At 66.3% G+C, this 112,398-nt stretch carries 106 protein-coding genes, 2 tRNA genes and 1 other RNA gene (2 of these 109 running past the window's edge); 48 read left to right on the forward strand and 61 right to left on the reverse strand.

What is annotated here, in order from left to right; translation table 11 throughout:
• The 5 genes in view from NUW50_RS14765 to fabI are tightly spaced (at most 35 nt apart) and all read right to left on the reverse strand, a layout consistent with a single transcriptional unit that may run on beyond the window.
• A protein-coding gene (locus NUW50_RS14765) for a peptidylprolyl isomerase (RefSeq protein ID WP_258289900.1) crosses the window boundary here: on the reverse strand, nt 1–1,857 show its 5' portion. It extends 3 nt beyond the left edge of the window; 1,857 of the gene's 1,860 nt are visible here — the first part of the coding sequence; it begins with the start codon at nt 1,855–1,857; its stop codon lies off the left edge, out of view.
• Between the two features lie 35 nt (nt 1,858–1,892).
• Nucleotides 1,893–3,095, reverse strand: coding sequence for an aminotransferase (locus NUW50_RS14770; RefSeq protein ID WP_258289901.1), 1,203 nt, complete (start codon nt 3,093–3,095; stop codon nt 1,893–1,895).
• A 16-nt stretch (nt 3,096–3,111) separates the two neighbouring features.
• A complete protein-coding gene (gene gpt / locus NUW50_RS14775) occupies nt 3,112–3,633 on the reverse strand; it encodes a xanthine phosphoribosyltransferase (protein WP_258289902.1) in 522 nt (173 codons plus the stop codon).
• A gap of 32 nt (nt 3,634–3,665) precedes the next feature.
• Nucleotides 3,666–4,280, reverse strand: a complete 615-nt coding sequence (locus NUW50_RS14780; protein WP_258289903.1) for a LysE family translocator — start codon at nt 4,278–4,280, stop codon at nt 3,666–3,668.
• Between the two features lie 30 nt (nt 4,281–4,310).
• The gene (fabI, locus tag NUW50_RS14785) at nt 4,311–5,126 is read right to left on the reverse strand and encodes an enoyl-ACP reductase FabI (RefSeq protein ID WP_258289904.1); all 816 of its coding nucleotides are present in this window, start codon (nt 5,124–5,126) and stop codon (nt 4,311–4,313) included.
• Nucleotides 5,127–5,275: 149 nt separating this feature from the next.
• On the opposite strand from fabI, the gene pdxH reads away from it, so the two are divergent.
• From pdxH to NUW50_RS14820, 7 genes are all read left to right on the forward strand, one after another.
• Nucleotides 5,276–5,902 (forward strand): pyridoxamine 5'-phosphate oxidase, encoded by a 627-nt coding sequence (pdxH, locus tag NUW50_RS14790; RefSeq protein WP_258290159.1) that lies wholly within the window; start codon nt 5,276–5,278, stop codon nt 5,900–5,902.
• A gap of 127 nt (nt 5,903–6,029) precedes the next feature.
• Nucleotides 6,030–6,560: a cold-shock protein gene (locus NUW50_RS14795; protein WP_258289905.1), complete on the forward strand. Its 531-nt coding sequence runs from the start codon at nt 6,030–6,032 to the stop codon at nt 6,558–6,560.
• Complete coding sequence (locus tag NUW50_RS14800; RefSeq protein WP_258289906.1) at nt 6,557–7,039, forward strand: DUF192 domain-containing protein; 483 nt, start codon at nt 6,557–6,559, stop codon at nt 7,037–7,039. Before NUW50_RS14795 ends, NUW50_RS14800 begins: the two co-directional genes overlap by 4 nt.
• Before the next feature lie 114 nt (nt 7,040–7,153).
• Nucleotides 7,154–7,230 (forward strand) — tRNA-Pro (locus NUW50_RS14805).
• Between the two features lie 164 nt (nt 7,231–7,394).
• Nucleotides 7,395–8,342, forward strand: a complete 948-nt coding sequence (locus NUW50_RS14810) for a hypothetical protein (RefSeq protein ID WP_258289907.1) — start codon at nt 7,395–7,397, stop codon at nt 8,340–8,342.
• Nucleotides 8,339–8,608: an acyl carrier protein gene (locus NUW50_RS14815; protein ID WP_258289908.1), complete on the forward strand. Its 270-nt coding sequence runs from the start codon at nt 8,339–8,341 to the stop codon at nt 8,606–8,608. The genes NUW50_RS14810 and NUW50_RS14815 overlap by 4 nt, the downstream gene beginning before the upstream one ends.
• On the forward strand, nt 8,571–9,611 hold the full coding sequence (locus tag NUW50_RS14820; RefSeq protein WP_258289909.1) for a hypothetical protein: 1,041 nt from the start codon (nt 8,571–8,573) through the stop codon (nt 9,609–9,611). The genes NUW50_RS14815 and NUW50_RS14820 overlap by 38 nt, the downstream gene beginning before the upstream one ends.
• A gap of 100 nt (nt 9,612–9,711) precedes the next feature.
• On the opposite strand, the gene NUW50_RS14825 is transcribed toward NUW50_RS14820, so the two are convergent.
• From NUW50_RS14825 to NUW50_RS14885, 13 genes are all read right to left on the reverse strand, one after another.
• On the reverse strand, nt 9,712–10,812 hold the full coding sequence (locus NUW50_RS14825; protein WP_258289910.1) for a branched-chain amino acid ABC transporter substrate-binding protein: 1,101 nt from the start codon (nt 10,810–10,812) through the stop codon (nt 9,712–9,714).
• Between the two features lie 154 nt (nt 10,813–10,966).
• On the reverse strand, nt 10,967–11,311 hold the full coding sequence (locus NUW50_RS14830) for a DUF6867 family protein (protein WP_258289911.1): 345 nt from the start codon (nt 11,309–11,311) through the stop codon (nt 10,967–10,969).
• A 15-nt stretch (nt 11,312–11,326) separates the two neighbouring features.
• A complete protein-coding gene (locus NUW50_RS14835; protein WP_258289912.1) occupies nt 11,327–12,052 on the reverse strand; it encodes an ABC transporter ATP-binding protein in 726 nt (241 codons plus the stop codon).
• Complete coding sequence (locus NUW50_RS14840) at nt 12,049–13,005, reverse strand: ABC transporter ATP-binding protein (RefSeq protein ID WP_258289913.1); 957 nt, start codon at nt 13,003–13,005, stop codon at nt 12,049–12,051. The genes NUW50_RS14835 and NUW50_RS14840 overlap by 4 nt, the downstream gene beginning before the upstream one ends.
• Nucleotides 13,005–14,402, reverse strand: a complete 1,398-nt coding sequence (gene livM, locus NUW50_RS14845) for a high-affinity branched-chain amino acid ABC transporter permease LivM (RefSeq protein ID WP_258289914.1) — start codon at nt 14,400–14,402, stop codon at nt 13,005–13,007. The genes NUW50_RS14840 and livM overlap by 1 nt, the downstream gene beginning before the upstream one ends.
• The gene (locus tag NUW50_RS14850; RefSeq protein WP_258289915.1) at nt 14,402–15,331 is read right to left on the reverse strand and encodes an ABC transporter permease subunit; all 930 of its coding nucleotides are present in this window, start codon (nt 15,329–15,331) and stop codon (nt 14,402–14,404) included. The genes livM and NUW50_RS14850 overlap by 1 nt, the downstream gene beginning before the upstream one ends.
• A 298-nt stretch (nt 15,332–15,629) precedes the next feature.
• Nucleotides 15,630–16,310 carry a trypsin-like serine peptidase gene (locus tag NUW50_RS14855; RefSeq protein ID WP_258289916.1) on the reverse strand — a complete coding sequence of 227 codons (681 nt, stop codon included), beginning with the start codon at nt 16,308–16,310 and terminating at the stop codon, nt 15,630–15,632.
• Between the two features lie 199 nt (nt 16,311–16,509).
• Nucleotides 16,510–17,229, reverse strand: coding sequence for a transporter substrate-binding domain-containing protein (locus NUW50_RS14860; protein WP_258289917.1), 720 nt, complete (start codon nt 17,227–17,229; stop codon nt 16,510–16,512).
• A gap of 201 nt (nt 17,230–17,430) precedes the next feature.
• On the reverse strand, nt 17,431–18,516 hold the full coding sequence (locus tag NUW50_RS14865; protein ID WP_258289918.1) for an ABC transporter ATP-binding protein: 1,086 nt from the start codon (nt 18,514–18,516) through the stop codon (nt 17,431–17,433).
• Nucleotides 18,509–19,597, reverse strand: a complete 1,089-nt coding sequence (locus NUW50_RS14870; protein ID WP_258289919.1) for a Gfo/Idh/MocA family protein — start codon at nt 19,595–19,597, stop codon at nt 18,509–18,511. Before NUW50_RS14870 ends, NUW50_RS14865 begins: the two co-directional genes overlap by 8 nt.
• Nucleotides 19,598–19,673: 76 nt before the next feature.
• Nucleotides 19,674–20,522, reverse strand: a complete 849-nt coding sequence (locus NUW50_RS14875; RefSeq protein WP_258289920.1) for a carbohydrate ABC transporter permease — start codon at nt 20,520–20,522, stop codon at nt 19,674–19,676.
• The gene (locus NUW50_RS14880) at nt 20,519–21,472 is read right to left on the reverse strand and encodes a carbohydrate ABC transporter permease (RefSeq protein ID WP_258289921.1); all 954 of its coding nucleotides are present in this window, start codon (nt 21,470–21,472) and stop codon (nt 20,519–20,521) included. The genes NUW50_RS14875 and NUW50_RS14880 overlap by 4 nt, the downstream gene beginning before the upstream one ends.
• A 6-nt stretch (nt 21,473–21,478) precedes the next feature.
• Nucleotides 21,479–22,759, reverse strand: coding sequence for an ABC transporter substrate-binding protein (locus tag NUW50_RS14885; RefSeq protein ID WP_258289922.1), 1,281 nt, complete (start codon nt 22,757–22,759; stop codon nt 21,479–21,481).
• 279 nt (nt 22,760–23,038) lie between these two features.
• Between NUW50_RS14885 and NUW50_RS14890 the strand changes: the two genes are divergently transcribed.
• Together NUW50_RS14890 and NUW50_RS14895 are read left to right on the forward strand one after the other, a co-directional pair.
• A complete protein-coding gene (locus NUW50_RS14890; RefSeq protein WP_258289923.1) occupies nt 23,039–24,289 on the forward strand; it encodes a Gfo/Idh/MocA family protein in 1,251 nt (416 codons plus the stop codon).
• 749 nt (nt 24,290–25,038) lie between these two features.
• A complete protein-coding gene (locus NUW50_RS14895) occupies nt 25,039–28,701 on the forward strand; it encodes a vitamin B12-dependent ribonucleotide reductase (RefSeq protein ID WP_258289924.1) in 3,663 nt (1,220 codons plus the stop codon).
• Between the two features lie 285 nt (nt 28,702–28,986).
• Here the strand turns inward: NUW50_RS14895 and NUW50_RS14900 are convergent, their stop codons facing one another.
• Nucleotides 28,987–29,826, reverse strand: a complete 840-nt coding sequence (locus tag NUW50_RS14900) for a hypothetical protein (protein ID WP_258289925.1) — start codon at nt 29,824–29,826, stop codon at nt 28,987–28,989.
• 368 nt (nt 29,827–30,194) lie between these two features.
• Between NUW50_RS14900 and NUW50_RS14905 the strand changes: the two genes are divergently transcribed.
• Entirely contained in the window at nt 30,195–30,440 is a 246-nt protein-coding gene (locus tag NUW50_RS14905) for an EF-hand domain-containing protein (RefSeq protein ID WP_258289926.1), read from the forward strand.
• Nucleotides 30,441–30,493: 53 nt separating this feature from the next.
• On the opposite strand, the gene ilvN is transcribed toward NUW50_RS14905, so the two are convergent.
• Nucleotides 30,494–31,063, reverse strand: coding sequence for an acetolactate synthase small subunit (ilvN, locus tag NUW50_RS14910; RefSeq protein ID WP_258289927.1), 570 nt, complete (start codon nt 31,061–31,063; stop codon nt 30,494–30,496).
• Nucleotides 31,064–31,076: 13 nt separating this feature from the next.
• Nucleotides 31,077–32,831, reverse strand: a complete 1,755-nt coding sequence (locus tag NUW50_RS14915) for an acetolactate synthase 3 large subunit (RefSeq protein ID WP_258289928.1) — start codon at nt 32,829–32,831, stop codon at nt 31,077–31,079.
• 453 nt (nt 32,832–33,284) lie between these two features.
• On the opposite strand from NUW50_RS14915, the gene NUW50_RS14920 reads away from it, so the two are divergent.
• Nucleotides 33,285–34,391, forward strand: coding sequence for a TRAP transporter substrate-binding protein (locus NUW50_RS14920; RefSeq protein WP_258289929.1), 1,107 nt, complete (start codon nt 33,285–33,287; stop codon nt 34,389–34,391).
• Between the two features lie 219 nt (nt 34,392–34,610).
• A complete protein-coding gene (locus NUW50_RS14925; RefSeq protein ID WP_258289930.1) occupies nt 34,611–35,717 on the forward strand; it encodes a TRAP transporter substrate-binding protein in 1,107 nt (368 codons plus the stop codon).
• Nucleotides 35,718–35,783: 66 nt separating this feature from the next.
• Here the strand turns inward: NUW50_RS14925 and NUW50_RS14930 are convergent, their stop codons facing one another.
• Nucleotides 35,784–36,689, reverse strand: coding sequence for a LysR family transcriptional regulator (locus NUW50_RS14930; protein ID WP_258289931.1), 906 nt, complete (start codon nt 36,687–36,689; stop codon nt 35,784–35,786).
• Nucleotides 36,690–36,791: 102 nt separating this feature from the next.
• Between NUW50_RS14930 and NUW50_RS14935 the strand changes: the two genes are divergently transcribed.
• On the forward strand, nt 36,792–37,529 hold the full coding sequence (locus NUW50_RS14935) for a DUF4386 domain-containing protein (RefSeq protein WP_258289932.1): 738 nt from the start codon (nt 36,792–36,794) through the stop codon (nt 37,527–37,529).
• A 71-nt stretch (nt 37,530–37,600) separates the two neighbouring features.
• Here NUW50_RS14935 and NUW50_RS14940 read toward each other — a convergent pair whose 3' ends face one another.
• The 3 genes from NUW50_RS14940 to ssrA all read right to left on the reverse strand — a co-directional run bounded on the left by NUW50_RS14940 (nt 37,601) and on the right by ssrA (nt 40,805).
• Nucleotides 37,601–39,463, reverse strand: coding sequence for a TRAP transporter large permease (locus tag NUW50_RS14940; RefSeq protein WP_258289933.1), 1,863 nt, complete (start codon nt 39,461–39,463; stop codon nt 37,601–37,603).
• Nucleotides 39,460–40,116: a TRAP transporter small permease subunit gene (locus tag NUW50_RS14945; RefSeq protein ID WP_258289934.1), complete on the reverse strand. Its 657-nt coding sequence runs from the start codon at nt 40,114–40,116 to the stop codon at nt 39,460–39,462. The genes NUW50_RS14940 and NUW50_RS14945 overlap by 4 nt, the downstream gene beginning before the upstream one ends.
• 330 nt (nt 40,117–40,446) lie before the next feature.
• Nucleotides 40,447–40,805, reverse strand: a transfer-messenger RNA (tmRNA) gene (ssrA, locus tag NUW50_RS14950).
• A gap of 76 nt (nt 40,806–40,881) precedes the next feature.
• On the opposite strand from ssrA, the gene NUW50_RS14955 reads away from it, so the two are divergent.
• Nucleotides 40,882–41,211 carry a DHCW motif cupin fold protein gene (locus NUW50_RS14955; RefSeq protein WP_258289935.1) on the forward strand — a complete coding sequence of 110 codons (330 nt, stop codon included), beginning with the start codon at nt 40,882–40,884 and terminating at the stop codon, nt 41,209–41,211.
• 75 nt (nt 41,212–41,286) lie between these two features.
• Here the strand turns inward: NUW50_RS14955 and NUW50_RS14960 are convergent, their stop codons facing one another.
• Nucleotides 41,287–42,339: an ABC transporter substrate-binding protein gene (locus NUW50_RS14960; protein WP_258289936.1), complete on the reverse strand. Its 1,053-nt coding sequence runs from the start codon at nt 42,337–42,339 to the stop codon at nt 41,287–41,289.
• 326 nt (nt 42,340–42,665) lie between these two features.
• Here NUW50_RS14960 and NUW50_RS14965 point away from each other — a divergent pair, with 326 nt between their 5' ends.
• Genes NUW50_RS14965 through acuI form a run of 4 tightly spaced genes read left to right on the forward strand, consistent with a single transcriptional unit; the run spans nt 42,666 to nt 45,652 of the window.
• Nucleotides 42,666–43,430: a DUF2182 domain-containing protein gene (locus NUW50_RS14965; protein ID WP_258289937.1), complete on the forward strand. Its 765-nt coding sequence runs from the start codon at nt 42,666–42,668 to the stop codon at nt 43,428–43,430.
• A 1-nt stretch (nt 43,431) separates the two neighbouring features.
• On the forward strand, nt 43,432–44,139 hold the full coding sequence (locus tag NUW50_RS14970) for a DUF1326 domain-containing protein (RefSeq protein WP_258289938.1): 708 nt from the start codon (nt 43,432–43,434) through the stop codon (nt 44,137–44,139).
• The gene (locus NUW50_RS14975; RefSeq protein WP_258289939.1) at nt 44,136–44,651 is read left to right on the forward strand and encodes a DinB family protein; all 516 of its coding nucleotides are present in this window, start codon (nt 44,136–44,138) and stop codon (nt 44,649–44,651) included. The genes NUW50_RS14970 and NUW50_RS14975 overlap by 4 nt, the downstream gene beginning before the upstream one ends.
• Nucleotides 44,652–44,662: 11 nt before the next feature.
• Complete coding sequence (acuI, locus tag NUW50_RS14980) at nt 44,663–45,652, forward strand: acryloyl-CoA reductase (protein ID WP_258289940.1); 990 nt, start codon at nt 44,663–44,665, stop codon at nt 45,650–45,652.
• A gap of 81 nt (nt 45,653–45,733) precedes the next feature.
• Here the strand turns inward: acuI and NUW50_RS14985 are convergent, their stop codons facing one another.
• Together NUW50_RS14985 and hemB are read right to left on the reverse strand one after the other, a co-directional pair.
• Nucleotides 45,734–46,303 carry a YSC84-related protein gene (locus NUW50_RS14985; RefSeq protein ID WP_258289941.1) on the reverse strand — a complete coding sequence of 190 codons (570 nt, stop codon included), beginning with the start codon at nt 46,301–46,303 and terminating at the stop codon, nt 45,734–45,736.
• 181 nt (nt 46,304–46,484) lie between these two features.
• Complete coding sequence (gene hemB, locus NUW50_RS14990) at nt 46,485–47,504, reverse strand: porphobilinogen synthase (RefSeq protein ID WP_258289942.1); 1,020 nt, start codon at nt 47,502–47,504, stop codon at nt 46,485–46,487.
• 144 nt (nt 47,505–47,648) lie between these two features.
• Between hemB and NUW50_RS14995 the strand changes: the two genes are divergently transcribed.
• Nucleotides 47,649–48,176, forward strand: coding sequence for a component of SufBCD complex (locus NUW50_RS14995; protein ID WP_258289943.1), 528 nt, complete (start codon nt 47,649–47,651; stop codon nt 48,174–48,176).
• Between the two features lie 58 nt (nt 48,177–48,234).
• The gene (gene mfd, locus NUW50_RS15000) at nt 48,235–51,696 is read left to right on the forward strand and encodes a transcription-repair coupling factor (RefSeq protein WP_258289944.1); all 3,462 of its coding nucleotides are present in this window, start codon (nt 48,235–48,237) and stop codon (nt 51,694–51,696) included.
• A 2-nt stretch (nt 51,697–51,698) separates the two neighbouring features.
• On the opposite strand, the gene NUW50_RS15005 is transcribed toward mfd, so the two are convergent.
• Genes NUW50_RS15005 through NUW50_RS15015 form a run of 3 tightly spaced genes read right to left on the reverse strand, consistent with a single transcriptional unit; the run spans nt 51,699 to nt 55,096 of the window.
• Nucleotides 51,699–52,943 (reverse strand): multidrug effflux MFS transporter, encoded by a 1,245-nt coding sequence (locus NUW50_RS15005; protein ID WP_258289945.1) that lies wholly within the window; start codon nt 52,941–52,943, stop codon nt 51,699–51,701.
• On the reverse strand, nt 52,940–53,584 hold the full coding sequence (locus NUW50_RS15010) for a DsbA family oxidoreductase (RefSeq protein ID WP_258289946.1): 645 nt from the start codon (nt 53,582–53,584) through the stop codon (nt 52,940–52,942). The genes NUW50_RS15005 and NUW50_RS15010 overlap by 4 nt, the downstream gene beginning before the upstream one ends.
• Nucleotides 53,585–53,587: 3 nt before the next feature.
• Entirely contained in the window at nt 53,588–55,096 is a 1,509-nt protein-coding gene (locus NUW50_RS15015; RefSeq protein WP_258289947.1) for a class I adenylate-forming enzyme family protein, read from the reverse strand.
• A 137-nt stretch (nt 55,097–55,233) separates the two neighbouring features.
• Between NUW50_RS15015 and NUW50_RS15020 the strand changes: the two genes are divergently transcribed.
• A complete protein-coding gene (locus NUW50_RS15020; RefSeq protein ID WP_258289948.1) occupies nt 55,234–55,644 on the forward strand; it encodes a hypothetical protein in 411 nt (136 codons plus the stop codon).
• Between the two features lie 61 nt (nt 55,645–55,705).
• Entirely contained in the window at nt 55,706–56,836 is a 1,131-nt protein-coding gene (gene tgt / locus NUW50_RS15025) for a tRNA guanosine(34) transglycosylase Tgt (protein ID WP_258289949.1), read from the forward strand.
• An 18-nt stretch (nt 56,837–56,854) separates the two neighbouring features.
• Here tgt and NUW50_RS15030 read toward each other — a convergent pair whose 3' ends face one another.
• Both NUW50_RS15030 and NUW50_RS15035 read right to left on the reverse strand, forming a co-directional pair.
• A complete protein-coding gene (locus NUW50_RS15030) occupies nt 56,855–57,493 on the reverse strand; it encodes an exopolysaccharide biosynthesis protein (protein WP_258289950.1) in 639 nt (212 codons plus the stop codon).
• 97 nt (nt 57,494–57,590) lie between these two features.
• On the reverse strand, nt 57,591–58,454 hold the full coding sequence (locus NUW50_RS15035) for a hypothetical protein (RefSeq protein ID WP_258289951.1): 864 nt from the start codon (nt 58,452–58,454) through the stop codon (nt 57,591–57,593).
• A gap of 363 nt (nt 58,455–58,817) precedes the next feature.
• Here NUW50_RS15035 and lon point away from each other — a divergent pair, with 363 nt between their 5' ends.
• Nucleotides 58,818–61,223 (forward strand): endopeptidase La, encoded by a 2,406-nt coding sequence (lon, locus tag NUW50_RS15040; RefSeq protein WP_258289952.1) that lies wholly within the window; start codon nt 58,818–58,820, stop codon nt 61,221–61,223.
• A gap of 168 nt (nt 61,224–61,391) precedes the next feature.
• Nucleotides 61,392–61,793: an HU family DNA-binding protein gene (locus NUW50_RS15045; protein WP_258289953.1), complete on the forward strand. Its 402-nt coding sequence runs from the start codon at nt 61,392–61,394 to the stop codon at nt 61,791–61,793.
• Between the two features lie 336 nt (nt 61,794–62,129).
• Here NUW50_RS15045 and NUW50_RS15050 read toward each other — a convergent pair whose 3' ends face one another.
• The 5 genes from NUW50_RS15050 to NUW50_RS15070 form a co-directional block, all read right to left on the reverse strand.
• Nucleotides 62,130–62,342 carry a hypothetical protein gene (locus tag NUW50_RS15050; protein WP_258289954.1) on the reverse strand — a complete coding sequence of 71 codons (213 nt, stop codon included), beginning with the start codon at nt 62,340–62,342 and terminating at the stop codon, nt 62,130–62,132.
• Nucleotides 62,343–62,534: 192 nt separating this feature from the next.
• Entirely contained in the window at nt 62,535–62,753 is a 219-nt protein-coding gene (locus NUW50_RS15055; protein ID WP_258289955.1) for a hypothetical protein, read from the reverse strand.
• Between the two features lie 214 nt (nt 62,754–62,967).
• Nucleotides 62,968–63,180: a ferrochelatase gene (locus tag NUW50_RS15060; protein WP_258289956.1), complete on the reverse strand. Its 213-nt coding sequence runs from the start codon at nt 63,178–63,180 to the stop codon at nt 62,968–62,970.
• 215 nt (nt 63,181–63,395) lie between these two features.
• Entirely contained in the window at nt 63,396–63,611 is a 216-nt protein-coding gene (locus NUW50_RS15065; RefSeq protein WP_258289957.1) for a hypothetical protein, read from the reverse strand.
• A 92-nt stretch (nt 63,612–63,703) separates the two neighbouring features.
• On the reverse strand, nt 63,704–63,919 hold the full coding sequence (locus NUW50_RS15070; protein ID WP_258289958.1) for a hypothetical protein: 216 nt from the start codon (nt 63,917–63,919) through the stop codon (nt 63,704–63,706).
• Between the two features lie 257 nt (nt 63,920–64,176).
• On the opposite strand from NUW50_RS15070, the gene NUW50_RS15075 reads away from it, so the two are divergent.
• Nucleotides 64,177–64,251 (forward strand) — tRNA-Val (locus tag NUW50_RS15075).
• A gap of 184 nt (nt 64,252–64,435) precedes the next feature.
• On the opposite strand, the gene NUW50_RS15080 is transcribed toward NUW50_RS15075, so the two are convergent.
• The gene (locus NUW50_RS15080; RefSeq protein WP_258289959.1) at nt 64,436–65,896 is read right to left on the reverse strand and encodes an aldehyde dehydrogenase family protein; all 1,461 of its coding nucleotides are present in this window, start codon (nt 65,894–65,896) and stop codon (nt 64,436–64,438) included.
• A gap of 196 nt (nt 65,897–66,092) precedes the next feature.
• Here NUW50_RS15080 and NUW50_RS15085 point away from each other — a divergent pair, with 196 nt between their 5' ends.
• A complete protein-coding gene (locus tag NUW50_RS15085) occupies nt 66,093–67,010 on the forward strand; it encodes a LysR family transcriptional regulator (protein ID WP_258289960.1) in 918 nt (305 codons plus the stop codon).
• Between the two features lie 47 nt (nt 67,011–67,057).
• Here NUW50_RS15085 and NUW50_RS15090 read toward each other — a convergent pair whose 3' ends face one another.
• From NUW50_RS15090 to NUW50_RS15110, 5 genes are read right to left on the reverse strand one after another with little or no spacing between them, the layout of a single operon-like run.
• The gene (locus tag NUW50_RS15090) at nt 67,058–67,888 is read right to left on the reverse strand and encodes a creatininase family protein (RefSeq protein WP_258289961.1); all 831 of its coding nucleotides are present in this window, start codon (nt 67,886–67,888) and stop codon (nt 67,058–67,060) included.
• A 12-nt stretch (nt 67,889–67,900) separates the two neighbouring features.
• Complete coding sequence (locus NUW50_RS15095; protein ID WP_258289962.1) at nt 67,901–68,866, reverse strand: ABC transporter ATP-binding protein; 966 nt, start codon at nt 68,864–68,866, stop codon at nt 67,901–67,903.
• A complete protein-coding gene (locus tag NUW50_RS15100; protein WP_258289963.1) occupies nt 68,863–70,785 on the reverse strand; it encodes a dipeptide/oligopeptide/nickel ABC transporter permease/ATP-binding protein in 1,923 nt (640 codons plus the stop codon). The genes NUW50_RS15095 and NUW50_RS15100 overlap by 4 nt, the downstream gene beginning before the upstream one ends.
• On the reverse strand, nt 70,782–71,735 hold the full coding sequence (locus NUW50_RS15105) for an ABC transporter permease (RefSeq protein WP_258289964.1): 954 nt from the start codon (nt 71,733–71,735) through the stop codon (nt 70,782–70,784). The genes NUW50_RS15100 and NUW50_RS15105 overlap by 4 nt, the downstream gene beginning before the upstream one ends.
• A gap of 7 nt (nt 71,736–71,742) precedes the next feature.
• Nucleotides 71,743–73,353, reverse strand: a complete 1,611-nt coding sequence (locus NUW50_RS15110; RefSeq protein WP_258289965.1) for an ABC transporter substrate-binding protein — start codon at nt 73,351–73,353, stop codon at nt 71,743–71,745.
• Nucleotides 73,354–73,649: 296 nt separating this feature from the next.
• Here NUW50_RS15110 and NUW50_RS15115 point away from each other — a divergent pair, with 296 nt between their 5' ends.
• Entirely contained in the window at nt 73,650–74,609 is a 960-nt protein-coding gene (locus tag NUW50_RS15115; RefSeq protein ID WP_258289966.1) for a 2-hydroxyacid dehydrogenase, read from the forward strand.
• A 133-nt stretch (nt 74,610–74,742) separates the two neighbouring features.
• Here NUW50_RS15115 and NUW50_RS15120 read toward each other — a convergent pair whose 3' ends face one another.
• From NUW50_RS15120 to NUW50_RS15135, 4 genes are all read right to left on the reverse strand, one after another.
• Nucleotides 74,743–75,318: a retropepsin-like aspartic protease family protein gene (locus NUW50_RS15120; protein ID WP_258289967.1), complete on the reverse strand. Its 576-nt coding sequence runs from the start codon at nt 75,316–75,318 to the stop codon at nt 74,743–74,745.
• 45 nt (nt 75,319–75,363) lie between these two features.
• Nucleotides 75,364–76,014, reverse strand: coding sequence for a MarC family protein (locus tag NUW50_RS15125; protein WP_258289968.1), 651 nt, complete (start codon nt 76,012–76,014; stop codon nt 75,364–75,366).
• A 52-nt stretch (nt 76,015–76,066) separates the two neighbouring features.
• Complete coding sequence (locus NUW50_RS15130; RefSeq protein ID WP_258289969.1) at nt 76,067–77,908, reverse strand: ABC-F family ATP-binding cassette domain-containing protein; 1,842 nt, start codon at nt 77,906–77,908, stop codon at nt 76,067–76,069.
• A gap of 65 nt (nt 77,909–77,973) precedes the next feature.
• On the reverse strand, nt 77,974–78,699 hold the full coding sequence (locus NUW50_RS15135; protein ID WP_258289970.1) for a hypothetical protein: 726 nt from the start codon (nt 78,697–78,699) through the stop codon (nt 77,974–77,976).
• Nucleotides 78,700–78,911: 212 nt separating this feature from the next.
• On the opposite strand from NUW50_RS15135, the gene ndk reads away from it, so the two are divergent.
• Nucleotides 78,912–79,334 (forward strand): nucleoside-diphosphate kinase, encoded by a 423-nt coding sequence (gene ndk, locus NUW50_RS15140; protein WP_258289971.1) that lies wholly within the window; start codon nt 78,912–78,914, stop codon nt 79,332–79,334.
• A 77-nt stretch (nt 79,335–79,411) separates the two neighbouring features.
• Here ndk and NUW50_RS15145 read toward each other — a convergent pair whose 3' ends face one another.
• From NUW50_RS15145 to NUW50_RS15155, 3 genes are all read right to left on the reverse strand, one after another.
• Nucleotides 79,412–79,744 carry a TfoX/Sxy family protein gene (locus NUW50_RS15145; RefSeq protein WP_258289972.1) on the reverse strand — a complete coding sequence of 111 codons (333 nt, stop codon included), beginning with the start codon at nt 79,742–79,744 and terminating at the stop codon, nt 79,412–79,414.
• Between the two features lie 115 nt (nt 79,745–79,859).
• Nucleotides 79,860–80,039 (reverse strand): hypothetical protein, encoded by a 180-nt coding sequence (locus NUW50_RS15150; RefSeq protein WP_258289973.1) that lies wholly within the window; start codon nt 80,037–80,039, stop codon nt 79,860–79,862.
• A 393-nt stretch (nt 80,040–80,432) separates the two neighbouring features.
• Complete coding sequence (locus NUW50_RS15155; protein WP_258289974.1) at nt 80,433–81,359, reverse strand: LysR substrate-binding domain-containing protein; 927 nt, start codon at nt 81,357–81,359, stop codon at nt 80,433–80,435.
• Between the two features lie 128 nt (nt 81,360–81,487).
• Between NUW50_RS15155 and NUW50_RS15160 the strand changes: the two genes are divergently transcribed.
• Both NUW50_RS15160 and NUW50_RS15165 read left to right on the forward strand, forming a co-directional pair.
• A complete protein-coding gene (locus NUW50_RS15160) occupies nt 81,488–82,516 on the forward strand; it encodes a four-carbon acid sugar kinase family protein (protein ID WP_258289975.1) in 1,029 nt (342 codons plus the stop codon).
• A 25-nt stretch (nt 82,517–82,541) separates the two neighbouring features.
• A complete protein-coding gene (locus tag NUW50_RS15165; protein ID WP_258289976.1) occupies nt 82,542–83,282 on the forward strand; it encodes a FadR/GntR family transcriptional regulator in 741 nt (246 codons plus the stop codon).
• On the opposite strand, the gene NUW50_RS15170 is transcribed toward NUW50_RS15165, so the two are convergent.
• The 4 genes from NUW50_RS15170 to NUW50_RS15185 are packed head-to-tail and all read right to left on the reverse strand — an operon-like array spanning nt 83,264 to nt 87,390.
• Nucleotides 83,264–84,388: an iron-containing alcohol dehydrogenase gene (locus NUW50_RS15170; RefSeq protein WP_258289977.1), complete on the reverse strand. Its 1,125-nt coding sequence runs from the start codon at nt 84,386–84,388 to the stop codon at nt 83,264–83,266. The genes NUW50_RS15165 and NUW50_RS15170 overlap by 19 nt on opposite strands.
• 10 nt (nt 84,389–84,398) lie before the next feature.
• Nucleotides 84,399–85,304, reverse strand: a complete 906-nt coding sequence (locus NUW50_RS15175) for a dihydrodipicolinate synthase family protein (RefSeq protein WP_258289978.1) — start codon at nt 85,302–85,304, stop codon at nt 84,399–84,401.
• The gene (gene pdxA, locus NUW50_RS15180) at nt 85,301–86,248 is read right to left on the reverse strand and encodes a 4-hydroxythreonine-4-phosphate dehydrogenase PdxA (RefSeq protein WP_258289979.1); all 948 of its coding nucleotides are present in this window, start codon (nt 86,246–86,248) and stop codon (nt 85,301–85,303) included. The genes NUW50_RS15175 and pdxA overlap by 4 nt, the downstream gene beginning before the upstream one ends.
• Nucleotides 86,245–87,390 carry a sialidase family protein gene (locus tag NUW50_RS15185; RefSeq protein WP_258289980.1) on the reverse strand — a complete coding sequence of 382 codons (1,146 nt, stop codon included), beginning with the start codon at nt 87,388–87,390 and terminating at the stop codon, nt 86,245–86,247. Before NUW50_RS15185 ends, pdxA begins: the two co-directional genes overlap by 4 nt.
• Nucleotides 87,391–87,668: 278 nt before the next feature.
• Here NUW50_RS15185 and NUW50_RS15190 point away from each other — a divergent pair, with 278 nt between their 5' ends.
• From NUW50_RS15190 to NUW50_RS15215, 6 genes are all read left to right on the forward strand, one after another.
• Nucleotides 87,669–88,556, forward strand: a complete 888-nt coding sequence (locus tag NUW50_RS15190; protein WP_258289981.1) for a DMT family transporter — start codon at nt 87,669–87,671, stop codon at nt 88,554–88,556.
• A gap of 210 nt (nt 88,557–88,766) precedes the next feature.
• Nucleotides 88,767–90,275: an ABC transporter substrate-binding protein gene (locus tag NUW50_RS15195; RefSeq protein ID WP_258289982.1), complete on the forward strand. Its 1,509-nt coding sequence runs from the start codon at nt 88,767–88,769 to the stop codon at nt 90,273–90,275.
• Nucleotides 90,276–90,329: 54 nt separating this feature from the next.
• The gene (locus NUW50_RS15200; RefSeq protein WP_258289983.1) at nt 90,330–91,244 is read left to right on the forward strand and encodes an ABC transporter permease; all 915 of its coding nucleotides are present in this window, start codon (nt 90,330–90,332) and stop codon (nt 91,242–91,244) included.
• Nucleotides 91,245–91,251: 7 nt separating this feature from the next.
• Nucleotides 91,252–92,172: an ABC transporter permease gene (locus tag NUW50_RS15205; RefSeq protein ID WP_258289984.1), complete on the forward strand. Its 921-nt coding sequence runs from the start codon at nt 91,252–91,254 to the stop codon at nt 92,170–92,172.
• On the forward strand, nt 92,165–93,787 hold the full coding sequence (locus NUW50_RS15210) for an ABC transporter ATP-binding protein (RefSeq protein WP_258289985.1): 1,623 nt from the start codon (nt 92,165–92,167) through the stop codon (nt 93,785–93,787). The genes NUW50_RS15205 and NUW50_RS15210 overlap by 8 nt, the downstream gene beginning before the upstream one ends.
• A 146-nt stretch (nt 93,788–93,933) precedes the next feature.
• Nucleotides 93,934–95,352: a hypothetical protein gene (locus tag NUW50_RS15215; RefSeq protein ID WP_258289986.1), complete on the forward strand. Its 1,419-nt coding sequence runs from the start codon at nt 93,934–93,936 to the stop codon at nt 95,350–95,352.
• A 13-nt stretch (nt 95,353–95,365) separates the two neighbouring features.
• Here NUW50_RS15215 and NUW50_RS15220 read toward each other — a convergent pair whose 3' ends face one another.
• Complete coding sequence (locus tag NUW50_RS15220; RefSeq protein ID WP_258289987.1) at nt 95,366–96,097, reverse strand: GntR family transcriptional regulator; 732 nt, start codon at nt 96,095–96,097, stop codon at nt 95,366–95,368.
• Between the two features lie 302 nt (nt 96,098–96,399).
• Between NUW50_RS15220 and araD the strand changes: the two genes are divergently transcribed.
• From araD to NUW50_RS15255, 7 genes are all read left to right on the forward strand, one after another.
• Nucleotides 96,400–98,145 carry an L-arabinonate dehydratase gene (araD, locus tag NUW50_RS15225; RefSeq protein WP_258289988.1) on the forward strand — a complete coding sequence of 582 codons (1,746 nt, stop codon included), beginning with the start codon at nt 96,400–96,402 and terminating at the stop codon, nt 98,143–98,145.
• Entirely contained in the window at nt 98,145–99,350 is a 1,206-nt protein-coding gene (locus tag NUW50_RS15230) for an L-talarate/galactarate dehydratase (RefSeq protein ID WP_258289989.1), read from the forward strand. Before araD ends, NUW50_RS15230 begins: the two co-directional genes overlap by 1 nt.
• Nucleotides 99,351–99,362: 12 nt before the next feature.
• A complete protein-coding gene (locus tag NUW50_RS15235) occupies nt 99,363–100,073 on the forward strand; it encodes a ribonuclease activity regulator RraA (RefSeq protein ID WP_258289990.1) in 711 nt (236 codons plus the stop codon).
• An 81-nt stretch (nt 100,074–100,154) separates the two neighbouring features.
• Nucleotides 100,155–101,060, forward strand: coding sequence for a 5-dehydro-4-deoxyglucarate dehydratase (locus NUW50_RS15240; RefSeq protein WP_258289991.1), 906 nt, complete (start codon nt 100,155–100,157; stop codon nt 101,058–101,060).
• Nucleotides 101,060–102,013, forward strand: coding sequence for a 2-hydroxyacid dehydrogenase (locus tag NUW50_RS15245; protein ID WP_258289992.1), 954 nt, complete (start codon nt 101,060–101,062; stop codon nt 102,011–102,013). The genes NUW50_RS15240 and NUW50_RS15245 overlap by 1 nt, the downstream gene beginning before the upstream one ends.
• 414 nt (nt 102,014–102,427) lie before the next feature.
• Complete coding sequence (locus NUW50_RS15250; protein WP_258289993.1) at nt 102,428–103,528, forward strand: glycosyltransferase family 4 protein; 1,101 nt, start codon at nt 102,428–102,430, stop codon at nt 103,526–103,528.
• A gap of 17 nt (nt 103,529–103,545) precedes the next feature.
• The gene (locus NUW50_RS15255; protein WP_258289994.1) at nt 103,546–105,750 is read left to right on the forward strand and encodes an amylo-alpha-1,6-glucosidase; all 2,205 of its coding nucleotides are present in this window, start codon (nt 103,546–103,548) and stop codon (nt 105,748–105,750) included.
• A 42-nt stretch (nt 105,751–105,792) separates the two neighbouring features.
• Here NUW50_RS15255 and NUW50_RS15260 read toward each other — a convergent pair whose 3' ends face one another.
• Nucleotides 105,793–106,017 carry a hypothetical protein gene (locus NUW50_RS15260; protein ID WP_258289995.1) on the reverse strand — a complete coding sequence of 75 codons (225 nt, stop codon included), beginning with the start codon at nt 106,015–106,017 and terminating at the stop codon, nt 105,793–105,795.
• 214 nt (nt 106,018–106,231) lie between these two features.
• Here NUW50_RS15260 and NUW50_RS15265 point away from each other — a divergent pair, with 214 nt between their 5' ends.
• The 4 genes from NUW50_RS15265 (at nt 106,232) to dusA (ending at nt 109,316) form a co-directional block, all read left to right on the forward strand.
• A complete protein-coding gene (locus NUW50_RS15265) occupies nt 106,232–106,729 on the forward strand; it encodes an Hsp20 family protein (RefSeq protein WP_258289996.1) in 498 nt (165 codons plus the stop codon).
• 80 nt (nt 106,730–106,809) lie between these two features.
• Entirely contained in the window at nt 106,810–107,250 is a 441-nt protein-coding gene (locus NUW50_RS15270; protein WP_258289997.1) for an ETC complex I subunit, read from the forward strand.
• Between the two features lie 223 nt (nt 107,251–107,473).
• Nucleotides 107,474–107,836 carry an SPW repeat domain-containing protein gene (locus NUW50_RS15275; protein WP_258289998.1) on the forward strand — a complete coding sequence of 121 codons (363 nt, stop codon included), beginning with the start codon at nt 107,474–107,476 and terminating at the stop codon, nt 107,834–107,836.
• 472 nt (nt 107,837–108,308) lie between these two features.
• The gene (dusA, locus tag NUW50_RS15285; protein WP_258289999.1) at nt 108,309–109,316 is read left to right on the forward strand and encodes a tRNA dihydrouridine(20/20a) synthase DusA; all 1,008 of its coding nucleotides are present in this window, start codon (nt 108,309–108,311) and stop codon (nt 109,314–109,316) included.
• Nucleotides 109,317–109,388: 72 nt separating this feature from the next.
• Here dusA and NUW50_RS15290 read toward each other — a convergent pair whose 3' ends face one another.
• Nucleotides 109,389–110,582 (reverse strand): multidrug effflux MFS transporter, encoded by a 1,194-nt coding sequence (locus NUW50_RS15290; RefSeq protein ID WP_258290000.1) that lies wholly within the window; start codon nt 110,580–110,582, stop codon nt 109,389–109,391.
• Between the two features lie 137 nt (nt 110,583–110,719).
• Between NUW50_RS15290 and NUW50_RS15295 the strand changes: the two genes are divergently transcribed.
• On the forward strand, nt 110,720–111,544 hold the full coding sequence (locus NUW50_RS15295; RefSeq protein WP_258290160.1) for a sulfite exporter TauE/SafE family protein: 825 nt from the start codon (nt 110,720–110,722) through the stop codon (nt 111,542–111,544).
• A 16-nt stretch (nt 111,545–111,560) separates the two neighbouring features.
• Here the strand turns inward: NUW50_RS15295 and NUW50_RS15300 are convergent, their stop codons facing one another.
• The 3 genes in view from NUW50_RS15300 to ccmI are tightly spaced (each overlapping or abutting the next) and all read right to left on the reverse strand, a layout consistent with a single transcriptional unit that may run on beyond the window.
• The gene (locus NUW50_RS15300; protein ID WP_258290001.1) at nt 111,561–111,791 is read right to left on the reverse strand and encodes a DUF1289 domain-containing protein; all 231 of its coding nucleotides are present in this window, start codon (nt 111,789–111,791) and stop codon (nt 111,561–111,563) included.
• Nucleotides 111,788–112,264, reverse strand: coding sequence for a Holliday junction resolvase RuvX (gene ruvX, locus NUW50_RS15305; RefSeq protein WP_258290002.1), 477 nt, complete (start codon nt 112,262–112,264; stop codon nt 111,788–111,790). Before ruvX ends, NUW50_RS15300 begins: the two co-directional genes overlap by 4 nt.
• Nucleotides 112,261–112,398, reverse strand: partial view of a c-type cytochrome biogenesis protein CcmI gene (gene ccmI / locus NUW50_RS15310; protein ID WP_258290003.1) — the end only. 1,077 nt of this gene lie beyond the right edge of the window; the window shows 138 of its 1,215 coding nt (coding positions 1,078–1,215); the start codon falls outside the window, past its right edge; the stop codon is at nt 112,261–112,263. Before ccmI ends, ruvX begins: the two co-directional genes overlap by 4 nt.

Here is a 112,398-nt window from a genome sequence, read left to right on the forward strand (position 1 = left end):
CTGGAAGCTCGCGTTGACGGCGTTCACCGCGGCTTCGTCGATCTTGATGCCGGCGGTTTCGCGCACCGCGGCGGTGAAGGCATCCACCAGATCGCCGGTGAGCTGATCATCCATCTGCCGGGCGTATTCCTCGCGGGCGGCCAGCAGGTCGGTGTTCTCGGGGTCCGGCGGCAGCACCTCGTCGGTGCGGACCAGGGCCACGGTCGGGGTGCCCTCGGTGCCGTCGATCCGGGCGGCGGTTCCGGGGGCGAGTTCGAAGGCCTTGGCGACCAGCCCGGTGGGCACATCGGCCAGATAGGCATCGCGGGTCAGCGCATCCTCGTGGTTGACGGTGAGCCCGAAGGACGCGGGATCCTCGCCCGACTCGATCCGCGGCAGCAGTTCGTCGGCCAGGGCCTCCAGCGCCGTCTTGGTCTCGGCGGCCTTCCAGTCGGCGGCCACCTTGTCCTGCACCTCGTCCTGGGGCTGCAGGGTCGGCGGGATGATCTTGTCGAGCCGCATGGCGAAGAGCCCGCCGTCGTCCAGCGCGATGGCTTCCGGGAAGTCCTCGGTCGTCACGGTGGCGGCGGTCTGGCGGAAGGCGGCATAGCCGGCCAGCCCGTCCGACATCGCATCGGTGTAGTCGATGGTGCCAAGTTCGAGATCGGTTTCGCCGGCCAGGTCCTCCAGCGTCGCGCCGCTGGCCAGCAGGTCGTTCACCTGCTCGGTCATGTCCTGGATCATCCGCCGCGCGCGGTCCGTGGCATAGTCGTTCTTCAACTCGTCGCGGACATCCTCGTAGGGGGTGTCGGTGGCGTCGAGGATCGCGTTGACCCGGAAGATCGCCGGCCCCAGATCGGTCTCCACCGGCCCGGCCAGGCCAGGTTCGGACAGCGCGAAGACCGCGTCGCCGGCAGGGCCGAGGTCTTCCCGGGTCACTTCATCGAGATTGACGTCGTCAAGGGTCAGCCCGCGCTCTTCCACCAGGGTCTCGAAATCGGTCTCGCCCTTGGCGATGGCCTCCATCGCCGCCTGGGCCTCTTCCTCGGTGCCGAAGGCCAGCCGCTCGACCAGCCGGCGTTCGGGCTTGTGATATTCGGCGGCACGGGAATCGTAGAGCTTGCGCAGCGCGTCCTCGTCCACATCGACCTTGTCGACCAGCATCGACGGGGTGATCCAGGCATAGGTGATCCGCCGCGCCTCGGGCAGGGTGTAGAGATCGGCGTGGGAGTCGTACCAGTCCTTCAGATCGGCGTCGGAGGGTTCGGGGATCGGTTCCGGCAGGTCGCTGGCGGTGAGTTCGGTCCAGACGAAGCTGCGCCGCTCTCCGGCCCAGTTGTAGACCGACTCGGTCATCTGCTCCGGCATCGCGACGCCGGTGCCGATGGCGCGGGCCAGCAGGCCCCGGGCGGCGGTGGCGCGAATCTCGTCCTCGAAGGTGCCGACGGCGATCCCGGCACGCGACAGGGTGTCGCGATAGACCTGCGGGTCGAACTTGCCGTCGAAGCCCTGGAAATCGGCGATCTGGGTCAGCCGTTTCTGCACCTCGACATCGCCGACCGACAGACCCATCCGGGTGGCTTCGTTTTCCAGCGCGACCTGGTCCACGACCTTGGCCAGTGCGGCGCGATCGAGGCCGAAGCTCTTGGCCTCGGCAATCCCGAGATTCATCCCGGTCTGCTGTTGAAGGGTCAGCAGGTCCTGGCGCAATTGCCGCTGATAGCGCGACACCGGGATCGGCGTGTCCCCGACCGAGCCGACGGCCCGGACATTGCCGGAAAAGTTGACCGCGCCAAAGCCACCGAGGCCGATCACGAGCAGCAGCAGAATGATCCAGACGACGGTGCGCGAGGCGCCTTTCGCTTTGTTGTTGGCCATGGTGTTTTTGTGCTCCCCGCGGTGGTTGCGGTTGTCTAAAGGGCTTCTGGCGCAGGGGCAAGCGGCAGGTTGACCCCGGCCAGCCGGTCGAAGAGTTCGGCAATTCCGTCGCGGTCGGCATTGGCGAAGGCGATGCGCAATTCCTGCCTGCCTTCCGGCTGGGTCGCGGGGCGGAACATGGTGCCGGGCAGAAGCAGGATCGAGGCGTCGCGGACCAGCCGCTGCGCGACCTCGGGGCTGGACAGGGCGAAGGGATGCCGCACATAGGCGAAATAGGCGCCGAGCCCCAGAAGGCGCCAGCCGGGCAGGGCGGCAAGGCCCTGTTCCATTGCGGCGCGGCGGGCCAGGATCTCGTCACGCTCGCCGGCCAGCCAGGTGTCGAGATTCCGCAGCCCCCAGAGCGCCGCCCGCTGGCCCAGCTGGTTCGGGCAGATCGTGACCGTGTCGATGTATTTCTCGACCTGGGTCAGCCGCTCGGCCGAGGCGATCATCGCCCCGACCCGGTGCCCGGTGAGGCGGTAGGCCTTGGAGAAGGAATAGAGATGGATCAGCGTGTCGTCCCAATCCGGGTCGGCAAAGAGATCGTGCGGCGGGCCGGGGCGGGCGTGAAAGTCGCGATAGGTCTCGTCAAGGATCAGCGCCAGACCATGCGCCCGGGCCAGATCGCGGAACGCCCGCAGCACCTCGGCCGGATATTCCGTGCCGCCGGGATTGTTCGGGGTGACCAGCGCGATGGCGCGGGTGCGTTCGGTGATCAGCGTTTCGGCCCGGCCCGGATCGGGGATCAGCGTGGCGCCGGTCGGCAGCGGAACGGCCCGGACCCCGGTCATGTCGCAATGCATCTTGTGATTGAAATACCAAGGGGTTGGAAGAAGAACTTCATCCCCTTCCCCGGCCAGAGAGCTGACCGCGGCGGTAAAGGCCTGGTTGGCGCCCGAGGTGATCGCAACCTGATCGGCCCGGATCGTGCCGCCATAGCGCCGCGCCGTGGTCGCGGCCAGTTCGGCGCGCAACTCGGGCAGGCCGAGGTCGGGGCCGTAGAGATGCGCGGCAGGGTCGTTCATCACGATCTCGGCCAGGGCGCGGCGCAGGGGCTCGGGCGGCGGCGCCGCGGGGGCGGCCTGGGAGAACATCATCAAGGGCCGGTCGGGCGGAAACCGCACGCCGTCCAGCCAGCGCAGGGCTTCGATCACCGCGGGCGGATCGCTGGCCAGCAGGCGGGGATTGAAGGGCGGCATCGGGGCCGGGCCGGGCTCAGTCCTTGCCCCGGTAGGGCTCGACATATTGCAGGGCCATGTCCCAGGGGAAGAAGATCCATGTGTCCTGCGAGACTTCGGTGATGAAGGTATCGACCATCGCCCGGCCCTTGGGCTTGGCGTAGACGGTGGCGAAATGCGCCTTGGGATAGAGCGTCCGCACCAGTTCCAGCGTCTTGCCGCTGTCGACCAGATCATCGACGATCAGGATGCCGGTGCCGTCGCCCATCATGATCGCGTCCGGCGCCTTCAGGATCGTGGCCTCGGCCTGTTTCTGGTGGTCGTAGCTCTTGACCGAGACCGTGTCGACGGTGCGGATGTCCAGCTCCCGGGCCACGATCATCGCCGGGGCCATGCCGCCGCGGGTGATCGCCACCACCGCCTTCCAGGCGCCGTCGTTCGGGCCATGGCCATCCAGCCGCCAGGCCAGGGCCCGGCTGTCGCGGTGAATCTGGTCCCATGAAACGTGAAAGCCCTTTTCATGGGGTAGCCGGTCTGGGCGGTCGGGACGTTTGGGCATGGCAGGCTCCGGGGGTTGGGGTCAGGCGGACATTATGTGAGGCCGATTTTCAGCGCCAGCGCGGCGATCAGCGCCCCGAAGGCGCGATCGAGCCAGCGCTTGAGCCGCAGATAGATGTTGCGCGGGGCCGAAAGCGAGAAGACGCGGGCCACCACCAGATACCAGAGCACTTCGTTGGTGAAGACCGCCGCGAGCACCGCCAGTCGCCAGCCCAGCGGGGTGTCGGCCGGGATCAGCCCGACGAAGACGGCGCTGAAGAAGACCGCGGTCTTGGGGTTGGTCGCGAAGGTCAGCAGGCCGAAGCGCATCGCCGCCAGGGCGCCGCGAGGCGCGGCGCCGGCCTCGGGGGCGGGCAGCGGCTCGGCGGCATGGCGCCAGAGCATATAGGCGATCCAGAGCAGGAAGCCGGCGCCGATCAGCTTGAGACCGAGATAGATCTCGGGGATGACCTGGAACAGCAGCGCCAGGCCGGCCATCGCGGCCGTTGCCCAGAGAAACGCGCCCAACCCGAAGCCGAGCGCCAGCGCCGCGCCGGTGCGGAAACCCTCGGCGGCCGAAACCCGCACCGAGACCACGAAAGAGGGGCCGGGGCTCATCGCTGCCGCGAGGTGGATCGCCACCACGGTCAGGAACGCAGCCCAGGTCATCCGGACCTCACCGCCGGGCCCCGGACAGGGTCACTCGCCGGCTCCACCAGCCTTGCCCATGTCCGGCGCATCCACCGCCTTCATGCCGACGACGTGATAGCCGCAATCGACATGATGGGTTTCGCCGGTCACGCCCGAGCCGAGGTCCGACAGCAGGTAGAGCGCCGACTTGCCGACCTCGTCCTGGTTGACGTTGCGGCGCAGGGGCGAGTTGTATTCATTCCACTTCAGGATGTAGCGGAAATCGCCGATGCCGCTGGCGGCCAGGGTCTTGATGGGCCCGGCCGAGATCGCGTTGCAGCGGATGCCGTCCTTGCCGAGATCCTCGGCGATATAGCGCACCGATGCCTCCAGCGCGGCCTTGGCCACGCCCATCACGTTGTAATGCGGCATCACCCGCTCGGCGCCGTAATAGGTCAGGGTCAGCAGGCTGCCGCCGTTCGGCATCATCGCCGAGGCGCGCTGGCAGACGGCGGTGAAGGAATAGACCGAGATGTCCATCGACATCTGGAAATTGCCGCGGCTGGTATCGACATAACGACCGCGCAGCTCGGACTTGTCCGAGAAGCCGATCGCGTGGACCAGGAAGTCGATGGTGCCCCATTCGTCCTTCAGCCTTGCAAACAACGCATCGATCGAGGCTTCGTCGCCGACATCGCATTCGATGACGAGGTTCGAGCCGACTTCGGCGGCCAGTGGATCGACCCGTTTCTTGAGCTGTTCGCCCTGATAGGAAAACGCCATCTCGGCCCCGGCCCCGCGCAGCGCTTTGGCGATGCCCCAGGCGATGGACTTGTCGTTGGCAAGTCCCATGATCAGGCCGCGCTTGCCCGCCATGATGTTCATTTTCCAGCCCTCGCAATTGTTATCGGCCTCAGGACCGTTCGGCCCGTTTAGGCCATTAAGGAACTTGCATCAAGCGGTGCCCTACGCGAGGTAGCCCTTGCTCGTGCTTCTGTAACCGCGTAGGCGATTCGTATTGAAACAGGTGTATGATGGTCGACAGGTCGGGGATCTTTGCAGGTGACGACCCGTTCCGCATAGCGCGGGACTGGCTGGCCGAGGCCGGCCGGACCGAACCGAACGATCCGAATGCCGCGGCGCTGGCCACGGTCGACCCGAGCGGGATGCCCAATGTCCGCATGGTGCTTCTGAAAGAGATCACCGACCACGACTTCGTCTTCTACACGAACTACGAGAGCGCCAAGGGCCGGGAGATTGCCGCCAGCGGCAAGGCCGCGATGGTGCTGCACTGGAAGAGCCTGCGCCGTCAGCTGCGGTTTCGCGGCACCGTGACCCGGGAAGACGGCGCGGCGGCGGATGCCTATTACAACTCGCGTGCCCTGGGCAGCCGGATCGGCGCCTGGGCCTCGCAGCAGTCGCGACCGCTCGGCTCGAAGGCCGAACTTGTGAAGGCGGTCGCGGCCGCCGGCGTGAAACATGGACTCCACCCCAAGCGGCCACCGTTCTGGGGCGGGTTCCGGATCGAACCGGTCGAGATCGAGTTCTGGGCCGATGGAGAGTTCCGCCTGCATGACCGGTTCCGCTGGACGCGACGAGCGGCGGAAACCGGGCAGGAGGGGGAGGACAGGCAATGGGAAATCTGCAGGTTGAACCCGTAGGCAAGCCGATTAATTTCAGCCGTGGGTGATAATCACTTGAAATCCCGGCATTATCCTGAAAGGTATACGAGGGATTCATGAGGGTTCGGCTAAAAATCAGGCGCCGCGTGGACATGACGACGTGACTATGAACGACAAAGTTGCCCGCAAGGTCTCGGGACATGTGAAGTGGTTCGACTCGACCAAGGGCTTCGGCTTCGTGGTCGCAGAAGGCGAACCGAGAGACATTCTTTTGCATGCCAATGTGCTTCGGAACTTCGGTCAGGGGTCGGTGGCCGATGGTGCCGGGGTGACGTTGATCGTGCAGGACACGGCGCGTGGTGCGCAGGCGGTCGAGGTGCTCGAGATCACCCTGCCGGAGCGCCCCGATACGGCGCCGCAAGGCGATCTTCAGGATCTCACCGATCTCGATCTGTCCGAAGTCGAGATGGTGGCGGCGCGGGTCAAGTGGTTCGACCGCGGCAAGGGATTCGGCTTTGCCAATGTCTGGGGCAAGCCCGAGGACGTGTTCATCCATGCAGAAGTGCTGCGCCGCTCGGGCCTGGCCGAGTTGCAGGCCGGCGAGGCGGTGGCGCTGCGGGTGATCGAGGGACGACGTGGGTTGATGGCAGGGCAGGTTCTGGCCTGGGATGCCAGCGTCGCCGAACAGGGGTCATGATCCGCAGGGCGGTTCTTGCGCTGATCCTGCTGGGCCTTGCTGGCGGCACCGCCGGGCAGGCCGGCGCCGGGAGCTGCGCTGAGGACCGGGTGGACCTGCGGGGACCGCATGGGAAGGCCCGGTTCTCGGTCGAGATCGCGGACACGGTCGAGGAACGCGCCCTGGGCCTGATGAACCGCGACAAGATGGCCGCCAGCCACGGGATGCTGTTCATCTATGACAGGGAACAGCCGGTGGCCTTCTGGATGGAAAACACCCTGATTCCGCTGGATATGCTGTTCATCGACTCGCATGGCGTGGTGCAGACCGTGCATGCGAATGCCCGGCCGCTGGACCGGACTTCGATTCCGTCGGGGGTTCCGGTGCAGATGGTACTGGAGATCAACGGCGGCCTGGCCGCGCGGCTGGGCATCGAACCGGGCAGTGAACTGCGGCATCCGCGGCTGGATCAGGCCGAGGCCGCCTGGCCCTGCGACTGAGGGCCGGCCCCTTCGACCCACGCATGACCTTTTTCGTCTCCCTGGCCGGATGCCCGGCAAATCTCGCCGGCCGGGGCTTCCCAACCCGGGGGCGGGGCGCTATGGGTGCCGCGTCGGGGCGTAGCGCAGCCTGGTAGCGCGACGGCTTTGGGTGCCGTAGGTCGCGAGTTCGAATCCCGCCGCCCCGACCATTCCCCATTGGTGATCGCGCAGGTGCAGTGTCCGGGTCCGGGGGGCTTACTTGCCGGTCGCCGGACCCATCCGGAGCGGGCGGGGACATGCGCGCGCATCGGTGTCGTTCGGCGAGAAAAACGTCTAACATGGCGCAACATCTGATCTGGACGACCGGCTGGCCATGCATTGCGAAATCTCCACCGACCCGCGGGACATCCTGAAGTCCAGTCATCTGGATGTGGTGCCCTATGCGCTGCGGGTCTCGGCCCTGTCCGAGCGGCTGGGCATCGACCTGTCCTCGACGCTCTTCGCCCTGCACAGCGTGCCGCTGTGTCAGGGGCGCGGCTCCCATGCCGAAATCCGGCGGGCGGCGGCGGGGTTGATTGCGGACCGGACCCCGGCGCTGCGGGAGGCGATCCCCGCGATGGTCGAAGAGCGCTGTGCCGTGCTCTGCCGGGCGGGGCGTGTCGAGGTCATGGAAGAGGTCATCCGGCCGCTGACCTCGGATACGCTGTCGATTCTCGTCGGCATGCCGATCGACATGGGCGACTACGACCTGATCAGCCGCATCTTCAGCCAGACCCTGGGGGTCGCGAAGCGGCGCCGGATGGAGCGGGAACTCGGCGATCTGGTGTCGCGGTTGCGGCGGGCCTTTCCCGATGCCGGTGACGACATCGTGGGGCTGAAGCTGGCGCTGGCGATCCTTGGCCGCGACGCGATGATGGGCACCTTCGGCTGCACCCTGCATGACCTGGCAAGGGCGCAGGAGGGCGGCGCCTGGTCGGCGCTGGACTGGCCCGAGGTGCCGACACGCACCGGCGTGCCCTATATCGACCGGATCGCGCTGAAGCAGGTCAGCGTGGGCGGTGAGACCCATGCCGAAGGCGATACGGTCCGGGCGCAGCTGACCAGGCTGGAAGCCGCCGAAGACCCGCGGGCCCGGCTCGGCTTCTTCGGGTCCGGGGCGCATCTTTGCCTTGGCCGCGCACTGACGCTGGACCTGTGGAGCGCGCTCTCGGCCTGTCTGGCGCAGAGTTCGGCGCGGGTGCGGGTGTGCGACTATGCGCTGCGCCGCGACGACGTCTTTCATATCCCTCAAATACTCATGCTGGAGATTGCCACAGAATGACGAGTGTCAGGACGGTCGTAGTGAATGCACTGGACAAGACGATCAACGTCAGGGGGAACCCGGCCTTTGCCAAGGCGCTTGTCGCGGGGGAGGACATCAAGCTGGACGATCTCGACATCGACAGCCTGTCGCGGATGGAGACCATCATGCTGATCGAGGAAGCCTTCGACATCGAGATCGACGATGACGAGGTCGTGGAGCAGGAGACGCTGAACAGCCTGATAAGCTATGTCGAACAGCGTATCGGTCCCGCTGCAGATGGGTGACGGCGATGCCCGGGCCCCGGATGACCCGCTGGTCACCGCGTTTCACGCGGCCCGGGGCAGGGGGGCGCTCAAGGCGGTCACCGAAATGGAGAAATACTTCACGCCCGTGGAAATGGCGGGTTTCGGCCGGGCGCTGGCGGCCTCGGACCACCCGGACCGCGAGGCGCTGCTGCGGCGCCGATCCTTTGCGGACCTGCGCGCGGCCCGGTCCTTGCAGCCGTTTCGGCGCGACGACCTTGGCCCGGACGTCAGCTTCTACAGCGATGGCAACCCGGCTGCCGGGAAGACGCTGATCATCGGTTTCGGCGGGATGAGCGGGCAGCTCGGCCTGCCGGTGGGTAACATCCTGCAGGCGCTGGACGCGGCGCGCACCGATGTGGTGATGCTGCGCGATCCGCTGCAACGGACCTTCCGGTTCGGGATCAGCAGCTTCGCCCCCGATTTCGCCGCACTCGTCGCGAGGCTTCGCACACGGTTCCGGCCGGAGAGCTATCGCAGGCTGGTGACGATCGGCAATTCGATGGGGGCGACGGCGGCCCTGCGCAGCGGCTTCTGGCTGGGGGCCGAACGCGCCATCGGCCTGGGAACCCGGCTTACCCATGACGACATCATGCTGATCCTGGGCCGCGAGGTGGGGCCGGCCTTCGATCCGTTCTGCGACTGTCTGCGGCACCGGCCGCACCGGGGCTTGCTTGTCTATGCCGACGGCTGCGGCTTCGATGTCGAAGCCGCCGGCCGGATGGAGGCGCTTGGTGCCGGCCGCCGCGTGGCCTTCGCCGGGATCGCAGAGCACAACCTGATCGCCCGGTTCTGGGCGATCGGCGAACTGGCGGCGTTTCTGGGGCTGCTTCTCGAAGCTCCGCTGCCGAGAGACCGCGATGCCGCGGCGCCGCCGGTCGTCATCGGCCGGACATGGGGGCCGCGGCTGCGGGCCGGTCTGAAGCGTCGGCTTGCCCGTTTGACCGGCCGGGGCAGGGGAAGGGTGGCCCGGCCGAAGCGGTAGACCCCGACAGGGCATGCGGAGTCCCGCGACAATGAAAAGGCCCGGCGCCTGGGAGGGCGCCGGGCCGGACCCGGTCAATCCGGGATTTGCGGACTACTCGTTACTCGTCGACGTAGCCGTATTTTCCGTCATGCCAGACATACATGACATAGCCCGGCAGGGTGACGTCGCCCTTCTCGTCGAACTCCAGGCTGCCCAGCACGGTGTCGAACTGGCCTTCGCTGATCGCCTTCACCACCGGGTCGTAATCGGTGGAGTTGGCGGCGGCTGCCGAGGCGGCCCAGACCTGGATCGCGCCATAGGTGTAGAGCGCATAGCCCTCGGCGGTCTTGCCCGCCGCCAGCAGCTCGTCCACCACCGGCTTGGCTTCCGGGTTCAGACGCGGATCGGGCGAGAAGGTCATCAGCGTGCCTTCGCCGGCGTCACCGGTGATCGCCCAGTATTCGTCGGTGACCAGCGCGTCGCCCGACATCAGGATGGTGTCCATCCCCTGTTCCTGCATCTGGCGCTTCATCAGGCCGGCTTCGGTGTGGTAGCCGCCGACATAGAGCACATCGACGCCGGCCTGCTTCAGCTTCGAGACCAGCGCGGAATAGTCCTTCTCGCCGGCGGTGTAGCTTTCGACCAGGGCCGGGGTGCCGCCCAGGGCCTCGTAGGCGGCCTGGGTCGCGTCGGCTAGACCGGCACCATAGGCCGTCTTGTCGTTGATGAAGGCGATTTTCTTGTCGGGGAAGTGATCCATCAGGTACTTCCCGGCCACCAGGCCCTGCTGGTCATCACGACCGCAGACCCGGAAGACACCATCGCCAGGGCGTTCGTCGGTGAACTTCGGGTTGGTCGAGGCCGGCGAGATCTGGACGATCAGCTCGTCGGCATAGACCGCCGAGGCCGGGATCGAGGACCCCGAGCAGAAGTGCCCGGCAACGAAGACGACGCCTTCACCGGCGAACTGGTTCGCCACCGCGACGGCCTGTTTCGGGTCGCAGGCGTCATCGCCGACGACCAGTTCCAGCATCTCGCCGTTGACGCCGCCATTGGCGTTGATGTCGGCCACGGCCTGCTCGGCGCCGGCCTTCATCTGCTGCCCGAACGAGGCATATTGCCCGGTCATCGGGCCTGCCACCGCAATCTTGATCTCGGCAAAAGCCGGCGCGGCGAGCAGGGCGCCCAACGCGGCTCCGGTCAGTAGAACTCTTTTCATGTCATCTCCCTTGGCAACACCCTGGTTTTCGAGGCGCGGAACAGGGTGCCGGCTGTTTCCGTGCCACTTGGACGGGCCGTTTCACGGCTCCTGTCCGGAATGAAAGCGCAAAACGGGGCGGAAGTGAACGCATCCCGCGATGCCATCTGAAACTCTATCCTTTCCGACCCCATCCAAGCGGGCCGATGCGGCGAAATGCAAACCCGTATTGCGAGGCCATCTGCCCGGCGCGGGTGAATTGCCGCGCCAGAATGCCGATCGCCAGGAGAATGACGAAATCGACGGCGTAATAGTGAAGGCTGACAAGCGTGCCGTCGAAAAGCGCAAAGTGGATGAAACGCACCGCGCAGGACAGAAGCACGATATAGATTGCCAGCCTGGCGATCGAATCCCACCCCTGGGCCACGGCGCGACCGGTCATCCAGGCCGAGCCGCCGCCCAATGCGATTGTCACCAGAAGGAATGCGCCCAGACCCTCTTCCCAGATCAGATTACTCATGCCGCGTTTCCCCGATCAATGTCCGCCACCTTCCAGATAGGCCGCGCGCACGTCCTCGCGGCCCAGCAGTTCGGCGCCGGTGCCGCTCATGGTGATCTTGCCGTTGACCATGACATAGGCCCGATGCGCCAGTTTCAGCGCGTGGAAGGCGTTCTGTTCGACCAGAAAGACGGTCAGCCCCTCGCTCTGGTTCAGTTCGCGGATCGCGTCGAAGATCTGCTTCACGACCAGCGGCGCCAGACCGAGCGACGGTTCGTCCAGCAACAGCAGCTTGGGCCGGCTCATCAGCGCGCGGGCAATCGCCAGCATCTGCAATTCGCCACCCGACATGGTGCCGCCGCGTTGCTTGATACGCTCCTTCAGGCGCGGGAACAGATGGAACACCTTCTCGAGATCGCTGTCGAAATACTTCGGGTCGACCAGCGAGGCCCCCATCTGGAGATTCTCCAGCACCGTCATGGCGCGGAAGATGCGCCGCCCCTCGGGTGACTGGGCGATGCCGAGCCGCATGATCTCGTGCGTCGGCATCATGGTGATGTCCCGGCCGTCATAGACGATCTGGCCCTGCCGCGGATGCGGGTTGCCGCAGATCGTCATCATCAGGGTCGATTTGCCGGCCCCGTTGGCGCCGATCATGGTGACGATCTCGCCGGCATGAACGTCGATATCGACACCGCGCAGGGCAATGATCTTGCCGTAATAGGTGTGGACATCCCGGGTCGAGAGCAGCGGTTCACTCATGCCTCGCCCTCCTTGCGCGCGCTCGATAGGTCGGCACGGACCTCGGGCACGTCGATTTCGGCTTCATCATCCACCCCGAGATAGGCGGCGATGACCTTGGGATCGGCCTTCACCTGGGCCGGATCGCCATCCGAGATCTTCTCGCCGTAGTCCAGAACGATGACATGGTCGGAAATCTCCATCACCACGCCCATGTCGTGCTCGATCAGCAGGATCGATGTGTCATGCTCGTCGCGGATGTAACGCAGCAGTTCGTTCAGTTCGGCCGATTCACGCGGGTTCAGGCCTGCGGCAGGTTCGTCGAGGCAGAGGATGCGCGGATCGGTGCACATCGATCGGGCGATTTCCAGCCGCCGCTGGGCCCCATAGGGCAGGTCGCCCGCCGGGCCGTCGGCGCGGTCGAGCAGGCCGACCTTGTCGAGCCAGTAGACCGCCTTTTCGGTCGCCTCCTTTTCCGCCCTGCGATAGCCGGGCAGGCCGAAGATGCCGCCGATCGAATAGCCCGAGGCCACCATCAGCCGGTCATGCTGGGCCACCAGCAGGTTCTCCAGTGCCGTCATGCCGCCGAACAGGCGGATGTTCTGGAAGGTCCGCGCGACCTTGGCCCGCTGCGCGATCTCGTGGTCGGGCATCCGTTCCAGCAGGAACACGGCGCCACCGGCATCGCGGTGCCATTTCTCGCCGCTCTCGGTCGCCTGGGCCACGGCCGCCTCCTGGGCGCCCTTGCCGTGGCGCATCACGATCCGGCCCTCGGTCGGCTTGTAGAACCCGGTCACGCAGTTGAAGACCGTGGTCTTTCCGGCGCCATTGGGGCCGATCAGCGCGGTGATGTCGCCGCGTCCGATGCTGAAGGACAGGTCGTTGATCGCGATCAGGCCGCCGAAGCGCATCGTCAGATGCTCGACCGTCAGGATTGGATCGTCGAGCCAGCGGTGGTTGGGGGTATCCGTCATCAGTGACCCTCCCCCTGTGCGACGACATCGGAAGAGATGCGCTTCTTCTCGCGCAGCGTTGCCGTGGGTTCCCTTGTCGAGACCAGGCCGCGTGGCTTCCAGACCATGATGATCACCATGGCCAGTCCGAAGATCAGCATCCGGTACTGGGTCGGCTCGAAATCGGGGCCGAAGATGGCCTTGAGGAAGTCGAGATTCCGCAGCACCTCGATCCCGCCGATCATCGCGATGGCGGCAATGACCACGCCGATCTGCGACCCGAGACCGCCCAGGACCACGATGGCCAGGATGATCGCCGATTCCAGGAAGGTGAAGCTTTCCGGCGAGATGAAGCCCTGCCGCGTGGCAAAGAACGACCCGGCGAACCCTGCGAACATGGCGCCGATCGAGAAGGCGCTGAGCTTGGTGTTGCGGGTGTTGATGCCCAGCGAGCGGCAGGCGATCTCGTCCTCGCGCAGCGCTTCCCAGGCGCGGCCGATCGGCAGGCGGCGCAGCCGCATGGTGACGAAGTTGGTCAGCAGCGCCAGGCCGAAGATGATGTAGTAGAGGAAGATGAAGCGCTGGATCGGATCGTAGGGGACGCCGATGAGGTCGTTGAAGCTGCCATCCCTCCGACCCAGTTCCCAGCCGAAGATCGTCGGTTTCGGGATCCCCGAGACGCCGTTCGGCCCGCCGGTGAAATCGGTCCAGTTCAGCAGGACGACCCGGATGATCTCGCCGAAGGCCAGCGTGACGATGGCCAGGTAGTCGCCGCGCAGCCGCAGCACCGGAAAGCCGAGGATCATTCCCCAGCTTGCCGCCAGCAGCCCGGCCAGCGGCAGCGCGGTCCAGAAGCCGAAGCCGAGGTACTGCGCCGAGAGGCCGAAGGAATAGGCGCCCACCGCGTAGAAGGCGACATAGCCGAGGTCGAGCAGCCCGGCGAGGCCGACAACGATGTTCAGCCCCCAGCCCAGCATGATGTAGGTCATGATCAGGATGGCGAGGTCGATATATTGCCGGTCGCGCTGCGGGAACACGATAGTGAAGAAGAACGGCAGCACGATGGCAAAGATCAGCAGGCCCCAGGTCAGCACCTTGGCCACCGGGAAGCCGGCGCCGGTCGTGGCCGGCTTGCGCCGGGTCGTGGCGCCCAGCCGTCCGAAGACGAAGAGGTTCAAGGCCAGCCGCCCGACAAAGACGATGCCGATGGCGGCAAGCCACAATCCCCAGCGGGTCGACAGCACCAGCCCGCCGGTTTCGATCTCGGTCCGGAGGGCCAGGAAGAAGAAGCCGAGGATCGCCGTCAGGCCGGCGGCGATCACCGATTCCCGCAAGGCCCTGGCCAGCCGGGTCTCCCGCTCCGGCTGGGGGACTGCGCCGCTGGTTCCGGTGCCAGCGGTCTCGGATGTGGACGCCATCAGACTTTCTCGATCTCGGGCTTGCCGAGCAGGCCCGACGGCATGAAGATCAACACGATGGCGAGGATCGAGAACGCCGCGACGTCCTTGTATTCCACGGTGAAATAGGCCGACCAGAAGACCTCGATCAGGCCGATCAGCAGCCCGCCCAGCATTGCGCCGGGCAGGGAACCGATCCCGCCCAGGACGGCGGCGGTAAAGGCTTTCACCCCGGCGAGGAAGCCGATGTAGAAGTCGATGACGCCGTAGAGCAACATGAACATCAGGCCGGCGACCGAGGCCAGCGCGGCGCCCATGATGAAGGTCAGCGAAATCGTGCGGTCCACATTGACGCCCAGCAGCGCGGCCATCTTGCGGTCCTGTTCACAGGCCCGCTGCGCCCGGCCCAGCGGGGTGCGCGAGATCAGCAGCGAGAAGCCCACCATCAGTACCAGCGTCGTGGCGATGATGATGATCTGCATGTAGGAGAGCTGGGCCTGGATCGTGCCGTTGGCGCTGGACCCTTCCATCAGGGTGATGCCCCCGGTGATCTGCGGCGGCAGCGGCTTCACCCGGGCGCCCTGGCTGACCTGGACGAAGTTCTGCAGCACGATCGACATGCCGATCGCGGTGATCAGCGGCGCCAGCCGGAACGATCCTCGCAGCGGCCGGTAGGCCAGGCGTTCGACCGTCCAGCCCCAGGCTGATGTGAAGGCCATCGAGACCACCAGAACGACCAGAAGCACCAGCGGCAGAAAACTGATGCCAAGGATCGTGGTGAGCAGGAGGAAGGTCGAGAGCGCGATGAACGCCCCGATCATGAAGATATCGCCATGAGCGAAGTTGATCATGCCGATGATGCCGTAAACCATCGTATAGCCGATCGCGATCAGACCATAGATGCTTCCCAGCGTCAGTCCGTTGACCAACTGCTGCACAAAATATTCCACTGGTGCACCTCTCTGTGGACGTCTCTTGGGTCGCGCCCTTTGTTCTTTCGCGACGACTCTTAGGCCGACGTATTCAGATTGCAATAGCCTCTGATCTCGAAATTTGCCGGTTTTGACCCGCGACATTTTGTCGGCATGGCCCGGAAATGATCCGGGAAAAGAAGAGGCGCAGATCGGCCAATGCGGCGCGATCGGACAGGGGCCGGATTTGTGGGACCAATCCGGATGCCGCTCCGGGGGCGTCGGCATCGGCACCCGATGGCCTGTCAGCCGGCGGGCACCGGACGGGCTGCCGGTTTCAGCGCGGTGCGGCTTCCGTGATCCTTGCGCGCAGATCGGGCGGAACCAGTGCCGCCAGCGAATGGGCCCTGGCCCCCGAAACCGATGCGACCATGACGGCCAGAATGCGCCAGTCGGTGCCGTCCCATGCCAGGACCGGTGCCCCGGAATAGCCCGAAACCACCGGGCAGGAGAGGGCCAGCATGTCGGGCAGCGTCGCCGAGAGGCTGCAATCGTCCTGCCGCTCTGCCTGCGCCGGGCTGTCCCTGCGATAGGCGATCACGCTGAACAGCGGCAGCCATTGCGCAAGCGCCGGGTCGGACAGGGCCAGCGGTGTCACGCGCCCTGCCGGGACCGGATCGGCCAGTCTCAGCAGCGCGACGTCATGCGCCTGATTCGCGCCCACCGGGGTCTCTGACAGGATCACCTCGGCCCCCTGCGCAAGCGCGGCGCTGTGCCCGTCCGAGAGACCTGCAGCGAAGCGCACCGTCGCGGGGGTCGATGTCAGGCTTTCCAGGCAATGCCGCGCGGTGAGCACCAGGTCGGACGCCACCAGCACCCCGGTGCAGACCGCCGCCCCGGCCGGGGGCGTCGCGCCATAGCTGATCCGCCCGATCGCTGCCGGCGTTTCCTGCGCCGCCGACGAACCCGCCAGAAGGTTCAGCAGCGCCGCGCCGGTGAACCACCATTTCCGCGCCATTCCGATCCCCCTTTCGAGTCCTCCGCATCTCCGGAACGGGTCGCAGCATCCGGTCCGATGCGGCCCGCCACCGTGCCGCCAAGTCTCGCATCCCGGCGTGCCGCGCGTGAAGAGCTTTCTCGGACCGGAACCGTTCCCTGGGCGGTCAATGTGCGGCAGACCCGGCGGGCGCCCCGGGGCGCCGCGCCGGCTGCCTGCATCACCAGGTCTGGGCGTCGGGGCCGAACCACTTCACGATGAGTTCGTTGATCGAGCCATCCGCCTTCATCCGGGCAAGGCCCTCGTCGAAGGTCGCCCTCAGCTCGGAATCGGTTTTCCGGAACCCGATGCCCATCCCTTTTCCGAGCGGCAGCTCCTTGCCGACGAAGACCAGTTCGCCACCGGATTCCGCGACCAGAGGCGCAAGGTAATCCTTGTCGGCAATTGCGGCATCAACCTCGCCGTTGCGCACCGCGGCCACCGCCTCGTCCGGGGTCGCGAATTCCAGCAGGACCGCATCGGTTTCGGCGACATAGCTGGCGTGAACCGTTCCGGCCTGGGCCGCGATCAGCCCCGTGGCCGTGTCGGCATCCGGGTCCAATGCGACGAAGGCCGAAGGCGCCGGCGGCAGATAGGGTTCGGAGAAGTCGATGATGGCCTCACGTTCGTCCGAGATCGTCATGCCGGCCAGGATCAGGTCGTAATTCCCCGAGACCAGATTGGTGATGATCGAGTCCCAGTCGTTGGTGACCCAGACGCAGGTGAGACCCGTCATCTCGCACAGCCGGTCGCCGAGGTCCTTTTCGAAGCCGGCAATCTCGCCGGAGTCGTCGATGAAGCTGTAGGGGGGAAAGGCGCCTTCGGTTCCGATCCGGACAGTCTGAGCCTGACAGGCGGTTGCCGCCACGGACAGCGCCGCGGCAATAAGAAGGTGCTTCATTCAAGGTCTCCGTGTTCCTGCGGGAATACCCGCTCCGGTTGAGTCGTCTAGACGCTTTGAATGAGGACCGAAAGAGCCATTCGACCAGCCGTCGGCAGGCCGCGGCCCTTTCGGAACGCGTATCGTCTCGGCCATGGGGCAGGGGAACTGCGGGGGACTGCGTGGAGAGCGGTCGCCCCGTCAAACCGGTTCCGGCCCGGCTCAACCGTGGTGGATCACCGCCTCGTCCTCGCCGAAGACATGGAACTTGCCATCGGCAATGGCCAGGTCCAGCCGCTCGCCGGCCTTGACCCCGGCCTGCCCCTTGATCTCGACGGTGATCATGCTGCCGTCCGAGAGGGAGATATAGACATATGTCTCGCCTCCCAGTTGTTCGGTGATCTGCGCCTCGCCGCTCAGCAGCGCCTCGTCCGGCGCCGCCGCGATCAGGTCCTCGGGCCGGACGCCCAGGGTGATCGGCTGGCCGGGCCTGGGCGGCTCGGCGAAGGTGGTCTGCACCTTGCGGCCGACGTCCAGCTCCAGGGTCGCCTGCCGGCCGTCGACCTCGCCGACCCGGCCCTTGAGGAAATTCATCCGCGGGCTGCCGATGAAACCGGCGACGAACATGTTGGCGGGGTGGTTGTAGAGGTCGAGCGGGCTGCCGACCTGTTCCACCACACCCTTCCTGAGCACCACCATCCGGTCGGCCAGGGTCATCGCCTCGACCTGATCGTGGGTGACAAAGATCATCGTCGCGCCAAGACGCCGGTGCAGGCGGTTGATCTCGACCCGCATCTGCATCCGCAGTTCCGCGTCGAGGTTCGACAGCGGTTCGTCGAACAGGAAGATCCGGGGCTCGCGCACGATGGCCCGGCCGATGGCCACCCGCTGACGCTGCCCGCCGGACAGCTGGCCCGGCTTGCGGTCGAGCAACTCGTTGATCTGAAGGATCTCCGCGGCATTGCTGACCAGTTCGTTGATCTGCGCCTTGGGCACCTTCATGGTCTCGAGCCCGAAGGCCAGGTTCTTGCGTACGCTCATGTGCGGGTAGAGCGCATAGGACTGGAACACCATGCTGAGACCGCGCTTGGCCGCCGAGACATTGTTCATGACCTCGCCGTCGATCAGGATCTCGCCGTCCGAGATCTCTTCCAGCCCGGCGATCATCCGCAGCAAGGTTGACTTGCCGCAGCCGGAAGGCCCGACGAAGACAACGAACTCGCCGTCCGCGATCTCGAGGTCGATGCCATGAATCACTTCGGCCGCGCCGAAACGCTTGACGACTTTCTTCAGCTGCAGGTCAGCCATCAAATCCAACTTTCTTCATTGTCTGCATCCAGCCGTTGTAAAAGGGGTGATCCGCCGGAATCGGCAGCGTTACGGTCTCGCCGGAATGGGCCGACCAGTAGACCGCCGTGAGCAGTTCGATCGACCTGCGCGCGTCGTCCAGTGTCACCGGCATCGGCGCATCTCCGGTCAGGCTGGCATGAAGCCGCGTGAACAGCCCCGGGAAACGTTCGGGCTGCGGTTCGAAATCGGCCAGCGCCTCTTCGGTCGCACGGGCCGCCTCGGCGTCGTCGTCGGGGAAGGTCCAGGGCTCGTGCCCCGGATTGTAGGGGGCCAGCCCCGATTCCGCGACCAGATCATCGAAGACGAAGCGCAGGCGCGACATCTGCTGGCGCGAGCCGAGCGTGATCGACGAGGTGGCGAAGGCGCCCGAGGTGAATTTCAGCGACAGCGTGCCGGTATCCTCGGTCTCGTTGCCGTTCTGCCGGTTCGAGGCCCGGGCGTGGACGCTCTCGATCGGGCCCATGACCTCGCAGAGCAGGTCGTGGATATGGATCGCATGGCTGGCGAAAGTGCCGCCGGTCTCGCCGTCCCAGGTGCCGCGCCAGCGGGCGGCCTCGTAATAGGGCGCCTTGCGCAGCCAATGCGTCTCGGCCGTGGCCATCAACGGCCGCCCGGCCCGGCCCTTGCCGATCAGGTGGTGCAGTTTCTGGATGCCGTGGCCGAAACGATACTGGAAGATCGGCGCGACCCGGCGGCCGGCCTTCGCCGCCGTCGCGGCCAGCGCGTCCATTTCGGCCAGCGCCCGCGCGACAGGCTTTTCGACGATGACGTCGAATCCGGCCTCCAGCGCCTGGGTTGTCTGCGGAAAGTGCAGTGCCGCCGGGGTGCAGATATCCACGAGGTCGAGATCGCGCTTCAGCATGTCGTCGAAGGACAGGTCCAGCGCCGGAATGCCGAAGCGGGCCTGCACCTCCGCGCCGCGTTTCGCGTCGATGTCGCAGAGGGTGGTGACCTCATAGAGATCGGGCAGGGACTGGAACGCCTCGATATGCGAAGCGCCGATGCCGGAACCGACGACGCCGACCTTGAGACGACTCATCGCGAAGCCTCCTGAACGGGATGGGTGGAACACACGGGCGCCTCGGGCGTCCGTGCCATGAGGGTATTGCGAGCCGTCATCGCTTCAGCGCTCCCAGTGCCACGCCCCGGATGATCAGCCTCTGGAAGGCCAGGAAGACGATGAAGACCGGGACCAGCGACAGCGTGGACATCGCGAAGAGCTCGCCATACAGGCTTTCGCCGCCCGATCCGTCAACGAAGGCCCGCAGGGCAAGCGGCACGGTGAATTTGCGCGGGTCGTTGAGATAGATCAGCGGTCCGAGGAAATCGTCATAGGTCCAGATGAACGAGAAGATCGCGGCGGTCGCCAGCACCGGGGTCGAGAGCGGCAGCATGATCTTCCAGTAGATCCGCCAGGGTCCGCAGCCGTCCATGGTCGCCGCCTCGTCGATCTCGCGCGGGATGCCGCGGAAGAACTGCACCATCAGGAAGATGAAGAACGCATCGACGGCCAGGAACTTGGGCACGATCAGGGGCAGGTAGCTGCCGACCCAGCCGAGTTTGAGGAACATGATGTACTGCGGCACCAGAGTGACGTGGTAGGGCAGCATCAATGTCCCCAGCATCAGCGCGAACCAGACCGACCGTCCCCAGAACTTGAGGCGGGCAAAGGCAAAGGCGGTCAGCGAACAGGCCATCAGGTTGCCCACCACCGCCAGGCCGGCGATGATGAACGAGTTCTTGTAGAATGTCGTGAACGACACCCTGAGCTCGGTCCATCCGTTTACGAATGCCGAGAAGTCGAGCTTTTCGGGCAGTGCCAGCGGATGGCTGAAGATCATGCTGTCGGGCTTGAAGGCCGACATGATCAACCACAGCAGCGGGAAAAGCATCACCACCGCCGCCGTCGACAGCACGACATGGCGGAAGATCTGGTTTCCGATCTTTCTTGCGCGCCGGTTCATCGCGATTCGTCCTCGTAGTAGACCCAGTATTTCGAGGTCCAGAAAGCCAGGGCGGTGAACGCGCCGATGATCAGCAGCAGGATCCATGCCAGCAAGGACGCGTAGCCCATGCGGAAATTGGCGAAGGCTTCGATGTAGAGATAGAGCGAGTAGAACAGGGTCGAATCCGCCGGCCAGCCCTGTCCGCCCGAGATGATGTAGGCTTGGGTGAAGGCCTTGAATGCCTCGATGGTCTGCAGGACGAGGTTGAAGAAGATCACCGGCGCCAGGAGCGGCAGGGTGATCTTCCGGAACTGCCGCCAACCCGAGGCGCCGTCCATCGAGGCGGCCTCGTAGAGGTCCTCGGGGATCTGCCGCAGCCCGGCGAGGAATATGATCATCGGCGAGCCGAACTGCCAGACGTTCAGTGCGATGAGCGTCCAGAGTGCATAGTCGGGATGCGATATCCAGCTTGGCCCTTGCCAGCCGGTGGCGAGGAACAGGAGCGTATTGATCAGGCCCTCTGCACCGAAGAGCTGCCGCCACATCACCGAGATCGCTACCGAGGCGCCAAGGAGTGACGGCAGGTAGAAGGCGGCGCGGTAGAAGCCGACCCCGCGCACCGAACGGTCGAGGATCATTGCCAGCCCCAGTGCGACCGCTAGGCGCATCGGTACGCCGAATATCACATACTGGAAGGTGACCGACAGCGAATGGCGCAGCTTCACGTCGTTGAACAGCGCGTATTTGATGTTGTCGAGGCCGGTCCACTGCGGAGGCCGCAGCAGGTCGTAGTTCGTGAAGGAGAGGTAGAGCGACGCGAGAGCGGGCCCGAGAGTCAGGCCGAAGAAGCCGATCAGCCAGGGCAGGAGAAACATGTAGCCGGCACCATTGCGGCGCCAGAAGCGGACGAGGCGGCCCTGGCGGGCGGGCATGGAATGCCCGCCCGAGGTCTCACTTAGATTAGCCACGGTGGCTCAGGTACGTTCGAGGATGGATTTGGCATTCGCGTAGAATGCCTTGGCCTGCTCTTCCGGACCGATGCGGCCGAAGGCCACTTCATCCCAGGCCGGACGCAGCGCGCGGTCGATTTCGCCGGCGTTCTGCGGCGGCGGCGGCGGCAGCGGGCTGACATGGGTCGAGACGACGTTCAGGTAGTTGATGATCTTCTGCTCGGTCTTGTTCAGCTTGGGCAGAATCTCGGCCCGCACCGAAGCGTCGCCGGTCACGCCGCGCTCGATCAGCAGGACGTTGTTGGCCTCGTTGCTGGTGACGAAGTAGTTGATGAACGCCGCTGCGGTGGCCTTGTCCTGCGAACCTTCGGCCATCGAGAAGAACATCGACGGTTTCAGGTACTGACCCGCATGGGGGCCGTTGTTCGGGATCATCACGATATCGATCTCGTCGGGGACGAGCTTCTGCATGGCGACGAGCTGGTTGGAATGCAGGAAGTTGAACAGACCATGGCCCGTGGCCATCATCGATTCTTCCATCTTGCCGGAATCCTGCGCCTGAAGGTCGGCAGGCGGCGAGAGACCCTCGTCCTGCACCATCTTCCAGTAGGTGAAGAATTCGGCCAGATCGGCCTCGTCGAAGGCCAGCTTGCCTTCGGCGGTGTAGAGGTCTTTCCCCTTCGAGCGCATCCAGGTCTGCAGACGCGGCTCGTACTGGCCCATATTCTCGGTGAAATACATGCCTTCGGGCAATTTGCCCTTCAGATCCTTGCCGATCTGGACAAAGTCGTCGGTCGTCCAGGTCGTTTGATCGGGCAGGGTGACACCGATCTTGTCCAGCACCGTCTTGTTGTAGACATGGCTCATCGAGTTGGCGCCCAACGAGATCCCGTAGAGCTTGCCATCGACCTTGCCCGAGGCAAGCTGGTTTGGGTCGTAGTCGGAGAGGTCGATGCCGTTTCCGACGAACTCATCCAGCGCGGCGAGCTGGCCGCGGCGGGCCCATTCGAAGATGTAGCGGTAATCCATCTGGATCACGTCCGGCAGGTTCTTGCCGGCGGCCTGGGTGGCCAGCTTCTGCCAGTAGTCGCCCCAGGCGTAGGTTTCGGGCAGGACCTCTGCGCCTGTGGCTTTCTGGAACATGTCCACAACGGCATTGGTGCGCTTGTCTCTCTCGGGGTTGCCCCACCAGATCAGGCGCACGCTGCCATCGGCCGCGTAGGCACCCACGGACGCCAGGGTCGAGGCGGCTGCGCCACCGAGGAGAAGGCCGCCAAATGTGCGGCGGTTCATCTTGTTGGTCATATAGTCCTCCCATGTTGCACGTGTTTGTCCTCTCCGGTTGCGCTAACAGTCGAAGCGTTACGTGCTGAGTCTAACAAGTAACTTAATAGTTATATCCGGGCAAGCATGCTCGATGGCGCAGGAATTCGAGGACCAGAAAAAAAAAGGAATGCGCGTGCCGCGAAACCGGGGCGCCTGTGTTCCTTGGCATGCCGCGGCCCCGGGGGCTGGTCGCTTGACAGTCTTTCGGGGCGGGCATAGTAACCGACTTGTTACTTACATCGCAATGGAGCAGAACCGGTGGCAACCAACAAGCGCCGGATGGCGATCGTCGGCACGGGGCACCGTGGAACCGGCACTTGGGGCCGTGACGTCCTTGAAACTCAATCGGACATGGTGGAACTGGTCGGGCTGACCGATCTGAATTCCGGCCGCCTGGCGGCCGCCGCGGCCCGACTTCCCGGAGACCCGGTCCTGTCGACCGATCTCGACACCATGCTGAAGCAGTCCGACCCGCATACGCTGGTGGTCTGCACCCGCGACGACACTCATGCCGACATCATCGTCGATGCGCTGGAGCGCGGCATCGACGTGATCACCGAAAAGCCGATGGCGACCACGGCGGAGGACTGCGAACGCATCCTTGCCGCCGAGGAGCGGACCGGCCGCAAGGTGGATGTCGCCTTCAACTACCGCTTTGCCCCGACCTCGCGCAAACTGCGCGAACTTCTGGCGTCGGGACGGATCGGGACGCTGACCGAGGTGGATTTCCACTGGTATCTCGACACCCGCCACGGCGCCGACTACTTCCGCCGCTGGCACGCCTACCGGCGCCATTCCGGAAGCCTGTTCGTGCACAAGGCGACGCATCACTTCGACCTGCTGAACTGGTGGATCGACAGCGACCCCGACCAGGTCTACGCGCAGGGCGCCTTGCGCAGATACGGCCGCAACGGGACGTTCCGCTCGACCCGGTGCACCGGTTGCCCGCATGCCGGTGAATGCGATTTCTACTTCGACATGCATGCCAACGAATGGCTCGAGGATCTCTACGAGGCGCCTTCGTCCGAGGATGGCTATGTTCGCGATGCCTGCGTGTTCCGCGAGGACATCGACATCTGGGACACGATGACGGCGGCGATCGGCTATGCCAACGGCGTGCAGGTCAGCTATTCGTTGAACGCCTATATGCCGATCGAGGGCTATCACGTCGCCTTCAACGGCACCCATGGCCGGATCGAGTGCCGGATGTACGAAAAGCAGGCCTTCGATGCGCCGAAGGGGCAGGACGAGATCCTGGTGCTCGGCACCGATCGCTCGGTCGAGCGGCTGGTGGTCCAGCATGGGCCGGGCGGCCATTTCGGCGGCGATCCGTTGCTGCACGCATCGCTGTTCACGCCGGATGCCAATGATCCGCTGAGCCAGCGGGCGGGCGCCCGCGCCGGGGCGGCATCGGTTCTGACCGGGGTGGCGGCGGCCATGAGCGTGGACCAGAAACGGCCGGTCAAAATTTCGGAACTCTCCAGCCGCTTCGGCCCAGATCGCGGGTAGCGGGCGGCCCCGGTCTGGGGATGACGGGGCAGGCGGTCCGGGCCTGCCTTCAGCCGACCTCCGAGTCCCGCGCCCTTTGTCGCTGGCATAGGTAGTGGATGCTGTTCCGGCATCCACCATATATTGTGCGACCCCCCTTGGTTTCTGCCTGAAGATTCGCCGTGCCTGGCACCGACCCGGCCGGGGGTGTCGCCATGCGGCCCGATTATTGTGGCGCTTCTGCCGCGCTGTTGCAGCCTTGCCGCGCCTCCTCGAACCGTCCCCGGACCGTTCCCGGTGGCGTTGTCACTTCATCCGCGTTCTCAACTTTCCGGCGTAAACCAGCCGATCCCTTGGGCTTTTTCTCTGCCCCCTTTGGGCGGGCCGTTCCGCGCCGGGGCAGGCCGACTCGCGAGCCCCCGCGGGCGCCCCAGATCGGCCCCGATGGTCAAGCGCTAAAACTTGTGGAAAATCCAAAATCGGCGTTGACCTCTTGGGTCCACCTACGCCAGTTTGTGAGGGCTGAACGGCGGGCCACAAGATATAGTGGCAGGAAAAAGCCGGACGAGGGCCGCGAAGAAAACCGGGACTGGGTGCCAAGCACGACACGTCCTCCGCGAGGCGAAGCGCACCGCCTCGACGGGTCGCTATCCTTTTGTCCGGCGCCTGGCCCGAAAGCACCAGTGTGGGGTCACCGGCACGACGACAAGAGAACCGACGACACCACTTCAAGAAACGAAATCGTCAAGAAACGACGGGGCAAGTTCCAGATGAAAATCGACCGCAAGTTCACCAAGGCCGGGCAGGATGCCTATCAGGGCATCGACTTCACCACGACTGCATCCGAGATCCGCAACCCGGACGGGCGGGTCGTCTTCCGTCTGGACGAGGTGGAAGTGCCGGCCGGCTGGTCGCAGGTTGCCTCGGACGTGATCGCGCAGAAATACTTCCGCAAGGCCGGGGTTCCGGCGGCGCGCAAGCCGGTCAAGGAAAAGGGCGTGCCGTCCTTCCTCTGGCGCCATGTGCCGGACGAGGCGGCGCTGGCCAAGCTTCCCGAGGAACAGCGGTATGGCGGCGAGCAGTCGGCCAAGCAGGTCTTTGACCGGCTGGCCGGGGCCTGGTGCTACTGGGGCTGGAAGGGCGGTTATTTCACCGACGAGTCCGACGCCCGCGCCTATTTCGACGAGATGCGCTACATGCTGGCCGAACAGATGGCGGCGCCGAACAGCCCGCAATGGTTCAACACCGGGTTGCACTGGGCCTATGGCATCGACGGGCCGAGCCAGGGCCATTACTACGTCGACTGGAAAACGGGAAAGCTGACCAAGTCGGACAGCGCCTACGAACACCCGCAGCCGCATGCCTGTTTCATCCAGTCGGTGCGCGATGATCTGGTCGGCGATGGCGGGATCATGGACCTCTGGGTCCGCGAGGCGCGGCTGTTCAAATACGGCTCGGGCACCGGCACGAACTTCTCCAGCCTGCGCGGCGAAGGCGAGAAACTGTCGGGCGGCGGCAAGTCCTCGGGGCTGATGGGCTTTCTCAAGATCGGCGACCGGGCGGCCGGCGCGATCAAGTCGGGCGGCACCACGCGGCGCGCCGCCAAGATGGTGATCTGCGACATGGATCACCCCGATATCGAGGATTTCATCAACTGGAAGGTCATCGAAGAGCAGAAGGTGGCCAGCCTGGTCGCCGGCTCGAAAGCGCATGAACGCGAGCTGAACGGCATCTTTGCGGCGATCCGCGCCTGGGACGGCAAGGCCGCCGATGCTGCCGATCCGTCGAAGAACCCGGGCCTGAAGGCCGCGATCCGCAGCGCCAAGAAGGCGATGATCCCCGAGACCTATGTCAAGCGGGTGCTGGACTATGCGGCGCAGGGCTTCGGCTCGATCGAGTTCCCGACCTATGACACCGACTGGGACAGCGACGCCTATGCCACCGTTTCGGGCCAGAACTCGAACAACTCGGTGCGGGTGACCGATGACTTCCTGCGCGCGGTCAAGGAAGACGACGACTGGGAGCTGATCCGCCGCACCGATGGCACGGTCGCCAAGACGGTCAAGGCGCGCGATCTCTGGGACCAGATCGGCCATGCCGCCTGGGCCTGCGCCGACCCCGGCATCCAGTTCCACGACACGGTCAACGCCTGGCACACCTGCCCGGAAGACGGCCCCATTCGCGGCTCGAACCCTTGCAGCGAGTACATGTTCCTCGACGATACCGCCTGCAACCTGGCCTCGATGAACCTGCTGACCTTCCTCAAGGACGGAAAAATCCAGGCCGAGGCCTATACCCATGCGGTGCGGCTCTGGACCCTGACGCTGGAAATCAGCGTGATGATGGCGCAGTTCCCGTCCAAGGAGATCGCGCAGCGGTCCTATGATTACCGGACCCTCGGCCTGGGCTATGCCAATATCGGCGGCCTGCTGATGACCATGGGCCTGCCCTATGACTCGGACGAGGGCCGGGCGCTCTGCGGTGCGCTGACCGCGCTGATGACCGGGGTGGCCTATGCGACCTCGGCCGAGATCGCCTCGGAACTGGGCCCCTTCGCGGGCTACAAGCGCAACTCGAAGCACATGCTGCGGGTCATCGCCAACCACCGCCATGCCGCCTATGGCAACAAGACCGGCTATGACGGGCTGGCGGTGAACCCGGTGGCGCTGGAACGCGACCATTGCCCGGACCGCAGCCTTGTCGATCTGGCCCGCGGCGCCTGGGATCAGGCGCTGACCCTGGGCAAGAAGCACGGCTTCCGCAACGCGCAGGCCACCGTGATCGCGCCGACCGGGACCATCGGTCTGGTGATGGATTGCGACACCACCGGGATCGAACCGGACTTCGCCCTGGTCAAGTTCAAGAAGCTGGCCGGCGGCGGCTATTTCAAGATCATCAACCAGGCTGTGCCGGGGGCGCTGGAAACCCTGGGCTACAGCCAGGCCCAGATTGCCGAGATCATCGCCTATGCGGAGGGTCACGGCTCGCTGGGGCAGGCGCCGGGGATCAACCACACCTCGCTGGTCGGCCACGGCTTCGGCCAGGCCGAGATCGACAAGATCGAGGCGGCGCTGCCGAGCGCCTTCGACATCAAGTTCGTCTTCAACCAGTGGACCCTGGGTGAGGAGTTCTGCACCAAGGTCCTGGGCATCCCGGCGGCCGAGTTGAACAACCCGACCTTCGACATGCTGAAGCATCTCGGCTTTTCGAAGCAAGAGATCGAGGCGGCCAATGCCCATGCCTGCGGGACGATGACGCTGGAAGGCGCACCGCATCTGAAGCCCGAGCATTACGCGGTCTTCGACTGTGCCAATGCCTGCGGCAAGACCGGCAAGCGCTATCTCTCGGTGGCGGCGCATATCACCATGATGGCGGCGGCGCAGAGCTTCATCTCGGGAGCGATCTCGAAGACCATCAACATGGCCAATGATGCCAGCATCGCCGATGCGCTGGCCGCCTACGAGTTGAGCCACAGCCTGGGGATCAAGGCCAACGCGCTCTACCGCGACGGTTCGAAACTGTCGCAGCCGCTGGCCGCCTCGCTGATCGAGGATGACGAGGAAGCCGAGGAAGTCCTGGCCTCCGGCTCGGCGCAGGAAAAGGCGACCACCCTGGCCGAGAAGATCGTCGAGAAGATCGTCTACAAGGAAGTGGTCCGGCGCCACCGCGAGAAGCTGCCGCAGCGCCGCAAGGGCTATACCCAGAAGGCGATCGTCGGCGGCCACAAGGTCTATCTGCGGACCGGCGAATATGCCGACGGCCAGCTGGGCGAAATCTTCATCGACATGCACAAGGAAGGCGCCGGCTTCCGGGCGATGATGAACAACTTCGCCATCGCGGTCTCCGTCGGCCTGCAATACGGCGTGCCGCTGGAGGAGTTCGTGGATGCCTTCACCTTCACCAAGTTCGAACCGGCCGGGATGGTGCAGGGCAACGAGACGATCAAGTCGGCGACCTCGATCCTCGATTACATCTTCCGCGAACTGGCGGTCAGCTATCTCGACCGCACCGACCTGGCGCATGTGAAGCCGGAAGGCTCCAGCTTCGACGATCTGGGCCGGGGCGAAGAGGAAGGCGTCGCCAATCTCCGCAGCCCGGACGAGGTGACGGCCTCGAAATCCCTGGAAGTGCTGCGGCAGATCTCCTCGACCGGCTATCTGCGCAAGCGCCTGCCGCAGGAACTGCGGGTGTTGCAGGAAGGCGGCCAGGAGGCCGACCCGCTGGCCAGTCTGCAGACCCTGGTGCCCTCGGTGTCGGAAACCAGCACCACCGCAAGCGCCACGGTGACTTCGGTCCAGGTCGATGCCCGGACCAAGGCGAAGATGCAGGGCTACGAGGGCGAGGCCTGCGGCGAATGCGGAAACTACACGCTGGTGCGCAACGGCACCTGCATGAAGTGCAACACCTGCGGCGGGACCAGCGGGTGTAGCTGACGAGACCTGCGGCGGGCTCCGGACTGTTCCGGGGCGCGCTGCACAAACTTTCCGGGGCGGGTGCGCTCGCCCCTGACGTGGATCAAGCCGCAGGCAGAAACCGGGCGGTACGAATGACGAGCTTGATCCGCGAAACTGGGGGGCGCCTTCGGGTGTCCCCTTTTTCCTGTTGGGACCATGGGGGCGGCTCGGGGTCTCCGCGGGGAATGCCGCCGCGCCTTCCCGTGTTCCGTTCTCATCCGAGGAGCAGGGGGCGCCTCGGCACGCCCCCTTTCCGGCCGGGGCTCAGACCTTTTCCTTGCCCTTGTCCTTCTTTCCGGATTTCGCTGACTTCACAAGCTCTTCCAGCTTGATCTTGACACCGGAAATCTCGGTGTCGGCCCGGAACCCAATGCTGAGAACCTCCTTGGCCCGATGGAGAAATTTCTCGGCCTCCTCCATGGACTTGCCACGCAGCTTGCCGCTCTTGACCTGCTTGTCGATCTCGTCCTGCGCTTTCTCGACCTTGCTTTCGCTGGCGTCGAGCGCTTTCAGGAGAGTCTTGTAATTCGTCACGACCTGTTTCGGCCCGGCCTTGGCAATCAGCGCAGGAAGTTGCTTTTGCATATCCTTCGCGGCCTTTTCGATCGACAGGAAGGTTTTGACTTCCTTTTCAATGACTTTGGCGGCCTTGGAGACGACGGACTCGCTGGCCGACGTGCCCTTGAGGAGTTCGAGGTATTTCTTGTTGAGCGCCTTGCCCCTGGTGGTCAGCTCCTTCACATAGAGCTCCAGCACCGACTTTGTCTCGTCCTGGCCCCTGCCGCATTTCGCGACCAGCGCCTTGGCTTCCTTCGCCGCAAAAGAGGCCGCATTGGAGGCCTCGAGAAAGGCTTTCGGGTCGTCCTTGCGACCCAGGGCAAACTTCTCTTCGGAAATGAATGTCGTCAGTCTTTTCTCGAAGTCCTTGCTGCCAAGCCGCTTGGACTTGTTCTTCTTCCACCAAGCAACGTCGAACTTGGGTTTCTCTCCCTTCTTCATGAGGGCCCCTCCTATTCCGTATGAATTGCATCCTTCTCCATCGCCGACATGACGATTTGGCCGGAAGCCAATTCCCCCGACGGCAATCATACTAAGGTCGGACATTCTTGAGTCCAGACAAAGGTAGGTAAGGAATTCTGTCCCCGCATTGCTGAAGATGGCGAATATCCGCTTCAAAGGGACTAATATCCGCTTCAAAGGGGTTGCGGAATTAATTTCCACCCATGCGCGGAATTTGGACTAAATGCTCGAAATTACTTGGCAAATTGGCGCCGGTAGCCGGGCGGGGTGGCCCTATCGGCGGGAACCCGGCGCGGCGAATCCGCCAATCCGGCCTGGCTCTGCCGGAAATCCTGACCCTGGCGCCATGGTCCTGTGCGCCCCGGTCCGCCCGGCTATGCCCGTACGCAGGGCGGCCTCGTGCCACCTCCGCACCCCGACCGGGCGCGGTTCACCAAGACAGGAGACAGACCATGACCCGACTGATGCTGGCCCTCGGCCTGACCGCGATGACCGCCTCCCTGGCCTCGGCCCAGGAGGCCGCGATGCCCGAGGATACGGATGGCGATGGCATCTACGCGCTCGAAGAACTGCAGACCGCCCATCCGGAACTGACTGCCGAGGTCTATGCCACGCTCGACAGCAATGGCGACGGAAATGTCGATGCGGCGGAAGTGGCGGCAGCCATGGAGGCGGGGGTGCTGATGGCCCCGGGCTGAGCCCCGGCAGGGCCACGCGATCGGCGGGGCGCCCTTGGGCGCCCCGTTCGTGTTCAGACGGCCTCGGCTCCGCGCGACAGCGCCGCTACCCCGGTGCGGGCCAGCTCGGTCAGGCCAAGCGGCCGCATCAGCTCGGCAAAGGCGTCGATTTTCTCTGACGTGCCAGTGACTTCGAAGATGAAGCTCTCAAGCGTCGAATCCACCACATTGGCCCGGAAGATATCCGCCAGCCGCAGCGCCTCGACCCTTTTGTCGCCCTTGCCGGCAACCTTGAACAGGGCCAGTTCCCGCTCCACCGACTGACCTTCGGTGGTCAGGTCGTGCACCTCATGCACCGGAACGATGCGGCCAAGCTGGGCCTTTATCTGCTCGATCACGCTGGGCGTGCCGCTGGTCACCACGGTGATCCGGCTGCGGTGTCCGGTGTGATCGACCTCGGCCACGGTGAGCGAGTCGATATTGTAGCCGCGCCCCGAGAACAGCCCGATGACCCGGGCCAGGACCCCCGCCTCGTTGGCGACGATGACTGCCAGGGTGTGCCGCTCGACCACATCGGAATGGGTATCGCGAAGGTTGTAGGCGGAGTGGCTGGTAGAGCCCTTTTTGATATTGAGTGCAGACACTTGCAGACCTTTCCTAAACCAGAGCCGCGCCGGAGCCAGAGATCGCGCCCTGGGTCTGGGCCTCGCCCATCAGCATCTCGTTGTGGGCCTTGCCGCTGGGGATCATCGGGAAGCAGTTCTCGTGCTTCTCGACCAGGCAGTCGAAGACCACCGGCCCGTCATGGGCCAGCATTTCCTTGATCGCTTCGTCCAGGTCGGCCGGGTCGCTGCACTGAATGCCCTTGGCACCGAAGGCCTCGGCCAGTTTCACGAAATCGGGCAGGCTTTCGCTCCAGCTGTGCGAATAGCGCTCGCCATGCAGCAGCTCCTGCCACTGGCGCACCATGCCCAGACGTTCGTTGTTCAGGATGAACTGCTTGACCGGGGCGCGGAACTGCATCGCGGTTCCCAGCTCCTGCATGTTCATCAGCCACGAGGCTTCGCCGGCGACATTGATGACCAGCGATTCCGGATGGGCGATCTGCACCCCGATCGAGGCCGGGAAGCCATAGCCCATGGTGCCCAGACCGCCACTGGTCATCCAGCGGTGCGGCGCGTCGAACTTCAGGAACTGCGCCGCCCACATCTGGTGCTGGCCCACTTCGGTGGTGATGTAGCGGTCCATTCCTCGGGTCAGCGCCTCGAGCCGCTGCAGGGCATGTTGCGGCTTGATGAGCTCGTCCGAATCCCGGAAGGACAGGCAGTCCTTCGACCGCCACTCGGCGATCCGGCCGTGCCATTTCGCCACCGCCGCCTCGTTGACCTTGCGGCCGCGCGATTTCCAGACCTTCAGGACGTCTTCCAGCACCTGTCCGACATCGCCGATGATCGGCAGATCGACCTGGATGATCTTGTTGATCGACGAGGGGTCGATATCGACGTGAACCTTGGTCGAATGGGGCGAGAAGGCATCGGTGCGGCCGGTGATCCGGTCGTCGAAACGGGCGCCCAGGTTGATCATCAGGTCGCAATCATGCATCGCCATGTTGGCCTCGTAGAGACCATGCATCCCCAGCATCCCCAGCCAGTTCTTGCCCGAGGCCGGATAGGCGCCCAGACCCATCAGGGTCGAGGTGATCGGAAAGCCGGTGGCATCGACCAGCTCGGTCAGCAGCTGGCAGGCCGCGGTGCCCGCGTTGATCAGCCCGCCGCCGGTGTAGAACACCGGGCGTTCGGCCTTTTCGATCAGCCCGACCAGCGCCTCGATGCTGGCCGGTTCCGCCTTCATCCGCGGCTGGTAATGCGAGACCTTGGCCTGTTTCGGCGCCGTGTAGCTGCCGGTGGCGAACTGCACGTCCTTCGGGATGTCGATCAGCACCGGGCCGGGGCGGCCGTGGGTGGCGACGTGAAAGGCCTGATGGATCAGGTCGGACAGGGTGCTCGGGTCCTTGGCCAGCCAGTTCATCTTGGTGCAGGGCCGGGTGATGCCGACGGTGTCGGCCTCCTGGAAGCCGTCGGTGCCGATCAGGAAGGTCGGAACCTGGCCGGTCAGCACCACGATCGGGATGGAATCCATCAGCGCGTCGGTGATCCCGGTGACGGCATTCGTGGCGCCGGGCCCCGAGGTGACCAGCACCACGCCGGGTTTGCCGGTCGAGCGGGCATAGCCCTCGGCCATGTGCACCGCCGCCTGTTCGTGGCGGACCAGGATGTGGCGAATGCTGTTCTGCTGGAAAATCTCGTCATAGATCGGAAGCACGGCGCCACCGGGATAGCCGAATACCGTGTCCACACCCTGATCCATCAGGGCCTGAACCACCATCTTCGCTCCGGTCATCTGCCGTGCCATATCGTCTTTCCTTCGCCAGACATAAAAAAAGCCCCCGGATTTCGGGGGCGCATGGGAACCTGTTCAGGGTGCCGTCACCGGCCCATGCGCCAACATCTTCCTACGATAACGAGTCGCGTCATGCCCCTGGAACTCCTTGGAGGTGGCGGGACGATAGGGCGGCGGGCAGGGGGCGTCAACCCGAAACCATCACCAAAAGTGTCGTGAGAGGGCATGAAATCGGAATTTTATTTCCAATTTTTCGGAGCTGACGATCATTCCTTTCCAGTCGAGCCCTGATTCTGCGCCATTTCGTCGCAGTTTCCGGCGGCAAATCGTCACGCAAGTGACTGTTATTCGCCGGAAATTTAGGCAAAGAATCCTCTCCGGGGATATTCACTTGGGCGCGGGCGGGACTTAAACACCGGATTATCACGCCTGCCATGGCGGCAGGTCTCATCAGGGAGGACCCATATGGATCGTCGAACTTTCCTTACCAAGGCTGCCATCGGCGGCGTCGGAGCCACCGGTGCCGCGACGCTTGCCGCGCCGGCCGTCGCGCAGTCGATGCCGAAAGTCACCTGGCGGATGACCTCGTCGTTCCCGAAGTCGCTCGACACCATCTATGGCGGCGCCGAAGTGCTGTCGAAGATGGTCAGCGAGGCGACGGACGGCAACTTCCAGATCCAGGTCTTCGCGGCCGGTGAACTTGTGCCCGGCCTGCAGGCGGCGGATGCCGTCACCAACGGGTCGGTCGAGGCCTGCCATACCGTCGGCTACTACTACTTCGGCAAGGACCCGGCCTGGGCGGTCGCGGCGGCGGTGCCGTTCTCGCTGAACGCGCGCGGCATCAACGCCTGGCACTATCATGGCGGCGGGATTGATCTCTATAACGAGTTCCTCGCCGAATCCGGTATCTTCGGCCTTCCGGGCGGCAACACCGGCGTCCAGATGGGCGGCTGGTTCCGCAAGGAGATCAACACGGTCGCCGACATGCAGGGTCTCAAGATGCGGATCGGCGGCTTCGCCGGCCAGGTGATGACCAAGCTGGGCGTCGTGCCGCAGCAGATTGCCGGCGGCGATGTCTATCCGTCGCTCGAGAAGGGCACCATCGACGCCGCCGAATGGGTCGGCCCCTATGACGACCAGAAGCTCGGCTTCTACAAGGTCGCGCCCTACTACTACTATCCCGGCTGGTGGGAAGGTGGCCCGACGGTCCACTTCTTCTTCTCGAAGGAACAGTATGAAGGGCTGCCGTCCTCCTATCGGTCGATCCTGCGTTCGGCCGCCCAGGCGGCGGATGCCAACATGCTTCAGAAGTACGACTATCTGAACCCGACCGCGATCAAGGAACTGGTGGCCAATGGCGCGCAGCTGCGCCCGTTCAGCCAGGAGATCCTCGAAGCCTGCTTCGAAGCGGCGAACGAGGTCTATGCCGAGATGGAGGCGACCAATCCCAAGTTCGCCAAGCTCTGGCAGTCGATCAAGGCATTCCGCGGCGAGCACTACCTGTGGAACCAGGTGGCGGAATATACCTATGACACCTTCATGATGATGCAGCAGCGGGGCGGCAAGCTCTGATCTGACCTGATCCCGACCCGCGCGGCCCGATGGGCGGCGCGGGTTTTTTGGGCATTTCCCTCGGGTTGGACCGGCCCGGGCCAAATTTATTTTGCTATTCGACACCTCACCTGCAACAGTCGGGGCGGGAGGAAAATGACCCGTCGGACGGTCGGCCAACGCCGTTCGGCAGAGAGTCCGCATAGCTACCTCCCGGAGATGACCATAGGGAGGTAACACATGGATCGTCGTTCATTTCTGACCAAGGCGACGCTTGGCGGCGCCACTGCCGCGGGTGCGGCGGCTCTGGGCGCACCGGCCATTGCGCAATCGATGCCGAAACTCAACTGGCGGATGACCTCGTCGTTCCCGAAGGCTCTGGACACCATTTACGGTGCCGCCGAGACCATGGCGAACTACGTCCGCGCCGCGACCGATGGCAATTTCGACATTCAGGTCTTCGCCGGCGGCGAGCTGGTTCCGGGCCTGCAGGCCGCCGATGCCGCCGCGACCGGCACCGTCGAATGCTGCCACACCGCGTCCTATTACTACTGGGGCAAGGATGCCGCCTACAGCTTCGGCACCACGGTGCCCTTCGGCCTGAACGCCCGCCAGACCAATGCCTGGTTCTACTATGGCGGCGGCAACGAGTTGCTGAACGAATTCTACGCCACCCAGGGCCTCTATGCGCTGCCCTGCGGCAATACCGGGGCCCAGATGGGCGGCTGGTATCGGAAAGAGATCAACACCGTCGAGGACCTCAAGGGTCTGAAGATGCGGATCGGTGGCTTTGCCGGCAAGATCATGGAAAAGCTCGGACTGGTGCCGCAGCAGATCGCCGGCGGCGACATCTACCCGTCGCTCGAGAAGGGCACGATCGACGCCGCCGAATGGGTCGGCCCCTATGACGACGAGAAGCTCGGCTTCTACAAGGTCGCGCCCTATTACTACTATCCCGGCTGGTGGGAAGGTGGTGCCGCGCTGCACACGATGTTCAACCTCGAAGCCTACAACAACCTGCCGGAAGCCTATAAGGCGGCGCTCGCCTCGGCCTGTCAGGCGGCGAACAGCGACATGATGGCCAGCTATGACCACAAGAACCCGGCGGCGGTAAAGCGTCTGGTGGCGGCTGGCACCCAGCTGCGTCCGTTCTCGGCCGAGATCCTCTCGGCCTGCTTCGACGCCGCGAACGAGGTCTATGCCGAGGTCTCGGCCGGGAACCCGACCTTCAAGAAGCTGCTCGATAGCCAGAACGCGTTCAAGAAGGACGCCTATCTCTGGGCCCAGCTCTCGGAGCTGAACTACGACAGCTTCATGATGGCACAGGACAACGCCGGCAAGCTCTGAGGCTTCCCGACGCGCAGACCCGGCCCCGCGGAGCGATCCGCGGGGCCTTTCTTTCGGGCGCCTGGCTCAGCCGGGCGGGGAAGGGGGCCGGGCCAGTTCCTCGGCCAGGAGTTCGAAGACCCGGCGCAGGCGTCGGCTGCTGCGCAGCTCGCGATGCGCCACCAGCCAGATCGGAAAGTTCAGTGGCGCCAGGTCGGGCAGCACCCGGACCACCCCGGGTTCGGCGTCACCCAGGCGGCTGTCGAGCACCCCGATCCCCAGCCCGCGTTTGACGCATTCCCACATCACCAGCAGGCTGTCGGCATGGACCGGGAAATTCGCCCGGGTCAGTGACAGGCCCAGCCCGTTCAACGCCGCCATCAGCCCGCCGCTGCGGTCGATCGAGATGAAATCGGCCCGGTTCAGCTGGTCGGGCCGGGTCGGGTGGCCGAGGGTCGCGGCCAGCTCGCGGCTGGCATAGAGCCGGGCCGGGACATCGGTGATCTTGCGGGCGATCAGATCGGGGTCCTTGGGGCGGAAGTTTCGGATCGCGATATCGGCCTCGCGCCGGCGCAGGTCGCTGGTCGCGTCCGAGGCATGGATGTCGATCACCAGACCGGGCAGGTCCTGTCTCAGCCGGGCGATGATCGGTGGCAGGATCATCACCGCGGTGACTTCGCTGGCCGAGATCGAGATCGGGCCGCTCAGGTCCTCGGACTGCGCCTGTGCCGCCATCGCGACCAGGTCGGCGGCATCGGCCATGGCCCGGATCCGGTCGCGCAGCGCGGCGCCCGCCGGCGTCAGCCGCAGCCCGCGGCCGCTGCGTTCGAACAGCACCAGTCCGAGTTCCTGCTGGAACGCCTCGACCTGGCGGCCCAGCGTCGGCTGGGTCTGGCCCAGGACGCGGGCGGCGGCCGACAGAGAGCCCTCCTCGGCTGTCGCCAGAAAGGCGCGGGCGCGGTTCCAGTCGAAATGCGTGGCGTTCCAATCCATGCGAAAACGCATATCAGAACAACAGATTCAGTCAATTTCATTTGGTTCAGGCCGGGCCTAGAACCGCCGCATTCAATCTCGCGTAACGAAGAGGACCGGACCATGACCCGACTTTCCGCAGTTTTCCGCCTCGGCATCGGCCGGGCCGCGGGGCTTCTCTATCTTCTCATCGCCGTCTTCGGCGGGGTGGCCATCGGGCTGCTGCCCGGGGTGTTTCACATCTCCGGCGATGCCGAGGCGACCTATCAGGCGATCCGCAGCCGACCGGTTCTGTTCCGGCTCGGCATCGGTTTCGAGATCGTGGTCTTGCTGGCCGAGGTGGTGCTGTCGGCGCTGCTCTACCGCATCTTCCGCGACACCAGCCCCTCGGTGGCGCTGGCCGCCGCCTTTGCCCGGCTGTCCGAGGCCGTGGTCATGGCGGTGATGCTGTTCTTCTCGGTGGCGATCCTGCGGCTGACCGGGGCGGGGGGCGCCGATCCGGTCGGCAATCCCGCGGTCTGGGTGCTGTTCCTCGGCGATCTGCGCGCCAGTGGCGTCCATATCTGGGAGCTGTTCTTCGCCCTGCATCTGATGCTTCTGGGCTGGCTGGCCCTGCGCTCGGGCTTCGTGCCCAGGCCGCTGGGCTGGATGATGGGGATCGGCGCCCTTGGCTATCTGTCCGACGCGGTCTCGGGTCTGATCCTGCCGGGCGGCGCGGCGGTCTCGCCCGTCGAGGTGGCGCTGCTGACGCTGGTAACGCTGGGCGAGCTGTCCTTCACCGTCTGGCTGCTCTGGCGTGGCGGCGATGAACGGCTGGTCGCCCGAGCGCCGGAACCGGCCGGGCTGGCACGGATGGCCTGAGTCGGCCCGAAGGGGAAACGCGAAACGGCGGCCCGGAAGGACCGCCGTTTCCTGTCGTGCAGCGTCGTGGATCAGTTGCCGCCGGCATCGGGGTCCGGCTTTGGCGTGTCGCCACCCAGCCCCGGCGGCGGCGCGGCGGTCCCGCCACCCAGACCGGGCGGAGCCTCTCCACCCAGACCCGGCGGTGCCGACCCGCCACCCAGGCCCGGCGGAGCACCTCCACCCAGGCCCGGCGGCACGGAGCCGCCGCCCAGGCCGGGCGGTGCCCCGCCGCCCAGACCCGGGGGCAGGCCGATCCCGCCGGGCGTCTCGGCGCCATCGGTGCTGCCCGGGATGGTGAATGTGATGTTCGAGGTGTCGACCGGCGGCCCCTTGTAGCGCAGCACCAGACCGGGGAAGGAGATCACGATCGCGATCATCGCCACTTGGATGAAGACGAAGGGCACCGCGCCCCAGTAGATCTGCGCCGTCGTCACCGGAGCGGTCTGTTTCCCCGTCACCTTGTCGAGGAACGGCATCCTCGGCGCCACCGACCTCAGGTAGAACAGCGCAAAGCCGAAGGGCGGGTGCATGAACGAGGTCTGCATGTTCACGCCCAGGATGATCCCGAACCAGATCAGGTCGATCCCCAGCCGTTCCGCCGCCGGTGCCAGCAACGGCACGATGATGAAGGCCAGCTCGAAGAAGTCGAGGAAGAAGGCCAGCAGGAAGACCAGGATCGACACCGCGATCAGGAAGCCGGTTTCGCCGCCCGGCAGCGAGATCAGCAGATGCTCGACCCAGATATGGCCGTTGACGCCGTAGAAGGTCAGCGAGAACACCCGCGCCCCGATCAGGATGAACAGCACGAAGGCCGACAGCCGCGTGGTCGAGGCCAGGGCCGAGCGGACCACCTCGAAGTTCAGGCGCCGCTTCATCGCGGCCAGCACCAGCGCACCGACGGCCCCCATGGCGCCGCCTTCGGTGGGGGTGGCGATGCCCAGGAAGATCGTGCCCAGCACCAGGAAGATCAGTGCCAGCGGCGGGATCAGCACGATGATGACCTGCTGGGTCAGCCGCGACATGATGTTGGTCTTGAGCACCTTGTCCAGCACCGCTGCCGAATACATCACCAGAACCGCCAGCGCCGCGCCGAGGATGTCGGCGTTGTCGCCGTGCTCGGGCTTCATGTACATGATGGCGTAATAGGCAAGCGCCACGGTCAATGCGATTGCGACCAGCAGGCTCAGCACGCCCGATCCCAGGGTGCGCGCCTCTTTCGGCAGCGCCGGCATCATCTTGGGCCGGACGATCGAGACCACCATGATGTAGCTCAGGTAGATGCCGGTCAGCAGCAGGCCGGGAAACAGGGCGCCCTTGTACATGTCGCCCACCGAGCGGCCCAGCTGGTCGGCCAGGACGATCAGCACCAGCGACGGCGGGATGATCTGTGCCAGCGTGCCCGAGGCCGCGATGGCCCCCGAGGCGATCCGCCTGTCATAGCCGTAGCGCAGCATGATCGGCAGGGAGATCAGCCCCATGGCGATGACGCTGGCCGCGACGACACCGGTGGTCGCCGCCAGCAGCGCCCCGACGATGATCACCGCATAGGCCAGACCGCCGCGCACCGGGCCGAAGAGCTGACCGATTGTGTCGAGCAGATCCTCGGCCATGCCGGATCGTTCCAGGATGATCCCCATGAAGGTGAAGAATGGAATCGCCAGCAACGTGTCATTGGCCATGATCCCGCCGAAGAACCGGTCGGGCAGGGTGCCAAGCAGGTTGTAGCTGAGATAGATCGAGCCGTTCGACAACGGTGCCAGTTCAACTCCGATGAAGAAGAACAGAAGGCCATTCGCTGCCAGCGAGAAGGCGACCGGGTAACCAAGAAGCAGGAACACGATCAGCGAGGCGAACATGATCGGCGCCATGTTCTGCGCGATGAGTTCCATCATTTGGGAGATCCGTCCGTCTTCTTGTCGCCAGAGGGCGGGGCGTTGCCTGTCAGGGTGTCCGGCACGTCCTCGCCGGCCATTTCGCGCAGCAGCGCGGCGGCTTCCAGTTCGGCCGCCTCATGCGCGGTGTGGAACGGGGTCGGATCCTCCATCGCGCCGCGCATGATGGCGATCTTCTTGATGATCTCCGAGATGCCCTGAAAGAACAGCAGCACGAAGCCGGCCAGCAGCAATGCCTTGGCCGGCCAGATGATCAGCCCGCCGGCATTGGTCGAGACTTCCTGGATCCGGTAGCTGCGCGCCACATAGGGGATCAGCAGCCAGAGCATCAGGCAGGTGAAGGGCATCAGGAACAGCACATGGCCGATCAGGTCGATCCAGTGCTGGACCCGCCGCGACAGGGCGCCGTAGACGATGTCGATGCGGATGTGCTCGTTGGATTTCAGCGTATAGGCCGCAGCCAGAAGGAAGGCGGCACCGAACAGGTACCACTGCAGTTCCAGCCAGGCGTTGGATGAGGTGTTCAGTGTCTTTCGGATGATGGCGTTCGCCGCCGAAACCAGCACTGCCACAAGGATCAGCCACGAGACAGATTTGCCGATAAGCTCGTTGATCCGGTCGATTGCGCGCGCAACCGGAAGTAAACTCGTCATTAATGTCCTCCCCGCGCGGGTTCAGGTCACCGCCGTTCTTAGGCAGCCGCGTATTGCCGGGGTTTGTCCCCATGTCAATTCCACACGATCCGTCGCGCTGCTGCAGGTTGTCGCAGCGAACCTCGGAAATCAATGATTTCGCGCAGCCGGGCGGTCATGTCGCAGTGCAATATGGCGGGAACGATCGCAGGTGCTGCCGAATGCATCACTGCGGGGCGTGACGGACCCCGGGGGCAAGGGCACGATGCCGAATCGCTCCGGCGCCGGGCGCGCTTCGGCCCGCATCCCTGCGCAGGGCCGGGGACGTGGGGGGCGAACCTGGTGGGAGGAAGTGCAGGCTTCTGTTGCCAGGTGCCTGCGGACCCCGCCTCACGCGGCTAGGCGAGAGGACTTAGTTTCGGCGACTCGAACTGCTTACGCAGCCAGAGCCATTGCCGGAGCACGGTTGTTATTGGCAACTGTACATTTCGGACCGATAACGGTGGTACCTCACCGAGCGAAAGCAATCCCCTTTACACGTTCGTCGATCCTATTTCGACCCCAAGACCCTGCAATACCAGGGGGTTATGGTGGAGTCGCCGGGTACCGCCCCCGGGTCCGAGCCGCTTATTACGAGCGCGTTTATCGCCATAGTCCGAGTTGCCCCGGACAACCCGAATGTAGGGATTCGCGCGGCGTTCGGCAAGGGGGGCGGGCGGATCGGTGGCGGCCTTGCCGCAGGCAGGGCGATGTGGCATCCGGGATCCAGCCATCAGGAGCCGCGCCATGCAGATGCCGCCCTTTGCCTTCGAGACCGTGGACTGGGCGGAGCAGCCGGTCGAGACCCATCCCGGCGAGACCGGAGAGGCGCTCTGGCAGACCCGCCATTTCGGCCCGATCCGGGTCCGGATCGTGACCTATTCGCCCGGCTATCTGGCCGATCACTGGTGCGAGAAGGGCCATGTGCTCTACTGCCTCGACGGAGAGCTGGAAACCGAACTGGCCGATGGCCGGACCGTGACGCTGACACCGGGGTGCTCCTATCAGGTCGGCGACGGGGCGCTGGCGCATCGCTCGCGCACACGCCGGGGCGCCCGACTGTTCATCGTCGATTGACGCCGGGCCGGAGCGCCGAAAGGAAAGGGCGGCCCCGAAGGACCGCCCGAACCGCAGGACATCGGATCGGCGGGATCAGAACCCGGCCTTGATCTTCTCGAATTCGTCCGAGTGCCGTTGCCGCCACTCGACCGACAGCGGCAGCTGCGCCAGAACCGGGGTCGTGGTCGGGCCGAGGCCGACGGCTTCCAGGGCCTCGGGGCCGAGCGCGTCCATCGCCGGCTTGTTGGCCTGGCCCCAGCCGGCATCCATCAGCGCCTGGGTCGAGGACGGGTCGAGGAAGGCATTGGCATAGTCATAGACCTTCTCCTCGGAGCCGGGGCCGTCCTTGAGGTTGACCAGCCCGCAGAGCCACAGCGACGAACCTTCCTTGGCATCGCGCTGGAAGCCGATCGGGAAGCCCTCGTCAACCATGGTCGGTAGGGTCTCGTTCCAGGTCCAGGCGACCAGAACCTCGCCGGTGGCCAGCAGCGTGGCAACCTCGGCCGGATCGACCCAGTAGGTGCGCAGGTTCTTGTGCGCCTCGCGCAGCCAGGCAGAGGCGGCCTGGAACTGTTCTTCGGTGATGTTCCGCCAGTCCGTCACGCCGGTCGCCAGATAGGCCAGCGCATAGGCGTCATCGACATTGTCGGCGATCGAGGTGCGGCCTTCGTATTTCGGGTTCAGGAACACGTCGAGCGAGGCGACATCCTCGGCCGGCACCTTGTCGGCATTGTAGGAAATCGCGGTCGAGCCGAAATCGGTCGGGATGAACCAGACATCCTCGTCTGCGCCGGCAACCTGCTCGCCGGTCAGGTTCTTGTCGAGATCGTCGTAGAAGGTGATCTTCGAGGTGTCCCAGGGTTCGAGCACGCCCGAATCAGTCCATTTGTTGACCGAGCCGGCGCAGATATGCGCGACATCGACCTTGAAGCCCGACAGCACCTTCTGCAGCGCCTCTTCCTCGTCACCGAAGAAGGTGAAGCTGGGGCTGTCGCCGTTCTTGGCGATGTATGTCGAATGGAAGCTCGGGTATTCGAAGCCGGAATAATCATAGACCAGCAGGTCCGGGTCGGCGGCATGCAGAGCCGGAGCGCCGAGAGTCAGGGCCAGGGCGGCAGAGCCGAAGAGGCGGGTGGTGGTGTTCATCTATGAGGTCCTCTCTGGGAACCTGCCGGCATCGCGGCAGCGGGCCGAAACTAGCAGCAATGGAACACGACACAAGACTTCGCGTCGCGTTGTCGGGACAGTTTGCGCCGCCTCGCCGGAGCTGCGGCCCGTCGCTGCGGCGTCTTGCCTTCCGGAGCGGCGGCGGATTGTCATTTCTGGGCGGTTCTGGAAGACTCGGCGCCGGGTGCTGCGCCGCAAGGGGCAGGGCCGGGACAGGCGAGGGGTAGATGACCGACAGCGACATCGGCCAGAGCGTCAGACCGGACTGCGCAGGGCCGTCGTTCGGGCCCGCGAGGAGCCCGGACATGCTGACCCGCCTTCTGCTGCGTCTGCCCGGCGGGGCCGGGCCGCGCCGCTATCGGCTCTGGCTGGGCGTCTTTCTTGCCGTGTTGCTGGCCTGGAGCGGGCTCTTTGCCCTGGCGGCCGGACCCGATCCGCTTTGCGGGCCGGCCCGGATCGCGGCCCTTCCGCTGGGCGGGCTGCCGGTGCTGCTGGCGATGTGGGCGCTCATGGCGGCGGCGATGATGCTGCCGACACTCGGCCCGACCCTGGCGGCCTGGGCCGATCTGCCGCCCCGTGCCGGGGCCGATTCGGCCGGCGCCCTGGCGCTGGTCTGGGGCTATCTCGCTGTCTGGCTGCTGGCTTCGCTGGGCTTTGCCCTGGCGCAGATGCTTCTGGTCCACTTCGGCGCCCTCGGCCCGCTGGGTGCCCTGACCGATCCGCGCGCCGCTGCCGCCCTGCTGCTGGCGGCGGGGCTGTGGCAGTTCACCCGCGCCAAGACCGCCTGCCAGATCGCCTGCCTGACACCTTCCGGCTATTTCCTCGGCCGCTTCCGCCCCGGCCGCCGGGGCGCGGTCCGGATGGGGGTCGAGATCGGCCTTGCCTGCATCGGCTGCTGCTGGGCGCTGATGGCGCTGGCCTTTGTCGGCGGCGCCATGTCGCTGGGCTTCATGGGCCTGGCGACACTGTTCATGGTGCTCGAAAAACTCCCCGCCCTGGGCCTGCGCCTGCGCCGCCCGGCCGGCGCCGCGCTGATCGCCACCGCCGCATTCACTGTCTTCGGAGGATGACATGACCGATACGCCAGACAGCCCGCCGGACCGCCTGAGAGTCCGCGACCGGATCATCCAGCAGATGGGCAACGGACTGCGCCGCAAGAGCCGCCCGACCCAGTGGGCGATCAAGGGCGAGCTGTTCCTCAACTGCTCCTGCACCGTCTTTTGTCCCTGCGTGGTCAGCCTCGGCCAGCACCCGCCGACCGAAGGCTCCTGCAAGGCCTGGATGGCGATTGCCATCGACGAGGGCCATTACGAGGGCGAAAGCCTGTCGGGGCTGAACGTCGGGCTGATGGTCGAGATTCCCGGCAAGATGGCCGAGGGCGACTGGAAGGTCGCCGCCTATATCGACGAGCGGGTGACGCAGAAGGGCTACAACGGCCTGCTGCAGATCCTCTCGGGCGCAGCCGGCGGCACCACCGGGCTCTTCACCCTGCTGGTCTCGGAAATCATCGGCGCCGAGCGCGAGAAGGTCGAGATCATCCGCGACGGCAACCGGCGCAGCCTGATGATCGGGCGCAAGATTCAGGGCGAGATCGAGATGCTGCCGGGCCGCGACCCCGAGCATCCGATCATGATCTCGAACACCAAGTACTGGATGGGCCCGGACGTGATCGCGGCGCGCGGGCTGAAGAGCAAGGTGCGCGATTACGGAAGGGTCTGGGACTTCTCGGGCAAGTCCGGCGAGATCTGCGCCATCGACTGGAAGGGGCCGCGCCCATGACCGCACTCGTCACACCGGATTACGCCCGGCTGATGGCCCGTTACAACGCCTGGCAGAACCGCAGCCTCTATCGCGAGGCCGACAAGCTCACCGACGCCCAGCGGCGCGAGGATCGCGGCGCCTTCTTCGGCTCGGTGCAGCGCACGCTCTGCCATATCCTGACCATTGACCATGTCTGGATGTCGCGGTTCGACGGCTGGGAGATGCCTGCCGCCCGCGGTGCGCAAAGCCCGGACTGGTATCCCGACTGGGAGCCGCTCTGCGCCGCCCGGGTCGAGACCGACGCAAGGCTGATCGCCTGGGCCGACGGGCTGACCGAATCGGCGCTGGAAGGGGACCTGACCTGGCAATCGGGGCTTGCCGGCGGCACCCAGACGAAACCGCTTGCGCTTCTGGTCGCGCATATGTTCAACCACCAGACCCATCACCGCGGCCAGGTCCATGCGCTGCTGACCGGCTTTGGCTGCCGCCCCGACGACACCGACCTGGGCTTCATGCCCGCAGACGCCTGAAAGGAACCGCCATGTTCAAAGCCCTGATCGTCGAGAAGGACGGCGATGCCGCGCCGAAGGCCTCGGTGCAGCAGATCGATCTCGACCGCCTGCCCGAGGGCGAGGTGACGGTGGCGGTCGAATATTCGACGCTGAACTACAAGGACGGGCTCTGTCTCGGTCCCGGCGGCGGCCTGGTGCGCAACTATCCGCATGTGCCGGGCATCGACTTTGCCGGAACCGTCGAGAGCTCGACCGACGACCGCTACGCGCCCGGCGACAAGGTGGTGCTGACCGGCTGGCGGGTGGGCGAGGCGCATTGGGGCGGCTACGCCCAGAAGGCCCGGGTCAAGGCCGACTGGCTGGTGCCGCTGCCCGAGGGGCTGTCGCCGCGGATCGCCATGGCGGTCGGCACCGCAGGCTTCACCGCGATGCTGGCGGTGATGGCGCTGGAACGGCACGGGCTGAAACCGGGGCAGGGGCCGGTGCTGGTCACCGGTGCGGCCGGCGGGGTCGGCTCGGTCGCGGTGGCGCTGCTGGCGGCGCTCGGGCACGAGGTGGCGGCGGTCACCGGCCGGCCCGAGACCGAGGCCTATCTGCGCGATCTCGGCGCCAGCCGGATCGTGCCCCGCGCCGAACTGGCCGAAACCGTCAAGCGCCCGCTCGAATCCGAGACCTGGTCGGGCTGCATCGACGCGGTTGGCGGCGCGATGCTGGCCCGTGTGCTGGGGCAGATGAAATACGGCGCCTCGGTCGCCGCCGTCGGCCTGGCCGGCGGCGCAAACCTGCCCGCGACGGTGATCCCGTTCCTGCTGCGCGGGGTCAATCTGCTGGGCATCGATTCGGTGATGCGCCCCTATGCCGACCGGGTCGAGGCCTGGTCGCGCATCGCCCGCGACCTGCCGCTCTCGAAGCTCGAAAGCATGATCCATCCCGCAACCCTGGAAGACCTCCCGGCGCTCGGCGCCGCGATCCTGAAGGGCGGCGTGCAGGGCCGGGTGGTCGTCGACCTCAACGCCTGAGGGCGATCCGCCCGTCTTCGGGGTGCAAATACTCCGGGGGGAGGCGCAGCCAGGGGGCAGCGCCCCCCTTGGCCGGCGGGATCAGGGAATGATCCTTGTGTATTTCGTGCCTTCGAGCGTCGCGCCCACGATCAGGCCGGCCTGACCGAAGATCAGGGCGATCACCGGCGCCAGCGAGGTCGTGGTCTCGGCCGACAGGTTCTCGCCGTTGTCGTTGAAGGTGTATTCGATGTCGCCGCCGACGGCATAGCCGTAGGAGCGGCGGAACCCGGCCAGGGCTTCCTCGGTCATGAAGAACAGCACATGCGCATATTGCTGGGCGCCGATCTGCAGGCCGACGGTCGCCGAGGCCGCCGAATAGTAATCGACCGAGACCCCGCCGACCCGCAGGGCGCCGCGCCCGTAGGAGCCGCCGATCCCGAAGCCGGCCTTGGTCACCAGAGGCATCACCAGCATCCCGGCCGCCTTGTCGGCCAGGCTCCGGGTGCCGGGGTATTTCCCGTAGAGGAAGTTCAGCGTCGCATCGACGCGGGCGTCGATCGCTTCGGCGCCGCGTGAACCGACCCCGTTGTTGCAGGCGGCCAGAAGCCCGGTGCTGCCCGCGCCGACCACGAAGCCGCGCCGCGAAAGAATGGAAGTGTAACGGATCATCTGATCTGTCCTCGCCTTGCCGGTTGCCTCAGTTTTCCATCGTCCGGCCGTTTCCGACCGAACATGTCGGCCTTATCCGGCCGTTCACCGCTAAGTATAGTGTCGAATTCCGCCACTTGTCATCCGGTAATCGCAGCGCAGGCCGAGAACCGCCGGATTGTCGCGGCGCCGCCCGGCCGCATCAGCCCAGCAATCGCGCCGCCTGCGGGGCGAAATAGGTCAGCACCCCGTCGCAGCCGGCACGCTTGAAGGCCAGCAGGCTTTCAAGCATCACCTTGTCATGGTCCAGCCAGCCGTTCTGCGCCGCCCCGGCCAGCATCGCGTATTCGCCCGAGACCTGATAGGCGAAGGTCGGCACCCCGAACTCCTCCTTCACCCTGCGGCAGATGTCGAGATAGGGCATCCCCGGCTTGACCATCACCATGTCGGCGCCCTCGTCGAGATCGCGGGCGACCAGCCGCAGCGCCTCGTCGGAATTGCCCGGGTCCATCTGATAGGTCTTCTTGTCGCCCTTCAGCGCCCCCGAGGCGCCCACCGCGTCGCGGAACGGGCCGTAGAAGGCGCTGGCATATTTGGCGGCATAGCTGAGGATGGTGACTCCCTGATGCCCTACGGCCTCCAGCGCCTGCCGGATCGCGCCGATCCGCCCGTCCATCATGTCCGAGGGCCCCAGGATGTCGGCCCCCGCACGGGCCTGCGCCAGGGCCATCCTGACCAGCGCCGCCACGGTCTCGTCATTCAGGATCTCGCCGTCCACCACATAGCCGTCATGGCCGTTGATGTTGTAGGGGTCGAGCGCGATGTCGGTCATCACCGAGACGTCCGGCGCGGCCGCCTTGACCGCGCGGATGGTGCGGTTGACCAGGTTGTCGTCCGACCAGACATCGGCGCAGTCCTCGGTCTTCAGATGCGGTTCGATATAGGGAAACAGGCAGATCGCCGGGATGCCCAGCGACTGCGCCTCCTCCGCCGCCGCCACGACCGAGCCGATCGAGCGCCGTGCGACGCCGGGCATCGAGGCGATCGGCTCGTCGGCGCCATCTCCGTCCTTGACGAAGACCGGCCAGATCAGGTCATCGACCGAAAGCCGGGTTTCGCGCACCAGCGCCCGCAGGGAAGCGCTGCGGCGCAACCTGCGAAACCTGTGCCTGGGTCGGGGAGAGTCCGACCCGGCAGGGGCCGCGCCGAATGGACCAGTCATCGGACCGTTCATGGATTTCGCCTCGGGGCTGTTTTCCGAATGTCACATTGTCCTGATTTGCATGGTTTCTCCCCCACCTCAAGGGTGGCGGTCCAGGGCAAGCGGGCTTAGGGTCCGCCGGCACCGCAGGAGAGCCTTGGCACGATGGACTGGTTCGAGATCATCTTCGAAGTGATCGACATGCGATCATTCTCGAACCTCTGGTACTGGATCGCGCTGGCCGTCGTCTGGTCCACCGCCTCGCATTGGGTGCTGGGCGTGCCGTTCGACATGGTGCTGCGCGCCCGCCGCAAGGGCGGCCAGGCGATGCAGGATCTCGAGGACATCGTCCGGGTCAACGTCAACCGGATCCTGCTGATCGGCTCGGTGGCGGGGCTCTGGCTGATCGCCTTCGGCTCGGCCATCCTGACCATCCTCGGCATCCTCGGCTTCGGCTACCGGATCGAATTCGCCCAGGCCGTGTTCCTGATCGGCTTTCCGATGAGCTTCGTCGGGCTGCTGTCGATCTCGACCGCCAGCCTGATCTCGGAAGAGCAGAGCCATGGCGAACTGCTGTGCCGCCGGCTGACCCGGCACCGGTTCTGGACCCAGCTGATCGGCATCCTGGCGATCTTCGTCACCTCGATGTGGGGCATGTACAAGAACGTCTACGTCGGTCCGTTCGGCAATTGACTCTGCGCCGCTGCGGGGCCATTTCCGCCCTTTCCAGCCCAAGCCGATGCCCGCTGCCATGACCGAAGATCCCTGCCAGATACTGCTTTCCGGCGCCCCCGAGGGCTTCGACGCCCTGCTCCTGCGCGAGGAGGTCACGAAATGCGGCGGGCCGGTGATCCATGTTGCCCGCGACGACAAGCGGCTGGCGGCGATGCAGGCGGCGCTGGCCTTCTTCGCGCCCGACCTGCCGGTGCTGACCTTCCCGGCCTGGGACTGCCTGCCCTATGACCGGGTCTCGCCGAACCCCGAGATTTCGGCCGGGCGGATGGCGACGCTGGCGGCGCTGGCGACCGGTTCGGTGCCGAAACGGTTCATCCTGCTGACCACGCTGAACGGTGCGATGCAGAGGGTCCCGACCCGCGCCACGCTGCGGGACGCGGCCTTCGTGGCCACGGTCGGCAGCCGGCTGGACGAGGCGGCGCTGCGCAGCTTCCTGGTCCGCATGGGCTTTGTGCAGACCGCGACGGTGACCGAGCCGGGCGACTATGCGGTGCGCGGCGGCATCATCGACATCTTCCCGCCGCAGAGCCGCTCCGGCGAGGGCGGGCCGATCCGGCTCGACCTCTTCGGCGATCAGCTCGACGGGGCCCGGCGCTTTGACCCCGAGAGCCAGCGCACGATCGAGAAACTGTCTGTGGTCGAGCTTGCGCCGGTCTCGGAAGTGATCCTCGACGATGCCGCGATCACCCGGTTCCGGCAGAACTACCGGATCGAGTTCGGCGCGGCGGGCACCGACGATCCGCTCTACGAGGCCGTGACCGCCGGCCGCAAGCATCAGGGAATGGAGCACTGGCTGAGCTTCTTCCACGAAAGCCTGGAAACCCTGTTCGACTATCTGCCCGGGGCCCCGGTGATGCTCGACGATCAGGTCGAGCCGGCCCGGTTGGCACGGTGGGAGACGATCGAGGACCAGTATGACACCCGTCGCACCGCGCTGACCCAGAAGGGCCGGATGGACACGGTCTACAAGCCGGCGCCGCCGAAGCCGCTCTACATGGACACCGCCGACTGGGAAACCACGCTGGCGTCGCGGCGGTTGTTGCGGCTGTCGGTCCTGCCGCAGCCGACCGGGGCCAATTCCATTGATGCCGGGGGCCGGATCGGACGCAATTTCGCGCCCGAGCGTCAGACCGAAAAGCTGAACCTTTTCGATGCCTTGGTCGAACATCTTCAAGCAAGACGCAAAGTTGGCCCGGTGGTCGTCGCCTCCTGGTCGGAAGGGGCGCGGGAACGGATCGGCGGGCTGCTCTCGGACCACGGCCTGCCCGAGACCACCGAGGTGGCCGACTTCCGCGACATTCCCGATGCCCGCGGCGGGGTCTTCCTGACCGTCTGGCCGCTGGAGAGCGGCTTCGAGGCGCGCGGGCTGACGGTGATCTCGGAGCAGGACGTGCTGGGCGACCGGCTGATCCGGCAGACCCGCAAGCGCCGCAAGGCCGACAACTTCCTGACCGAGGCGCAGAGCCTCGGGCCGGGCGATCTGGTGGTGCATGTCGATCACGGCGTCGGGCGGTTCATCGGCCTGACCGTGGTGCAGGCCCTGGGTGCCCAGCACGAATGCCTGCATCTGGAATATGCCGGCGGCGACCGGCTCTACCTGCCGGTCGAGAACATCGAACTGCTCAGCCGCTACGGCCATGACGAAGGGCTGCTCGACAAGCTTGGCGGCGGTGCCTGGCAGGCCAAGAAGGCCAAGCTCAAGGAGCGCATCCGCGAGATCGCCGACCGGCTGATCCGGATCGCCGCCGAACGGCTCTTGCGCAAGGCCCCGGTGATGGAGCCGGAGCATGGCGCCTGGGAGGATTTCGCCGCCCGCTTCCCCTATACCGAGACCGACGACCAGCTGCGCGCCATCGAGGAAGTGACCGCCGACCTGGCCGCCGGAGCGCCGATGGACCGGCTGGTCTGCGGCGACGTGGGCTTCGGAAAGACCGAGGTGGCGATGCGTGCCGCCTTCATCGCCGCGATGGCCGGCTACCAGGTGGCGCTGATCGCGCCGACGACCCTTCTGGCCCGGCAGCATTACGCCAGCTTCCGCGAACGGTTCCGGGGCTTCCCGGTAACGATCCGCACCCTGTCGCGCTTCGTCACCGGCGCCGAGGCGGCCAAGACCCGCGAAGGTCTGGCCAGCGGCGAGGTCGATATCGTCATCGGCACCCATGCCCTGCTGGCCAAGGGCATCAAGTTCAAGGACCTGGGCCTGCTGATCATCGACGAGGAGCAGCATTTCGGGGTCAACCACAAGGAACGGCTGAAGGAACTGCGCTCGGACATCCATGTGCTGACGCTCACCGCGACGCCGATCCCGCGCACCCTGCAACTCAGCCTGACCGGGGTCCGCGACCTGTCGCTGATCGGCACCCCGCCGGTGGACCGGCTGGCGATCCGCACCTATGTCAGCGAATTCGACACCGTCACGCTGCGCGAGGCGCTGCTGCGCGAGCATTACCGGGGCGGGCAGAGCTTCTTTGTCGTGCCGCGCATCGCCGATCTGCCCGAGATCGAGGAGTTCCTGCGCGACCATGTGCCCGAGGTCAGCTTCATTCAGGCGCATGGCCAGATGGCGGCGGGTGAGCTCGACGACAGGATGAACGCCTTCTACGACGGCAAGTACGATGTGCTGCTGGCCACCACGATCGTCGAGAGCGGGCTGGACATCCCGACCGCCAACACGATGATCGTGCATCGCGCCGACATGTTCGGCCTGTCGCAACTCTATCAGATCCGGGGTCGGGTCGGGCGCTCCAAGACCCGCGCCTATGCCTATCTCACCACCAAGCCGGGGCAGAAGCTGAACCCGGTGGCCGAGAAGCGGCTGCGGGTGCTGGGCAGTTTCGATTCACTGGGCGCGGGATTCACCCTGGCCAGCCAGGATCTCGACATCCGCGGCGCCGGAAATCTGGTCGGCGAGGAACAGTCGGGCCATATCCGCGAGGTCGGCTATGAACTCTACCAGGCGATGCTGCAGGAAGCGATCGACAAGCTCCGCTCGGGCGAGCTGGAGGGGCTGACCGACTCGGACGGCCAGTGGGCGCCGCAGATCAACCTGGGTGTCTCGGTGCTGATCCCCGAGGATTACGTGCCCGATCTCGACCTGCGGCTCGGCCTCTATCGGCGGTTGTCGAACCTGACCACCAAGGTCGAGCTGGAAGGTTTTGCCGCCGAGCTGATCGACCGTTTCGGCAAGTTGCCGCGCGAGGTGAACACCCTGCTGCTGGTGGTGCGGATCAAGGCCGAATGCAAGAAGGCCCGGATCGCGCGGCTGGATGCGGGGCCGAAGGGCGTCACCGTCCAGTTCCACAACGACAAGTTCCCCAATCCCGCCGGGTTGGTGGATTTCGTCCGGGCCGAGGGCGCGGGCGCCCGGATCAAGGACAACAAGATCATCCTGATCCGCGACTGGCCCAAGGAATCCGACAAGATCAAGGGCGCCTTCGCCATTGCCCAGAGCCTGGCCAGACACGCCGCCGCCGGCTGAACCTATCCCTGCGGCGACTCGGCGGCATGGCGGCTGCCTTGCATCAGCAGCCAGGAAATCCCCGAGAACAGCACCGACGCCAGCAGCAACGGCATCGGCGTGCCGTCGAAGGCCAGCGCGAAGGGCACCGAAAGCAGTGCCGAGCCGATGGTCGAGAAGGCCGCGATCATCGAGGCCGCCATTCCGGCGATATGGCCCAGCGGTTGCAGCGCCAGTGCGTTGAGATTGCCGAAAACCATGCCGTTCAGGAAGAACGTGCCGGTTGACCAGAGGAAAAACAGTGCAAAGGCAAGGGATTGCGGGATGATGTTCATCCAGACGGCCAGGGCGTAGCACAGGCTGAGCATGAACAGCGCCGCGAAGGCCAGCGTAGCCAGCAGCCGCATCCCCAGACGCATCACCAGCAGCCCGTTCAGCACCGTCCCGCTGGACGAGATCACCGCGCCGGCCATGAACCAGAGCGGGAACGAGCCCGCCTTGCCGAAGGTCTGGTCATAGATCGGCTGGATCGAGGTGATCAGCGTGAAGAGCGTTCCGAAGCCCAGCGTCAGCACCAGGATGTAGCGCATGGCCAGCCGGTTGCGCAGCACCTCGCCCAGGGCCGCCCGCAGGGCGGTGACGCGGAACTTCCGCCGCTGGGACGGGGGCAGCGTCTCGGGCTGGCGCAGGTTCAGCCAGAGCCCGGCGACCAGCCCGAACAGCACGAAGACCACGAAGATCGCCCGCCAGCCGAATCCCGAGATCACCAGCTGCCCCATCGAGGGCGCCACCGCCGGCACCAGCATGAAGACCGTCATCACGAAGGAGGTGACCTGGGCCATGCGCCGGCCTTCGTAGATGTCGCGGACCATCGCGGTGCCGACTACGCGCGGCGCCCCGGCGCCCAGCCCCTGCAGGGCGCGCGCCATCAGCAGCGTGTCGAGCGTCGGCGCGTGCCATGCCAGCAGCGCGCCGAGGATGTAGATCGCGATTCCGGCGGTGATCACCGGCTTGCGGCCGAAGGCATCGGACAGCGGCCCGGTGAACAGGGTGCCGACCCCCATCGACAGGATGAAGACCGACAGGATCAGCTGCGCCCGGTTCGGCGCCTCGGGCGTCAGCTGCGCGGCGATGTCGGGAAAGGCCGGCAGCATCGAGTCGATCGACAGCGCCAGCAGCGCGAAGATCAGCGCCATCAGCGCGACGAACTCGGTTTCGGACAGGCGGCGCGCTCCGGAGCGGGCCGGCGTGGTCGAAGGCGCGCTCATGACTGCTCCTTCAACTGGGCCTGGATGTCCTCGATCACCTGGTTCCACAGTTCCGGCGGTTGCGCGCCGGAGACCACATGCTGCCCGGCGACGACGAATGTCGGCACGCCCGAGACGCCGCGGGACCGGGAATGTCTGTCACGGGCGCGGATGTCCTCGGCGTCGGCATCGCCCTTCAGCAGTTCGGCCACCAACGCCTTGTCCATCCCGACCTCGCCGGCCAGTTCCGTCAGGGTCTCGGCCTCGCCGATGTCGCGGCCCTCCTGCCAGTAGGCGCGGAACAGGCGGCCGACCATCGGGGTCTGGCGGCCCTCGATCCCGGCCCAGTGGATCAGCCGATGCGCGTCCAGCGAGTTCGGCATCCGGGTGATCTTGTCCCAGGCGATTTCCAGCCCCGCCGCCTCGGCATGTTCGGCGATCCGGGCGTAGACCTCGGCGGCCTTCTCGCGCCCGCCGAACTTGGTTTCCAGGTATTCGCGCCGGTCCATGCCGCCCTTGGGCATCTCGGGGTTGAGCTGGAAGGGATGCCATTCCAGCGTCAGAGGGTGATCGGGATGCGCCTCCAGCGCCCGGCTCAGATTGGCCTTGCCGATATAGCACCAGGGGCAGACCGGATCCGAGATGATGTCGAGCTTGATCATGGCTCAGGTCTCCTTGGCGCGGTCGCGCAGGGCGCGCCGCAACAGCTTGTTGTTGGCGCCGCGGGGGATTTCGGGAATACGGCGAAACAGGCGCGGCATCTTGTAGTGGGCCAGATGGTCGGCGAGGAATGCGGTCAGTTCGGCCTCGGGCAGGTCGCGGTCGGCGGTGTAGAAGGCGGCGATGACCGAGGCATCGGCCTTGATCTGCAATTCGACGGCGGCGCTTTCAAGGACCTCGGGATGGCGGTTCAGGGCCGCCTCGACCTCGACCGGCGAGACCCGGAAGCCGCCGGCATTCATCATGTCGTCGTCGCGGCCCTGATAGGTGATGGCGCCATCGGCCCCCTGGCTGACGACGTCGCCGGTCAGGAACCAGTCGCCGCGGAACCTTGCCGCGGTTTCCTCAGGCGCGTTCAGATAGCCCAGCATCAGGCCGGGATCGCTGCGGTGGATCGCCAGCACGCCGGGGGTTCCGGCCGGCACCGGGCCGTCATCGCCCAGCACCGCGATGCGTCGCCCGGGCTGCGGATAGCCCAGGGTGCCGGGTGGGGCCGGGCGGTCGGGCGAGCCCGAGATGAAGGTCGAGCATTCCGACATCCCGTAGGCCTCGTGCAGGGCGGTGCCGGTGGCCTCGACCCAATGGGCGCGGGTGATCTCGGGCAGCTTCTCGCCCGCCGTCAGCCCGTGGCGCAGCGCCGGCAAGGCCGGCAGGTTCCCGCGCAGCATCTGCCGGTAGACCCCCGGCGCGGCGGCGAACAGCGTGGCGTCATGGCGGGCCAGCAGCGCCCCCAGTTCGGCCGAGGTGACGCCCTCGACCGGGATCAGCGCCGTGGCGCCGGCGGTCCAGGGATCCATCAGCCCGGTGCCCAGCGTATAGGTCCAGTTGAAGGCTCCGGCATGCAGCAGCCGGTCGTCCTGGCGCAGCCCGTACCAGCCATCGGTCATCATGCCCCTGGCCCAGATCGCCCGATGCGCGTGCAGCACCGCGCGCGAGACGCCCGAGGTCCCCGAGGTGAAGACGGCATAGGCGGGCCGGTCGGGGTCGCCCATCGCATAGGCCGCCGGCGGCAGGGTCCGCATCTGGCGCAGGGCCTCCTGATCCAGCACCGGAACGTCGGTCAGCTCGGGCAGGGCGATCCCGGCGGCGGCGATGACCAGCTTCGGCGCCAGTACCCGCGCCATCCTGGTGATCTCGGGCCCGGTGAGCTGCGCCGAACTCGGCACCGGCACCAGTCCGGCGGCAATGGCGCCGAGATAGGCGACAGGGAAATCCACCGAGTTGCCGAGCCGCAGCAGCACCCGGTCGCCCGGCTCCAGCCCCCGCGCCAGCAGCCCCGTGGCCGTGCCCCGCACCGCGGTCTCGAGCCGGCCGTAGCTCCAGTCCTCGGCGCCGTCGGGCGAGACCAGAGACAGCGCCACCTTGTCGGCCAGCGCGCCGGCCCTGGCCAGCACATGGGCGGCCATGTTGAACGGGGTCGGCGGCGCGGGCCATGACGGAGTCGGGGAAGTCATTGGGCCGGGCTACCTGCGCCGGCGCGGCGATGCAAGATGGTCCGAAACCGTGGCCGGAAGCCTGCCGATCCCGCTTTCCCCCTGCGGCGAAGCTGGCTAGGGTACGGCAACGGCGTCAGAGACGGGAGTTCAGGACCATGACGATTGGCAATTCGGTGCGATTTGGCGGGGCCTTCGCGGCCCTGGCCCTGATGCTCGGCGGCTGCGCGCCGGGCGACCTGGGGCTCAGCCAGGAAGACCTCGTGGCCCGCAACCAGGGTGTCTGGGTGGCCGAGACCGACAGCCAGCGGATCGCCTATCACGGCACCGCCAAATATGTGTTCGATTGCCTCAGCGGCACCGCGATCAGTCAGGCGAGCGGACGGGTGACGAGTGTTACCGGCGTCCGGAACCGGACCGACGACTACCGGATCTCGGTGACGCCGGTCACCCGGGGCAATCGCGCGATCGCCACGGTGACCCATGTCGGCAATGCGGCTCTGGAGGACCGGCCCTGGGTGACGGTCGAGATGAAGGCGCTCTGCACCCGGCCGGTGCCGGCCAGCTGACGCCACGATCCGTGCCGGGCAGGGGCTGGAAGGCGGGCCGGGAAAGCTGTAGGCGACGGCCATGACCCAGGCATTCTCATTCCAGCTTCAGGCGACGGACGGCAAGGCGCGGACCGGCCGCATCGACACCCCGCGCGGCGCGATCCGCACCCCGGCCTTCATGCCGGTCGGCACCGCCGCCACCGTCAAGGCGATGCTGCCGGGATCGGTGCGCGAGACCGGCGCCGACATCCTGCTGGGCAATACCTATCACCTGATGCTGCGGCCCGGGGCCGAGCGGGTGGCCAGGCTGGGCGGGCTGCACCGCTTCATGAACTGGCCGCATCCGATCCTCACCGATTCGGGCGGCTTCCAGGTGATGAGCCTCGCCTCGTTGCGCAAGCTGGACGAGGAGGGGGTCCGGTTCAAGAGCCATATCGACGGCTCCAGCCACCACCTGACCCCGGAACGCAGCATGGAGATTCAGCGGCTTCTGGGGTCGGACATCGTCATGGCCTTCGACGAATGCCCGGCGCTGCCGGCGACGGAAGAGGCGGTGGCGCGGTCGATGCGGCTGTCGATGCGTTGGGCACAGCGCTCGCGCGATGCCTTCGGGGACCGGCCGGGACATGCGCTGTTCGGCATCCAGCAGGGCGGAGTGTCACATGAACTTCGCGGTGAAAGTGCCGAAAAACTGAAGGAAATCCAGTTTGACGGCTATGCGATCGGCGGGCTGGCGGTGGGCGAGGGGCAGGAGGCGATGTTCGGCGTCCTCGACTATGCGCCCGACATGCTGCCGCAGGACCGGCCGCGCTATCTGATGGGCGTCGGAAAGCCCGACGACATCGTCGGCGCGGTGGCGCGCGGGGTCGACATGATGGATTGCGTGCTGCCCTCGCGGTCGGGCCGGACCGGGCAGGCCTGGACCCGGCGCGGGCAGGTGAACCTGCGCAATGCCCGCCATCAGGACGATCCGCGGCCGCTGGACGAGAGCTGCGCCTGCCCCTGCTGCCGGGGCTACAGCCGGGCCTATCTGCACCATGTCGTGCGGGCGCAGGAGATCATCGCCTCGATGCTGCTGACCTGGCACAACCTGCTCTATTACCAGACCCTGATGCAGGACATGCGGGATGCGATCGCGGCGGCACGGTTCGGGGCCTTCGTCGCCGAGTTCGACCGGCTTCGGGCCGAGGGCGATATCGAGCGGCTCTGAAGCGCCGGCAGGGCGGGCTCAGCCCACCAGCCAGACGATCAACGAGATACCGCCGCCGATGAAGCCCAGCCCCAGCAGGGCCGCCAGACCGTCGCCGACCAGCAGGCCGAGCGCGATCAGCACCACGGCGCTGGCGAGGATCGACGAGGTGAAGGGCAGGATTTCCAGAAACGGCATCGCGCCGCCGGCCAGGGCACAGGCGGCCAGCAGCAGGCTGCGGAAGGGCAGGCGGGTCAGCCAGGCCAGCCGCTGCGCCGTTACGCTGTCGATCCAGCCGGCGGGCCGGTCGAGCCAGGTCAGCGCCCGCAGGAACCGTTTCCGGTCCATGGTACGCCGCAAGATCCAGTCCGGCAGCCAGATATGCTGGCGGCCAAAGCTCATCTGCAGGGCGATCAGCGCGATGGACAGGCCGCAGAGCGTCGGGAGGAAGGGGATCCCCGACAGTGGCGAAACGACGATCAGCGCCGGAACCAGCAGCAGCGAGGTAAAGGACGCGGGGCCGAGCGTCTCGACCAGCTCGCGGACGCTGGCACGGGCATCGGGGCTGTCGTCGGCGTCGGCGGGGCCGGCGATGCGGCGCAGACGTCCAAGCAGCACGGCCAGCGCATGCGCGTGGCCGTCCTTGTCGATACCGCCCAGTTCGGCCTCTGCATCCATCGCCCCAAACTAGGCGCAGCAGGGCACGGTTTCCAGTCGGGGCGGGGATTTGGCGTCGCGGATGCGGCGCAGAGGGCACGCGGCCCCGGGGCCGGGCTCAGGCCTCGGCCAGGGCACCGCCGGCATCGGCGGGCGTGGCCTGCGCGGCTTCCAGCCGTTCCAGCTGCCGGTCCACCGTGCGCCCGCCCCAATCGTCGATCCAGTGCATCAGCGCCATCCGCAACGGATAGCCGCTGCGCTCCCACCGCAGGTGCAGGGCGATCCCGGTGGCGCGCTTTTCCAGCACCATGGCCATGGTCTGCTTGCCACGCTCCTGGGCGCCGAGGATCTCGTAGCTGTAACGGAACGACTTGCCGGGATTGACCTGATCGAAGCGGATCAGCTGTTCCATCATCATCCCGTTGGGAAAGCGGTGGAACAGGATCAGGGCCTGGTCGTCACCTTCGACCGGGTGGATTTCCTCGACCGTCGGGTCCCAGTAGCTGTCGGGGTGGTCGGGGTCGGGCTTGGCCGCGGTCCACAGTGCCTTGCGGCTCAACCCGGTATGGCAGGTCGCGCGTTCGACATGGGTTGGCAGCCGCAGGATACGGTCCGACCAACGACCGTACATCAGCAGATGGATCGCCGCCGCAGCCACCAGAAAGGCCACGAAAGCGGCCAGGGAATGGGTCTGGTCGTGAAAGGAGACGTTCGGAACCTGCACGATCAGCATCGCATAGAGCAGGGTCGAGATCGCCACGGTTTCCAGCGAATGGCGCCAGCCAGGGGTGATCATCAGCAGGCCGAGCGCCACCAGCCCGGCGCCGACCCCGGTGCCGATGGCGGCAAGGGCGGCGTGACGGATGCCGAACTCCATCCCGATCTCGTCCGAGAAGATCAGGAAGGCGGCCAGGGTGACGAACAGCACGAACAGCCCGATCCGGCGGCGTTCGCGGTGGATATGGCGGCGGAACCTTTGCATGGCATTCCCGACAGGACGGGTCCGACCGGGCCGGACCCTGTGGTATCAGATGCCGGGATCGTCCCGGGTGCCGTCTTGATGATCCGTCAACGTGCCGAAATCAGGGCAACTTGGGGAAATTTGGCAGGCTTCTTGCGGGCTGAATCGGACGCATTCGATACAACCTCCGGTTCTCCGCTCGCGGGCCGGGGCCGCAAAAGTTGACTTGTAAGCCAAGAAATAGCCGGGCAAACTCCCCCCAAATCAGTGGTGGACCTGGTTGAAACCGGGGGGTGAACACCCCAGATATTGTGACCAAACAGGGGAAGGCCGGGATCGCCGCGAAGCCGGGATCGGCGCCTTCCTGCCAACAAAGGATCAAGCATGTCCGAGCAGTTGAACCCATCCTATCCAGTTCTCCCCCTGCGGGAGATCGTGGTCTTTCCGCACATGATCGTGCCGCTCTTCGTCGGGCGGGACAAATCGGTGCGCGCCCTCGAAGAGGTGATGAAGGACGACAAGCAGATCCTGCTGTCGAGCCAGATCGACCACACGGTGGACGAACCCACCTCCGAGGGGATCTACAAGGTCGGCGTGCTGGCCAACGTCCTGCAGCTTCTGAAGCTGCCCGACGGCACCGTGAAGGTGCTGGTCGAAGGGCACAGTCGGGTGCGGATCACCGATTACCACGACAACCCGCGCTATTTCGAGGCGTCCTGCGTCGCGCTGACCGAGCTGCCGGGCGAACCCGATGCGGTGACGGCCCTGGTTCGCGCCGTGGCCGAGGAATTCGAACGCTACGCCAAGATCAAGAAGAACATCCCCGAAGAGGCCGTCAGCCAGGTCTCGGACACCCGCGAGCCGGCGAAGCTGGCCGATCTGGTGGCCGGGCATCTTGGGATCGAGGTCGGGCAGAAGCAGGAGCTTCTGGAAACGCTCTCGGTCGAGCAGCGGCTTGAAAAGGTCTATGGCCACATGCAGGGGGAAATGTCCGTCCTGCAGGTCGAGAAGAAGATCAAGACCCGGGTGAAGTCGCAGATGGAGCGCACCCAGCGGGAATACTATCTGAACGAACAGATGAAGGCGATCCAGCGCGAGCTGGGCGACGGCGAGGAGGGCCAGAACGAGGTCGCCGAGCTGGAAGAGAAGATCGCCAAGACCCAGTTGTCGAAGGAAGCCCGCGACAAGGCCGAGGCCGAGGTCAAGAAGCTGAAATCCATGTCGCCGATGTCGGCGGAAGCGACCGTGGTGCGGAACTACCTGGACTGGCTGCTGGCCCTGCCCTGGGGCGTGAAGAGTCGGGTCAAGAAGGACCTGACCCGGGCGCAGGCGGTGCTGGACGCCGATCACTACGGGCTGGAGAAGGTCAAGGAACGGATCGTCGAATATCTTGCCGTGCAGCAACGCTCGCGCAAGCTGAAGGGGCCGATCATGTGTCTGGTCGGGCCTCCGGGCGTGGGCAAGACCTCGCTGGGCAAATCCGTGGCCCGCGCGACGGGACGCGAGTTCATCCGCATCAGCCTGGGCGGCGTCCGGGACGAAAGCGAGATTCGGGGCCACCGGCGGACCTATATCGGTTCGATGCCCGGCAAGATCATCCAGGCGCTGAAGAAGGCGAAGACCACCAACCCGCTGATCCTGCTCGATGAAATCGACAAGATGGGGCAGGATTTCCGGGGTGACCCGGCCAGCGCGATGCTGGAGGTGCTCGACCCGGAACAGAATGCCACCTTCGCCGACCACTATCTCGAGGTGGAATACGACCTGTCGAACGTGATGTTCATCACCACGGCGAACTCCTACAACATGCCGGGGCCGCTGCTGGACCGGATGGAGATCATTCCGTTGGCCGGCTACACCGAGGACGAGAAGTCCGAGATCGCCAAGCAGCATCTGATCGCCAAGCAGATCAAGAACCACGGTCTGCGCAAGGACGAGTTCAAGGTGACCGACGAGGCGCTGCTCGAGATCATCCGCACCTATACCCGCGAGGCCGGGGTGCGGAACCTGGAGCGCGAACTGGCCAAGCTGGCCCGCAAGGCGGTGACCAAGATCGTCCGCGGCACCGAGAAGCAGGTGGTGGTGACGCCCGACGTGCTGGAAAGCTACCTGGGCGTGCCGCGCTATCGCTACGGCCTGGCCGAGAAGGAGGACCAGATCGGCGTCGTGACCGGGCTGGCCTGGACCAGCGTCGGCGGTGATCTGCTGCAGATCGAGGCGCTGCGCTTGCCCGGCAAGGGCCGGATGAAGACCACCGGCAAGCTGGGCGACGTGATGAAGGAAAGCATCGACGCGGCGGCCAGCTATGTCCGCTCGATCAGTGCCAAGATCGGGGTCAAGCCGCCGATGTTCGAGACGATGGACATCCACGTCCACGTTCCCGACGGCGCGACGCCAAAGGACGGCCCCTCGGCCGGTCTGGCGATGGTGACCTCGATCGTCTCGGTGCTGACCCAGATACCGGTCCGCAAGGACATCGCGATGACGGGCGAGGTCTCGCTGCGCGGCAACGCGATGGCGATCGGCGGGCTGAAGGAGAAACTTCTGGCCGCCCTGCGGGGCGGCATCAAGACGGTGCTGATTCCGGAGGAGAACGAGAAGGACCTGGCCGAGATCCCCGACAACGTGAAGGCGGGGCTGGAGATCATTCCGGTCAGCCATGTCTCGGAAGTGCTGCGCCTGGCGCTGGTGCGCGAGCCCGAGCCGGTGGACTGGGATGAGGCCGCCGAGGAAGCTGCGGCGCTGGCCCGGCTTTCCGGCAAGGAGGCCCCGGGCGCCGTCGCCCACTGAACGGCCACGAAAGACGAACGCCCACCGCCGGCCAGATGCATCGGCGGTGGGAGATTTTTTTGCATCAAGCCGGAAATAGCTTTGGCCTGCATGGGTAATTTACCGGATCTGGGCTAGATTGGTGCCGGAGCAACCAGGTTGGACCCAAAAATGGCCAGAAGACCGGATATGAAGACCGCCGCTGAAGCCTCTGAAATCATTACTGAAACCGGCGGTGGCGCCAAGGTTGCCTCGGGCAACAATGCCACGATCTATCGCAAGAAAGAGCTTGTGGATGCCGTGGTCGCCTCTTCGGGGCTCAAGAAGAAGACCGTCAAGCCGGTGGTCGATGCGGTGCTGGCCGAGATCGGCGTGGCGCTCAGCCGCGGCGATGCGCTGAACATGCCGCCTCTGGGCAAGCTGCTGGTGAACCGCACCAAGGACGGCCCCGCGTCCGAGGTCCTGATCCTGAAGCTGCGCCGCGTGAAGCCGGGGGCCCGTGCCCGGGCGCTTGCCGGGGCGCCGCAGGCCGATGCCTCGGGCGAGGATGACGCCGGCGGTGACGACGACACGGCGACGGCCGCCGAATAGGCTGCGGCGACGCTGACGGTCACCGGACGCCGGGAGCACGGCACGGGTCGGAAGAATGTGAATCAGAGAAACCGGCGACTGCTGATCGCCGTCGCCGGTGTCTGTTCAGGTCGGGCCGCGGGACCGGAGAACTGCCGGAATCCTCGATCACCACCGGGGCCAGTCCGCCGGCATTGACCATGCCGACACAGGCGGTCAGCGCGAGGGCAGGAACTGCCTTCTTCACCGGAGTCGTTCCCGGACCGGTCTGGTTCACCAAGCCAAACAGCCCCGACGCCGGTCGGTGGCGTCAGGGGAACCTTGCCGGCGTTGCGTCCTTGCAGTCCTGCTCGACTGTTATTCGATTATCGCGCCGCCGTCCGAGGACGAGGCAGCGGCGGCGATCAGCAGCAGAAGCATCAGCGGCACGATGATTCCGGCGGCCGAGGAACTGGCGGCATCTTCGATGACCACTTCTTCTTCAACCACGACCGGGGCGATGCCGCCGGCATTGGCCATGCCGACACCGGCGGTGGCGGTCAGCGCAAGGGCGAGTACTGATTTCTTCATGTGAAGCTCCTTAAGAAAATTGTCTCACGAGCATCGACCGTCCGGGTCCCGCCCGTCAAGCCTGGAATCCCCGCAATGCATGCAGCAACGGATGCTGTGCCCGAACAGGCGCAGCAGGGCAGGGTGCGCTACGGCGGCGAACGCCAGAGGGGCGCTAGGAAACAGGGCCGAACCTTGCGGTCCGGCCTCGGATCAGAAGACTTTCGGCGTGGGATAGGCGCTGCCGCTGGACGAGGATGCCGCCGCGGCGATCAGCAGCAGAAGCATCAGCGGCACGATGATTCCGGCGGCCGAAGAACTGCTGGCATCTTCGATCACGACGGCTTCCTCGACGACGACCGGGGCGATGCCGCCGGCATTGGCCATGCCGGCACCGGCGGTCATAGCGAGGGCAAGAACTGTCTTCTTCATGGGGAACTCCTAGAAAAAATTATCTCGTGACCATTGGCGGGCGAAGCCGACCCGTCAAGTCCGCTATTCGGATCGCGGTCATATCCTCGGGAACTGTGCCCGAACGGGCGCGGCGGCGGCAAACGCGTACGGGCGCCACGAAACCGGGCGCCCGTTCGGCTGAAATCTGCTCTCGAACCGGGACCAGGCCGAATCTCGTGGCCCGGTGTCCTGATCAGGGGGTCGCGGTGCCGCCGCTGGACGAGGACGCCGCTGCGGCGATCAGCAGCAGAAGCATCAGCGGCACGATGATTCCGGCGGCCGAGGAACTGCTGGCGTCCTCGATCACGACGGCTTCTTCGACGACGACCGGGGCGATGCCGCCGGCATTGGCCATGCCGACACCGGCGGTGGCGGTCATCGCGAGGGCAAGAACTGTCTTCTTCATCAGGAACTCCTAGAGAAAATCATCTCGTGACCATTGGGGCGGCGAATCCGGCCCGTCAAGTCCGCTGTGCGAATCTTGGCCATATCCTCGGGAACTGTGCTCGAACGGGCGCAGCGGCGGCAAACTCGAACGGGCGCCACGAAACCGGGCGCCCGTTCGGCTGAAATCTGCTCTCGAACCGGGACCAGGCCAAATCTCGTGACCCGGTGTCCGGATCAGACGGGGGGCGTGGAGCCGCCGCTGGACGAGGATGCGGCCGCAGCGATCAGCAGCAGAAGCATCAGCGGCACGATGATGCCGGCGGCCGAGGTACTAGCGGCATCTTCGATAACCACTTCTTCTTCAACCACGACCGGGGCCAGTCCACCGGCATTGGCCATGCCCACACCGGCGGTGGCGGCCAGCGCAAGGGCAAGAATCGTCTTCTTCATCGGAATCCCCTTGAAACCGGTCCGGTCCGCAAAGCCCAGCACGCCGGTCGATGGCGTCAGGCGACCCCCGCTGGCCTTGCGTCTCTTCGGTCCTAGTCGATCAGTGGCGCTCCACCGTCCGAGGACGAGGCCGCGGCGGCGATCAGCAGCAGAAGCATCAGCGGCACGATGATGCCGACGGCCGAGGAACTGGCGGCGTCTTCGATCACCACTTCTTCTTCGACCACGACCGGGGCGATGCCGCCGGCATTGGCCATGCCGACACCGGCGGTGGAGGCCAGCGCAAGGGCAAGAATCGTCTTCTTCATCGGAATCTCCATGGAAATGACACGACTCACCATGCGGAATGCCCCTGCGTCGGTCAATAGCGGTGTCAACGCTCCGCATCTCTTGCGCAGGGCCGCCGGCGCCGTGGCGCGGGCGGCGATGCCCGTCTTCAGGAGTCTTCCCCGGTACGATCCGGCCGCGATACCGGCATCTGCACCAATGCGTTCGCCTCGGGCTGCAGATCTGTTGCAGCCCCTCTTGCGAAGCCGCGAGGCTGCCGCTAGAACGCCGCAGGTTCGGGTGATTAGCTCAGTGGTAGAGCGCATCGTTCACATCGATGATGTCGGGGGTTCAAATCCCTCATCACCCACCATCCCTTTCCTTGTCCGACCCGGAGACGCGGCTCACGCCCTTGCCCTGATGGGGGGCGGTCGTTCACAACCTTCCTTGCCCGGGGCCGCGTATCCAGGGTCTTGGTGCATCAAGCGTTGTTGCGATGCTTTCCTGACGGTGCATGGCCGTCGGTCGCAGAGGGGCACCGAGGCCGGTGGCTGTCCTCAGTCGTGCCGGATCACCAGGGTGCGGAGGGTCGAGAATTCCAGCAGCGCCTCGAATCCCTTCTCGCGGCCGTGGCCGGATTTCTTCATCCCGCCGAAGGGCAGCTCGATCCCGCCGCCGGCGCCGTAGCAGTTGACGAAGACCTGGCCGACCTGCATCGCCCGCGCCACCCGCAGTGCCCGGGCACCGTCGGCGGTCCAGACCCCGGCGGTCAGCCCGTAGGGGGTGGCATTGGCCAGGGCGATGGCGTCGGCCTCGTCCTCGAAGGGGATCACCGCCAGCACCGGGCCGAAGATCTCCTCGACCGCCAGCGGGTTGTCGCGCGGCACCGGGCCGATCATCTGAGGTTCGACGAAATAGCCCGTCTCGGACAGCCCATCCGACATCCGGCCGCGGGCGATCACCGGCAGTCCGTCGGCGGCGGCGCGGGCCTGATAGCCCTCGACCCGGGCCTTCTGGCGCGGGTTGATCACCGGGCCGAGCTGGCCCTCCATCCCGGGCATCACCACCCGGACCCCGGCGAATGCCTCGGCCACCAGTGGCAGGATGCGCTCCATCGCCGCGCGCTCGATCAGCAGCCGCGAGCCGGCAGAGCAGGTCTGCCCGGCGTGCTGGGTGATGGCGGCGATCACGGTGGGCACCAGCCGTGCCGGATCGGCATCGGCAAAGACGATCTGCGCAGACTTCCCGCCCAGTTCCAGCGTGCAGCCGATGTGGTTCCGCGCCGCCGCGGTCTGGATCGCGATGCCGGTCTCGGACGAGCCGATGAAGGAGATGAAATCGATCCCCGGATGGCCCGAAAGCGCCGCCCCGGCCTCGCGGCCCAGCCCGGTCACCATGTTGATCGCGCCTGCGGGGAAGCCGGCCTCGATCATCAGGTCGGCCATCCGCAGCGGGGTCAGGCAGGCGTCCTCGGCCGGTTTCATCACCACCGCGTTGCCCATCGCCAGCGCCGGGCCGACCGAGCGCGGGAACATCTGCGCCGGGTAGTTCCAGGGGATGATATGCGCGGTGACGCCATGCGGCACCCGTTCGGTCGCGGCCAGATGGCCGTTCAGGAAGGGAATGGTCTCGCCATGCACCTTGTCGGCGGCGCCGGCGTAATACTCGAAATAGCGGGCGCAGGCGATCAGGTCGGCGCGGGCCTGGGCGATCGGCTTGCCGGTGTCGCGGGCCTCCAGCGCCGCCAGTTCCTCGGCATGGTCCTGCACCGCCTCGACCATGCGGCCCAGAAGCCGGCCACGCTCGACCGCCGTCAACTGGCCCCAGTCGCCCGACAGCGCGGCGCGGGCAGAGGCGACGGCCCGATCGACATCGGCCTCGGTGCCGGCAGCGATCCGGGCAAACACGGCGCCCTCGGCGGGCGCCACGACATCGAGCCACCCGGCACCGGAGGGCGGCTGCCAGTTGCCGTCGATCAGCAGTCCGGTCACATGGTCGGGGAGAGTTGCTGTGCGCATGTTGATGGCCTTTTCTTCGCGTTTAGAACCTTGGCCGGGGGACTGCCAAGGGGGAATGCGGTGCACGGCTTTTGGGGGCGCCCAAAATTTGGGCAGAAGAGCGCGTGTTGCAAGAAATGACGCGACGAAGCGCATCAGACTCTATGGCAATCCATAGAATTTCCTTATGGTTGTGACTCCTACCGGGAGCCCCAGAGTGAATTTCAAGCAGATCGAGGCCTTCTACTGGCTGACGCAGTTGCAAAGCTACCAAAGGGTTGCCGATCACCTGCATCTGACACAGCCGGCGGTCTCGTCCCGGATCTCGGGGCTTGAGGCGCAGGTGGGGGGACCGCTGGTCGATCGGTCCTCGCCAGGCTTCGTGCTGACCGAACGGGGCCATCAGGTGGCCGGGTTTGCCGAGATGTTCGTCAATCTGCGCGAGGCGATGGTTGCCCGGCTGGAAGAGCCGCGCGAGCGGCGCTACGCGATCGGGATGGTCGGCAATGTCGCCCTCACCTGGGGGGTGACGCTGCGCGAGAAGATCGCCGCCTGGGACCCGGACCTGATCGTCGATGTGATCTCGGGCTCGAATGTCGATCTGCAACGCCGGCTGAACTCCGGGGTGCTGGACATGGTCTTCGGCACCGACGATGTCTCGCTGCCGCATATCCCGCACAGCTTCTCGGTCAAATATACCGTCGGCTGGGCGGTCCGGCCGGAGCTGGTGGGCGACATTTCGCGCCCCTGGACGCCCGAGGAACTGCGCTCCCTGCCATTGATCCTCTATCCCCGCAGTTCGCCCTTCTTTCCCCGCGTCGCCGAGTTGCTGGACGAGACCCAGACCCTGACCGGGGCGCGCTGCATCGGCAATTCGGCCTCGATGATCTGCGACATGGTTCGCTGCGGCTACGGGGCGGCGGCGCTGGCGCTGTCGGGCCTGGAGCGCGAGTTGCAGGAGGGCTCGGTGGTCGAGATTCCCACCACCGCGCCGCTGGCCCCGCTGGACATCCGCTGCGCCCATCTCAACCGGGCCCGCAAGGCACAGACCGAGGCGATCTATGCCTTTGCGCGTGAAGCGGCCGAGCAGTGGTGCGCCGAGCATCCCGCCTACATGCGGTTCGACGAGGAATAGTCGGCAAGGCGCCACGGGGAGAGAGCGCGGCGCCTTGCCCCCCCGATTCAGTCTTCGGGGAACCCCTTGGCGACATGGTCGCGGATCAACCCGGCGCCGATCGCCACCAGCCGTTCGGCCAGGACCTTGCCGGTCTCGGCCTTGCTGTAGGCCGGGTCGCCACCCCAGACGCCATGCGGGGCGGCTTCCAGCGCCTCGACAGGGGCCTGGATCTTGGCGCCGGCGTATTTGATCGCGTTGATCCCGCCGACCTCGGCGCCGCGGATCGTGCCGCCCGTGGAGGGCGCCTGGCGCAGGTCGGGCCGCAGAATCTGCGGATAGTAATGCAGTCCGATCGAGGTCAGCGGATCACCGCCATGCCCCGAGACCTTGGCCGCCTCCTCGGGGCCGAGTATCTCTTTCAGCAACTCGTAGCTGATCTGCCAGAGATACATCGCCGGCGCGAAAATCCCGGCCTTGCGGCGCCAGCGCATCGTGACCTCGGTCAACGCGGTGACATTGCCGCCATGGCCGTTGATGATCAGTATCTTCTTCAGCCCGTGCCGGGTCAGGCAGGCGAACATGTCGTCGAGCAGGGCGACCAGCGTCGATTGCGACATCGCGATGCCGCCATGGGTCGAGCCGAAGTAATCGGCGCCGCCGAAGGGGATCGGCGGGGTGACGAAGGTGGGCACGCCCATGCCGCGGGCGGCCCGGGCGATGTCGAGCGCCACGCATTCGGCGGCCAGGTAGTCGCCCATCGGCGCATGGGTGCCCTGATCCTCCATCGAGCCCATCGGCAGCACCACCACCGCCTCTTCGGTGAGAAAACGGCGCGACTCCTCGCTGGTCAGTTCGGCGATCTTGAGTTTTTCGGTCTTGAGAGCTTCGGTGGTCATGTCAGGCCTCTGTCAGGAAAGGATGTCGTCTCGGATGCAGGCCGTCAGTTGGCCTTCTCCGGCCGGGCGCAGGGCCGGGACGGCCTGGGCGCATTCGGGCAACGCATAGGGGCAACGGGTGCGGAAGACGCAGCCCGAAGGCGGGTTCATCGGGCTGGGGATCTCGCCGGTCAGCCTGATCCGCGCCTGCCGCGGGGCCAGGCTGGGTTCGGCCGAGACCAGCGCCGCCGTGTAGGGGTGGCGCGGGGCGAAATGAATCCGGTCTGCCGGGCCGAGTTCCATCACCCGGCCCAGATAGAGCACCATCACCCGGTCCGAGATGAAGCGGACCACCGACAGGTCATGGCTGATGAACAGGATCGAGATGCCGGTGCGGGCGCGAAGATCGGCCAGCAGGTTGAGTATCTGGGCCTGGATCGACACGTCGAGCGCCGAAACGGCTTCGTCCGCGACGATGAAACGTGGTTCGACCGCCAGCGCCCGCGCAATGCCGATCCGCTGCCGCTGGCCGCCCGAGAACTCGTGCGGCCGCCGGTCGAGCGCCTGCGGCGAGAGGCCGACCATCTGGACCAGCTCGTTCAGCCGGGGTGTCCGGCGCTGGCCGGTATGCAGCCCGTGGGTATCCAGCGCCTCGGCCAGCGCCGCCCGCACCGTCTTGCGCGGGTCGAGACTGGCATAGGGGTCCTGGAAGATGATCTGCATGTCCTTGCGGGCGGCGCGCAGCTCTTCGGTGCTCAGCGCCCGCAGGTCGCGGCCGTCGAAGCGGATCGAGCCGGTCTCGGGCTCGATCAGTCGCAGCACCGCCTTGCCGATCGTCGATTTGCCCGAGCCGCTTTCGCCGACGAGGCCCAGAACCTCGCCCGGTGCGATGCTCAGCGAGACCCCGGCCAGCGCCTGCATGGTCCGGCGCCGGAACAGGCCGCGGCGGCCGACCGGATAGGCCTTGGAGAGATCGCTGACTTCCAGGAGTGCGGTCATGCTCCGGCCTCGCGTTCTTGCGGCTGATCGGCGCCGGGGGCGAAGAAGCACCGGGCGGCACGGGTGCCGGTGGGATAGAGTTCGGGACGTGACTCGGCGCAGCAGGGCCGGGCCTGCGGGCAGCGGTCGCGGAAGGCGCAGCCCGAGGGCCGGGCCTCGGGGCGGGCAGGGGTGCCGGCGATCGCCGCCAGCCGGTCGCCGCGCGAGGAATGCAGGTCCTCATGCGCCGAGGGCATGCTGTCGAGCAGCGCCCGGGTGTAGGGATGGTGCGGGGTCGCCAAGACCTCGGCGGCGGGACCCTGCTCGACCACTTCGCCGGCATACATCACCGCGATCTGGTCGGCGATCTCGGCGACGATGCCCAGGTTGTGGCTGATGAAGAGCAGGCTCATTCCCGCCGCATATTCCTGGCGCAGGCGTTGCAGCAGCTCGACGATCTCGGCCTGGATGGTGACGTCCAGCGCCGTCGTCGGCTCGTCCGCGATCATCAGCTTCGGCTCGCCCGACAGCGCCATGGCGATCATCACGCGTTGCCGCATCCCGCCCGACAACTCGTGCGGATAGCTGTCGATCCGGCGCCCGGCCTCGGGGATGCCGACGAGATCGAGAAGCTCGACGGCGCGGGCCCGGGCCTCTTCGGCCGAGATCGCCTTGTGGGCGCGGATCGCCTCGATCATCTGGGCGCCGATCCGGTGGATCGGGTTCAGCGAGGTCATCGGCTCCTGGAAGATCATCGCCACATCGTTGCCGCGCAGGTCCTCGGTCTCGCGCTCGCCCAGGGTGGCCAGATCGACGGTGCCGCCCGTCTTGCGGTGGATCAGGATGCGCCCGCCGGCGGGCCGGATCGCCGAGGGCAGCAGTCCCATCAGCGCCAGCGAGGTCAGGGACTTGCCCGAGCCGCTTTCGCCGACCAGTGCGGTGCATTCGTTCTGCCGCAGGGTCAGCGTGACGCCGTCGATCAGCGCCAGCGGGCCTTCGGGGCGGGGCAGGGCCAGCCGCAGGTCCTTCACCTGGGCAACCACATCGGCGTCGAGTATCTGCGCCGGTCCGGCGGCCGCGGCGGCGGCATCCGCCCGGGCCTTGGCTATCTCGTCCTTGCCGGCGCTCTCGCCATGTTTCGGGTCCAGCGTGTCGCGCAGCCGGTCGCAGAAGAAGTTGATCGACCAGATGGTCAGCGTCAGCGCCGCGCATGGAACCAGGATGCCGGTGGGGTCCTGGTTCATGAACGCGCGGGCGCCGCGGATCATCTGGCCCCAGGACGGGGCCGGGGGCACGACGCCGAGGCCGAGGAAGGACAACCCGCTTTCGATCGTGATCGAGGCGGCGGCGGTCAGCGAGAACTGCACCGAGATCGGGCCCAGAATGTTCGGCAGCACGGTGCGCAGCACGATCCGGCGCGGCGCCGCGCCCAGGGCACGGGCGGCCTCGACGAAATCCAGCGCCGCGACGCGCAGCGCCTCGGAAAAGGCGATCCGGGCGAAGGCCGGGAAATAGAGCACCGAGAGCACCGCCACCAGGGTGGTGACACCGGGGCCGAACAGGGTCACGACCAGCAGCGCCAGCAGGATCGGCGGGAAGCAGAGCACGACATCGGACAGCCGCATGGTGACGAATTCGAACGGGCCGCGGAAATAGGCGCCGATCAGGCCGAAGAGCGTGCCGACGACACAGGCGATGACCGAGGCGAGGAAGGCCACGGTCAGCGAGACCCGACCGCCGTAGAGAACCCGGGCCAGCCGGTCGCGGCCGAACTCGTCCTGGCCCAGCCAGTGCGACCAGCTGGGCAGCGCCATCCGGTCCTTCACCGAGATCGAGATCGGATCGGCCGACATGATCATCGGCCCGAACACCAGGGTCATGACCAGCGCCAGGAGGATCAGGCTGGGCAGGCGCATCGGCTTGGGCAGGGACAGGCTCATGTCAGCCGGATCCGCGGATCGAGCAGGGAATAGGCGACCTCGACGAGGAAGTTGATCGCGATGAAGATCGCCGCGACGGTCAGGATCACGGCCCGGACCGAGGGATAGTCGCGCTGCTGCACCGAAGAGACGAGAAAGCCCGACAGCCCCGGCCAGTTGTAGACGAACTCGACCAGCACGGTAGAGCCCAGCAGGATGCCCAGTTGCAGGCCGACCACGGTGATCACCGGGCCGAGCGCGTTGCGCAGGATGTGCCGGCGCACTACCTGGCGGCGGCGCAGGCCCTTGGCGATGCCGGTGCGCACCCAGTCATGGGCGCGCATCTCGAGCACGCTGGCCCGGGTCATCCGGAAGATGATCGTCATCAGGTGCAGCGCCACGGTGACGGTCGGCAGGATCAGCATCTGCACATGCATCCATGGGTCCTGGGCAAAGGCGACATAGCCGCCGGCGGGCAGGATGCGCAGCACCTGGGCGAAGAGATAGATGAACAGCGTGCCCGAGACGAAGCCGGGGATCGAGGTGAACAGCGCGTTTACCGCCGAGGCGGCGCGGTCAAAGCGTTTCCCGGCATTCAGACCCGCATAGGTGCCGGCCGGGATCGCCAGCGCCAGCGCCACGACCATCGAGACCGCGATCAGCTCCAGCGTCCGGGGCAGGCGCAGGGCAATGGTTTCGGAAATCGGGGTGCCGTCGATCAGCGAGTCGCCGAAGTCGAACCGCGCCGTATCGGCGAGGAAGCTGACATATTGCTCGGCGACGGGCCGATCGAGGCCCATCTTCTTGCGCAGGTTCTCCACCGCATCGGTGCTGGCATCGGCACCGCCGGTGGTCAGCAGAAGTTCGGCGGGATCGCCGGGGACGATCAGCAGGACCGAGAACACGATCGTGCCGACCACCCAAAGCATCACCAGCGCCGTCGTGAGACGGCGGAGAACATAGCTTGTCATCGGTCGCTCAGCTCACCGCGCTCTCGTCGAGCACATAGGCGGTCGAGCCGTTCAGCCAGCCCGGGAAGCAGTGGAACCCGGTGACCGAGCCGCTGTCGAAGGCATGTGCCTGGGTCCGCCAGTTCAGCGGCACCTGCGGCACCTCGTCGTAATAGGCCTGGTAGAGCTCCTTGTAGATCGCCTCGCGCTTGGCGGGGTCGATCTCGGCGCGGCCGGCCTCGAGCAGACCGTCGATCCTCTCCGAGGAGAAGCCGAAGGACCGGACATAGTTCGCATCGCCCGAATGCAGCAGGTTCCACATCGCGTCGGGGTCGTTGTAGAAGCCCGACAGCCCGTGCACCGCGATGTCGTAGTTGCCTTCCTTGCCGGCCTTGATCCGGCTCGACCAGTCCGGCAGGTCGAGGGTCGCGTTGATCCCGACCATTGCCAGATAGGCCTGCACGATCGAGGCCGTGTCCTGGTGCATCCCGTAGGTCGAGGTGGCCAGAAGGGTGCAGTCGAACCCGTTCGGATAGCCGGCTTCGGCCAGCATCGCCTTGGCCTTCTCGGGGTCGTAGGTCCATTCCGCATCCGGGTTCGACAGATCGAACTGCGAGCCCTTGGGGTTCGGGAAGCCCAGAAGCGGCTCGCCGTTGCCGGCGAAGGCGGCGTCGATCACGTCCTGGCGCTTGATCGCGTAGCCCACGGCACGGCGGACCAGCGGATCGGCAAAGGGGCCTTCCTTGGCGACATTGAACAGAACCAGCATGAACGGGCCCTGGGTCGCCGAGATCTCCAGCCGGTCCGAGTTCCGGACGTTCTCGAACTGCTGCCAGGGCAGGTATTCGATCACATCGACATCGCCGGCTTCCAGCGCCGCGAAACGCAGGTTCTCGTCGGCATAGGCGATGAAGCGGATGGTGTCGGAAAGCGGCTGCCCGGCGTCGTAGAAGTCGGGGAAGCGCTCCAGCTCGACATAGACGCCCTTTTCCTGGGACTTGATCGTGTAGGGGCCGGCGCCGATCGGATCATCCTCGGCACTGCCGGCCCAGACGATGCCGGCGCAGTAGTTGGCGAGGATCTGGGTGAAGACCGCCGAGGGTTCCTTGAGCGTGATCTTCAGGGTCTTGTCGTCGAGGGCTTCCATCGTGTCCACGTTCTGGAAGCTGGCCTTCAGATAGGCGGTGCTTTCGGGGGCCATGATCGCCGAGAAGCTGTAGATCACGTCCTCGGCGGTCACCGGCTCGCCGTTGTGGAACTTGGCATTGGCGCGCAGCTTGAAGATCAGCGTCTGCGCATCGGGCTGCTCGACGCTCTCGGCCAGTTCCGGCACCAGCTTGGCATCCTGATCATAGCCCATCAGGCCGCGGAAGATCATCAGCTTCACCGTGTTGGCGGCGTTGCCGTTGGTCTCCCAGGGCGCCAGCGACGGCGGGAAGGTGGAAAGACCGTAGCGCAGGGTCTTCATGCTCTGCGCCGAGGCGTTCCGCGGCAACGCCATTGCGGTGAGTCCGGCGCCCAGGCCCACAAGGACCGTGCGGCGGGAGGGAGAGAATTCGGGAGTCTTGACTGTCATGTTGACCTCGACCTGTCGGAGTGCGTGAAAGTCTTCGGGGATCTGATGTCCCGGTTTGCTCATGCTCAATCCAAGACGCTGCGGGCGCAAAGGTCCAATCGAAAATCTCTTTTGGGTGCATAGATATTCTTTTGGGTGAATCTCCCCGGCCCCGGGGGGGCGGGGCAGCGTCCGGGCCGATAGATTTGCTTTGGCCCCGGCATAAATTTTCCGATTTTGGCAAGCCCGGAGCGCTGCGCTATGTCTGGATGCCAGGGCCGCGCCCGCGGCCCGCGCCAAGCCCCGGACATCGCCCGCTGACCCGATCGGAGTGCCGGCGCCGCAGCGACAGATGCCCCCTGACAGGACGAAATAGCGACATGACACGACTGGTCTTCCTCGATCCCTTCGCACTGAGCCGCACCGAGCAGATCGGCGCCCTGCTGCCTGATGGCTGGGAGCTGTCGGTCGCGAAGTCGCGCGCCGTCGCCGACCAGCTCGCGGCGCTTTCCGGCGCCGATTTCGCGGTGACGGCCGATGTGCCGGTCACCGCCGAGATGTTCGCGGTGCCGGGGCTGAAGGGCGTCCACAAATGGGGGGTCGGCTATGACAACATCGACCTCGACGCGGCGCGCGCCAACGGGGTGCGGGTGATGCGCACCACCGGGTCGAACGCGGTCGCGGTGGCCGAGACCGCGCTGGCGATGATGCTGGCGCTGAACCGCAACCTGGTGCGCGGCCACATGGGCGTGCTCGAGGGCAAATGGCTGAAGAGCGAATGCGCGCAAAGCTCGACCCGGCTGTCGGGCAAGACCGTGGGCATCGTCGGGCTGGGCCATATCGGCACCGCGCTGGCCCGGCTGCTGGCCGGATTCGGCTGCACCATCCTCTATACCAAGCGGACCCCGCTGTCGGCCGAGGAAGAGCAGGCTCTGGGTGTCACCCATGTCGCGCTCGACCGGCTGCTGCGCGAGTCAGACGTGGTTTCGCTCCACTGCGCGCTCAACGAGGGCACCGCGAACCTGATCGACGCGGCGGCGCTGGCGAAGATGAAGCCGGACGCGATCCTGATTAATGCCGCCCGCGGCGGGGTGGTGGTCGAGTCCGATCTGGCCGCGGCGGTGCGAGAGGGCAGGCTGCGCGGCGCCGCGGTCGATGTCTTCGCCACCGAGCCGGTGGAGCCGGACAACCCGCTGGTCGGGCTCGACGGGGTGATCGTGACCCCGCATGTCGCGGCGCTGACCTCGGACGGGTTCGTGCCCTCGATCACCCGCATGATCGCCAATATGGTGGCCGTCGATCAGGGCCGCGAGCCCGCCGGGATCGACATCATCGTCTAGACGCCGGGGGCCGCGATCGTCTAGACGCCGGGGGCCGCGTCGCGGGCCGCAAGGCCGGACCTCCCGCGTCCGGCCCGGCCCGGAAGCAAGGTCGAGTATTTTTGACCCGAAGATGGCGAGGCGGGGTACAGGATCAGCGTTCGAGGATCATCTTGTTGCCGGTGATCTCGATCCGGGCGAAGCGCTGAAGGTAGGACATGCCGAGCAGCGAACCCTGCATCTCGCCCTGGGTGACCGAGGCCGGCACGTTGGTTTCGGTCGCGTCGCCGAGCTGGACCTTCGCGATCCGGACCCGTGCGGTGCGGACCGTGCCATTGGCCGTGGTCGCCATGCCGGTGAAGGCCAGCGACTCGGGGTCGAGCCCGATCCGGGCGGCATCCTGCATCGACAGCACCATGTCCGAGGCGCCGGTATCGATGACGAAATCCACCGGTGTGCCGTTCAGTCCCAGGGTCAGGTGATAATGGCCGTCGAGCCCGCGCGGGATCTCGATCGTGTTGCCGATCACCGCGGCGCGCGGCGCGACGTCGTCGCGGATGTCGGACCAGAGACCGAACGCCGCGATGGTGCCGAGGAAGATGAAGCCCCAGATCGCCGCCTGCTGGGCCATCTTGCCCAGCTGGTGGCGGTTGGCGGCGATCATCCAGCCGCCGATGGCGATCAGCAGCAGGACCAGATAGGCGACATTTCCGAGCGAGACGTTGTCCATGGCTGAAAGATGGGGGCGGGTCGGCGCGCTGGCAAGGGTGGCGGCTCAGCCCGTGGTCGGGCTCAGCCCGTAGCCGCCGAGTCCGTCCAGCACGATCTGCACCGCCAGCGCCGCCAGCAGGATGCCGAACAGGCGGGTCAGCACGTTGATCCCGCTGCGCCCGGCCAGCCGGTCGACCAGCGGCGCCATCAGGAACAGCGTCAGGGTGATCGCCAGCACCGCCAGCGTCACCCCGAGAATCGCCGCCCTCCAGGCCCAGCCCGGGTCCTGCGAGGCCAGCAGCACCATGGTCGCCATCGCGCCGGGGCCCGCCACCAGCGGCACCGCGATCGGGAACACCGCCGGATCGTCGTCGCCGGGATGCCCGGCATCGGGATGGTTGACGGTCTGGGCCTGATTGCTGCGCCGGGAGGTGCGTTTCTCGAACAGCATCTCGACGGCGATCAGGAACAGCAGCACCCCGCCGGATATCCGGAAGGCGTCCAGCGAAATCCCGGCATAGCGCAGCAGGGCCTCGCCGAAGAGGCCGAACAGGGTCAGGACCGCCGCCGCCACCAGGATCGCCCGGAAGGCCGCGGCTCGGCGCCGGGCCGGGTCCATGCCGGTGGTCAGCGCCATGAACAGCGGCGCCACCGCGATCGGGTCGATGATCACGAAGAGCGTCAGGAAGGCCGAGATCAGCAGGGTGGTGTCCATGGTCCGGCCCCTTCGATTGCCGCGCGTCTCCGGCCGTCCGCCGGCGAGGGCCCTAGCCCTGCGCCTCGTCCAGCTTGCCCTGTGCATCCAGCCACAGGGATTCGGCCCGGTCCAGCCCTGTCATCACTTCTGCGTATTTCTTCTGCCAGACCTCGCGCTCGCCGTTGCGCTCGGGCTCGTAGAGCGCCGGATCGGCCAGCCGCTTGGCCAGCTTGTCGCGCATCTCGTTCAGCTTCTGCACCCGTTCCTCGGCCTTGCGGACATCCGCGCGCAGCGCCAGGATCGCGTCGCGGTTGGGTTTCGCCTTGGCCGGTTTGGGTTTTTCCGGGGGCGCCTCCGGGGTGGTCAGCATCCTGCGATAGGCGTCGAGGTCCTCTTCATAGGGCGCGACCCGGCCATCCTTGACCAGCCAGAGCCGGTCGGCGACGAGGCTGAGCAGGTGCATGTCGTGGCTGACCAGGATCACCGCGCCGGAATAGGCGGTGAGCGCCTCGACCAGCGCCTCGCGGCTGTCGATGTCGAGGTGGTTGGTCGGTTCGTCCAGGATCAGCAGATGCGGCGCGTCAATGGTCGCCAGCAGCAGCGAGAGCCGGGCCTTCTGCCCGCCCGAGAGCCGACCGACCTCGGTTTCGGCCTGCACCGCCTGCAGGCCGAAGCCGGCCAGCCGGGCCCGGGCCTTGCCCTGGCCTTCGGAGCCGCGCAGCCGCATGACGTGCTGCAGCGGCGTCTCCTCGACCCGCAGTTCCTCGACCTGGTGCTGGGCGAAGAAGCCGACGCGGAGCCGGTTCGAGATCGTCAGCTTGCCCGACATTGGTTTAAGTTTGCCTGCCAACAGCTTGGAAAGCGTAGACTTTCCTTCGCCGTTGCGGCCCAGCAGGGCGATCCGGTCATCCTGGTCGATCCGCTCGGTCAGGCCGCGCAAGACGGTCTTGTCGCCATATCCGACCGAGACGCCTTCCATGGTGATGATCGGCGGCGAGAGTTCCTCGGGCTCGGGGAAGGTGAAGACGGTGCGGGCCGGATCCTCGGGCGGCGCGGTGGCGGTCAGCCGCTCGATCATCTTCATCCGGCTCTGCGCCTGCCGCGCCTTCGTCGCCTTGGCCCTGAAACGGTCTACGAAGCTTTGCAGATGCGCCCGCCGGGCGTCCTGCTTCTTGGCCTCGGCGCTTTCGGCGGCGCGTTGCGCGGCGCGGGTATTGGCGAAGGTGTCGTAGCCGCCCTGGTAGAGGGTCAGCTTCCTGCGGTCGAGATGCAGGATCGCCTGCACCGCCCGGTTCAGCAGGTCGCGGTCATGGCTGATCAAGAGCACGGTATGCGGATAGCGTTCGAGATAGCTTTCCAGCCAGAGCGCGCCTTCGAGGTCGAGATAGTTGGTCGGTTCGTCCAGCAGCAGCAGGTCGGGGGCCGAAAACAGCACCGCCGCCAGCGCCACCCGCATCCGCCAACCGCCCGAGAAGGCCGAGCAGGGCTGGTGGATTTCGGCCTCGGTGAACCCCAGGCCGCGCAGGATGGTGGCCGCGCGGGCCTCGGCCGACCAGGCGTCGATATCGGCCAGCCGGGTCTGGATATCGGCGATCCGGTGCGGCTCGGTGGCGGTTTCGGCCTCGGCCAGCAACTGGGCGCGCTCGGTGTCGGCGGCCAGAACGGTGTCGAGCAGTGTGTCCTCGGAGCCCGGCACCTCTTGCGCCACGCCGCCGATGCGGGATCGGGCCGGCAGGCGGATGTCACCCGAATCGAGGGTCAGCTCGCCCCGGATCAGCTTGAACAGCGTGGTCTTGCCGGCGCCGTTGCGACCGACCAGGCCGATCTTGTGGCCGGTCGGGATCACCGCGCTGGCCTTCTCGATCAGGGGGCGCCCGTCGATGGAATAGGTGATGTCTTCGATGCGTAGCATGGGCGGCTGATGCCGCGTTTGCGCGGTGGGGTCAATCGGTGCCGCGAGATCGGCCGCGGCGGCGGCTATTGCGCAGAGCCCGGATGCCGCCAGAGCCGGAGCGGGCCGATCGGGGTGAAGCCGGCGATCCGTGCCGCGTCAAGCCGGGCGCCGCTTTCGCAACCGACGACCGGGCGGCCGGGCCAGAGTCTTGCGGCGCAGGCGGCGACGGCGGCGAACAGCGCCTCGGGCTGCGGGCCGAGGCTGAACAGGTTCGAGACCGAGACCACCCCGGCACCGTGGAGCAGGATGCCGCCGCCGCGCGGTCGCGCATCGCGCCCGAGATGGGCGAGAAAGGCGATGTCCCGGCGCTGGATCAGGTCGGGCGGGAACTGGACATGGCCTTCGGGGAGATCCTCGGCGCGGCGCCAGAAGCCCTCCCAAAGGCCGAGATCGGCGGGCTGGGCGATCCGCACCAAGGTCAGCGGTGCCGGCGGCGGGCTGGGCCGGTTGCGGGTGATCCAGTCGGCATCGGCCAGCGGGGCGTAGCCTTCGGACCCCAGGTCCAGAGCCGCCGCGCTGTCCATGACGGTCAGCCCGCGTGGCCGGCCGGCCAGCAGCGCCCGCAACTCGACCTGCGGCGGCGGGCCGGACATTCCCGGCAGGGTGATGGCATCGGGCAGAAGCGGCGGCGCCGTTCCGGTGGTGCGCCAGATCCCGGGCAGAAAGCGCGAACCGATGCCCTGCGCCCGGCAGATCCGGTCGCAAAGGATCGCCCTGTTGCGTGCCGCGGCTTCGATGAGATCCTGCACGGGTCCCCGGTCCCTGATTGCCAACGCCGGGCAGAATGGCCGCGGCGGCGAGGCAGGGCAAGCGCGGCGGGCGCGCGCGGCTGCGCCTTATTCCGGGCGCCGGACTGCGGCAATACGTCTTTCCACCTTCCCGAGGCCATGCTAGTTCAACGCGCGAACAGAACAGCCGGGCACGGGGTCCGGCCAAGAATAACTGAAGGCTTAGGGCTAACATGGCGATTGAACGCACCCTCTCGATCATCAAACCGGACGCCACGCGGCGTAACCTGACCGGCAAGATCAACGCGAAATTCGAAGACGCGGGCCTGCGCATCGTGGCGCAGAAGCGGATTCGGCTGACCAAGGAACAGGCCGGCAAGTTCTACGCAGTCCACGCCGCGCGGCCGTTCTACGACGAACTCTGCACCTTCATGGCCTCCGAGCCGGTGGTCGTGCAGGTTCTCGAAGGTGAAGGCGCGGTGCAGAAGAACCGCCAGGTGATGGGCGCCACCAACCCGGCCGATGCGGCCGAGGGCACCATTCGCGCCGAGTTCGCCGAGAGCGTCGGCGAGAACTCGGTTCACGGCTCGGATGCGCCGGATACCGCGAAAGAGGAAATCGCCTTCTTCTTCTCGGGGCTTGAACTGGTCGGCTGAACGACCCGCCCGACGAACAGGAAACGCGGCGCCTTCGGGGGCCGCGTTTTGCATTCCTGCGTATCGCGATCCGGCGGCTATTGGCGCGGCGCGACCACGCCCAGCAGGTTGAGCGCCGATTCAAGCTGGCTCTGCACCGGGTCGTGAGCTTCGGCGACGATCTCGTCGAATCGCTTGCGCAGGGCCGCCTTCTCGGCCCCCTTGCAATCGTTCCAGGGCCGGCCATGAAGCCCCATGACCAGAGCGTAGTAGCCGATGAAATGCGGGCGGGTGCCGGCGGCAAGGCAGCGGCGATAGGCCTCGTCCGGACCCAGGCGGCGCAGTTGTTCCGCGGTGGTGATCCCGGCCCGGGCAAACAGTGCCGCGCTGGCCGGGCCGATATTGCGAATCGCGGTGACGGGTTGAGTCATCGGGGGCCATCGGCAGGGGCTGGATCGGCGCGCGATGACGCGACCCTTTGGCCAAGGTTACAGGCCGCTTGGCCTGCGGGAAAGACCGCAGTGGGGCGGACCGGGCTGCCGGCGCCTAGATGCTGGCCCAGTCGGTGAAACGCACCGGCCTGGGCGCACCCCGGCCCGGTTTCGCCGGTTGGGCATCGCCGGATTGCTGGGCCTGCTTCTGCTCGCCGTCGGGCTGCGACCCCATCTGCGGCGCGGCTTCTGGGCTGGGTTCTTCCGGTGCCTTTCCGGAATCTTTTCTGGTCATTTGCTCGTCCTCGTTACGGCGGGGCTGCGCCCGAACACCTGCGCCGAGTTCCTTGCCCAGACCGCGACCGAGATTGCCACGACGGGGTGAACACGATGCGAATGCTCTCAGCCTTCGCCCGGAATAGGGTGATATTGTGGCTCGAATCGGGGGTTTGTCCCGGTGTCGAGAACCGTGGCATCTGTGCCAGGATGACTCGTCCGGGGGCTTGCTGCGACTCTCCTAAGCCCTTTTGACGTAGGGAAAACCTTCCCCTCCGCCGATGCGCAGGCATGTGCCGCAGGTGCTGCGTCGGGGCAAGGGAAAATCGGAAGGACCTGCCGCAAATTGACGTGAGCGCCCGGGTGTGGAGCTTTGGCCACAGTGTCCGCCCTTGTCGCCCGGCGGATCGGTTCAGGGCGCCGGCAGGGTGGGGCTGGCCTCGGCCAGTGCGACCGTGATCTCTTGCGCGACCCTGCTGACCAGCGAATTGGCGCTGCGCGGGCCCTGGACCATGTAGAGGTCCGATCGGAAATTCTCGGGCTGTTCGAAGTCGCGCATCGCGGTGTTCTTCATGGCGACCAGCGCGTAGGAGCGGGGCACGAGCCCCAGCCCGAGGCCGGAGTCGACAAGGCTCATCACCGTATGGGCCTGGGAAACGGAATAGAGCAGGTTCGGGCTGACCCCCGAGGAGGTCAGGTAGCCCGACACCACCTCGAAGAGAAATCCGCCGCGTTCCGTCGAATAGCCGATCATCGGCTGTCCGTGCAGATCCTCGACCCGCAACTTGTCGCGGGCGGTCAGGGGATGATCCTTCGGCAGCGCGACCAGAAACGGCTCGCTCCAGACCCGCGAGATGGTCAGCGACTCCGGGTTCCGGGGCAGGCGGGTGATGCCGATGTCGAGACTTCCGGCCCGCAACGCCTCGATCTGTTCGTGGCTCATCATCTCGCGCGGGGTCACGCTGACGGCCGGCAGCTTCCGGCGCAGGCGTTTCACCACCAGCGGCACCAGTTCGATGGTCGCCGTGGGCACGAAGCCCAGCACCACCGATCCGGTCTCGCCGCGTTCGGCCTGGCGGGCAAAGAGCATGGCGCTTTCGGCCCGGTGCAGTATGTCCACCGCGTCAAAGAGAAACCGTTCTCCGGCCAGGGTCAGCCGCACCGAGCGGGTGGAGCGGTCGAACAACCGCACCCCGACGGCATGTTCGAGAAGGTTGATATGACGCGACAGCGGCGGTTGCGTCATGTTGAGACGTCGGGCGGCGCGGCGGAAGTTCAGCTCTTCCGCGACAGCCACGAAACAGCGCAACTGGTTGAGTTCAAAGAGGTTGGCCGACATGGCATTCCTTCCGCCTGGCGCTTGTAAGGCCCGCTTCGAGATGTAAATGAAAAACTCTCCCAAAGCCATTGGCTTTCAAGCGGTTTCTTGGCATTGTTGAACAAGTCGATTTGTAAAATGGGGCGGAGATGTCACGGGCTGCGCTGGCCCTTGTCGCGGATGATCTGACCGGCGCGCTGGACGCGGCGGCGCCCTTTGCCTCGGATGCGGCACGGGTCGTGGTCGCCACCTGTCCGGACGCACTGGATGCAGCGCTGGAAACCGGGGCCGATGTCATCGCGGTCTCGACCCGCTCGCGCGAGATTGCCGCCGATGCGGCGCAGGCGCGGGTGGCCGGGGTTCTGGCTAGGCTGCCCTCCGGGATGCGGGTCGTCAAGAAGATCGACTCGCGTCTCAAGGGCCACATCGGGGCCGAACTGGCGGCCTTTGGCGACCGGTCTTTCGTGGTGCTGCCGGCCTTGCCCGAATTCGGACGCCTGGTCCGCAATGGCGCGGTCGAGGGGTTCGGCCTGGCCCGGCCTCTGCCGGTGAAAGCGGTGCTGGGCGCGGCCGCGGCGCGGGCGCTGGTGCCCGATACCTTGAGCAGCGACGATATCGACAACGCCCTGGCGGCGGCGCCGGAGGACGCGGTTCTGGTCGGCGCCCGCGGCTTGGCACGGGCATTGGCCCGCGCGATGGGGATCACGCCGCCGGTTTCGGTTCCGGCTCTTCCGGCGCCGGTCTGCATCGTTGTCGGCTCCACCGATCCGATCACCCTGGCGCAGGTGGATGCCCTGATTTCGGCGCGACCCGAGACGGCGCATCACCGCGCACCTTCGGGCGCAGGCACGGTTGTGCCGGCGGGTCCGGCGCTGGCGCTGGTGCAGGCGACCGACGGGCCCGAAGCCCCGGGGCCTGCCGTGGCGGCGTCCCTGGCGCGCACCGCCGGGCCCTTGCTGCGGGCGGCACGCTCGGTGGTGCTGACCGGCGGCGCGACCGCCGAGGCGCTGCTGGACGATCTGGGGGAGACATGCCTGGAGGTGAACGGCGAGGCCTTGCCCGGCCTGCCGCTTTGCCGCGCGGGCGGCAAGGTTCTGGTGACGAAATCGGGAGGATTCGGCGGTCCGGACACTCTGGTCCGGCTGCTCGATCTCCGGGGCAGCATGGCTGCCGAATGACAGTGCGGTTGAAAGGTGGCGGCAAATGACGCAGCGAGGGGCAAGGAAACGAAAGAGCCTGGGAGACGTCGTCTTCGAGCGGCTGATGCGGGCGATCAAGTCGGGTGCCTATGGCGCCGAGGAAAGGTTGCCGACCGAGCATGATCTGGCGACCGAGTTCCAGGTCTCGCGCCCGGTCGTGCGCGAGGCGCTGCGCCGGCTTCGCGAACAGGGGCTGATCTATTCGCGGCAGGGGGCGGGAAGTTTCGTCCGCCAGTCCGGGCTGCGCCAGCCGCTGGGCTTCGGTCCCTTGGCCAGCATCGCGGCCTTGCAGCGCTGCTACGAGTTCCGGATCACGCTGGAACCTGTTGCCGCCGCCGCCGCCGCCGAGCGCCATGACGAGGCCGGCCTGGCCGCGATCACCGAGGCTCTGGCGATGATGCAGGATGCGACCAATCGCCAGCGGCACCGGGAAGACGCGGATTTCGCCTTTCACCTGGCCATTGCCGAAGCCAGCGACAACCAGTATTTCGCCACCGCCATGGACGCGCTGAAGGACCATATCGCGGTCGGGATGCAGTTCCACGGCCTGTCGCTGAAGGCGATGCCGGCGGGGCTGAGCCATGCCTTCGAGGAACATCGGGCGATCCATGAGGCGATCGCGGCCCGCGATTCCGCCAGGGCGAAGGACCTCATGCACAGCCACCTTGTCGGTTCGCGCGACCGGCTGTTCGAAAGCCGTCGGGGCAACCCGCAGGGCGGCGGCGATCAGAAGGCGGCGCGGTAGATCGCCTCGATGTCATCGACGCTCATCGGGCGAGGGTTGTTGTCCATCAGGCGCCGGATGGCATGCGCCTCTTCGGCCCAGGGGCGCAGATCGTTGACGCCGATGCCATGCGCCGACAGCCGCATGTCGATCCCCAGGTCTGCGCAATAGCCGCCGGCAGATTGCAGCACTTCGGCGGGATCGCTGGAGCCGGGCAGACCGAGTGCGGCAAGGACCTCGGCGGTCTTCTCCGGCACCGCGGGGGCGTTGAAGGCCAGCACATGGGCAAAGACCAGCGCATTGGCCAGCCCGTGCGGCAGGCTGGCGCGGCTGCCCAGCGGGTAGGCGACGGCATGGCCCGCCGCGGTGTTGACCGGCCCCAGGCAGAGCCCGCCGTAGAACGAGGCCAGCATCATACCGGCGCGGGCATCGGAATCGCTTCCGTCGCGTACCGCCTGCGCCAGGTGCCTGCCGACCAGCCCGATGCCCAGCCGCGCATAGCCGTCGATCAGCGGATGCGACTTGAGGCTGGTGAAGGCCTCGACGCAATGCGCAAGCGCGTCGATCCCCGTGGCGGCGGTCAGCTCCGGCGGCGCCGAGAGGGTCAGCCCGGGGTCGAGCACCGCGATATCGGCCAGCATGAAGGGGCTTTCGACCGCTACTTTCATCCCGGTTTCGGAACTGGTGAACAGCGCCCGGATACCGCCTTCGGAGCCGGTTCCGGCGGTGGTGGCGACCTGCGCCAGCCGGGCGCATTTGCGGCGGACCTTGTTCGGTCCGGCCACTTCGGCCGGTTGCTGGTCACTGTCCCAGAGCACCGCGACCAGCTTGGCGATATCCATCACCGAGCCGCCGCCAAGCCCGACCACCAGATCGGGCCGGACCCGCCGCGCCTCGGCCAGCGCCGCGTCGAGATCGTGGTCATGCGGCTCGCCCGGGACCTGGTCAAAGACCGTGACCGCGCCCGAAAGGCCGAGCCGGCCGACCATGCCGGCGGTGCTGCGCGAGGCCAGAACCAGAACCCGTTCGGCTCCGGCGCTCCAGTCCTTCAGCCGGGCGGCGCTGCCGCTTCCGATCTCGATCCGGGGCGGCAGATGCAGGGTGATTGGGCGGGAAATCTCGGTCATGATGGCTCCTTCATCCGCCCAGCCGGGCCATTTCCGCCCAGACGGTTTCGCGCGCGGCCTCGGGCAGTTCGACCAGCGGCGGCAGCACGTTCAGCCAACCCATGTCGCCGCGGCTGCGTGCCAGCATGGTCTTGATGGTGGGCAGCTGTGCATGGCTGTTCGACAGGTTGCGCCAGGCATCGATCCGGGCCTGTGCGGCCTGAACCTCCTCGGCGCGGGCCGGGTCCTGCCAGCCTTCCCAGACCACCCGCAGCGCATCGGCGCGCAGGTTCGAGGTCGCAGTGATGCAGCCTGCGCCGCCAAAGCCCAGCACCGGCAGCATCAGCGGATCGGCCCCGGCCAGAACGCCCAGCGTCGGGAACCGCTCGCACATCTGCTTCATGTTCTCCAGATCGCCGGAACTGTCCTTGATGCCGCAGACCGTGCCGGGGAAGGCGGCCAGCAGCCGCTCGATCAGGGCGTGCGAGATCGGCACCTGGGTCACCTGCGGGATGTGGTAGAGCACCACTTTCAGCCGGGACTCTCCGACGCCTTCGATCACATCGGCATAGAAGCGGAACAGGCCCTCGTCGCTGACCCCCTTGTAGTAATAGGGCGGAAGCAGCACGCAGCCCTTGGCGCCGGCAGCCACCGCATGGGCGGTGAGCTCGACGGTGTCGGCCACCGAGGGGGCCGAGGTGCCGGGCAGCAGCGTCGCCGCCGGAACCCCGCCCGCGATCGCCGCTTCGACAAGGGCCTTGCGCTGACCAAGGCCGAGGCTGTTCGCCTCGCCCGTCGTCCCCAGCATCGCGATTCCATGGCAGCCTTCGTCCAGCAGGGCCCGGCAATGCGCGGCGAAGAGCCCGAGGTCCGGCGTGCCGTCGGCGGTGACCGGCGTGGCGGCGGCGCAGTGGACGCCCCGGATGGCGTGGGTCATGTCTTTCTCCCGCTGTTCAGCCTGCGCGCATAGGCGATGGCTTCGTTCATGTTCTCGTGCTTTGCGATGCCCTTGCCGGCGATGTCGAAGGCGGTCCCGTGATCGACCGAGGTGCGGTCGATCGGCAGCCCGACCGAGACATTCACGGCGGTGTCGAAGGCCACCAGCTTGATCGGGATGTGCCCCTGGTCGTGATACTGGGCGACGACGAGATCGAAGCCTCCGTGATAGGCGCGGTGAAACACCGTATCGGCGGGGATCGGCCCCCGGACGTCTATGCCCTCGGCGCGGGCCCGCGCCACCGCCGGCGCGATCTGGGTGTCGTCCTCGGTCCCGAACAGTCCGCCCTCGCCGCAATGCGGGTTGATCCCGGCGACGGCGATCCGGGGCGTTTCGTAGCCGATCCGCTTCAGATGCGCATGGCCGAGACGGATGGTCTCCAGCACCCGGTCGGGCCGGGCCCGCTCGATGGCGGTCTTCAGGCTGACATGGGTAGAGACATGGATCACCTTCAGCCGTTCCGATGCCAGCAGCATCGAGACGCCGCTGGTGCCGGTCAGCGCGGCCAGCATCCCGGTATGGCCGTCGTGGTGATGTCCGGCAGCGTTCAGCGCCGCCTTGTTGATCGGTGCGGTGACGATGCAGCCGATCTCGCCGGCCTGGGCGGCGCGCACCGCCGCCTCGATACAGCGAAAGGCGGCGTCGCCGGCGCGGGCATCCTCCCTGCCGCAGGGCAGCGGCGCGTCCTCGACCGGCAGATCGGTGAGCGCGACATCCCGGCCCAGGTCCAGATCGGTGCCCACCGCCGCCTGCGCTGCCTCGAGCGTCCTGCGGCAGCCGAAGATCCGGGTCCGTGCCCGGTCTTCGGGTGTCATTTCGGCAACCGCCTTCAAGGTGATTTCCGGCCCGACGCCCGCCGCGTCGCCCATGGTGATTCCGATCATTGCGCGTCCAGCCATTCGGATGAGAGTCGCACATGTTTGATCGCGCGACGGTGGTAGGTATAGGCGAGGTCCAGGCTGCCGTCCGGCGCCTCGACCAGAGAGGGATAGGACATTTCCTTGTTGCGGCCATCCAGGCTGTTGTTGGTCAGGCAGGTGCCGGGGCCGTCCTCGACGATGATCCGGCGTGGAAAGCTGCGGCCTGCGTCCCCTGACAGGCACAGCGTCATCGGTGCCCGCGGCACGCCCCAGATCGGGTTGCATCCGCCCGAGGCCTGCGGGCGGCTGTCCTCCTCCAACTCGTCATAGAGCGAGTCGCGCCGGTCGGGATGCATGGCGGCATTCACCGGGTTGCCGGCCATGGCGATGCGGCCATCGCGCAGCCGGATGACCGAGATCGAGGAATTGTTGTTCGGCACGTCGGTGGGCTTCGGGACCGACCAGCTTTCGCCGCCATCGGCGCTTTCGGTGCGATGAACGAAATCCGATTGCCGCCGCCGGAAGAAGGCCGCCAGCCGGCCGGTCCCGAGCGGAACCAGTGTCATGTGCACGCAGCCGGTCGATTCCGGCACCTCGACCTGACGCCAGGTTGCGCCGGCGTCCTCGCTGATCGCCAGCGCGGCGGAATCGTGACTGCCGGTCCAGCGCTGCCCGGGCCGGGGCACGCAGCGGAACAGCGGCAGCAGCCAGGCGCCGTCGCTGCGCAGATGGATCGGGGCGCGGATGAAGGTGCCCGGGGGCAGGGGCAGATCGCGCGGCGGCTGCCCGATCTCGCGCATCCGCAGCAGGCAGGCGTCCTGATTGCCGCCGGGCTGGGCGGTGTGCAGCAGCAGCACCCGGCCATCCGGGGCCGAGAACTGCACCGGGTTCTGTTCCGACCGATCGGGATCGTCCGAGAGTTGCTCGGCCGGCCGCCATTCATCGTCGATGAGAGTCGAGCGGAGCACGGAAATATCGGATTTGCCCTCCAGCGATCCGGCGAACCAGAGACAATCCAGCCGGCCCGCCCGCCAGGCCAGAAAGGCCGCGTGATTCTGGACGCAGGGCGAAGGCAGCAGTGCTTCCCGGCGGCCGGGGGCGGTGTGCCGAAGCTTGCCGTCCATGCCCGCGGCGATGCTCTCGGGCGATGGGTCGGGTTGAGTCATTCGGTCCCCGCAGGTTTGCAAGAAAGGCAGTCGGTTCGGCGTCAGGAATTGGTTTATCTGAACAAGTTGTCAAGTTGAAAATGGTTGTTCGGGTGGCGTGTCGTCGGCTGATTGATAGAAATAATCACGACAAAACAGTTATCTAGGTGGATTTCGGAAATTTCCATGTCTCGGCCTTGCAAATCATGTTGACAATTTGCGGCGCCGGAGAAACCTTGGCGAAAGACCCCGCTGCGGCGGGCGTTGGACCGGATCCGGGAAAGTGGAGGGCAATGGCGTTGACGCGGACAGCAGCGGAAATCGACCGCTCCGCCATGATCGGAGTCGGGCTGATGCTGCTTGTGGCGGTCATCAATGCCGTTGATGCGGTGCTCGTGCGGTTGATGTCGCCGGCGGTCCATCCGTTCATCATCGGCTTCACCCGGTCGCTGTTCGGCCTGCTGGTGGTGCTGCCCTGGATTCTGGCGCGGCCGCGTATCCTGCGGTCGCATTACCGCTTTCGCCATGTGCTGCGGGCGGCGCTGAAGCTGGCCTCGCTGGTGGCCTTCTTCGCGGCTTTCGCCTCGGCGCCGCTGGCGGATGCGACCGCAATGGCCTTCACCGCGCCGATTTTCGTGAGCATCGGGGCCTGGGTGTTTCTTTCCGAGCAGCCCCGCGCCATTCGGGTCGTGGCCTCGGTCCTGGGGTTCATCGGGGTTCTGATCGTTCTGCGTCCAGGTCATGGCACGGGGATTTCGATCGGCCTCCTCTATGCGCTGCTGGGGGCGCTCCTGACCGGGGTGATTCAGTTGATCCTCAAACCGATGTCGGCCCGCGACTCGACCGAGACCCTGGTCGCATGGAACCTGATCCTGACGGTTCCGATCGCGATCATACCGGCGCTCTGGGTCTGGGTCACGCCAACCCCGGCGCAATGGGGATTCCTGGCCCTGCAGGGGGTGCTCGGCGCGCTCAACATGAGCCTGGTGACGCGGGCCCTGTCCCTGGCCGACGCCTCGCTGATCGCGCCGATGGATTTCCTGCGGCTGCCGATCGTCGCGTTCCTGGCTTTCATGATCTTTGGCCAGACGGTGTCGGTCTCGACCTGGATCGGGGCGGCGGTGATCTTCGGCGCGACCCTGCTGATGGCCCGCAGCGCCCGCAGCCGAAAGTTCAGGGAAATCTAGGGGCCTGATACCGCAACCGAGGTTATTGATACAGATGTTATATCAGTCTGAAACAAGTTTCGCTTTGGGGAACAATGAAGGTACACTAATATATCAGAGGGATGTCGCGGCCACCCGGACCGGTTGCCGCGTCATGGAGGAGACGGGGGCGCAGGCTGAAGCAGCGCGCGCGTGCCCGACGAAGACTGCTGCACCAACAAGGAGGAGGAGATGACCATGCGCAATCTGACCGCATGTCTTTTGGGGACGGCATTTGCCGTCACCGCTTTTGCCCCGGCCTATGCCGCGGACACGGACATCATCATCGTTCTGAACGAGGAACTCGAATCGATCGACCCCTGCATGGCGTCGAAATCGAACATCGGCCGGGTCATTCTTCAGAACATTTCCGAGACCATGACCGAGTTGAGCCCGACCGAGGGTCTCAAGCCGCGGCTGGCCGACAGCTGGGAAGACATGGGGGACGGCACCTGGCGGTTCCACCTGCATCCCGGGGTCACCTTCTCGGATGGAACGACGCTGGATGCCGGCGACGTGAAGCACTCGATGGAACGGGTCGTGAGCACGAAGATCTCCTGCGAGATCGGCGCCAAGTACTTCGGCGGCATCAAGGTCACGCCGACGGTGGTGGACGACCTGACCATCGACCTGAAGGCCGACCCGCCGCAGCCGATCCTGCCGCTGCTGATGTCGACCCTCACCATCGTCCCGGCCGAGACGCCCGAAGAATTCGTGCAGAACCCGATCGGGACCGGCCCCTATGTGCTGACCGAGTGGAAGGCCGGCCAGTCGATCGTGCTCGACCGTCGCGACGACTACTGGGGTGCCGAGCCGGAAGTCACCAAGGCCACCTATCTGTTCCGCACGGACGACGCGGTGCGGGCGGCGATGGTCAAGACCGGCGAGGCAGACATTTCGCCGGTGATCTCGGAACTGGACGCGACCGACCCGGCGACCGACTTCAGCTATCCGAACTCGGAAACCACCTATCTGCGGATCGACCAGGGCGTCGCGCCGCTGGATGATGTCCGGGTGCGCAAGGCGCTGAACATGGCGATCGACCGGGATGCGTTCCTCGGCACGCTGATTCCGTCGGATGCGATCAAGGCCACGGCACTGGTGCCGCCCTCGACCATCGGCTGGAACCCGGACCTGACGCCCACGGCCTATGATCCGGAAGGCGCCAAGGCGCTTCTGGCCGAAGCCAAGGCGGACGGCGTTCCGGTGGACGCGGAAATCACCCTGATCGGCCGCACCGGGAACTTCCCGAACGTGACCGAGGTGATGGAAGCGCTGCAGCAGATGCTGGGCGATGTCGGTTTCAACACCAAGCTCGAGATGTACGAGACCGGCGAATGGGTCGACCTCTATTCGCAGCCCTTCGCGGAAGATCGCGGACCGCAGCTGATCGAGGCGATGCATGACAACGCCAAGGGCGATCCGGTGTTCACCATGTACTTCAAATATGCCTGCGACGGTCTTCAGTCCGGCATGTGCGACGAGAAGGCCGAAGACCTGATTGCCCGCGCCACCGCCGCGACAGGCGACGAGCGGGCGGCACTGTGGAAGGAACTTTTTGCCTATCTGCACGACGATGTCGTTGCCGATGTGCTACTGTTCCACATGGTCGGCTTCAGCCGGGTCTCGGAACGGCTCGACTTCAAGCCGACGATCAACACGAACTCGGAACTGCAACTGTCGCAGATCAAGTTCAAGTGACCCTGACGGCGGGCGGTTTGCCGCCCGCCGCTCGTCTGCCAAGGGGAGGGCCAGATGAAGACGTTCATCAGAAAACGAGCCGTGGCAAGCGGGCTTTCCCTGATCGGTCTGATCGTCCTGGTCTTCTTCCTCTCGCGGCTGACCGGCGATCCGACTTCGCTCTACCTGCCGGTCGATGCCAGTCTCGAATCGCGGGAGCAGTTTCGCGAGATACACGGCCTGAACGATCCGATCCTGGTCCAGTTCTTTCACTATGCCCGTGATGTTCTCTCGCTCGATTTCGGCGATTCGATCCGCAAGGCGCGTCCGGCCCTTCAGGTGGTGCTGGAAGCCTTCAGCTGGACCCTGACGCTGGCCGCCGTCACCATGCTTCTGGTGACCGTCGCGGCGATCATCTTCGGCGCGCTGGCCGCGTCGCGGGTCGGCGGGGTCTTCGACCGGATCGCCACCTTCTTTTCCCTGATCGGCGCCTCGGCCCCGGATTTCTGGATCGCCATCGTCGCCATCGTCTTCTTCTCGGTCTACCTCGGCTGGGTGCCGACCTCGGGCACCGGGACGGTCTGGCACTGGATTCTGCCGGTGGCGGTACTGTTCATCCGGCCCTTCGGCCTGATCCTGCAGGTCGTGCGCGGCTCGATGATCTCGTCGCTGAGCTCGGCCTATGTGAAGACCGCCAGGGCCAAGGGCGTCGGGCCGCGGCCGATCATCTTCGTTCACGCGCTGCGCAACGCGATGCTGCCGGTCATCACGGTGATCGGCGACCAGGCGGCGGGGATGCTGAACGGCGCCGTGGTGGTCGAGACGATCTTCGGCTTTCCCGGGGTCGGCAAGCTGATGATCGACTCCATCCTGCAACGTGATTTCGCGGTGGTTCTCGCCTCGATCATGGTCACGGCGATGGCCATCTTCATCATGAACCTTCTGATCGATCTCTCCTACGCGGTTCTCGATCCGCGCATCCGGTACTGAGGCGGCGATGACCGAAACCACTCCAGATGTCCCGAGCGCGGCGGGGCAGAGCCGCTTTCGCCGACTGGCCGCGATGCTCTGGGCCGACAAGTTCGCCCTCGTGGCGATGATCTTCCTGATCGTGGTGCTTCTCTGCGCCATCCTGGGGCCGATGCTGCTGGACAACCTGGCAACACGGCAGAACCTGCGCGGGCGCAACGCGCCGCCCTTCGATCTGACCCGGGGCTGGGCCTTCGTGCTGGGGGCCGACGCTCTGGGCCGGCCGTTGCTGGCCCGGATCATCGTCGCGGCGCGCAACACGATCATGGTCGCCGCCGGAGCGGTGGCCTGTTCGCTGCTGATCGGTGCCGCGCTTGGCCTGGTCGCGGGCTACAGCCGCAGGGGGCTGAGCCAGGCGATCATGCGGCTGGCCGACGTCATCATGTCCTTCCCGTCGCTGCTGATGGCGGTGATCGTGCTCTACATGCTGTCGGCCTCGGTCACCAACCTGATCATCGTGCTGGCGATCACCCGGATCCCGATCTATCTGCGCACCACCCGTGCCGAGGTGCTGGAGCTGCGCGAAAGGATGTTCGTGCAGGCCGCCCTCGTGATGGGCGCCTCGGCCCGGCGGATCGTCTTTCGCCATATCCTGCCGATGGTGCTGCCCACGCTGCTGACCATTGCCACGCTGGATTTCGCCTTCGTCATGCTGGCCGAAAGCTCGCTGTCCTTCCTGGGCATCGGCATCCAGCCGCCCGAGATCACCTGGGGGCTGATGGTGTCGCAGGGCCGGCCCTATCTGACCCATGCCTGGTGGCTGTCGTTCTGGCCCGGCCTGGCGATCATCCTGACCACGCTGAGCCTGAACCTGTTGTCGAACTGGATGCGGGTGGCGCTTGATCCGGCGCAGCGCTGGCGCCTGGAAATGGGGAAGAAGAATGACTGATCATCTTCTCGAGGTCCGAAATCTCTCGGTCGAGTTCCACACCGCCGGCGGGCGGGTGAAGGCGGTGCAGGATGTCAGCTGGCATCTGGACCGGGGGGAGGTTCTGGCGATCCTCGGCGAGAGCGGCTCGGGCAAATCGGTTTCGGCCTCGGCGGTGATGGACCTGATCGACTGCCCGCCAGGCAAGATCACCGCGGGCCAGATCCTGTTCGAGGGCCGCGACCTTCTGCAGATGGACAGCAACGAGCGGCGCGAGATCAACGGCAAGCGGATCGCGATGATCTTCCAGGACCCGCTGAGCGCACTGAATCCGGTCTACCGGGTCGGCTGGCAGATCGAGGAGACGATGACGATCCACGGCACTCCGCGCGCCGAGGCACGGGCCGAGACGCTGGAGTTGCTGGGCCGGGTCGGGATCCCCGATCCCGCGACGGCAGTGCAGAAATACCCGCACCAGTTCTCGGGCGGTCAGCGGCAGCGGCTGATGGTGGCGATGGCACTGGCGCTGCGCCCCGACATCCTGATCGCGGACGAGCCGACCACGGCGCTGGACGTGACGGTGCAGGCGCAAATCCTGTCGCTGCTGGAAGTCCTGCAGAAAGAGACCGGGATGGGGTTGCTGCTGATCACCCATGACCTGGGCGTGGTGGCCGAGACCGCCGACCGGGTGGTGGTGATGAACGGCGGCAGGATCGTCGAGCAGGGCACCGCGCTCGAAGTCTATCGCAACCCGAAACACGCCTATACCCGCGACCTGATCGCCTCGGCGCCGGGCAAGGGCGCGATGTCGGGCGGCGTGGCCAAGGAGGGCGCCGAGTTCCTGAAGGTGCGCGGGCTGGGCAAGAAATACGGTGCCTTCGAGGCGCTGAAGGACGCGAATTTCGAGCTGATGCCGGGCGAATGCCTGGCCATTGTCGGGGAAAGCGGCTCGGGCAAATCGACGCTCGCCAAGACGTTGCTGCGGCTGGAAGAGCCGACGGCGGGCACCGCCTTCTACAAGGGCCGCGACCTGTTCGCCATGTCGCCGAAGGAGCTTTTCGCGATCCGGCGTGAAATCCAGATGGTGTTTCAGGACCCGACCCAGAGCCTCAACCCGCGAATGTCGGCCTATGAGCTGATCTCGGAGGCCTGGGCGATCCATCGCGACATCCTGCCGAAGGACCGCTGGCGGGCCCGGGTCGCCGAGCTGCTGGATCAGGTCGGACTGGCGCCGGAACATGCCGACCGCTTTCCGCATCAGTTCTCGGGCGGCCAGCGGCAGCGGATCGCCATCGCCCGCGCACTGGCGCTGGAACCCGAGATCATCATCTGCGACGAGGCGGTCTCGGCGCTGGACGTGCAGGTCCAGGCCCAGGTGATCGACCTTCTGGCCGATCTGCAGAAGCGTCTGGGCCTGGCCTATCTCTTCATTGCGCATGACCTGCCGCTGGTCCGCGATTTCGCGGATCGGGTGATCGTGATGCAGGGCGGGCGGATCGTGGAGCAGGGCACGGTGCGGGAGATATTCGACAACCCGCAAGAGACCTATACACGCAACCTGCTGGCCGCCAGCCTGGACCCGGACCCCGAGGTGCAGGCCGCCCGCCGCGCGGCGCGCGATCTGGCATCGGCATGACATCGCAGGGGACCGGCGCGGCGCGGTCCGGCAAAAGCCCACTGTCGCCCGCCTGCTGAAGGCGCTATCAGCCGGGTCGGCATGATTGCATCCGTTCCAGACCTCCGCCCGACCCCTGTCCGGTTCGATACCGGCCGGACCTCCGCATGAGCCCGGAAGCGGCCGCAGCGCAGCCCCGGCGGCGGCTTGCCCTGGCCATCATGCTGGTCGCGGTGATCCTGCTGGAACTGGCGGCGCGGCTGACCGGGCAGCATCAGGTCCAGACCCTAGCCTGGCTGGCGATGGCCGGGGTGGTGGTCCTGAACCTGCGCGGGCTGGGGATGCGCGAGATCTACCTGCTGACCCTGTGCAGCGCCCTTGCGGTGCTGATCCTGATCCGGATGCCGGAGCCGATGCTGGAACTGGGCCCGGCTCTGGATCAGGCGAGTTTCCTGATGACCTTCATCCTGTTGATGAGCCTGCTCTTCGAGACCGCCGCGCGGTCGCCCTCGATCGCTGCCTGCGGGGTCTACCTGACCAGCCAGCCGCCGGGGCGGCGCTACTATGCGCTGAATGCCGGCACCGGGATTCTGGCGGTGATGTTCAATCTCGGCGTGGTCAGCTTTCTGGTGCCGCTGATCCAGCGCGGCATCGCCTCGGCGACCCCCGGCGACGCGCTGAACGACATCCGCGAGCGGCGACAGGTCTCGGCGCTGCTGCGCGGCTTTGCCTGGAGCGTCACCTGGTCGCCGACCGCGCTGGCGCCGCTGGCGGTGGCCGAGCTGATCCCGGGCGTCGACCGGCTGCTCTGGATCGAATACGGGCTGGCCGTCTTTGTCCTGATCATGGTCCTGGGCGCCTTCGAGGATCGCTGGCGGTTCCGCCGTTTCCGGCCCTCGGGGGTGCGCCGCGAGACGCCGTTCCCCCTGACCGAGGCGCTGCTCTTCTTGGCCGCCTGCGCCTGGCTGTTCGGAATGATCGCGCTGATCGTCTGGCTGTCGGGCGATGGTGTCGTCTTCGGCCTGCTGCTCGCCTGTCCGTTCATGGTGGTCGGCTGGCTCGCGGTGCAGGGCGGCTTTCCGCGGCCCGGCTGGATCGCGCCGCTGCGCGGCGAGATGCGCAAGATCGTGGTGGTCGGGCTGCCCCGGACCGCGTCGGTCGCGATCACCTTGGCCACCTCGGGCTTCATCGGGCGTGCGGCGGCGGGGCAGGTGCCGGCCGAGCAGCTGGCCGCCTTCCTGCAACTCGACGCAATGCCCGATTTCGTCTTCCTGTCGCTGATCCCGCCGGCGCTTTCTTTGTTCAGCCTGCTGGCCCTGTCGCCGATCATGATGGCCGTGTTCTTCGGCTCGCTCTTCGCGGCGCTGCCGGTGCTGCCGGCGGACCCGACGCTGATCGCCTTTGCAATTTCCTGCGGCTGGGCGCTGTCGATGACCTTCTCGCCCTTTGCCACGGTGGTGCTGATGGTCGAGAGGGTCGCCGGCATACCGACCCGGCGGCTGACCTGGGTCTGGAACATCGGCTTCACGCTGCTGGCGTCCCTGTCTCTGGTCGGGGTCTTCGCTCTTCTGACCGGCGGAACCTGACCGCCCGGCGGCGTCAGGCGAAGTAGTCGGGGTATTCGCGGCGCAGATCGTCGACCCGGCTGATCGTCTGGCTCAGGTGATCGCGGATCGCCTGCTGGCCGGCTTCGGGATCATGTGCGGTCAGTGCCGCGATGATCTCGTGATGGCCCTTCAGGATATTCGCGATCTTGCCCGGCCCCGGCAGGTGCAGGCGGCGCAGCCGGTTCAGGTGCCCCGAACGCGCGCGCAGCAGGTTGTGCAGGCCCGGTTGGCCGGCGCCGGCCAGAAGCGTCTGGTGAAACGCCTCGTCCAGTTCCTGGAAGGTGGGCAACTCCTCGGGATTGCCGGCCAGCGCCTCCTGCATGGTCAGGATCGTTTCCAGCCGCTTGATGACCGTCGGGTCGCAATCCTTGCCCAGCCGGCGCATGACTTCGGTCTCGATGGCGACGCGCAGGAAATGCGCCTCGCGGATTTCCGAGGTGACCAGCCGCGACACCGTGGTGCGCGACTGCGGCACGATCTCGACCAGCCCGTCACCTTCCAGCTTCTGCAGCGCCTCGCGCAGCGGGGTCTGGCTGACATCGTATTGCAGCGCCAGTTCGGTGCGGGTCAGCACGGTGTTGGGCGGCAGGTCGAGATTGATGATCTTCTGCCGCAGGCTTTCATAGACCCGATGCACGGCCGAAACCCCGCCTGCGGATTGCGCGGCGGAGGGCAGCCCGACCATCCCGGATCGCGCGAGGAAGGCTAAGGCATCATGGTCCATCTCGGTCATTCCAAATGCATATCCGCTCCCCGGCCAAAAGCAAACGACGGCCCGGCGCCGGGGTCGAGAGTAGGGCGGGTTGCGGATTGATTCAACTAGGGCACTAATATATGAGTAGACTCATCACCGGGGGAGGACATCCGAGTCTGACAGCGGCGATCATGTGTTCGCGGAAGACCGCATGACGACAGCAAGCGCCAGCACCTGCCAGGGGTGACGGTCGTACCTCCGTGCGCGGCCTGGCTGCGGTTCCGGTCCGGCTGACGTCCGCGCGGCCGGCCCGAATTCTTGAAGGTTCGAAAATGACTGAAGACACGAAGAAAAAGACCTACGCCGAGCTTCGCTCGGCCCGCTGGATGGCGCCGGACGATCTGCGCAGTTTCGGGCACCGGTCGCGGACCATGCAGATGGGGTATGGCCCCGAGGACTGGGAAGGCAAGCCGATCATCGCGGTGATCAACACATGGTCCGAGGCGCAGCCCTGTCACATGCATTTCAAGGACCGGGTCGAGTGGGTGAAGCGCGGCATACTGCAACGCGGCGGTTTCCCGATGGAATTGCCTGCGCTCTCGCTGTCGGAGAATTTCGTCAAGCCGACGACGATGCTCTACCGCAACATGCTGGCGATGGAGGTCGAGGAGCTGCTGCGCTCGCATCCGGTCGATGGCGCGGTGCTGATGGGCGGCTGCGACAAGACCACGCCGGGGCTGGTGATGGGCGCCGTCTCGATGGGGATACCCTTCATCTACCTGCCCGCCGGGCCGATGTTGCGCGGCAACTACGCCGGCCAGACGCTGGGCTCGGGCACCGACGGGTTTAAATACTGGGACGAGCGCCGGGCCGGGACGATCAGCAAGGAGCAATGGGTCGGCATCGAAGGCGGAATCGCGCGCTCTTATGGTCATTGCATGACCATGGGAACCGCCTCGACCATGACCGCGATCGCCGAGGCAATGGGCCTGACGCTGCCCGGCGCCTCGTCGATCCCGGCGGCCGATGCCAATCACCAGCGGATGAGCGCCGAATGCGGCCGCCGCATCGTCGGCATGGTCTGGGAGGACCTGACTCCGGACAAGATCATCACCCGCGCCGGGGTCGAGAACGCGGTGACGGTGGCGATGGCGACGGGATGCTCGACCAATGCGATCATCCATCTGATCGCCATGGCCCGCCGCGCCGGCGTGCCGCTGGAGCTGGACGATCTGGACCGGATCGGCCGCAGCACCCCGGTGGTGGCCAATATCCGGCCCTCGGGCAAGGACTACCTGATGGAGGATTTCTACTATGCCGGCGGGCTGCGGGCACTGATGAAGCAGATCCGCGAGAAGCTCGACGACAGCGCGATCACCGTCTCGGGGCGGCCGCTGACCGATGGGCTGGACAGCGTGCAGGTCTACAATGACGACGTGATCCGGCCGCTGTCGAACCCGGTCTATCACGAAGGCTCGCTGGCGGTGCTGAAGGGCAACCTGGCGCCGGATGGCGCGGTGATCAAGCCGGCGGCATGCGATCCGAAGTTCCACAGGCATTCCGGCCCGGCGCTGATTGCCGACAGCTATGCCGAGATGAAGCGGATCATCGACGACCCGGACTATCCGATGACCCCGGATACCGTGCTGGTGCTGCGCAACGCCGGGCCGCAGGGCGGACCGGGGATGCCGGAATGGGGGATGATCCCGATGCCGAAGGCGCTGATGAAGGACGGCCTCCGCGACATGGTCCGGCTGTCGGATGCGCGGATGTCGGGCACCTCCTTCGGAGCCTGCGTGCTGCATGTCGCGCCCGAGTCCTGGGTCGGCGGGCCGCTCGCCCTGCTCAGGACCGGCGATATCGTCGAACTGGATATCCCGAACCGCAGCCTGAACATGCAGGTCTCCGAGGCCGAGCTGGCCCGCCGCCGCGCCGCCTGGACCCCGCCCGAGCCGAATTACGAACGCGGCTACGGCTACATCTTCACCAAGCATATCGAACAGGCCGACAAGGGCTGCGATTTCGATTTCCTCCGCTCCGAATTCGGCGGACCCACCCCAGACCCGGCGATCAACTGATGACTCTCGACCTTACCAGACGACGTATCTCGGCCCGTCCACCCCTGGCCGGGGCTCCGCGCGGCGCTGCCAGCCAGGACGCGATCGCGGGCATGAAGATCAGCCATATCGTGCTGCCGCTGAAATTCGCGCTCTCCGACGCCAAGGTGCTGACCGGGCGCCAGTCGCCGCTGACGGCGGTGGATATCCTGACGGTCGAGATGGTCAGCGAAGGCGGCCGGACCGGCATGGGTTTTTCCTACACGCTGCGGGCCGGGGGCAGGGGCATGTTCGCCCTGGCCTGCGAGATCGCGCCGCGGATCATCGGCCATGACCCGAACGACATCGCCCGGCTCTGGGAACTCTTGCGCTGGCAGACCAATTCCCTGGGGCAGGGCGGGATGTCCTACCAGACCATCGGCGCCTTCGACGTGGCGCTCTGGGACATGAAGGCGAAACGCGCCGGGTTGCCGCTGGCCAAGCTTCTGGGCGCCCATCGCGACAGCCTGCGGATCTACAATTCCGAAGGCCAGTATCTTCAGGCCAGCACCGAAGAGATCAAGGCGGCGGCGGACCGGTCGCTGGCGCTCGGGATCGGCGGCATCAAGATGAAGGTCGGGCAGCCGGACGGGCAGGAGGATCTGCTCCGGATCGACGCGCTGCGCAGCCATCTGCCCGATGACATCGCCCTGATGATCGACGCCAACCAGCAATGGGACCGTGCCTATGCGCTTCAGTTCGGCAAGATCGTCGATGACCTCGGGCTGGCCTTCATCGAGGAGCCGCTCGACGCGCTGGACTTCGAAGGCCATGCCGCGCTGGCCCGGGAACTGGCGACCCCGGTGGCGACAGGCGAGATGCTGACCTCCCCGCGCGAGGCGATCCAGCTGGTTCAGACCGGGGCCTGCGACGTCAGCCAGGTCGATGCGCTGCGGATCGGCGGCATCACGCCCTTCCTCAAGGCGATGAGCATGGCCGAGGCGCATCGGGTCGCGATCGCGCCGCACTGGATCATGGAACTGCATGTGCATCTGGCGGCGGCCTTCCCGGAAGAGCCCTGGATCGAGCATTTCCACTGGATGGAGGAGCTTTTCGACGAGCGGCTGGAGATTTCCGACGGCCGCGTCGCCGTGCCCTCGCAGCCGGGAATTTCCCTGACCCTCTCGTCGCGGGCCCGCGACTGGACGCAAGACAGCTGGGAGACGGGCGCTCCCGTCCAGGATTAAGGAGAACGACCGATGAAGACCGAAACCAAGGACAAGCTTGCCGACGTGTCCGTGGCCACGCTGGCGACCGCGCTCTACAAGCGCGGCCTGCGCAACCAGGTGATCCAGGACGTGCGCCCGGTGAGGCCGAAGGGCCGCAACATGGTCGGCCCGGCCTTCACTCTGCGCTACATGCCGGCCCGCGAGGACCGCAACACGCTGAAGGAGTTCCTCAATCCGATGCATCCGCAGCGCCAGGCGGTCGAGCAATGCCCGCCCGGCGCGGTGCTGGTGATGGACAGCCGCAAGGACCCCCGCGCGGCCTCTGCCGGCGACATCCTGATCACCCGGCTGATGATGCGCGGCGGCGCCGGGGTGGTGACAGATGGCGGCTTTCGCGACGCCATGTCGATCGGCGCGCTGGAGATTCCGGCCTATCATTCGCGCCCGTCGTCGCCGACCAACCTGACCCTGCACGAGGCGATCGAGATCAACTGTCCGATCGGCTGCGGCGATGTGGCGGTGTTTCCCGGCGATGTGCTGGTCGGGGACGACGACAGCGTGATCGTGATCCCCGCCGAGATCGCCGACGAGATCGCCGACGAAGCCGTCGAGATGACCGCCTACGAGGATTTCGTGGTCGAGAAGGTGCGCGAGGGCCAGACCATCATCGGGCTCTACCCCTGCACCAAGGACGAGAACCGCGCCGCCTTCGAAGCCTGGCGCAAGGCGAACAACCGCTAGCCGCCGGCGTGGTTCCCGACCCGGCCATCCCGTGACAACCGGCGCCGCCAAAGCGCCGCAACCCCTTGAATGGACATCCATATGCTTTCTCCGCACGACCTTCGCGACACCATACGATCGGGACTCCTGTCCTTTCCGGTCACGCCCTTCGACGAGAACGACGCGTTCAATCCCAAGGCATTCGCGGCGCATCTCGAATGGCTCTCGCCGCATCCGATCGCGGGGCTGATCGTCGCCGGCGGCACGGGCGAGCTGTTCTCGCTCACCCCCTCGGAGGTCTGCGACGTGGTCCGCACCGCCAAGGCGGCGCAGCCCGGCAAGCCGATCCTGTCGGGCTGCGGCTATGGCACCAAGTTGGCCTGCGAAATGGCGCAGGGCATCGAAGAGGCCGGCGGCGACGGCATCCTGCTGCTGCCGCATTACCTGATCACCGCGCCGCAGGACGGGATCGAGGCGCATATCCGCGCCGTCTGCAAGGCCACCCGGATGGGCGTCATCGTCTACAACCGCGGCCAGAGCCGGGTCTCGGCCGAGACCCTGGCCCGGCTGGCGGAAGAGTGCCCCAACCTGATCGGCTTCAAGGACGGCACCGGGGACATCGACACGGTGCGGCGGATCACCATCGAGAACGGCGACCGGCTGGCCTATATCGGTGGCATGCCGACGCATGAGCTCTTCGCCCAGGCCTATCGCGGCGCCGGGGTCGATACCTATTCCTCGGCGGTCTTCAACTTCGTCCCGGAAACGGCGCTGGCCTTCCACGCCGCCTTTTCCCGCGGCGACGACCGGACCTGCGAGGCGATGCTGCGCGACTTCTACTATCCCTTCGCCCGGATCCGCGACCGCAAGACCGGCTACGCGGTCTCGGCGATCAAGGCCGGGGCGCGGCTGCGCGGCTTCGAGACCGGCCCGGTCCGCTCACCGCTGACCGACCTCACGGACGAGGAAATCGCCATGATGGAGGCGCTGATCCAGGGTCACAACTGATGCCCCGGGTCGCGGTTCTGGAAACCGTCGATGATGCGCTTGCCGCCGCCGTGCGGGCCGCGGCCGGGCCGGACCTCGACCTGCGCTCCGCAGCCGGGCTGGATGCGGAGGGCCTCGCGGCGGCGCTGAAAGGCGCGACCTATGCCGTGGTGCGCGGCGCCCGGCTGACCCCCGAACTGCTCGACGGGGCGCCCGACATCCGGATGATCCACGCCTGGGGCACCGGGCTGAACTGCATTCCGCTGGAGGCGGCGCAGGCCCGCGGCATCACCGTGGCCCGCTCGCCGGGGCTGAACGCCCCCTCGGTCGCCGATCTGACGCTGGGGCTGATGCTGGCGGTGCTGCGCCGGATACCGGCGGCCGACGCCAGGCTGCGGCAGGGCACATGGAAGATGGATGCGCTCTGGGAAGGGGCGCGCGACCTGTCGGAGCTGCGCGTCGGTTTGGTCGGCGTCGGCGCCATCGGCCAGGCGGTGGCGCGGCGCTTGCGCGGCTTCGGCTGCGACATCGCCTATACCCGGCCCTCCGGCCCGCTCGACGGCCAGCCCGGCTGGCTGCCGCTGGAGGGGCTGCTGGAGTCGGTCGATATCCTGTCGCTGCACCTGCCCTTGAACGCCGCGACGCGGCAACTGCTCGGCGCGGCGGAGTTCGCCCGGATGCGGCGCGGGGCGGTGCTGATCAACACCTCGCGCGGCGGGCTGGTCGATCAGGCGGCGATGATCGAGGCGCTGGTCTCGGGACAACTCGGCGGGCTGGGGCTGGATGTCTTCGACCCGGAGCCGCCGGCGCCGGACAATCCCCTGCTGAGCCTGCCCAACACCGTGCTGACCCCGCATGTCGGCGGCCGCACCGAGGACAATCTGACCCGGATGGTCGGCAACTGGGCCAGGAACATCCGGGCCCATCACGCCGGACAACCGATCCCGGCGTCGGATATCGTGTTTTCCGGTTAGGGTCGGGCGCCCGTTCGCGGGTTGCGGCAGGCGCAGGCAGCCCGCCGGATTGTTCAGGGAAACGGCCGAAATCCCCACCGCCGGTCCTGGCCGCGCCGCAGAACCGTCCGGGAAATGGCGGCTACCTCATATCTTTGCGCGCCGGAGGGCGTTGAAACTCCAAAGTTAATTTCTAACTGAACCTCTTGCAGGGGTTCCCTGCTATCTGACATCTCTGTTTTGCGCAGGAGGATTTGCCGGGCAAGGCCATCTCGCGTTCCGGAACCATGGTCCGGCGGAGGGCGGTGATCTTGTGCCACGCCTGTCCGAATTCGAGATGCCACATCCGGCGGTCATGCCCAGGCGGGGTGATCGCGAAAGACCTCCTCGCATTCATTGTTGAGGCTTCGCTCAAAAGATGAGGAGGTTTTGCTGATGAAGATCGCACAGATCGCACCGCTGGAAGAAAGTTGTCCGCCGAGTCTCTACGGGGGGACCGAAAGGATCGTCTCGTACCTCACGGAAGAACTGGTCAGGCAGGGCCACGAGGTCACGCTGTTCGCCAGTGGTGACAGCCGGACGAAGGCCCATCTGGTGCCTTGCAGCAAGCAGGCGCTGCGGCTTGACCCGGACGTCAAGGAATCGCTGCCCTGGCATGTCGCAATGCTGGAGGAGGTCCGCCTGCGGGCCGATGAGTTCGACGTGCTGCATTTCCACATCGATTTCCTGCACTACCCCATGGCGCGGGCCTTCGCCGACCGTATGGTGACGACGATGCACGGGCGGCTCGACGTGCCCGATCTGCGCCCCTTCTACGCGACCTTCCCGAACTATCCGCTGGTGTCGATCTCTGACGACCAGCGCCGCCCGCTGCCCTTCGTGAACTGGGCGGGGACGGTCTATCACGGGCTTCCCCGGAATCTGCTGCCCTTCACGGAGCGCCCGAAGGGGGATTACCTTGTCTTTCTGGGCCGGATCTCGCCCGAGAAGCGCCCGGATCGCGCCATCGAGATCGCGGCGCGTGCAGGGATGCCCCTGAAAATCGCCGCCAAGATCGCTGATGTGGACCGCAAGTATTGGGAGGAGACCATCGCGCCGATGATCGACGCCCATCACAATGTGGAATTCATCGGGGAAATCAACGAAACCCGGAAGGCCGAGTTCCTGGGCAATGCGCGGGGGCTGCTGTTCCCGGTCGATTGGCCGGAACCCTTCGGGCTGGTGATGATCGAGGCCATGGCCTGCGGCACGCCGGTGATCGCATGGGCGAACGGCTCGGTGCCCGAGATCGTGGAGCCGGGGCTGACCGGCTATGTCGTGCATTCAATCGACGATGCCGTCGCGGCCGTGGCCAAGCTCGACCGGATCAACAGGGGAATCGTGCGTGCGACCTTTGAAGAACGCTTCACCGCGGATCGCATGGCACGCGACTATGTCGAGATCTATCGCGGGCTGCCGGGCGTCGAGGCCACGAGAGTGCCGCTACCGCATATGCTTGGGGGCCATGGGGCCCAGGTTGTGCATGCGGCTGAGTGACAGCGGAGGAGATCGAGATGACCGATGCGCTGCAACAAGTGGCATTGCGCAGATCACCGTCGGTCACGCCGTCGGCGCAATTCTTCATCCCGGCGGCGGCCTCGTTGCAGGAGCGGCGGCCGCGAACCCTGAAGCACGGCGATACTTTCGCCGTATTCGATCACAACGGGGATCTGCTCTCGGGGCCTGGCAGCCCCGAGGGCCTGTTCCATCGCGACACCCGCTATCTGTCGCACTACTACCTGACCATCGGCGGAGAGCGGCCCATGCTGCTCTCGTCCACATTGCGCGACGACAATGCCACGCTGACCTGCGATCTGACCAACCCTGACCTGCATGACGAAACCGGTCGCTGCCGGATCGCGCATGATCGCATCCACATGCGCCGGACGCGGTTTCTCTGGCAGGGCACCTGTTACGAGCGGTTGGCGCTGCGCAATTTCGATGAGGCTTCGCATGAGATCACCGTGGAAATCGCCTTCGCGTCGGATTTCGCGGATATCTTCGAAGTGCGCGGGCGGGAGCGGGCCGATCGGGGGACGTCGCTCTTGCCGGAGGTGGACGAGGCGCATGTGCTGCTGTCCTACCGGGGGCTCGACCACAATCCACGTCGCACCGCGCTGCGTTTCGATCCTGCGCCCGCGGAGCTCGATGCGGGCAGGGCGGTGTATCGTCTGAACCTTGCCCCCGGTGAGACGCGCTCGCTGTTCATCGAGATCGGCTGCAATGTGGACAGGGCGGACGAGGCGCCGTCGCGGCTGTTCTTCCGGTCCCTGCGCGAGGCACGGCATGCGCTCAGACGTTCGGCCTCCCGTGCGGCCACGGTCCAGAGCTCCAACGATATTTTCAACGAGACCATGCGCCGTTCGGTCTCTGACCTCTACATGCTGATGACCGATACCGAGGATGGACCCTATCCCTATGCCGGCGTGCCGTGGTTCAGCACCGTGTTCGGGCGCGACGCGCTGATCACGGCCTGGGAGATGCTCTGGCTCGACCCGGCCGTTTCACGCGGTGTTCTGCTTCATCTTGCGGCCAACCAGGCAACGGAATTCGATCCGGGCACCGATGCCGAGCCGGGCAAGATCCTTCATGAGATGCGCTACGGCGAAATGGCGGAAACCGGCGAAGTCCCGTTCCGGCGATATTATGGCAGCGTGGATTCCACACCGCTTTTCGTTATGGTCGCCGGGGCGTATCTGGAACGCACCGGCAATCGCGAGGTGCTGGAAACGCTCTGGCCGCATGTCCGCGCGGCGCTCGACTGGATCGAGAGCCATGGCGACCGGGACGGCGACGGTTTCGTGGAATATGGACGGCGCAGCGACAAGGGGCTGGCCAACCAGGGGTGGAAGGACAGTCATGACTCGGTGTTTCACGCCGACGGGGCGCTGGCCATGGGGCCGATCGCGTCTTGCGAAGTGCAGGGCTACGTCTATGCCGCCCAGCGGGCCGCAGCCAGGATCGCACGGGAACTCGGCCATGACGGGATCGAGCGGGAGCTGGCGCAAAAGGCCGAGGAACTGAAGTCCCGTTTTGACGCGGCGTTCTGGGACGATGAGCTTGGGACCTATGTGCTCGCCCTCGATGGTGACAAACGGCCCTGCCGGGTGCGTAGTTCGAACGCGGGCCATCTGCTCTGGACCGGGATCGTTCCGGAGGAGCGCGCCGACATGGTCGTGCGTGCGCTGATGGGGCCGTCGTCTTTCTGCGGTTGGGGCGTGAGGACCGTGTCCGCGGGCGCGGCCAGGTACAATCCGATGAGCTATCACAACGGCTCGGTCTGGCCGCATGACAATGCGCTGATCGGGGCAGGGCTGGCGCGCTACGGATTCCGCGAAGAGGCCGCGCGAATCTTCGAGGGGATCTTCTCCGCCGCCACCTATATCGACCTGCGCCGGTTGCCGGAGTTGTTCTGCGGCTTCCCGCGCCGCGAGACGCAAGGCCCGACCTTCTATCCGGTGGCCTGTACGCCGCAGGCCTGGGCGGCCGGAGCGCCGCTGTTGCTGCTACAGGCCTGTCTCGGGCTGCGCTTCGACGCCGAGGCGCGGCAGGTGATCTTCGAGCAACCGATCCTTCCGGAGTTCCTGGGAGAGGTCGTCCTGCGCAATCTGCGCCTTGATGGCGGATCCGTCGATGTGGCTCTGCGCCGGTCCGGCACCCATGTGGTTGCCGACGTTCTGCGCCGCGACGGACCGGTTCGGGTCATCGCAACCACCTGAAGGGACGGGCTGGCGCCAGCTTCTGCGCCAGCCCGATTTCCGTTACAGCAGCTCGTCTTCTTCCTGATCGGCTTCGAGCAATTCTACCAACTGGGCGACCCGGCCCGACGGGAAGGGGCGATGGGCATCAACCTGCGCCTCGTCCGCCTCGACCCAGGCCTTGGCACAGGCAAGCTCGGAGGCGTCCGCGCCGGTGCGCAGAATATCAGACAGAAGCGTGGGGTCCGTGCAGGGACCCAGGATGCCTTTCACGTCGTTCTCGGTCATGATCTCCTCCTTTCGAATGCTTCAGGGAAGCGGGTCAGATATGGGAGTTCTGTTCGCAGAAAAAAGGTTATCGAGCACCCTCTTGAAACCGTAAGGTGCTGTTCCAAATCAATTTGTACCGATCGCCCAGATGGGGATCGGAAAAAAAGGCGGGACGCCGCTTCCGCGGTGTGCCCGATGTCTGTACCCATGTTGCTCAAAGGAGGATATGGCTATGGCAACGACACTTGATTTTGCACCTCTGTTCCGTTCGAGCGTCGGCTTCGACCGCATGCTGGACGCGCTCGAGGCCGCCCGTCGAGTGGAGACGCTCGACAACTGGCCACCTTACGACATCGTCAGGACCGGTGAGGACGACTATCGCATCGACATGGCGGTGGCGGGCTTTGCCGAAGACGATCTGAGCCTGACCCAGGACAAGAACATGCTGATCGTGTCGGGCCGCAAGGAGATGCCCGAAGGTGACGGCAATGTCAGCTATCTGTATCGCGGCATCGCCGACCGCTCGTTCGAACGTCGGTTCGAACTGGCCGATCACGTCCGGGTCGAAGGGGCCACCCTGTCCAACGGCCTGCTGATCATCCAGCTCAAGCGCGAGGTCCCCGAGGAACTCAAACCGCGTCGGATCGAGATCGCGACTCCCGTGGCAACCGAAGGTCTCGAGACCAGGCAGATCGAGATGGATCGAGAGCCGGAACCTGTCGCGGCCTGAAGTCTCTTGAGCCCAGACCGGGATGCTCCGGCCGCTCTGGTGGCGGCCGGACGCCCTTGGTGAAATCTGGAGGTCAGGCGATGAACGTGATCAGCGGAGATTTCACAGGACGATCACATGTCTCAACCATTCCGAGTCAGGCCGGTTCGCGACCAGACTGGGACTCTTCTCTGCCCGACGGTGCGGTCGCCCGGATCTGGAAACCGCCGAAGTCGGCAATGACCTCGGGGCGGGCGCATATGAAAGCCTGGAAGATGAGCTTTCCGCGCCGGACCGGTTCGCGGCTCGAACCCATGATGGGCTGGACGGGCGGCGGCGACGCGATTCAGCAGATGGTCCTGAGCTTTCCGACGCTGGAAGCCGCTGTCCGCCATGCAAAGCGTCTGGGAGTGGCTTACGAGGTGCAGCTGCCGGCAGGCGAAGCCGGGCGCCGTGCCGCCCGGAGCCGGGACCGGCTGGCCGGGCTCTGGTCAGACGCCGCGCTCTCTCGGCTGGGACTGTCGGAGATGCCGCAAACCTAGCGCGACGCGATGGCCGGTGCGAAAGGGCGGTGCGATCGGAAATGCGGCGATGGCGAAATCTCGGGCCGAACCCGGATCGCAAGCCACCGTAGAGCTTGCCTTGGAAGAGATCGCGACCGGCGCGGTTTCGCAGGAGGAATTGCTTCCTTTCCCGCCCGCGCCGGCGCCGAAGCGGCTGGCTCGACCGCATTGAATCCCCGGTGAAGAGAAAGGAGGTAACACCATGAGCAAGACCTGGACCACGAACTATGACAAGATTGGCGACGGCATCAGCCTTGTCGCGGGACTGGCCCTCGCCGGGTTGCCCTTCGTCGTCACCATGACCGGTATCGGTTTCTGGAGTGCCCTGCTGACAGGCGGACTGATCGCAGTGCTTGCGCTGTTCGCGCTTTGGCGGCCGCATGAAGGGCTCGACTGGGCGCGTATGGTTGCGGGTGTCTGGGCTGCGATCAGCCCGTGGGCTCTCGCGGCCGGCTTCACGCTCGGTATCGCGCTTGCCCATGTGGCTCTCGGCGCGCTTGCGCTGGCCCTTCCCGCCTGGCGGCGCTGGAAGAACGACGGCGGCAACTCGGCACTGACCGCCTAGTTCGGTTGCCGGCCCCGAGCGGGGGCCGGCAATATGCCGTATTCGCCACAAACAATCGGTTCAGGCTTCATGACCGCTGGATGACGGTATCGGCGAGCGCGATGGCTGAGAGATAGACCATTGGCCATGGGTCATGCCGGATTGCCACGCGCCGCCAGTCCTTGGGCCTGCCGAACATGATCCAGATGCGGTTGCGGCGCTTGTATCGACACACGCGGCATTTGACGGGTGTCTTGCCTTGCGTTCGGACGCGGCTGGGCGTCTGTCAAAAGGCATCGTCTCGTGATAGACAACGCCCTCGCGCATCACTCCTGCACCTGCCCTGAAGCTGTGACATCCATCCTTGCGTTTGCGTGTGGTGATCGATCCCATGATGATCACCCCATTTGGTCCACGGGACCAAGTCTGGTGTCCAAATCGACGGGTCTGGTACCTGGTGAGCGGAAATGAGACGAACTGTAGGCGCCTGTAAGTGACTGAAAGAAATATCAAGCAAGACATTTCAGCGGCCGCCCGCCTGTCCGTTGCCCCGATGATGGACTGGACCGACCGGCATTGCCGCTATTTCCACCGCCAGATGTCGCGGGGCGCCTTGCTCTATACCGAGATGGTGACGGCGCCGGCGGTGATCCATGGCGATCGGGAGCAGCTGCTGGGCCATGATGCCGCCGAGCATCCGGTGGCGTTGCAGCTTGGTGGCGCCGATCCCGGGCAGCTGGCCGAGGCGGTACGGCTGGCGGCGCCGCATGGCTATGACGAGATCAACCTGAACTGCGGCTGCCCCTCGGACCGGGTGCAGTCGGGCTGTTTCGGCGCGGTGCTGATGGAAACCCCGGCGCTGGTGGCCGAATGCGTGGCGGCGATGATCGCCGAAAGCCCGGTCGAGGTGACGGTGAAATGCCGGATCGGGGTGGATGAGCAGGACCCGCGCACCGCCCTGCCGGACTTTCTCGAGGCGGTGCGGGGGGCCGGGGTCCGGCGGGTGACGATCCATGCCCGCAAGGCCTGGCTGCAGGGTCTTTCTCCGAAGGAGAACCGCGAGGTGCCGCCGCTGGACCACGCGCTGGTGCTGGAGATGAAGCGGCAGTTCCCCGACCTGCATGTCTCGCTGAACGGCGGCGTGACCACGCTGGCGCAGGCCAGGGTGCTGCTGGAGCAGGGGCTGGACGGGGTGATGATCGGCCGCGCGGCCTATCATGATCCGGCCTCGGTGCTGCTGGGCGCCGATGCGGCGATCTTCGGCCTGCCGGGCGGGCAGAGTGCCGAGAGCGCCGTCGCGGCGATGCTGCTCTATATCGAGCGGCACCTGGCCGCGGGCGGGCGGCTGCACCAGATCACCCGGCACATGCTGGGGCTGTTCACCGGACGGCCGGGGGCGCGGGCCTGGCGGCGGATGCTGTCGGAAGGGGCGACGCGCCCCGGGGCCGGGCCGGAACTGGTCGAGGAGGCCGCCGCGCAGGTGCTGGAGGCGGCGGCCTGAGGGGAACGCCCGGGTCTCGTGCGGCTGTGCCTCCGGCGAGGATGTTTTCCGGGTGAAGCCGCGGGCGCAGGGTCAGACGAGGCGCGGGGCGCGGCGCCGCAGGGTCAGCCGCGACAGCACCAGGGCGATTCCGGCGCAGACCGCGATCGAGGCGATCATCGGCACCACGGTACCGTCGAAGAACGGTCCTGTGAGGCCGATCATCACCCCGCCCGCCAGCATCTGCAGGGTGCCGCCGAGCGACGAAGCCAGCCCGGCATTCTCGCCATGATCGTCCAGCGCCAGCACCATGGTGGTGGGGATCACCACGCCCAGCCCGGCATTGCCGAGGAACAGCCCGGCGACGGTGACGGTGAGCCCGGCCTGTCCCGCCAGCGCCAGCAGCAGAAGCCCGCCGGCCGCCAGCGCGAAGACCAGGGTTCCAGCGCGCACCACGGTCTCGATCCCGAACCGCTCGGCCAGCGGCCCGGCCATCTGCGAGGCCGAGAAAAAGCCGACCGCGTTCAGTGCGAAGGCGATCGAGAAGCCGGTCGGGCTCAGACCGAATTCGCCGGTATAGACGAAGGAGGCGGTGGCGATGAAGACGAAGAAACTGGCCATGCCGAAACCGCCCAGGAAGGTCAGCCCCATGAAGCGCGCATCGCAGAGCAGGGCGCGGGCGCCGCTCAGCAAGGTGCGGGCCCTGATCGGCAGCCGGCGCTCGGGCGGCAGCGTCTCGGGCTGCAGGGTGGCGGTCAGGGTCAGCGAGGCGGCGGCGGCAATCGCCAGCACCAGGAAGATCGCCCGCCAGCCCCAGAGCGCGATGACCCCGGAGCCTGCCAGCGGTGCCAGCATCGGCGAGACCGAGATCACCAGCATCACCAGCGCCATCAGCCGGGTCGCCGCGGCGCCGGTATGCATGTCGCGGATGATCGCCCTCGGCACCACCATCAGCACCGCGGCGCCCAGCCCCTGCACCGCCCGCAGCGCCGTCAGCATGGCGATGCTGTCGGTCCGCCAGGCGCCCAGAGAGGCCAGCAGGAACAGGCTGACACCGAAATAGAGCGGCAGCTTGCGGCCGGCCTGATCGGCCCAGGGCCCATAGACCAGCTGCGCCAGGCCGAAGGCGATGAAATAGGCGGTCAGCGTGCTCTGGGTCGCGGCAACCGAGGTGTCGAGATCGGCCGCGATGGTCGGCATCGCGGGCAGATACATGTCGATCGCAAAGGGCCCGACGGCCCCGAGAAGTCCGAGAACGAGGGCCGAGCGCAGAAGGGAAGGCTGCATGGAAGAACTCCTGTTCGCCGCGCTGCTTTAGTCGCGGGGCGAGAGCTTGTCGAGCGTCATGGAGGCCCGGTGAATTGCATCGGCCCGACTGCGGCCCTAAGGAGACGCGACAGAGGAGACCCCGAATGCCCGACGCCTTGCCCGACACGATGATCCTGATCCAGATGACCCTGCTGCTGCTGGGCATCGGCGCCTTTGCCGGGGTCATCGCAGGGCTTCTGGGCGTCGGCGGAGGGATCATCCTCGTGCCCTCGTTCTTCTATGCCTTTCAGGCGCTTGGCTATGACGGGCCGCAACTGTTCCAGGTCTGCCTGGCAACCTCGCTGGCGACGATCATCGTGACCTCGGTGCGCTCGGTCCTGTCGCACAACCGGAAGGGCGCGGTGGACTGGTCTATCCTGCGGACCTGGGCGCCGGGAATCGTGCTGGGCGCCGTCGTCGGAGTGCTGATCGCGGCGCGGCTGAAATCTTCGACCCTGCAGGCGATCTTTGGCGTGCTGGGGCTGATCGTCGGGTTCTGGCTGGCCTTCGGACGGAACGACTGGCGCCTGGGCGCGCGGATGCCGACCGGACTCACCCGGGCCGTGATGTCGCCGGTGATCGGCTTTCTCTCGGTGCTGATGGGGATCGGCGGCGGGTCCTTCGGAGTGCCGACGATGAGCCTCTATTCGGTACCGATCCACCGCGCCGTGGCGACGGCGGCGGGCTTCGGGGTGCTGATCGCGGTGCCCTCGGTGATCGGCTTCCTGCTGCTGCCGATCGACCCGACCGGCCTGCCGCCGTTCCGGATCGGGGCGGTGAACCTGGCCGCCTTCGCGCTGATCGTGGCGATGACCATGCTGACCGCGCCCCTGGGGGTGAAGCTGGCCCATTCGATGAACCCGAAGCCGCTGAAGCGGGTCTTTGCGGCCTTCATCACCATCGTGGCGCTGAACATGCTGCGCAAGGCCGCCGGGCTCTGAGCCGGGCGACCGGCGCTCAGGCCCCGCGCGCGATCCGGCCGGCGCGGCCGCCGCGCCGCTGCTGCACGGGCTTGCGCTCCGGCAGTTCGGCCATCACCGCCCGGCGCTCGTCCGGCGTCATCTTCGACCAGCGGCCGATCTCGTCGAGGGTCCGGAAACAGCCCAGACAGGTCCGGGTCTCGGGATGCAGGACGCAGAGCCGGACACAGGGGCTTTCGACCTTTTCGCGCCTCCAGATATCGTTCACGCCGGGGTCTCCAGATAACGCAGCCGGTCGAGCAGTCCTTGCAGGATATACCCGGCGGCCACATGGTCGATGACCTCGCTGCGACGCTTTCGGGACGTATCCGCCTCCAGCAAGGCGCGTTCCGCCGCCACGGTCGAAAGCCGCTCGTCCCAGAAGGTGATCGGCAGGTCGGTCAGCCGGGCCAGGTTGCGGGCAAAGGCACGGGTGGACTGGCAGCGCGGCCCTTCGCTACCATCCATGTTGCGCGGCAGGCCCAGGACCAGGCCGCCGATCTCGCGCTCGGCCAGGATCGCCAGCAGCGCGGCGGCGTCTTTGGTGAACTTGGTGCGCCGGATCGTGCGCAGCGGCGAGGCGACCGAGCGGAGCCGGTCCGAGACCGCGACCCCGATGGTCTTGGTGCCCAGATCGCCGCCGGCCAGCGCTGCCTGACGGGGCAGGGCGGCGGCGAAGTCCTCGACCGCGTCCAGGATCACTCGGCCACCCCGGCGCTGATCGCGGCGGTGCGGATCTTCGCCAAGCCGTCGGCATCGTCGGCAAAGGTCTCCTGCGCCTCGTCCCAGATCGCCTGCGCCCGTTCGGTATCGCCCAGCACGCCGAGGGCGGTCAG

The organism is Frigidibacter sp. ROC022, assembly GCF_024723735.1.
Classification (GTDB): domain Bacteria; phylum Pseudomonadota; class Alphaproteobacteria; order Rhodobacterales; family Rhodobacteraceae; genus SLM-1.

Coding starts and splice junctions, on each gene's coding strand:
- NUW50_RS14770 (WP_258289901.1), bottom strand. CDS start 3,095: ATGCCGCCCTTCAATCCCCGCCTGCTGGCCAGCGATCCGCCCGCGGTG.
- gpt (WP_258289902.1), bottom strand. CDS start 3,633: ATGCCCAAACGTCCCGACCGCCCAGACCGGCTACCCCATGAAAAGGGC.
- NUW50_RS14780 (WP_258289903.1), bottom strand. CDS start 4,280: ATGACCTGGGCTGCGTTCCTGACCGTGGTGGCGATCCACCTCGCGGCA.
- fabI (WP_258289904.1), bottom strand. CDS start 5,126: ATGAACATCATGGCGGGCAAGCGCGGCCTGATCATGGGACTTGCCAAC.
- pdxH (WP_258290159.1), top strand. CDS start 5,276: ATGGTCGACAGGTCGGGGATCTTTGCAGGTGACGACCCGTTCCGCATA.
- NUW50_RS14795 (WP_258289905.1), top strand. CDS start 6,030: ATGAACGACAAAGTTGCCCGCAAGGTCTCGGGACATGTGAAGTGGTTC.
- NUW50_RS14800 (WP_258289906.1), top strand. CDS start 6,557: ATGATCCGCAGGGCGGTTCTTGCGCTGATCCTGCTGGGCCTTGCTGGC.
- NUW50_RS14810 (WP_258289907.1), top strand. CDS start 7,395: ATGCATTGCGAAATCTCCACCGACCCGCGGGACATCCTGAAGTCCAGT.
- NUW50_RS14815 (WP_258289908.1), top strand. CDS start 8,339: ATGACGAGTGTCAGGACGGTCGTAGTGAATGCACTGGACAAGACGATC.
- NUW50_RS14820 (WP_258289909.1), top strand. CDS start 8,571: ATGTCGAACAGCGTATCGGTCCCGCTGCAGATGGGTGACGGCGATGCC.
- NUW50_RS14825 (WP_258289910.1), bottom strand. CDS start 10,812: ATGAAAAGAGTTCTACTGACCGGAGCCGCGTTGGGCGCCCTGCTCGCC.
- NUW50_RS14830 (WP_258289911.1), bottom strand. CDS start 11,311: ATGAGTAATCTGATCTGGGAAGAGGGTCTGGGCGCATTCCTTCTGGTG.
- NUW50_RS14835 (WP_258289912.1), bottom strand. CDS start 12,052: ATGAGTGAACCGCTGCTCTCGACCCGGGATGTCCACACCTATTACGGC.
- NUW50_RS14840 (WP_258289913.1), bottom strand. CDS start 13,005: ATGACGGATACCCCCAACCACCGCTGGCTCGACGATCCAATCCTGACG.
- livM (WP_258289914.1), bottom strand. CDS start 14,402: ATGGCGTCCACATCCGAGACCGCTGGCACCGGAACCAGCGGCGCAGTC.
- NUW50_RS14855 (WP_258289916.1), bottom strand. CDS start 16,310: ATGGCGCGGAAATGGTGGTTCACCGGCGCGGCGCTGCTGAACCTTCTG.
- NUW50_RS14860 (WP_258289917.1), bottom strand. CDS start 17,229: ATGAAGCACCTTCTTATTGCCGCGGCGCTGTCCGTGGCGGCAACCGCC.
- NUW50_RS14865 (WP_258289918.1), bottom strand. CDS start 18,516: ATGGCTGACCTGCAGCTGAAGAAAGTCGTCAAGCGTTTCGGCGCGGCC.
- NUW50_RS14870 (WP_258289919.1), bottom strand. CDS start 19,597: ATGAGTCGTCTCAAGGTCGGCGTCGTCGGTTCCGGCATCGGCGCTTCG.
- NUW50_RS14875 (WP_258289920.1), bottom strand. CDS start 20,522: ATGAACCGGCGCGCAAGAAAGATCGGAAACCAGATCTTCCGCCATGTC.
- NUW50_RS14885 (WP_258289922.1), bottom strand. CDS start 22,759: ATGACCAACAAGATGAACCGCCGCACATTTGGCGGCCTTCTCCTCGGT.
- NUW50_RS14895 (WP_258289924.1), top strand. CDS start 25,039: ATGAAAATCGACCGCAAGTTCACCAAGGCCGGGCAGGATGCCTATCAG.
- NUW50_RS14900 (WP_258289925.1), bottom strand. CDS start 29,826: ATGTCCGACCTTAGTATGATTGCCGTCGGGGGAATTGGCTTCCGGCCA.
- NUW50_RS14905 (WP_258289926.1), top strand. CDS start 30,195: ATGACCCGACTGATGCTGGCCCTCGGCCTGACCGCGATGACCGCCTCC.
- NUW50_RS14915 (WP_258289928.1), bottom strand. CDS start 32,831: ATGGCACGGCAGATGACCGGAGCGAAGATGGTGGTTCAGGCCCTGATG.
- NUW50_RS14920 (WP_258289929.1), top strand. CDS start 33,285: ATGGATCGTCGAACTTTCCTTACCAAGGCTGCCATCGGCGGCGTCGGA.
- NUW50_RS14925 (WP_258289930.1), top strand. CDS start 34,611: ATGGATCGTCGTTCATTTCTGACCAAGGCGACGCTTGGCGGCGCCACT.
- NUW50_RS14930 (WP_258289931.1), bottom strand. CDS start 36,689: ATGGATTGGAACGCCACGCATTTCGACTGGAACCGCGCCCGCGCCTTT.
- NUW50_RS14935 (WP_258289932.1), top strand. CDS start 36,792: ATGACCCGACTTTCCGCAGTTTTCCGCCTCGGCATCGGCCGGGCCGCG.
- NUW50_RS14940 (WP_258289933.1), bottom strand. CDS start 39,463: ATGATGGAACTCATCGCGCAGAACATGGCGCCGATCATGTTCGCCTCG.
- NUW50_RS14945 (WP_258289934.1), bottom strand. CDS start 40,116: ATGACGAGTTTACTTCCGGTTGCGCGCGCAATCGACCGGATCAACGAG.
- NUW50_RS14955 (WP_258289935.1), top strand. CDS start 40,882: ATGCAGATGCCGCCCTTTGCCTTCGAGACCGTGGACTGGGCGGAGCAG.
- NUW50_RS14960 (WP_258289936.1), bottom strand. CDS start 42,339: ATGAACACCACCACCCGCCTCTTCGGCTCTGCCGCCCTGGCCCTGACT.
- NUW50_RS14965 (WP_258289937.1), top strand. CDS start 42,666: ATGCTGACCCGCCTTCTGCTGCGTCTGCCCGGCGGGGCCGGGCCGCGC.
- NUW50_RS14970 (WP_258289938.1), top strand. CDS start 43,432: ATGACCGATACGCCAGACAGCCCGCCGGACCGCCTGAGAGTCCGCGAC.
- NUW50_RS14975 (WP_258289939.1), top strand. CDS start 44,136: ATGACCGCACTCGTCACACCGGATTACGCCCGGCTGATGGCCCGTTAC.
- acuI (WP_258289940.1), top strand. CDS start 44,663: ATGTTCAAAGCCCTGATCGTCGAGAAGGACGGCGATGCCGCGCCGAAG.
- NUW50_RS14985 (WP_258289941.1), bottom strand. CDS start 46,303: ATGATCCGTTACACTTCCATTCTTTCGCGGCGCGGCTTCGTGGTCGGC.
- hemB (WP_258289942.1), bottom strand. CDS start 47,504: ATGACTGGTCCATTCGGCGCGGCCCCTGCCGGGTCGGACTCTCCCCGA.
- NUW50_RS14995 (WP_258289943.1), top strand. CDS start 47,649: ATGGACTGGTTCGAGATCATCTTCGAAGTGATCGACATGCGATCATTC.
- mfd (WP_258289944.1), top strand. CDS start 48,235: ATGACCGAAGATCCCTGCCAGATACTGCTTTCCGGCGCCCCCGAGGGC.
- NUW50_RS15005 (WP_258289945.1), bottom strand. CDS start 52,943: ATGAGCGCGCCTTCGACCACGCCGGCCCGCTCCGGAGCGCGCCGCCTG.
- NUW50_RS15010 (WP_258289946.1), bottom strand. CDS start 53,584: ATGATCAAGCTCGACATCATCTCGGATCCGGTCTGCCCCTGGTGCTAT.
- NUW50_RS15015 (WP_258289947.1), bottom strand. CDS start 55,096: ATGACTTCCCCGACTCCGTCATGGCCCGCGCCGCCGACCCCGTTCAAC.
- NUW50_RS15020 (WP_258289948.1), top strand. CDS start 55,234: ATGACGATTGGCAATTCGGTGCGATTTGGCGGGGCCTTCGCGGCCCTG.
- tgt (WP_258289949.1), top strand. CDS start 55,706: ATGACCCAGGCATTCTCATTCCAGCTTCAGGCGACGGACGGCAAGGCG.
- NUW50_RS15030 (WP_258289950.1), bottom strand. CDS start 57,493: ATGGATGCAGAGGCCGAACTGGGCGGTATCGACAAGGACGGCCACGCG.
- NUW50_RS15035 (WP_258289951.1), bottom strand. CDS start 58,454: ATGCAAAGGTTCCGCCGCCATATCCACCGCGAACGCCGCCGGATCGGG.
- lon (WP_258289952.1), top strand. CDS start 58,818: ATGTCCGAGCAGTTGAACCCATCCTATCCAGTTCTCCCCCTGCGGGAG.
- NUW50_RS15045 (WP_258289953.1), top strand. CDS start 61,392: ATGAAGACCGCCGCTGAAGCCTCTGAAATCATTACTGAAACCGGCGGT.
- NUW50_RS15050 (WP_258289954.1), bottom strand. CDS start 62,342: ATGAAGAAATCAGTACTCGCCCTTGCGCTGACCGCCACCGCCGGTGTC.
- NUW50_RS15055 (WP_258289955.1), bottom strand. CDS start 62,753: ATGAAGAAGACAGTTCTTGCCCTCGCTATGACCGCCGGTGCCGGCATG.
- NUW50_RS15060 (WP_258289956.1), bottom strand. CDS start 63,180: ATGAAGAAGACAGTTCTTGCCCTCGCGATGACCGCCACCGCCGGTGTC.
- NUW50_RS15065 (WP_258289957.1), bottom strand. CDS start 63,611: ATGAAGAAGACGATTCTTGCCCTTGCGCTGGCCGCCACCGCCGGTGTG.
- NUW50_RS15070 (WP_258289958.1), bottom strand. CDS start 63,919: ATGAAGAAGACGATTCTTGCCCTTGCGCTGGCCTCCACCGCCGGTGTC.
- NUW50_RS15080 (WP_258289959.1), bottom strand. CDS start 65,896: ATGCGCACAGCAACTCTCCCCGACCATGTGACCGGACTGCTGATCGAC.
- NUW50_RS15090 (WP_258289961.1), bottom strand. CDS start 67,888: ATGACCACCGAAGCTCTCAAGACCGAAAAACTCAAGATCGCCGAACTG.
- NUW50_RS15095 (WP_258289962.1), bottom strand. CDS start 68,866: ATGACCGCACTCCTGGAAGTCAGCGATCTCTCCAAGGCCTATCCGGTC.
- NUW50_RS15100 (WP_258289963.1), bottom strand. CDS start 70,785: ATGAGCCTGTCCCTGCCCAAGCCGATGCGCCTGCCCAGCCTGATCCTC.
- NUW50_RS15105 (WP_258289964.1), bottom strand. CDS start 71,735: ATGACAAGCTATGTTCTCCGCCGTCTCACGACGGCGCTGGTGATGCTT.
- NUW50_RS15110 (WP_258289965.1), bottom strand. CDS start 73,353: ATGAGCAAACCGGGACATCAGATCCCCGAAGACTTTCACGCACTCCGA.
- NUW50_RS15115 (WP_258289966.1), top strand. CDS start 73,650: ATGACACGACTGGTCTTCCTCGATCCCTTCGCACTGAGCCGCACCGAG.
- NUW50_RS15120 (WP_258289967.1), bottom strand. CDS start 75,318: ATGGACAACGTCTCGCTCGGAAATGTCGCCTATCTGGTCCTGCTGCTG.
- NUW50_RS15125 (WP_258289968.1), bottom strand. CDS start 76,014: ATGGACACCACCCTGCTGATCTCGGCCTTCCTGACGCTCTTCGTGATC.
- NUW50_RS15130 (WP_258289969.1), bottom strand. CDS start 77,908: ATGCTACGCATCGAAGACATCACCTATTCCATCGACGGGCGCCCCCTG.
- ndk (WP_258289971.1), top strand. CDS start 78,912: ATGGCGATTGAACGCACCCTCTCGATCATCAAACCGGACGCCACGCGG.
- NUW50_RS15145 (WP_258289972.1), bottom strand. CDS start 79,744: ATGACTCAACCCGTCACCGCGATTCGCAATATCGGCCCGGCCAGCGCG.
- NUW50_RS15150 (WP_258289973.1), bottom strand. CDS start 80,039: ATGACCAGAAAAGATTCCGGAAAGGCACCGGAAGAACCCAGCCCAGAA.
- NUW50_RS15155 (WP_258289974.1), bottom strand. CDS start 81,359: ATGTCGGCCAACCTCTTTGAACTCAACCAGTTGCGCTGTTTCGTGGCT.
- NUW50_RS15160 (WP_258289975.1), top strand. CDS start 81,488: ATGTCACGGGCTGCGCTGGCCCTTGTCGCGGATGATCTGACCGGCGCG.
- NUW50_RS15165 (WP_258289976.1), top strand. CDS start 82,542: ATGACGCAGCGAGGGGCAAGGAAACGAAAGAGCCTGGGAGACGTCGTC.
- NUW50_RS15170 (WP_258289977.1), bottom strand. CDS start 84,388: ATGACCGAGATTTCCCGCCCAATCACCCTGCATCTGCCGCCCCGGATC.
- NUW50_RS15175 (WP_258289978.1), bottom strand. CDS start 85,304: ATGACCCACGCCATCCGGGGCGTCCACTGCGCCGCCGCCACGCCGGTC.
- pdxA (WP_258289979.1), bottom strand. CDS start 86,248: ATGATCGGAATCACCATGGGCGACGCGGCGGGCGTCGGGCCGGAAATC.
- NUW50_RS15185 (WP_258289980.1), bottom strand. CDS start 87,390: ATGACTCAACCCGACCCATCGCCCGAGAGCATCGCCGCGGGCATGGAC.
- NUW50_RS15195 (WP_258289982.1), top strand. CDS start 88,767: ATGACCATGCGCAATCTGACCGCATGTCTTTTGGGGACGGCATTTGCC.
- NUW50_RS15200 (WP_258289983.1), top strand. CDS start 90,330: ATGAAGACGTTCATCAGAAAACGAGCCGTGGCAAGCGGGCTTTCCCTG.
- NUW50_RS15205 (WP_258289984.1), top strand. CDS start 91,252: ATGACCGAAACCACTCCAGATGTCCCGAGCGCGGCGGGGCAGAGCCGC.
- NUW50_RS15210 (WP_258289985.1), top strand. CDS start 92,165: ATGACTGATCATCTTCTCGAGGTCCGAAATCTCTCGGTCGAGTTCCAC.
- NUW50_RS15215 (WP_258289986.1), top strand. CDS start 93,934: ATGAGCCCGGAAGCGGCCGCAGCGCAGCCCCGGCGGCGGCTTGCCCTG.
- NUW50_RS15220 (WP_258289987.1), bottom strand. CDS start 96,097: ATGGACCATGATGCCTTAGCCTTCCTCGCGCGATCCGGGATGGTCGGG.
- araD (WP_258289988.1), top strand. CDS start 96,400: ATGACTGAAGACACGAAGAAAAAGACCTACGCCGAGCTTCGCTCGGCC.
- NUW50_RS15230 (WP_258289989.1), top strand. CDS start 98,145: ATGACTCTCGACCTTACCAGACGACGTATCTCGGCCCGTCCACCCCTG.
- NUW50_RS15235 (WP_258289990.1), top strand. CDS start 99,363: ATGAAGACCGAAACCAAGGACAAGCTTGCCGACGTGTCCGTGGCCACG.
- NUW50_RS15240 (WP_258289991.1), top strand. CDS start 100,155: ATGCTTTCTCCGCACGACCTTCGCGACACCATACGATCGGGACTCCTG.
- NUW50_RS15245 (WP_258289992.1), top strand. CDS start 101,060: ATGCCCCGGGTCGCGGTTCTGGAAACCGTCGATGATGCGCTTGCCGCC.
- NUW50_RS15250 (WP_258289993.1), top strand. CDS start 102,428: ATGAAGATCGCACAGATCGCACCGCTGGAAGAAAGTTGTCCGCCGAGT.
- NUW50_RS15255 (WP_258289994.1), top strand. CDS start 103,546: ATGACCGATGCGCTGCAACAAGTGGCATTGCGCAGATCACCGTCGGTC.
- NUW50_RS15260 (WP_258289995.1), bottom strand. CDS start 106,017: ATGACCGAGAACGACGTGAAAGGCATCCTGGGTCCCTGCACGGACCCC.
- NUW50_RS15265 (WP_258289996.1), top strand. CDS start 106,232: ATGGCAACGACACTTGATTTTGCACCTCTGTTCCGTTCGAGCGTCGGC.
- NUW50_RS15270 (WP_258289997.1), top strand. CDS start 106,810: ATGAACGTGATCAGCGGAGATTTCACAGGACGATCACATGTCTCAACC.
- NUW50_RS15275 (WP_258289998.1), top strand. CDS start 107,474: ATGAGCAAGACCTGGACCACGAACTATGACAAGATTGGCGACGGCATC.
- NUW50_RS15290 (WP_258290000.1), bottom strand. CDS start 110,582: ATGCAGCCTTCCCTTCTGCGCTCGGCCCTCGTTCTCGGACTTCTCGGG.